The sequence below is a fragment of the Ralstonia sp. Ralssp135 genome (assembly GCF_047304345.1).
GTDB classification, from domain to species: Bacteria; Pseudomonadota; Gammaproteobacteria; order Burkholderiales; family Burkholderiaceae; genus Ralstonia; species Ralstonia chuxiongensis.
This window is the reverse complement of sequence record NZ_JBGLYZ010000003.1, coordinates 1-114,099: the sequence shown is the minus strand read 5'-3', so window position 1 is coordinate 114,099 and position 114,099 is coordinate 1. Positions and strand designations below refer to the sequence as shown.

Annotated in this window: 101 protein-coding genes, 1 tRNA gene, 1 other RNA gene and 2 pseudogenes (1 of these 105 only partly in view); 38 read left to right on the top strand and 67 right to left on the bottom strand. The window is 63.2% G+C overall.

Going from position 1 to position 114,099, the window contains the following annotated elements:
* The 4 genes and pseudogenes from ACCD03_RS04130 to ACCD03_RS04115 all read right to left on the bottom strand — a co-directional run.
* On the bottom strand, positions 1-1,959 hold the 5' portion of the coding sequence (locus ACCD03_RS04130; protein WP_045204467.1) for a DNA topoisomerase IV subunit B. It extends 27 nt beyond the left edge of the window; 1,959 of the gene's 1,986 nt are visible here — the first part of the coding sequence; it begins with the start codon at positions 1,957-1,959; its stop codon lies off the left edge, out of view.
* A gap of 172 nt (positions 1,960-2,131) precedes the next feature.
* The gene (locus ACCD03_RS04125) at positions 2,132-2,437 is read right to left on the bottom strand and encodes a hypothetical protein (protein ID WP_413410982.1); all 306 of its coding nucleotides are present in this window, start codon (positions 2,435-2,437) and stop codon (positions 2,132-2,134) included.
* Positions 2,438-2,695: 258 nt separating this feature from the next.
* Positions 2,696-3,007 (bottom strand): annotated as a pseudogene (locus ACCD03_RS04120) (ATP-binding cassette domain-containing protein); the annotation flags it as partial.
* Between the two features lie 204 nt (positions 3,008-3,211).
* Positions 3,212-4,042: pseudogene (locus tag ACCD03_RS04115) on the bottom strand (ABC-F family ATP-binding cassette domain-containing protein); the annotation flags it as partial.
* Between the two features lie 173 nt (positions 4,043-4,215).
* Between ACCD03_RS04115 and ACCD03_RS04110 the strand changes: the two are divergent.
* Together ACCD03_RS04110 and ACCD03_RS04105 are read left to right on the top strand one after the other, a co-directional pair.
* Positions 4,216-4,422: a hypothetical protein gene (locus tag ACCD03_RS04110; RefSeq protein WP_045204680.1), complete on the top strand. Its 207-nt coding sequence runs from the start codon at positions 4,216-4,218 to the stop codon at positions 4,420-4,422.
* Between the two features lie 464 nt (positions 4,423-4,886).
* On the top strand, positions 4,887-5,798 hold the full coding sequence (locus ACCD03_RS04105; protein ID WP_325654078.1) for an amino acid ABC transporter substrate-binding protein: 912 nt from the start codon (positions 4,887-4,889) through the stop codon (positions 5,796-5,798).
* A gap of 60 nt (positions 5,799-5,858) precedes the next feature.
* On the opposite strand, the gene ACCD03_RS04100 is transcribed toward ACCD03_RS04105, so the two are convergent.
* Both ACCD03_RS04100 and ACCD03_RS04095 read right to left on the bottom strand, forming a co-directional pair.
* Positions 5,859-6,833, bottom strand: coding sequence for a Kdo hydroxylase family protein (locus ACCD03_RS04100; RefSeq protein ID WP_413410935.1), 975 nt, complete (start codon positions 6,831-6,833; stop codon positions 5,859-5,861).
* A 130-nt stretch (positions 6,834-6,963) separates the two neighbouring features.
* Positions 6,964-7,179: a hypothetical protein gene (locus tag ACCD03_RS04095; RefSeq protein WP_024976225.1), complete on the bottom strand. Its 216-nt coding sequence runs from the start codon at positions 7,177-7,179 to the stop codon at positions 6,964-6,966.
* 311 nt (positions 7,180-7,490) lie between these two features.
* Between ACCD03_RS04095 and ACCD03_RS04090 the strand changes: the two genes are divergently transcribed.
* Positions 7,491-7,565 (top strand) — tRNA-Arg (locus tag ACCD03_RS04090).
* Between the two features lie 112 nt (positions 7,566-7,677).
* Here ACCD03_RS04090 and ACCD03_RS04085 read toward each other — a convergent pair.
* Positions 7,678-7,866: a hypothetical protein gene (locus ACCD03_RS04085; protein ID WP_012435166.1), complete on the bottom strand. Its 189-nt coding sequence runs from the start codon at positions 7,864-7,866 to the stop codon at positions 7,678-7,680.
* Positions 7,867-8,365: 499 nt separating this feature from the next.
* Between ACCD03_RS04085 and ACCD03_RS04080 the strand changes: the two genes are divergently transcribed.
* Positions 8,366-10,234: a DEAD/DEAH box helicase gene (locus ACCD03_RS04080; protein WP_413410934.1), complete on the top strand. Its 1,869-nt coding sequence runs from the start codon at positions 8,366-8,368 to the stop codon at positions 10,232-10,234.
* 143 nt (positions 10,235-10,377) lie between these two features.
* On the opposite strand, the gene ACCD03_RS04075 is transcribed toward ACCD03_RS04080, so the two are convergent.
* Both ACCD03_RS04075 and egtD read right to left on the bottom strand, forming a co-directional pair.
* Entirely contained in the window at positions 10,378-11,676 is a 1,299-nt protein-coding gene (locus ACCD03_RS04075) for an SUMF1/EgtB/PvdO family nonheme iron enzyme (RefSeq protein ID WP_413410933.1), read from the bottom strand.
* A 67-nt stretch (positions 11,677-11,743) separates the two neighbouring features.
* On the bottom strand, positions 11,744-12,790 hold the full coding sequence (gene egtD, locus ACCD03_RS04070; RefSeq protein WP_413410931.1) for an L-histidine N(alpha)-methyltransferase: 1,047 nt from the start codon (positions 12,788-12,790) through the stop codon (positions 11,744-11,746).
* 516 nt (positions 12,791-13,306) lie between these two features.
* Here egtD and ACCD03_RS04065 point away from each other — a divergent pair.
* Complete coding sequence (locus tag ACCD03_RS04065; protein ID WP_325654068.1) at positions 13,307-13,999, top strand: TerC family protein; 693 nt, start codon at positions 13,307-13,309, stop codon at positions 13,997-13,999.
* Here ACCD03_RS04065 and ACCD03_RS04060 read toward each other — a convergent pair.
* Positions 13,996-14,997, bottom strand: a complete 1,002-nt coding sequence (locus ACCD03_RS04060; RefSeq protein WP_253536683.1) for a threonine dehydratase — start codon at positions 14,995-14,997, stop codon at positions 13,996-13,998. The two genes, ACCD03_RS04065 and ACCD03_RS04060, sit on opposite strands and share 4 nt — an antisense overlap.
* A gap of 214 nt (positions 14,998-15,211) precedes the next feature.
* Here ACCD03_RS04060 and ACCD03_RS04055 point away from each other — a divergent pair, with 214 nt between their 5' ends.
* Both ACCD03_RS04055 and ACCD03_RS04050 read left to right on the top strand, forming a co-directional pair.
* Positions 15,212-16,006 (top strand): thymidylate synthase, encoded by a 795-nt coding sequence (locus ACCD03_RS04055; RefSeq protein ID WP_045204474.1) that lies wholly within the window; start codon positions 15,212-15,214, stop codon positions 16,004-16,006.
* A 4-nt stretch (positions 16,007-16,010) separates the two neighbouring features.
* Entirely contained in the window at positions 16,011-16,514 is a 504-nt protein-coding gene (locus ACCD03_RS04050) for a dihydrofolate reductase (RefSeq protein WP_045204475.1), read from the top strand.
* A gap of 64 nt (positions 16,515-16,578) precedes the next feature.
* Here the strand turns inward: ACCD03_RS04050 and pmbA are convergent, their stop codons facing one another.
* Positions 16,579-17,952 (bottom strand): metalloprotease PmbA, encoded by a 1,374-nt coding sequence (gene pmbA, locus ACCD03_RS04045; protein ID WP_045204476.1) that lies wholly within the window; start codon positions 17,950-17,952, stop codon positions 16,579-16,581.
* 93 nt (positions 17,953-18,045) lie between these two features.
* Between pmbA and yjgA the strand changes: the two genes are divergently transcribed.
* Together yjgA and mog are read left to right on the top strand one after the other, a co-directional pair.
* Positions 18,046-18,663 carry a ribosome biogenesis factor YjgA gene (gene yjgA / locus ACCD03_RS04040; protein ID WP_301288126.1) on the top strand — a complete coding sequence of 206 codons (618 nt, stop codon included), beginning with the start codon at positions 18,046-18,048 and terminating at the stop codon, positions 18,661-18,663.
* Entirely contained in the window at positions 18,660-19,307 is a 648-nt protein-coding gene (gene mog / locus ACCD03_RS04035; protein ID WP_325654061.1) for a molybdopterin adenylyltransferase, read from the top strand. The genes yjgA and mog overlap by 4 nt, the downstream gene beginning before the upstream one ends.
* 3 nt (positions 19,308-19,310) lie before the next feature.
* Here mog and orn read toward each other — a convergent pair whose 3' ends face one another.
* Positions 19,311-19,955, bottom strand: coding sequence for an oligoribonuclease (orn, locus tag ACCD03_RS04030; protein ID WP_394373621.1), 645 nt, complete (start codon positions 19,953-19,955; stop codon positions 19,311-19,313).
* Between the two features lie 76 nt (positions 19,956-20,031).
* Here orn and ACCD03_RS04025 point away from each other — a divergent pair, with 76 nt between their 5' ends.
* Genes ACCD03_RS04025 through ACCD03_RS04015 form a run of 3 tightly spaced genes read left to right on the top strand, consistent with a single transcriptional unit; the run spans position 20,032 to position 22,580 of the window.
* Positions 20,032-21,291, top strand: a complete 1,260-nt coding sequence (locus tag ACCD03_RS04025; protein ID WP_413410930.1) for a M48 family metallopeptidase — start codon at positions 20,032-20,034, stop codon at positions 21,289-21,291.
* The gene (gene rsgA, locus ACCD03_RS04020; RefSeq protein WP_413410928.1) at positions 21,288-22,235 is read left to right on the top strand and encodes a ribosome small subunit-dependent GTPase A; all 948 of its coding nucleotides are present in this window, start codon (positions 21,288-21,290) and stop codon (positions 22,233-22,235) included. The genes ACCD03_RS04025 and rsgA overlap by 4 nt, the downstream gene beginning before the upstream one ends.
* Before the next feature lie 30 nt (positions 22,236-22,265).
* Positions 22,266-22,580, top strand: coding sequence for a hypothetical protein (locus tag ACCD03_RS04015; RefSeq protein ID WP_045204482.1), 315 nt, complete (start codon positions 22,266-22,268; stop codon positions 22,578-22,580).
* Between the two features lie 32 nt (positions 22,581-22,612).
* Here ACCD03_RS04015 and ACCD03_RS04010 read toward each other — a convergent pair whose 3' ends face one another.
* The 6 genes from ACCD03_RS04010 to rpsP form a co-directional block, all read right to left on the bottom strand.
* On the bottom strand, positions 22,613-23,554 hold the full coding sequence (locus tag ACCD03_RS04010) for a CobD/CbiB family protein (protein WP_045204483.1): 942 nt from the start codon (positions 23,552-23,554) through the stop codon (positions 22,613-22,615).
* Between the two features lie 108 nt (positions 23,555-23,662).
* On the bottom strand, positions 23,663-24,358 hold the full coding sequence (locus tag ACCD03_RS04005; RefSeq protein WP_045204484.1) for a CoA pyrophosphatase: 696 nt from the start codon (positions 24,356-24,358) through the stop codon (positions 23,663-23,665).
* 105 nt (positions 24,359-24,463) lie between these two features.
* Complete coding sequence (gene rplS / locus ACCD03_RS04000) at positions 24,464-24,850, bottom strand: 50S ribosomal protein L19 (protein WP_045204485.1); 387 nt, start codon at positions 24,848-24,850, stop codon at positions 24,464-24,466.
* A 73-nt stretch (positions 24,851-24,923) separates the two neighbouring features.
* Complete coding sequence (trmD, locus tag ACCD03_RS03995; RefSeq protein WP_413410927.1) at positions 24,924-25,712, bottom strand: tRNA (guanosine(37)-N1)-methyltransferase TrmD; 789 nt, start codon at positions 25,710-25,712, stop codon at positions 24,924-24,926.
* A gap of 23 nt (positions 25,713-25,735) precedes the next feature.
* The gene (rimM, locus tag ACCD03_RS03990; RefSeq protein ID WP_325654054.1) at positions 25,736-26,290 is read right to left on the bottom strand and encodes a ribosome maturation factor RimM; all 555 of its coding nucleotides are present in this window, start codon (positions 26,288-26,290) and stop codon (positions 25,736-25,738) included.
* A gap of 133 nt (positions 26,291-26,423) precedes the next feature.
* A complete protein-coding gene (rpsP, locus tag ACCD03_RS03985; protein WP_024976244.1) occupies positions 26,424-26,678 on the bottom strand; it encodes a 30S ribosomal protein S16 in 255 nt (84 codons plus the stop codon).
* Positions 26,679-26,823: 145 nt separating this feature from the next.
* Here rpsP and ACCD03_RS03980 point away from each other — a divergent pair, with 145 nt between their 5' ends.
* The 4 genes from ACCD03_RS03980 (at position 26,824) to ACCD03_RS03965 (ending at position 29,437) form a co-directional block, all read left to right on the top strand.
* Positions 26,824-27,897, top strand: coding sequence for a sorbosone dehydrogenase family protein (locus ACCD03_RS03980; protein ID WP_325654052.1), 1,074 nt, complete (start codon positions 26,824-26,826; stop codon positions 27,895-27,897).
* A 193-nt stretch (positions 27,898-28,090) separates the two neighbouring features.
* The gene (locus ACCD03_RS03975; protein WP_325654051.1) at positions 28,091-28,483 is read left to right on the top strand and encodes a hypothetical protein; all 393 of its coding nucleotides are present in this window, start codon (positions 28,091-28,093) and stop codon (positions 28,481-28,483) included.
* Positions 28,484-28,610: 127 nt separating this feature from the next.
* Positions 28,611-28,793, top strand: coding sequence for a hypothetical protein (locus ACCD03_RS03970; RefSeq protein ID WP_045204490.1), 183 nt, complete (start codon positions 28,611-28,613; stop codon positions 28,791-28,793).
* Positions 28,794-28,981: 188 nt separating this feature from the next.
* The gene (locus tag ACCD03_RS03965; protein ID WP_045204491.1) at positions 28,982-29,437 is read left to right on the top strand and encodes an NINE protein; all 456 of its coding nucleotides are present in this window, start codon (positions 28,982-28,984) and stop codon (positions 29,435-29,437) included.
* On the opposite strand, the gene ACCD03_RS03960 is transcribed toward ACCD03_RS03965, so the two are convergent.
* The 3 genes from ACCD03_RS03960 to ACCD03_RS03950 form a co-directional block, all read right to left on the bottom strand.
* Positions 29,438-30,562 carry a PA0069 family radical SAM protein gene (locus ACCD03_RS03960; RefSeq protein WP_325654049.1) on the bottom strand — a complete coding sequence of 375 codons (1,125 nt, stop codon included), beginning with the start codon at positions 30,560-30,562 and terminating at the stop codon, positions 29,438-29,440. It lies immediately after the preceding gene.
* Between the two features lie 82 nt (positions 30,563-30,644).
* On the bottom strand, positions 30,645-32,264 hold the full coding sequence (locus tag ACCD03_RS03955; protein ID WP_325654047.1) for an alkaline phosphatase D family protein: 1,620 nt from the start codon (positions 32,262-32,264) through the stop codon (positions 30,645-30,647).
* A gap of 64 nt (positions 32,265-32,328) precedes the next feature.
* The gene (locus ACCD03_RS03950) at positions 32,329-32,826 is read right to left on the bottom strand and encodes an Lrp/AsnC ligand binding domain-containing protein (protein ID WP_253536673.1); all 498 of its coding nucleotides are present in this window, start codon (positions 32,824-32,826) and stop codon (positions 32,329-32,331) included.
* A 122-nt stretch (positions 32,827-32,948) separates the two neighbouring features.
* Between ACCD03_RS03950 and ACCD03_RS03945 the strand changes: the two genes are divergently transcribed.
* On the top strand, positions 32,949-34,238 hold the full coding sequence (locus ACCD03_RS03945) for a D-amino acid dehydrogenase (protein WP_413410925.1): 1,290 nt from the start codon (positions 32,949-32,951) through the stop codon (positions 34,236-34,238).
* Between the two features lie 65 nt (positions 34,239-34,303).
* On the opposite strand, the gene ACCD03_RS03940 is transcribed toward ACCD03_RS03945, so the two are convergent.
* The 7 genes from ACCD03_RS03940 to ACCD03_RS03910 all read right to left on the bottom strand — a co-directional run bounded on the left by ACCD03_RS03940 (position 34,304) and on the right by ACCD03_RS03910 (position 41,812).
* Entirely contained in the window at positions 34,304-36,088 is a 1,785-nt protein-coding gene (locus ACCD03_RS03940; RefSeq protein WP_325654042.1) for an acyl-CoA dehydrogenase, read from the bottom strand.
* Positions 36,089-36,256: 168 nt separating this feature from the next.
* On the bottom strand, positions 36,257-37,192 hold the full coding sequence (locus ACCD03_RS03935) for an electron transfer flavoprotein subunit alpha/FixB family protein (protein WP_316673615.1): 936 nt from the start codon (positions 37,190-37,192) through the stop codon (positions 36,257-36,259).
* 64 nt (positions 37,193-37,256) lie between these two features.
* Positions 37,257-38,006: an electron transfer flavoprotein subunit beta/FixA family protein gene (locus tag ACCD03_RS03930; protein ID WP_147216743.1), complete on the bottom strand. Its 750-nt coding sequence runs from the start codon at positions 38,004-38,006 to the stop codon at positions 37,257-37,259.
* Positions 38,007-38,195: 189 nt separating this feature from the next.
* On the bottom strand, positions 38,196-38,996 hold the full coding sequence (locus ACCD03_RS03925; RefSeq protein ID WP_045204497.1) for a MetQ/NlpA family ABC transporter substrate-binding protein: 801 nt from the start codon (positions 38,994-38,996) through the stop codon (positions 38,196-38,198).
* A gap of 33 nt (positions 38,997-39,029) precedes the next feature.
* Positions 39,030-39,683, bottom strand: coding sequence for a methionine ABC transporter permease (locus tag ACCD03_RS03920; RefSeq protein ID WP_316658238.1), 654 nt, complete (start codon positions 39,681-39,683; stop codon positions 39,030-39,032).
* Positions 39,673-40,722, bottom strand: coding sequence for a methionine ABC transporter ATP-binding protein (locus ACCD03_RS03915; protein ID WP_413410924.1), 1,050 nt, complete (start codon positions 40,720-40,722; stop codon positions 39,673-39,675). The genes ACCD03_RS03920 and ACCD03_RS03915 overlap by 11 nt, the downstream gene beginning before the upstream one ends.
* Before the next feature lie 166 nt (positions 40,723-40,888).
* Complete coding sequence (locus ACCD03_RS03910; protein ID WP_253536668.1) at positions 40,889-41,812, bottom strand: histone deacetylase family protein; 924 nt, start codon at positions 41,810-41,812, stop codon at positions 40,889-40,891.
* A 131-nt stretch (positions 41,813-41,943) separates the two neighbouring features.
* Between ACCD03_RS03910 and mltB the strand changes: the two genes are divergently transcribed.
* The gene (gene mltB / locus ACCD03_RS03905) at positions 41,944-43,068 is read left to right on the top strand and encodes a lytic murein transglycosylase B (RefSeq protein ID WP_413410923.1); all 1,125 of its coding nucleotides are present in this window, start codon (positions 41,944-41,946) and stop codon (positions 43,066-43,068) included.
* Positions 43,069-43,141: 73 nt separating this feature from the next.
* On the opposite strand, the gene cysM is transcribed toward mltB, so the two are convergent.
* The 17 genes from cysM to gyrA all read right to left on the bottom strand — a co-directional run bounded on the left by cysM (position 43,142) and on the right by gyrA (position 62,152).
* Positions 43,142-44,044: a cysteine synthase CysM gene (gene cysM, locus ACCD03_RS03900; RefSeq protein ID WP_045204501.1), complete on the bottom strand. Its 903-nt coding sequence runs from the start codon at positions 44,042-44,044 to the stop codon at positions 43,142-43,144.
* 110 nt (positions 44,045-44,154) lie between these two features.
* On the bottom strand, positions 44,155-44,472 hold the full coding sequence (locus ACCD03_RS03895; protein WP_413410922.1) for a ComEA family DNA-binding protein: 318 nt from the start codon (positions 44,470-44,472) through the stop codon (positions 44,155-44,157).
* Positions 44,473-44,610: 138 nt separating this feature from the next.
* Positions 44,611-45,606: an ADP-glyceromanno-heptose 6-epimerase gene (gene rfaD / locus ACCD03_RS03890; protein ID WP_413410921.1), complete on the bottom strand. Its 996-nt coding sequence runs from the start codon at positions 45,604-45,606 to the stop codon at positions 44,611-44,613.
* 18 nt (positions 45,607-45,624) lie between these two features.
* Positions 45,625-46,557 (bottom strand): D-glycero-beta-D-manno-heptose-7-phosphate kinase, encoded by a 933-nt coding sequence (gene rfaE1 / locus ACCD03_RS03885; protein ID WP_413410920.1) that lies wholly within the window; start codon positions 46,555-46,557, stop codon positions 45,625-45,627.
* A 38-nt stretch (positions 46,558-46,595) separates the two neighbouring features.
* Positions 46,596-47,960, bottom strand: a complete 1,365-nt coding sequence (locus ACCD03_RS03880) for a UDP-glucose dehydrogenase family protein (protein ID WP_413410919.1) — start codon at positions 47,958-47,960, stop codon at positions 46,596-46,598.
* Between the two features lie 64 nt (positions 47,961-48,024).
* Complete coding sequence (gene lapB / locus ACCD03_RS03875; RefSeq protein WP_316673642.1) at positions 48,025-49,299, bottom strand: lipopolysaccharide assembly protein LapB; 1,275 nt, start codon at positions 49,297-49,299, stop codon at positions 48,025-48,027.
* A gap of 3 nt (positions 49,300-49,302) precedes the next feature.
* Entirely contained in the window at positions 49,303-49,626 is a 324-nt protein-coding gene (locus ACCD03_RS03870) for a lipopolysaccharide assembly LapA domain-containing protein (protein ID WP_045204505.1), read from the bottom strand.
* Positions 49,627-49,808: 182 nt separating this feature from the next.
* Positions 49,809-50,237, bottom strand: a complete 429-nt coding sequence (locus tag ACCD03_RS03865) for an integration host factor subunit beta (protein ID WP_413410918.1) — start codon at positions 50,235-50,237, stop codon at positions 49,809-49,811.
* Between the two features lie 45 nt (positions 50,238-50,282).
* Positions 50,283-51,971 (bottom strand): 30S ribosomal protein S1, encoded by a 1,689-nt coding sequence (rpsA, locus tag ACCD03_RS03860; RefSeq protein ID WP_045204507.1) that lies wholly within the window; start codon positions 51,969-51,971, stop codon positions 50,283-50,285.
* A 135-nt stretch (positions 51,972-52,106) separates the two neighbouring features.
* Complete coding sequence (cmk, locus tag ACCD03_RS03855; protein WP_413410917.1) at positions 52,107-52,802, bottom strand: (d)CMP kinase; 696 nt, start codon at positions 52,800-52,802, stop codon at positions 52,107-52,109.
* 26 nt (positions 52,803-52,828) lie between these two features.
* Positions 52,829-54,133: a 3-phosphoshikimate 1-carboxyvinyltransferase gene (gene aroA, locus ACCD03_RS03850; protein WP_413410916.1), complete on the bottom strand. Its 1,305-nt coding sequence runs from the start codon at positions 54,131-54,133 to the stop codon at positions 52,829-52,831.
* A gap of 25 nt (positions 54,134-54,158) precedes the next feature.
* On the bottom strand, positions 54,159-55,067 hold the full coding sequence (locus tag ACCD03_RS03845) for a prephenate dehydrogenase (RefSeq protein WP_413410915.1): 909 nt from the start codon (positions 55,065-55,067) through the stop codon (positions 54,159-54,161).
* A gap of 96 nt (positions 55,068-55,163) precedes the next feature.
* Positions 55,164-56,288 (bottom strand): histidinol-phosphate transaminase, encoded by a 1,125-nt coding sequence (gene hisC / locus ACCD03_RS03840; RefSeq protein WP_413410914.1) that lies wholly within the window; start codon positions 56,286-56,288, stop codon positions 55,164-55,166.
* Positions 56,289-56,340: 52 nt separating this feature from the next.
* Positions 56,341-57,456, bottom strand: coding sequence for a prephenate dehydratase (gene pheA, locus ACCD03_RS03835; RefSeq protein WP_316673654.1), 1,116 nt, complete (start codon positions 57,454-57,456; stop codon positions 56,341-56,343).
* A gap of 87 nt (positions 57,457-57,543) precedes the next feature.
* Entirely contained in the window at positions 57,544-58,680 is a 1,137-nt protein-coding gene (gene serC, locus ACCD03_RS03830; RefSeq protein ID WP_413410913.1) for a 3-phosphoserine/phosphohydroxythreonine transaminase, read from the bottom strand.
* 113 nt (positions 58,681-58,793) lie between these two features.
* Complete coding sequence (locus ACCD03_RS03825) at positions 58,794-59,354, bottom strand: DUF2059 domain-containing protein (RefSeq protein ID WP_012761551.1); 561 nt, start codon at positions 59,352-59,354, stop codon at positions 58,794-58,796.
* 128 nt (positions 59,355-59,482) lie between these two features.
* Positions 59,483-62,152 (bottom strand): DNA gyrase subunit A, encoded by a 2,670-nt coding sequence (gene gyrA / locus ACCD03_RS03820; protein WP_413410912.1) that lies wholly within the window; start codon positions 62,150-62,152, stop codon positions 59,483-59,485.
* 432 nt (positions 62,153-62,584) lie between these two features.
* On the opposite strand from gyrA, the gene ompA reads away from it, so the two are divergent.
* A complete protein-coding gene (ompA, locus tag ACCD03_RS03815) occupies positions 62,585-63,241 on the top strand; it encodes an outer membrane protein OmpA (RefSeq protein WP_024976274.1) in 657 nt (218 codons plus the stop codon).
* Between the two features lie 179 nt (positions 63,242-63,420).
* On the opposite strand, the gene ACCD03_RS03810 is transcribed toward ompA, so the two are convergent.
* The gene (locus ACCD03_RS03810) at positions 63,421-63,927 is read right to left on the bottom strand and encodes a glycine zipper 2TM domain-containing protein (protein ID WP_045204514.1); all 507 of its coding nucleotides are present in this window, start codon (positions 63,925-63,927) and stop codon (positions 63,421-63,423) included.
* A gap of 160 nt (positions 63,928-64,087) precedes the next feature.
* Here ACCD03_RS03810 and ubiG point away from each other — a divergent pair, with 160 nt between their 5' ends.
* The 4 genes from ubiG to ssrA all read left to right on the top strand — a co-directional run bounded on the left by ubiG (position 64,088) and on the right by ssrA (position 69,775).
* Entirely contained in the window at positions 64,088-64,804 is a 717-nt protein-coding gene (ubiG, locus tag ACCD03_RS03805) for a bifunctional 2-polyprenyl-6-hydroxyphenol methylase/3-demethylubiquinol 3-O-methyltransferase UbiG (RefSeq protein ID WP_253536652.1), read from the top strand.
* Positions 64,801-65,490 carry an HAD family hydrolase gene (locus ACCD03_RS03800; protein ID WP_413410911.1) on the top strand — a complete coding sequence of 230 codons (690 nt, stop codon included), beginning with the start codon at positions 64,801-64,803 and terminating at the stop codon, positions 65,488-65,490. The genes ubiG and ACCD03_RS03800 overlap by 4 nt, the downstream gene beginning before the upstream one ends.
* A 119-nt stretch (positions 65,491-65,609) precedes the next feature.
* Entirely contained in the window at positions 65,610-69,386 is a 3,777-nt protein-coding gene (locus ACCD03_RS03795; protein ID WP_413410910.1) for a DUF748 domain-containing protein, read from the top strand.
* 32 nt (positions 69,387-69,418) lie between these two features.
* Positions 69,419-69,775: a transfer-messenger RNA gene (ssrA, locus tag ACCD03_RS03790) on the top strand.
* A 128-nt stretch (positions 69,776-69,903) separates the two neighbouring features.
* On the opposite strand, the gene ACCD03_RS03785 is transcribed toward ssrA, so the two are convergent.
* The 9 genes from ACCD03_RS03785 to ACCD03_RS03745 all read right to left on the bottom strand — a co-directional run bounded on the left by ACCD03_RS03785 (position 69,904) and on the right by ACCD03_RS03745 (position 82,492).
* Positions 69,904-70,908, bottom strand: coding sequence for a fimbrial protein (locus ACCD03_RS03785; RefSeq protein ID WP_413410907.1), 1,005 nt, complete (start codon positions 70,906-70,908; stop codon positions 69,904-69,906).
* 56 nt (positions 70,909-70,964) lie between these two features.
* Positions 70,965-71,207 (bottom strand): FimD/PapC C-terminal domain-containing protein, encoded by a 243-nt coding sequence (locus ACCD03_RS03780; protein ID WP_045204518.1) that lies wholly within the window; start codon positions 71,205-71,207, stop codon positions 70,965-70,967.
* Between the two features lie 151 nt (positions 71,208-71,358).
* Positions 71,359-72,351 (bottom strand): fimbrial protein, encoded by a 993-nt coding sequence (locus ACCD03_RS03775; RefSeq protein ID WP_045204519.1) that lies wholly within the window; start codon positions 72,349-72,351, stop codon positions 71,359-71,361.
* A 71-nt stretch (positions 72,352-72,422) separates the two neighbouring features.
* A complete protein-coding gene (locus tag ACCD03_RS03770; protein ID WP_413410905.1) occupies positions 72,423-74,885 on the bottom strand; it encodes a fimbria/pilus outer membrane usher protein in 2,463 nt (820 codons plus the stop codon).
* A 216-nt stretch (positions 74,886-75,101) separates the two neighbouring features.
* The gene (locus ACCD03_RS03765; protein ID WP_045204521.1) at positions 75,102-75,848 is read right to left on the bottom strand and encodes a molecular chaperone; all 747 of its coding nucleotides are present in this window, start codon (positions 75,846-75,848) and stop codon (positions 75,102-75,104) included.
* Positions 75,849-75,931: 83 nt separating this feature from the next.
* Positions 75,932-76,537 (bottom strand): fimbrial protein, encoded by a 606-nt coding sequence (locus ACCD03_RS03760; protein ID WP_045204522.1) that lies wholly within the window; start codon positions 76,535-76,537, stop codon positions 75,932-75,934.
* A gap of 329 nt (positions 76,538-76,866) precedes the next feature.
* Positions 76,867-79,320, bottom strand: a complete 2,454-nt coding sequence (locus ACCD03_RS03755; RefSeq protein ID WP_413410903.1) for an ATP-binding protein — start codon at positions 79,318-79,320, stop codon at positions 76,867-76,869.
* 190 nt (positions 79,321-79,510) lie between these two features.
* Positions 79,511-81,967, bottom strand: coding sequence for an ExeM/NucH family extracellular endonuclease (locus tag ACCD03_RS03750; RefSeq protein ID WP_413410902.1), 2,457 nt, complete (start codon positions 81,965-81,967; stop codon positions 79,511-79,513).
* A gap of 189 nt (positions 81,968-82,156) precedes the next feature.
* On the bottom strand, positions 82,157-82,492 hold the full coding sequence (locus ACCD03_RS03745) for an RcnB family protein (protein ID WP_045204525.1): 336 nt from the start codon (positions 82,490-82,492) through the stop codon (positions 82,157-82,159).
* 271 nt (positions 82,493-82,763) lie between these two features.
* On the opposite strand from ACCD03_RS03745, the gene ACCD03_RS03740 reads away from it, so the two are divergent.
* Positions 82,764-83,396 (top strand): LysE family translocator, encoded by a 633-nt coding sequence (locus tag ACCD03_RS03740; protein ID WP_325653991.1) that lies wholly within the window; start codon positions 82,764-82,766, stop codon positions 83,394-83,396.
* A 93-nt stretch (positions 83,397-83,489) separates the two neighbouring features.
* Here ACCD03_RS03740 and ACCD03_RS03735 read toward each other — a convergent pair whose 3' ends face one another.
* The 6 genes from ACCD03_RS03735 to ACCD03_RS03710 all read right to left on the bottom strand — a co-directional run bounded on the left by ACCD03_RS03735 (position 83,490) and on the right by ACCD03_RS03710 (position 87,758).
* Complete coding sequence (locus tag ACCD03_RS03735; protein WP_024976289.1) at positions 83,490-83,717, bottom strand: sulfurtransferase TusA family protein; 228 nt, start codon at positions 83,715-83,717, stop codon at positions 83,490-83,492.
* 47 nt (positions 83,718-83,764) lie between these two features.
* Positions 83,765-84,346: an NUDIX domain-containing protein gene (locus ACCD03_RS03730; RefSeq protein WP_413410901.1), complete on the bottom strand. Its 582-nt coding sequence runs from the start codon at positions 84,344-84,346 to the stop codon at positions 83,765-83,767.
* A gap of 14 nt (positions 84,347-84,360) precedes the next feature.
* Complete coding sequence (locus ACCD03_RS03725; protein WP_253536638.1) at positions 84,361-85,407, bottom strand: threonine aldolase family protein; 1,047 nt, start codon at positions 85,405-85,407, stop codon at positions 84,361-84,363.
* Positions 85,408-85,438: 31 nt separating this feature from the next.
* A complete protein-coding gene (locus tag ACCD03_RS03720) occupies positions 85,439-85,627 on the bottom strand; it encodes a 4-oxalocrotonate tautomerase (RefSeq protein ID WP_004629375.1) in 189 nt (62 codons plus the stop codon).
* A 55-nt stretch (positions 85,628-85,682) separates the two neighbouring features.
* Positions 85,683-86,468 carry a class II aldolase/adducin family protein gene (locus ACCD03_RS03715; RefSeq protein WP_413410900.1) on the bottom strand — a complete coding sequence of 262 codons (786 nt, stop codon included), beginning with the start codon at positions 86,466-86,468 and terminating at the stop codon, positions 85,683-85,685.
* A gap of 75 nt (positions 86,469-86,543) precedes the next feature.
* The gene (locus ACCD03_RS03710; protein ID WP_325653989.1) at positions 86,544-87,758 is read right to left on the bottom strand and encodes a YbfB/YjiJ family MFS transporter; all 1,215 of its coding nucleotides are present in this window, start codon (positions 87,756-87,758) and stop codon (positions 86,544-86,546) included.
* Positions 87,759-87,860: 102 nt separating this feature from the next.
* Between ACCD03_RS03710 and ACCD03_RS03705 the strand changes: the two genes are divergently transcribed.
* The 3 genes from ACCD03_RS03705 (at position 87,861) to ACCD03_RS03695 (ending at position 91,021) form a co-directional block, all read left to right on the top strand.
* Positions 87,861-88,769, top strand: coding sequence for a LysR family transcriptional regulator (locus ACCD03_RS03705; protein ID WP_413410899.1), 909 nt, complete (start codon positions 87,861-87,863; stop codon positions 88,767-88,769).
* Positions 88,770-88,844: 75 nt separating this feature from the next.
* Positions 88,845-90,251, top strand: a complete 1,407-nt coding sequence (locus ACCD03_RS03700) for an NfeD family protein (protein WP_413410898.1) — start codon at positions 88,845-88,847, stop codon at positions 90,249-90,251.
* Positions 90,252-90,262: 11 nt separating this feature from the next.
* Positions 90,263-91,021: a slipin family protein gene (locus ACCD03_RS03695; RefSeq protein ID WP_045204533.1), complete on the top strand. Its 759-nt coding sequence runs from the start codon at positions 90,263-90,265 to the stop codon at positions 91,019-91,021.
* A gap of 6 nt (positions 91,022-91,027) precedes the next feature.
* Here the strand turns inward: ACCD03_RS03695 and ACCD03_RS03690 are convergent, their stop codons facing one another.
* From ACCD03_RS03690 to ACCD03_RS03680, 3 genes are all read right to left on the bottom strand, one after another.
* On the bottom strand, positions 91,028-93,136 hold the full coding sequence (locus ACCD03_RS03690) for a TonB-dependent siderophore receptor (RefSeq protein ID WP_413410896.1): 2,109 nt from the start codon (positions 93,134-93,136) through the stop codon (positions 91,028-91,030).
* Between the two features lie 234 nt (positions 93,137-93,370).
* Positions 93,371-94,411 carry a purine nucleoside permease gene (locus ACCD03_RS03685; RefSeq protein ID WP_325652712.1) on the bottom strand — a complete coding sequence of 347 codons (1,041 nt, stop codon included), beginning with the start codon at positions 94,409-94,411 and terminating at the stop codon, positions 93,371-93,373.
* Entirely contained in the window at positions 94,408-95,523 is a 1,116-nt protein-coding gene (locus tag ACCD03_RS03680) for a purine-nucleoside phosphorylase (protein ID WP_413410895.1), read from the bottom strand. The genes ACCD03_RS03685 and ACCD03_RS03680 overlap by 4 nt, the downstream gene beginning before the upstream one ends.
* Positions 95,524-95,935: 412 nt before the next feature.
* On the opposite strand from ACCD03_RS03680, the gene ACCD03_RS03675 reads away from it, so the two are divergent.
* Entirely contained in the window at positions 95,936-97,756 is a 1,821-nt protein-coding gene (locus ACCD03_RS03675) for a glycosyl transferase (protein WP_325652708.1), read from the top strand.
* 79 nt (positions 97,757-97,835) lie between these two features.
* Here the strand turns inward: ACCD03_RS03675 and alaS are convergent, their stop codons facing one another.
* Entirely contained in the window at positions 97,836-100,478 is a 2,643-nt protein-coding gene (gene alaS, locus ACCD03_RS03670) for an alanine--tRNA ligase (protein ID WP_413410894.1), read from the bottom strand.
* Between the two features lie 205 nt (positions 100,479-100,683).
* Between alaS and ACCD03_RS03665 the strand changes: the two genes are divergently transcribed.
* The 10 genes from ACCD03_RS03665 to ACCD03_RS03620 all read left to right on the top strand — a co-directional run bounded on the left by ACCD03_RS03665 (position 100,684) and on the right by ACCD03_RS03620 (position 110,015).
* A complete protein-coding gene (locus tag ACCD03_RS03665; protein ID WP_413410981.1) occupies positions 100,684-101,904 on the top strand; it encodes a CaiB/BaiF CoA transferase family protein in 1,221 nt (406 codons plus the stop codon).
* Between the two features lie 32 nt (positions 101,905-101,936).
* Positions 101,937-102,389 (top strand): DUF2214 family protein, encoded by a 453-nt coding sequence (locus ACCD03_RS03660; protein WP_413410893.1) that lies wholly within the window; start codon positions 101,937-101,939, stop codon positions 102,387-102,389.
* Between the two features lie 295 nt (positions 102,390-102,684).
* Positions 102,685-103,107, top strand: a complete 423-nt coding sequence (locus ACCD03_RS03655) for a tripartite tricarboxylate transporter TctB family protein (RefSeq protein WP_325652723.1) — start codon at positions 102,685-102,687, stop codon at positions 103,105-103,107.
* A gap of 19 nt (positions 103,108-103,126) precedes the next feature.
* Positions 103,127-104,629, top strand: a complete 1,503-nt coding sequence (locus tag ACCD03_RS03650) for a tripartite tricarboxylate transporter permease (RefSeq protein WP_325652702.1) — start codon at positions 103,127-103,129, stop codon at positions 104,627-104,629.
* Between the two features lie 191 nt (positions 104,630-104,820).
* The gene (locus tag ACCD03_RS03645) at positions 104,821-105,819 is read left to right on the top strand and encodes a lipase family alpha/beta hydrolase (RefSeq protein ID WP_045204540.1); all 999 of its coding nucleotides are present in this window, start codon (positions 104,821-104,823) and stop codon (positions 105,817-105,819) included.
* 53 nt (positions 105,820-105,872) lie between these two features.
* The gene (locus ACCD03_RS03640; RefSeq protein WP_325652700.1) at positions 105,873-106,895 is read left to right on the top strand and encodes a lipase secretion chaperone; all 1,023 of its coding nucleotides are present in this window, start codon (positions 105,873-105,875) and stop codon (positions 106,893-106,895) included.
* A 62-nt stretch (positions 106,896-106,957) separates the two neighbouring features.
* Positions 106,958-108,709, top strand: a complete 1,752-nt coding sequence (locus ACCD03_RS03635) for a glutamine--tRNA ligase/YqeY domain fusion protein (protein ID WP_325652698.1) — start codon at positions 106,958-106,960, stop codon at positions 108,707-108,709.
* A gap of 44 nt (positions 108,710-108,753) precedes the next feature.
* On the top strand, positions 108,754-109,317 hold the full coding sequence (locus tag ACCD03_RS03630) for a YceI family protein (protein WP_413410892.1): 564 nt from the start codon (positions 108,754-108,756) through the stop codon (positions 109,315-109,317).
* A gap of 16 nt (positions 109,318-109,333) precedes the next feature.
* Positions 109,334-109,555, top strand: a complete 222-nt coding sequence (locus ACCD03_RS03625) for an RNA-binding S4 domain-containing protein (RefSeq protein ID WP_045204544.1) — start codon at positions 109,334-109,336, stop codon at positions 109,553-109,555.
* A 76-nt stretch (positions 109,556-109,631) separates the two neighbouring features.
* A complete protein-coding gene (locus tag ACCD03_RS03620) occupies positions 109,632-110,015 on the top strand; it encodes an MAPEG family protein (RefSeq protein WP_182594423.1) in 384 nt (127 codons plus the stop codon).
* A gap of 62 nt (positions 110,016-110,077) precedes the next feature.
* Here the strand turns inward: ACCD03_RS03620 and ACCD03_RS03615 are convergent, their stop codons facing one another.
* Together ACCD03_RS03615 and ACCD03_RS03610 are read right to left on the bottom strand one after the other, a co-directional pair.
* Positions 110,078-111,400, bottom strand: coding sequence for a DUF3999 domain-containing protein (locus tag ACCD03_RS03615; protein WP_413410891.1), 1,323 nt, complete (start codon positions 111,398-111,400; stop codon positions 110,078-110,080).
* On the bottom strand, positions 111,397-114,099 hold a 2,703-nt coding region (locus ACCD03_RS03610; RefSeq protein ID WP_413410890.1), incomplete at its 5' end, for a DUF2339 domain-containing protein. The genes ACCD03_RS03615 and ACCD03_RS03610, both read right to left, overlap by 4 nt.

The following is a 114,099-nucleotide window of genomic DNA, read 5'->3' as shown; positions in this document are numbered from 1 at the left end:
GCGCGCTTCCAGCCACGTGCGGCGCGCGCCGGCTTCGCCCTTGCCCATCAGCATGTTCATCATGTTGATGGTCTGGTCTTGGCCCAGTTCGCCCAGCGCCACGGGCAGCAGACGGCGCGTGTCGGGGTTCATGGTGGTTTCCCAGAGCTGCTCGGCGCTCATTTCGCCCAGGCCCTTGAAGCGGGAAATCTGCCAAGCGCCTTCCTTCACGCCGTCCTTGCGCAGCTTGTCTTCAATGGCTTCCAGCTCGCCGTCGTCCAGCGCGTAGAGCTTCTGCGCGGGTTTCTTGCCGCGCGCGGGGGCATCGACACGATACAGCGGCGGCCGGGCCACGCATACGTTCCCGCGATCGATCAGTTGCGGGAAGTGCTTGAAGAACAACGTGAGCAGCAGCACCTGGATGTGCGCGCCATCCACGTCAGCATCGGACAGGATGCAGATCTTGCCGTAGCGCAGGCCCGACAGGTCGACCGTATCGTTCGGCCCGTGCGGGTCTACGCCGATGGCGACCGCAATGTCGTGCACTTCGTTGTTGGCGAACAGGCGGTCGCGTTCGGTTTCCCACGTATTGAGCACCTTGCCGCGCAGCGGCAGGATGGCCTGGAATTCCTTGTCGCGGCCCATCTTGGCCGAGCCGCCAGCGGAGTCACCTTCCACCAGGAAGAGTTCGTTGCGGGTCACGTCGTCAGACTCGCAATCGGTCAGCTTGCCGGGCAGCACGGCCACGCCGGAGCCCTTCTTCTTCTCGACCTTCTGCGCGGCACGTGTACGCGCCTGCGCTTGCTTGATGACGAGTTCGGCCAGTTTCTTGCCGTGCTCAACGTGCTGGTTCAGCCACAGCTCCAGCGCCGGGCGGCTGAAGGTGGACACGAGCCGCACCGCATCGCGGCTGTTCAGGCGTTCCTTGATCTGGCCCTGGAATTGCGGGTCGAGCACCTTGGCCGACAACACGAACGAAGCGCGCGCAAACACGTCTTCGGACATCAACTTGACGCCCTTGGGCAGCAGCGCGTGCATCTCGACAAAGCTCTTCACGGCCTGGAACAGGCCTTCGCGCAAACCGGATTCGTGCGTACCGCCCGCGGGTGTCGGGATCAGGTTGACGTATGACTCACGTACCGGCGAGCCCTCTTCCGTCCAGGCCACCACCCATGAGGCGCCTTCGCCGAAGGCAAAACCTTCTTCGCCGAGCTTGTCGGGGTCGGCAAAGTGTTCGCCTTCAAACAGGGGGATCACCGGCTCGGCGCCGCTGCCCTGTGCGAGCGATTCGACCAGATAACCGCGCAGGCCCTGGTCGTATTGCCATTCGAGTGTCTCGCCGGTTTTTTCCAGCGTAAGGCTGACCTTCACGCCCGGCAGCAGCACGGCCTTGCTGCGCAGCAAGCGCTGCAGCTCGGCCTGCGGGATGTTCTCGGAATCGAAATACTTGGCGTCCGGCCACGCGCGCACGCGTGTGCCGCTCTTCTTCTCGCCGCGTTCGGCCTTGCGGGTGGTCAGCGGCTCGATCACGTCGCCACCGGAGAACGCAAGGGTCGACACATTGCCGTCACGCCAGACCGTCACTTCCAGCCGCGTCGACAGCGCGTTCGTGACCGACACCCCCACGCCGTGCAAGCCGCCGGAGAACGCGTACGCGCCGCCGCGGCCCTTGTCGAACTTGCCGCCGGCATGCAGGCGCGTGTAGACGATCTCGACCACCGGCACGCCCTCTTCGGGGTGGATGCCGACGGGAATGCCGCGCGCGTCGTCCTCCACGCTCACGCTGCCGTCCTTGTGCAGCGTCACGGCGATCTGCTTGCCGTAGCCGCCCAACGCCTCGTCAGCGGAGTTGTCGATGACTTCCTGCACGATGTGCAGGGGATTGTCGGTGCGCGTGTACATGCCCGGCCGTTGTTTGACCGGTTCCAGGCCCTTGAGGACCTTGATCGACGATTCGCTGTATTGGGAGGTTTTGCTCATGGAAGGCGGAAAAACTGACCAGGCTTGGGTCTGTCCCCAAGCACCGGGAATGCAGCGCGCATTGTAAAGGAAGCTGTCCTCAACAATGCGGAGGGATCGTCAGCGTTGGGATGCGACCCGAAAAACACATTCGGGCGACATCCCGCTGACATATTGCGGAGTTACTGCGGCATCACACCGTGCCGGCGCGCTTGGCTTCGAGGGCTTCCCAGCGCTCCAGCGCCTCCAGCAGCTCCAGTTCGATGGCTTCGTGGCGCTCGGCCAGCTTTTGCGCGCGCTCCGGGTCGCGGCCGTAGATCGTGCCGTCTTCCAGTTCGCCGCCGACCTGCTTTTGCTCGGCCTCCAGCGCCTCGATGGTGGCGGGCAACGCGTCGAGTTCGCGCTGCTCCTTGTAGCTGAGCTTGACCGCGGCGCGCTCGCGCGGCTTGGCCACCTCGGGCTTCTTCTCTTCGGCGACGGGCTTGGCGGCTTGCGCCATCTTGGCCGAGCGCGCCGATTGCGTCTGCCAGTCCGAGAACCCGCCCACGTATTCGCGCCAACGGCCCTCACCCTCTGCCGCAATCACCGACGTGACGACGTTGTCGACAAACGCGCGATCGTGCGAGACCAGGAATACTGTGCCGCTGTATTCCTGCAGCAGTTCTTCCAGCAGCTCAAGCGTGTCGATGTCCAGATCATTGGTCGGCTCGTCGAGCACCAGCACGTTGGCCGGACGGGCAAACAGGCGCGCCAGCAGCAGCCGGTTGCGCTCGCCGCCAGACAGCGAGGCCACTGGCGAGCGGGCACGCTCGGGCGGGAAGAGGAAATCGCCCAGATAGCTCATCACGTGCTTGCGCTGACCGTTGACTTCGATCCAGTCGCTGCCGGGGCTGATGGTGTCGGCGAGCGACCGGTTCAGGTCCAACTGGGCTCGCATCTGGTCGAAATAGGCCACCTGCAGGTTGGTGCCGTTGCGCACCGTGCCCGAATCGGGAGGCAGTTCGCCGAGAATCAACTTCAGCAGCGTGGTCTTGCCGACCCCGTTGGCGCCGAGAATCCCGACCTTGTCGCCGCGCAGAATCGTGGCGGTGAAGTTGTCGACGACGGTTTTGTCGCCATAGCGCTTGGTCACGTCGATCAGCTCGGCGACGATCTTGCCCGAGCGATCGCCCTGCGAGACCTCCAGCTTGACGTTGCCCTGCACCTCGCGGCGCACCTGGCGTTCCACACGCATCTGTTCCAGCCGCGCAACGCGGCCGACACTGCGTGTGCGGCGCGCTTCCACACCCTTGCGGATCCACACTTCTTCCTGCGCGAGCAGCTTGTCGAAGCGGGCGTTCTCCAGGGCTTCGGCTTCCAGCTCCTGCGCCTTGCGCGTCTGATACGCCGTAAAGTTACCGGGGTACGAACGCAGCTTGCCGCGATCGAGTTCGATGATGCGCGTGGCGACGCGGTCGAGGAACGCGCGATCGTGCGTAATGAACAACACGCTGCCGCGGAAGGCCAGCAGCAAATCTTCGAGCCAGCGGATGGAGTCGTAGTCGAGGTGGTTGGTCGGCTCGTCCAGCAGCAGGATGTCGGGCGCGCTCACCAGCGCCTGCGCAAGCGCCACACGCTTGGTCAAGCCGCCAGACAGCGAACCGATGCGCGCGCCCGGCTGCAGGCCCAATTGGGCAATGGTCGTTTCCACGCGCGTATGCAGTTGCCAGGCGTCTGCCGCTTCCAACTGGGATTGCAACGCCTGCAGCTTGTGCAGCGCGTCTTCGTCGAGGGAATCGCCCATCGACGTGATCAGCGCTTCGTATTCGGCAAGCAGGCCGGCGGCATGCGGCACTCCCATCGCCACGGCTTCGGCCACGGTCTGCTCCGGGTCGAATTCAGGCTCTTGCGGCACATAGGCCGAGGTCACGCCGCTCTGGCGAGCAATCAGGCCGTCATCCGGCGAGGTCGTACCCGCCACGATCTTGAGCAGCGACGACTTGCCAGTGCCATTGCGGCCGATCAGGCCGATGCGCTCGCCGGCCTCCAGCGAGAAATCGGTGTGGTCGAGCAGCGCCACGTGGCCGAACGCCAGTTGCGCATCGGTAATGGAAAACAGGGCCATGCTGGAGTGAGAAGGAGGCAGGCCGCGTGCGGCCGGAAGGCGCGTATTGTAGTCGCCCCGCGCGTCGTCCACCGGCGGCATTGCGCTTGCAGATGCCGGTGCTATAACGCTTGTGCCGCCGGACTCGCTTTTTCCGGCCGCGCCATTCATACCGTTACGGAAGGGGAATGACGATGCGCGGACTATTCGGGCTGTTGATCATCTTGATCGTGGCAGGCATTCCGGTGCGGCAGATCTTGCTGCGGACCGGCTTCTCCCCTTGGTGGACGCTGCTTGTGCTGGTGCCGCTGGTGAACCTTGTGGCGCTGTGGATTTTCGCGTTCTCGAACTGGCCGCGGCAGTCGTCGCAACCGGGCAATGTGCTGCCCAACCAGAACTAGAAAACGAGCGCACCAAAGAAAACGGCCCGCTTTCGGCGGGCCGGAAGAGTCTCTCCTCGATGCCTTGCGAACAAGACATGGCCGGAGCATAGCGCCCCTCGTCTGTCTCGGGCAGTCGGGACAAACCCGGTAGGGAAAAACGCCTAACGCTAGGCACGGTGCGGCTTCGCACCGCAGCAACGCATGCACGGCTCCGGCATGCACCGCGGGGAGTCCACTGCACCGCCCGGGCGGCTGAGACGGTGCATCGCGCACGCCACATGTGCGCAATGCACCACTGCAACGCAATCGCCACGCGTCGGCTTTTAGAGGGCTGGGTCGAGTCTTGCAGCCTGCTTACAACACCCAAAAAGCACTGGCCTGCAGGTTGCAACGTCGCGCCGTATCATGCGGCAGGCCCTCCGGCCACGAGCCGGGCATAACGATAAAGTGGGCCGCCGATTCTTTCCCCGGGGGATACAACCATGCCGTTCTTCACGCGCGCGCTGCCGGCCGCAGCGCTGCTCTTCGCTTCGCTGTCCAGTTTTGTACCAGGCACTGCCCTGGCTTCCTCCACACCGGTGCTCGACCGCATCCGTGATACCGGCACCGTCCGCGTCGCCTATCGCGAAAGCTCCGTGCCCTTCTCGTTCTACGACGCTGATAAAAAGCCCGTCGGCTATGCCGTCGACCTGTGCCTGCGCGTGGTCGACAAGCTGCGCACGGACTTGAAGCGGCCTGACCTGAAAGTGCAATACGTGATGGTCACGCCTTCGACGCGGATGCCGGCCATCATCGAAGGCAAAGCCGACCTCGAGTGCGGCTCGACCACCAATAATCGCGAACGCCGCGAGAAAGTGGCATTCACGATCCCGCATTACATCGCGGGCATCCGCATGATCGTCAAGACTTCGTCTGGCATCCGCAGGTGGGACGACCTGCGCGGCAAGACCGTCGTCACCACCAAAGGCACCACCAGCGTGGCGGAACTGCGCAAGATGAATGACGTGCGCGTGCTGAATATGAAGTTTCTCGAAGCCAAGGACCACGCTGAATCCTTCGCGATGGTCGAAACCGGCAAAGCTGACGCCTTTGCGATGGACGACGTGCTGCTCTTCGGCTTCCGCGCCAACACCAAGACGCCAAGCGACTACGCCGTCGTCGGCGACATGCTCACGGTCGAGCCCTACGCGATCATGCTCAGCAAGGACGACGCCGAGTTCAAGCACCTTGTTGATCGCGCGATGACCAACATCATCCTCGACTACGACGCCGACAAGCTCTACAAAAAGTGGTTCCAGCAACCGATTCCGCCGCACAACGCGAAGCTGGATATCCCGATGAGCTTCCTGCTGCGCGACTCGTTCAAGTACCCGAGCGACAAGGTCGCCGATTGAACGCAACGGTGTGATCGCGCAACGCCGCCGTGCAGTCAGGCGGCGTTTTGCTTTGCGCAGTCAGCGCTGGGCGGGCAGCATCGGCTTGTTGAGCATGCGCGACAGGACAGCTTCGGGCGAATGGGTGCGATCGGCAATGGCCGCTGGATCAAGGTAGAAAGTCTGTTCCATCATCGCGCGGCCGCGCATTGCCGCATGCAGCGCCTGATCGCTGAAGACCACCCACGTCGCACCCGGAGCGAATTCGAACGTCTGTTGCGGTGCTTCACGCTGATAGGCCAGATCCGCCTTCGCGAGATCGTGCAGCTGCAGCATGCGGTGGTCGTATTCGGAGCGTGGGCGCTTGGTGATATGCAGCTTGTGCATCAGCCACGATTGTCCCGGGAGCATCCCACGCGTTTTCGGCACAAACCGCTGGGCGAAGTCGGCAAAGGGTTCGCCGATGCGCCAGACACGCGAGGCATCCGGATCGACATTGTGGAACACACGCAAGAGGCGCTGGCCGTGCAGCGGCTTCGACGGGAATGCGTCGACGTGCAAACGCGTGTCGTCCTTGCGCCAACTGACCGGCCGCCCGGCAATCTCGGCCGGCCGCAACGACGTGCCGGCTCGCTTCAAATGCGGGGCGTAGTCGGGAAACAGCGCCAGCACGAGGCGCTCGGCAGCATCGGCGTAACGCCGGATCAGGGTAGCGAGATCGCGCAGGTCGGCAGACTGCCCGACGGCACCGCGCACGTGGGATTCGTTGGCGCGCAGGTTGATGTTCTTCGTCTTGCCGTCAGACCAGCGTGCGTCGAGAAAGCGCTGCTCCCGGGCATCAAGTGGGAAGTCGAGCCCTGGAAAATGCAGCACATTGCCGCGCTCCAGCGCAGACCGCATGGCAGCCGCCTCATCAGACGTCACCACGGGTGACCATTCACGCACCGGCCACGGCACCACCATGTCGATGGCAGGCGGCGCAGCGACGGCTCGCTGTCCCGAATAGTGGTTGTGCGTCGGCGGCGTGGCGGGCGCAAACCCTTGCATACTTCCCATGAACTTATCAATCGCTTACGTAAATATTTGCGAATGATAGAGCGCTCACCGCCTCAGCGCATCGTCAGGAAACACAACACAACATGTCTGACGACATGTGCCGAAGTGCTTGCCGGCGCGAAAGCGGATTTCAGAGAAAGTGCTTGACGACCTGCTCTTCCAGGCCGACAAAGCGCACGAGCTGGCGTGAGCCGTCAGGAAATTGCTTGATGACGTGGCCGTCGGGGGTATCGGTGTGACGGAAATAGATCGGTCGATCAATCGTCCCGGGCCGATGCTTGGGAAGCAGGCTTTCCAGCGACGGCTCCACCGTCCACGGATCGTCCCGTTCTTCGGATGTCAGCATGTTGGTCGCCTAGGGGTTTCTGAAAGGGGTGATGAAGCATAACTTCCGTGAACAACCGTGGAAAGTTCGTAATACTTAAATCTGATTCTTTGACCGATCGTTCGTTCGCTTTAGCGTTTGCCTCATCACAAGTACGCCTGGACTGTGGGCCGCAACCTACAAAACTCATGGCGTCATCATCATTTCATATGGCATCGGTAACAGCTGCCGACGCAGCCCGGCGCTCCCGCGGTTCTCTGGTCTTGGCTCTGCAAATTGCGTAGAATCGCGGCTCGCTCGGGCGGCCGTTGGCGTCACCCGGGAGTCGGTCACTCGCCGTAGCACAATGGATAGTGCACGCGCCTCCTAAGCGTGAGATACAGGTTCGATTCCTGTCGGCGGGACCAGCAGATATGACAAAGCCAGGCAGCACGCCTGGCTTTTGTTTTCTTGCCCGCACAAAACAACGAGGCCCGCCACATGTGGGCGGGCCTATGGCTGCGGATGGCCCCGGGCCATCTAGGTCAACACCGGTAGCGCTTCGAGCACGAGCAGCCCGATCAGCACCCCAATGATCGTCAGCAGCACGCGGATCCCTACTCGCGCACCTCGGATCACCAGCGGCGCAGACGCCAGTCCGATCACGCCCGCAACGCAAACGGCGAGCAACAGGTACAGGTTGGAGAAGGCCATCGGGAATTCCATCATCCGCCCCTTGCCGGCTGTGAGCATGGCCGGTCTTTGAAGTATAGGCCGCGCGCTCGATCCGGCAAGCGTCGATGCCTGCACATACATCAATGTCACCAGCATTTTTGCGCACTGCAAAAATTCGTGCTATAGTCCGCGACTTGGCTGCTTACTGCCGTATTTTTCGGTCCGCGGTTGGCCGATGTGCCGGTTTCAAACCGGCGAGCATCGTCCAAATCCCCGCCCGTTGCATGCATGCGCAGCCGATTGCCATTGTGCTTGGCATCGTCTCCGATCTCCCGCGTGGATTCACATCACGCCGAAGGGACCGCCGCCCCACCTCGCTGACCTGTTCAGCTTGAGGCCGGCCCATTCCCCCGCCTGTCCGTTCTGCAGCCCGTCTGTCGAACCGGCCTTATCCGATTGGCGCCGACGCCCGTGATTAACCGGTCGCCGTATCCCATTTCCGTCGTCTGCATCCGTTGATGTAGCGGCGCGGCAGCCTTACTACCTATTCGACATGACGCAGCCTCAAGACGGCAGCGGCGCTATTGCGCACGCTGAAACCAGCAACACCAATACCGAAAACCTCATCGCCGAAGCCGCGACCCGTGCTAGCGCCTTTGCTGCACTGGGCTTGGACGAACGCATCGTCCGCGCGCTGGGCGAAGTGAACTACATCACCCCGACGCCGGTTCAAGCGCAAGCCATTCCGGCCTGCCTGTCGGGCCGCGACCTGCTGGTCACGAGCCAAACCGGCTCGGGCAAGACCGCCGCATTCATCCTGCCGGCCATCCAGCGCATCAGCGAGCAGCCTGAGCCGCAGCGTCCGCGCATGGACGGCCCGCCGCAACGCATGAAGGGCCGCCGCCCACGCCCGGCACCGGCCAAGCCGTCGCTGCTGGTGCTCACGCCCACGCGCGAACTGGCCCTGCAAGTGACTACCGCCACCGCACAATACGGTCGCCATCTGCGCCGCATCGTCTGCGCGAGCATCCTGGGCGGCATGCCCTACCCGAAGCAGCTGGACATGCTGGCACGCATGCCGGACATCATCATCGCCACGCCTGGCCGCCTGCTAGACCACATCGACTCGGGCCGCATCGATCTGTCGGCGCTCGACATGCTCGTCTTTGACGAAGCCGACCGCATGCTGGACATGGGCTTCTCGGATGACATCGAAGCCATCGTCGGTGCCACGCCGGCCACGCGCCAGATGCTGATGTTCTCGGCCACCATGGACCGCCGCATCGAGCAACTGGCCGAGCGCATGATGCGCGAGCCGCAGCGTATCGAAATCGCCGCCACGAAGATCGACCAAAGCAACATCGAAGAGCGCCTGCACTTCACCGACGACATGTCGCACAAGCAGCAGCTGCTGGATCACCTGCTGCGCGACGCGTCGCTCAAGCAAGCCATCGTCTTCACGGCGACCAAACGTGATGCTGACTCGCTAGCCGAGCGCCTGACCGAGCACGGTTTCTCGGCCGGCGCCTTGCATGGCGACATGCACCAGGGCGCGCGTAACCGTACGCTGACGGCACTGCGCCGCGGTCAGTTGCGCGTGCTGGTGGCCACCGACGTGGCAGCTCGCGGCATTGACGTGCCGGACATCACGCACGTGGTCAACTTCGACCTGCCCAAGCAAGCTGAAGACTACGTGCACCGCATCGGCCGTACGGGCCGTGCCGGCCGCAGCGGGATCGCCATTAACCTGGTGAACCACAACGACACGTTCCAATGGCGCCGTATCGAGCGCTTCGTTGATCGACGCATCGACGCATCGGTTGTTGAGGGCCTGGAGCCGAAGCGCTCGGCCAAGCCCCGCACTGGTGGCCCGCGCGCCGGCGGCGACCGTGGCGGCTACCGCGGAAACGGTGGTAATGGCGGCGGTTATCGCGGCCAGCGTGAAGGCTACGGCGCACGCCAAGGCGGCAACGGTGGCAATAGCGGCAACAACGAAGGCCGCTTCCAACGCAGCTTCGGCGGCGACCGTGACGGCTTTGCTCCGCGCCGCGATGATCGCAACGGAAACAGCAACAGCAACAGCGGCGGCTACCAAGGCGCCCAACGCGAATGGAACCGCGACGACCGCGCCCCGCGTCCGTCGTATGGCCAAGGCCAGCAAAACCGTGGCGACTGGCAACAACGCCCCGCGCGCACGCAAGGCACGCAAGACGGCAACCGTAGCTACGGCAACAGCGCGGGCACCAGCAACGGTGGCGGCTATGGCAATCGCGATGGCAACCGTGAAGGCGCCCCGCGTCGCTTCGGCGACAACAACGGCGCCAGCCGCTTCGGCGACGGTGGCAACGGCGCGCAGCGTCGCAGCTATGGCAACCGCGACAGCTACGGCAGCAAGGGCCGTTCGCGCGACTTCGATCGTTGATCGATGAGGGGTCATCTTTTCCGGATGGCCCTAGCAGACAGCCAACAAAAAACCCCACGTTTAACAGCGTGGGGTTTTTTGCTTCTTGGGCAACGCCGGTCAATCGCGGCTCGACTTGCCGGTCCTGCCCACAAAGGCTTCCTTCACAGCGCACAGGTTCGGAAACCGACAAAGATGTCATCGCGCTCCGGCAACAGGAAGCCCCGGAAACGCGGGTGACGGGTGCGTTGCGGCGTATGTGCCGCGGCGCCCCGCACCGCCTGCATCGTCATGAAGTGCGGCGCCGAGAGGCTCGCCACACGGCCTCGCGGCATGCCCGGCACAAAATCCGGATACGGCTCGAACGGCGACGACGTCCACTCCCACACCTGCCCCCAATGAAAGCCGGCCCTGCCCTGCACCGCGGCCATCTCCCATTCGTCTTCGGTCGGTAAGCGACGGCCGGCCCAGCGACACCACGCCTGGGCTTCGTACAGGCTTACATGGCGCACGGCTTCATCCCGGTTGATCGTACGCGCTTGACCGTAGCGCAGTGCCTGCCAGGTACGCGTGGCGGGATCGCGCTGCCAACCCAGCGGCGCCGAACGCTCCTGCATCATCAGCCACTCCATGCCGGCCGGCGACCACCACTGCGGATGGTCGTAGCCACGGTCTTCGATGAACTCCAGGTATTGGCCATTCGTGACCGGCTGCGCATCGATCTCGAACGCGGGCACATACGTGCGGTACGGCGGACACTCGTTGTCGAAGAAGAAGCCATCGGCATCGGGCCAGCCCGTCTGGAAACGGCCGCCGGACAACGCCAATGTCTGGGCAGCCGGCACGGCCACGGCGGCCAGCGGTGGCTGTCCAGCGGGTTGCAGGCCCAGTACCTGCAGCAGACCGTGCAGATGTTCGGCGCGCAGGTCTTCGTGGAACACCGCCCAGCGGAACGGCTCCAGCGACGCATCGTCATCGGTGCCGAGCGTGGCCAGCTTACGCAGCACGCGGTCGAGCACGTCATGCGCGTACTGCTTGATCGCGGCAATGCCGGGCAGCGTCAGGTCCCAGCACGCCTCTGGCGGCATGCGATCCATGTCGAAGAACGTGTCGGCACCGTCAAGCGCGGCGGGCAGCGTAGCCTGCCAAAGTGCAAGGTCCCACTCCGTGCCGGCTCCGTCTTCGATGGTGTCGCTGCCATTGCGACGCGGCTCGCGCAGACACCAGAACTCGGCAAACCAGGCCAACTGGCCCAGGGTCCAGAGCGGCGGGGCATGATGTTCCACGCGTTCAATCTGCCAGCCGCGCTGCGTATCGCCAAACGCCGACAACAACGCCAGCGTGCGATTGCGCGCATCGACCAGGCTATGCGCGATGCCCTGGCGAGGCAGGCGGCGGCCGTCGGTCCAGTCGGGAAGCGATCCGATGAAGGTCGGATCGGGGAGCATGAAGAATTCAGCCATCGCGGCAAACCTCGGGCGGGAATCGGTCCATTATCGCACCGGCTTGCCTGGCGTTCTGCCGCCTCGCCTACCTGCCTACGCTCGCGTGGCAGACAGCAAAGTCGCCACCGACATCAGTCCAGGCATGCAGGTCTTCGAAACCGGCATCGGCAAACATCGCTTGCAGACTCGGCAGATCGTACTTGACGGAGTTCTCGGTGTGCACGCGTTCGCCGGCGGCGAAGGTACGCGCGCGCTTGCCCCATTGCACCGTTACATCGCGTAGTGCTTCCAGGTGCATCTCAACGCGGTGCGCCTCGGGGCGGTACAGCGCGACATGGCGCCAATCCCGCACGTCGAAATCTGCGCCCAGGAGGCGATTCAGGTTGCGCAGCACGTTCAGGTTGAACGCTGCCGTCACGCCGAGCGGATCGTCGTAAGCGGCCTCGAGGCGTTGGGCGTCTTTGATGAGGTCGATACCGATCAGCACGCTGTCGCCGGAGGCCGAAGCTTCGCGCAGGCGCGAGAGAAATGCGCCCGCCTCTTCCGGCGTGAAGTTGCCCAGGCTCGAACCGGGATAGAACCACACGCGGCGCCCATCGCCCACGGCATCGGGCAACACCAGCGGTGCACATAGATCGGCGCCGATGCCGACCATCGGCAATTGGGGATGCTGACGCGCGAGTCCACGCAGCGTATCGCGTAGAAAATCCGCCGAGATGTCGATCGCCACATAACGCGACGGCGCGAGCGTGCGGAACAGGCGTGCGGCCTTCTCGCAATTGCCGGCGCCCAGGTCGATCAACGTGGCGCCGCGACCTACGCGCATCGCGATCTCGGCCCCGTGCAGGCTGAAGATGGCGGCTTCGGTGCGCGTCGGGTAGTACTCGGGCAAGTCGGTAATCGCTTCGAACAGACGCGAGCCGAGGGCATCGTAGAAGAACTTCGGGCTGATATTGGCCGCGGGTGAAAGCAGGCCAGCCTCCGCTTCGGCACGCAGCGCAGCATCATCTTCCGTAAAGAGCTGGTAGAAAGTCAGGCCCGCGCCAATGGCGTCGACCGTGGGCTGGGGCTGGATCAGACGAGCCAGCGCGCGGCGGGCATAGGTATCGGCGGACGGCTTGGTGGCCTGCATGGTGTCTCCCGTTGTGGGTGGAACGGCACGGTGCTGCATGGTCATGAGGGCCATTGACAGCGAGAAATGTGCCATCGCGCCTATGCAATCACCGCACGCCTGTGGCGCGCGGATGAAATTGCAGCGTAGACGCCGCTTTGTGACAGCGCCACCGTTCTTTCGCCGGAGGCTGTCACAACGCGGCATCGCGCTAATCGTAAAAATCACCCGCACCGCTGAAAAAATCACGCACACCGTGCTGCTAGGCCGACGTTGCGTTTTTGCAGCGCACAATCCGCTCGCTGCGATATAATGCGGGCTTCCTCAAAGGGGAGTAGCTCGGGGGTTCTTCAGCCCCAGGCACGATCGTCATGACGAAGCCCACGCTTCCGGTCGTGCCGGCACCAGCAGGTTCCCAACCTGTTCGTGTCGAGCAAGACCTTTGCAACCGGATTTCATGGTCTGCAAAGCGTCTCGCCCCAGCACTCCATGCAGTTCGGTCAATCGATTTTTATTGTTGTTTGACTTGGAGCCACCATGGAATGGTTGTCTGACATCTTCACCATGCAGTTTGCCGCCGCGCTGGCGTCGATCATCGTGATCGACCTCGTGCTTGCGGGCGATAACGCCATCCTAATCGCGCTGGCAGCGCGCAACCTGCCGCCCGAGTTGCAGAAGAAGGCCATCATGTGGGGCGCCGCGGGCGCCATCATTGTGCGTGCGCTAATGACGCTGGCGGTGGTATGGCTGCTGAAGATTCCGGGCCTGATGCTGGTGGGCGGTCTGGCGCTGGTGTGGATCGCGTGGAAGCTTCTGGCTGACGACGGCCAAGGCGGCGATGAGCACGGCACAGGCAGCACCACGCTGATAGGCGCCATGAAGACCATCATCATCGCCGATGCAGTGATGGGCATCGACAACGTGCTCGCCATTGCTGGCGCATCGCACGGCAGCTTCCTGCTGGTGGTATTGGGCCTGCTGATCAGCGTGCCGGTCGTGGTGTGGGGTAGCGGCGTGGTACTGCGCCTGATCGAACGCTTTCCGGTCATCATCTACGGCGGCGCTGCTGTGCTGGCTTATACGGCCGCGCACATGATCGTGGCCGAACCGGTTCTCAAGGCGTTCTTTGCTGCACAGCCGCTGCTTAAGTGGGCAGTGTATGTGGTGGTGTTCGTGGTCGTACTGGGCGGCGGTTGGTTGGTCCAACGTCGCCGCCAACAACCCGCCTAAGCCAGGATCGGCTGACCGGCAAGCACGCGTGCCAGCTTGGCGCGATCAATGTTGCCGCCGGTCAGCGGCAGACCGACGCGCAGGCCCGCAATCCGCTCCCGCTGCTGCCATGCCCCCGCAAGGGCCGCGGCGGCGGCGCCTTCAGCGATGTTGTGCGTGGTGGAAAAGTACAGGCGAATGGCCTCCGCCACTTCGTCATCCGTCACCGCAATGATCTCGTCGACACCGGCGCGGATCACCTCCAGCGCGTTCGCATCCGGTGTGCGGCATGCAAGCCCGTCGGCCAGCAGCGTGGACACCGGCGCCGACACCACGGTACCGCTGGTGAACGACTGCTCGTAGCATCGGGCATGTGCTGACACGACGCCAACGATGCGCGTCGAAAGCCCCAACGCGTCGCGGGCCCGCACTGCCGCGCAAATCCCGGAACCCATGCCGATCGGCACGTAGACCACATCCAACGGCGTGGCCTCAAGAAACTCCAGCCAGTAGCTCGCCACCCCGACCACCAGATCGTCGTGATACGAGGGCACAAAGTGCAAGCCACGTTCACCGGCCAATTGATCGGCGAACTCGCGGCTTGCCTGGAAATCGTCGCCCGCTTCAATGAGCTCTGCGCCGAGCGCGCGCATGGCGGCATTCTTCTCTACGCTATTGCCGTACGGCACGACGATGGTGACGGCCATACCGTTCCCGCGCGCCGCCAACGCAATCGACTGACCGTGATTACCGCGCGTCGCCGCAATCACACCGCGCACCTTTGGCTCACGTTGGCGCAAGGCATGCAGATAAGTCAGCCCGCCCCGCACCTTGAACGTACCCACTTCGGTGTGGTTTTCATGCTTAACCCACACCGCCGCCCCCATCGCTTCCGAGAGCAACGGCCAGCAGTACTGCGGGGTCGGCGCAATCGCCGCATGGACCACGTTGGCGGCTGCGCGAAGATGGCGCAATTCGGCGGCACGGTCCAGCGACGCGGAGGTAGCAATGGGCAGCATGGTGTTTCTCCGGCAGACAGTTTGAAGCGATGGCGCCATCTTGCCAGCCCCGCGCATCTGGCAACATCGACAGTTCTGCGCTTTGTCAGTCCAGCTGTGCCGTCCATTCGACCGGGCCAGTTTCCGGACACTGCCGGTACAGTCGGCGCCGCGCGGCTCACGTTACAATGCGGCTCACCCGATTTCAGACGCCCGCCTCTTCGCCCGCGCTCGCATGAAGCCTTATCTCGACCTGATGCGCCATGTCTACGAACATGGCACCGACAAAGCCGACCGCACCGGCACCGGCACGCGCTCCGTGTTCGGCCACCAGATGCGCTTCAACCTGCAAGACGGCTTTCCGCTGGTGACCACAAAGAAGGTCCACATCAAGTCCATCGTCTATGAACTGCTGTGGTTCCTCCAAGGCTCGACCAACGTGCGGTGGCTGCAAGACAACGGCGTGACGATCTGGGACGAGTGGGCCGACGCCGACGGCGAACTGGGCCCCGTCTACGGCTCCCAGTGGCGCTCGTGGCCGACGCCCAATGGCGAACACATTGACCAGATTGCCGAGCTGATCGCGCAGATCAAGCGCAACCCCGATTCGCGTCGGCTGATCGTGTCCGCCTGGAACGTGGCCGAGATTCCGCGCATGAAGCTGCCGCCCTGCCACGCGTTCTTTCAGTTCTATGTGGCCGACGGCAAGCTGTCGTGCCAGCTCTACCAGCGCAGCGCCGATATCTTCCTTGGCGTGCCGTTCAACATTGCCAGCTACGCGCTGCTCGTGCATATGGTTGCGCAGCAGACTGGCCTCGATGTGGGCGATTTCGTCTGGACCGGTGGCGATTGCCACCTCTATAACAACCACTTCGAACAAGTCGAGACGCAGCTCGCGCGCGAACCGCTGCCGTTGCCGAAACTGCACATCAAACGCAAGCCCGAGAGCATCTTCGACTACCAGTACGAAGACTTTGAGATCGTCGGCTATCAGAGCCACGCTGCGATCAAAGCACCGGTGGCCGTGTAACCGTATGACCATCCTGACGCTCATCGTCGCCCGCGCCCGTAACGGCGTGATTGGCCGCAACAACACGCTGCCCTGGCGGCTTCCCGAAGATCTCGCGCACTTCAAGCGCACCACGATGGGCGCGCCCATCGTGATGGGCCGCAAGACGTACGATTCAATCGGCCGCCCGCTGCCGGGCCGACGCAACATTGTCGTCACGCGCAATGCCAAGCTCGAACTGCCGGGCTGCGAGATCGCATTTTCGATGGAAGATGCGCAGCGCCTGTGCGTCGGCGCCGAGCAGATCTTTCTGATCGGCGGCGCACAGCTGTACGCGGATGCCCTCCCGAGCGCAGACCGCCTGATCGTCACGGAAATCGACGCCGATTTCGAAGGCGACGCGCACTTTCCCGCGCCCGACCCCAAGCTCTGGCACGAAGTCGCACGCGAGACGCACCACGCGGCAGCACCCAACGATTTCGACTATGCGTTTGTTACGTACGAACGCCCGCCATCTGACGAGCAATAATCCCAGCAGGCCATAAAAAAACGCGCTCAGTTTCGAGCGCGTTTTTTATTTCGGCAGTGACGATTTATTCGCCGGCAATTGTCATCTGTTCGATCAAGATCGAGCCAGTTTCCTTCGTACCACGCACGAGCGCATCGGCACCGATGGCGACGATCTGGCGGAACATCTCACCCAGGTTGCCGGCAATCGTGATTTCTTCCACCGGATACTGAATCACGCCGTTTTCAACCCAGTAGCCTGACGCGCCGCGCGAGTAATCACCCGTCACGTAGTTCACGCCCTGGCCCATCAGCTCGGTGACCAACAGGCCCGTACCCATACGGCGCAGCATGCCGGCAAAGTCATCCTCAGGCGTGGTCTTGTCGGAGAACAACGTCAGGTTGTGCGAGCCGCCGGCATTGCCCGTGGTTTGCATGCCGAGCTTGCGCGCGGAATACGTCGACAGAAAGTAGCCCTCCACCACGCCGTTCTTCACCACATCGCGGCGCTGCGTGCGTACGCCCTCCTCGTCGAAAGGCGCGCTACCCATGCCGTTGAGGACGTGCGGGTCTTCCGTGATCTGCACATGCGGCGCGAAAACTTCCTTGCCCAGCGTATCGAGCAGGAACGTCGACTTGCGATACAACGCGCCGCCCGACACCGCCTGCACAAACGCCCCCAGCAAACCCGCCGCCAACGGCGCCTCGAACAACACCGGGCACTTGCGCGTTGTCAGCCGGCGCGCGGACAAACGCGCCAGCGCACGTTCCGCCGCGTACTTGCCGATCGCTTCCGGTGCGGCCAGATCGTCCGGCGAGCGCTTGGATGAATACCAATCGTCGCGCTGCATATGCGCGCCCGAACCGGCGATCGGCGCGGCCGAAATGAAGTGACGCGAATACGGGTAGCCCGCCATGAAACCGCGCGACGTGGCCAACACAAAGTGCGAATGCTGCGCCGAGATGCTCGAGCCATCGCTATTGCGGATCTTCGGGCTTACGGCAAAGGCAGCGGCTTCAGCGGCGCGTGCGATCTCAACGGCGGCTTCCGCATCGATCATCCACGGGTGATAGAGCTGCAGGTCTTGCGGGTGCTTCTCCAGCAGTTCTTCTTCTGCCAAACCGGCGCAATCATCATCGGCGGTGAAGCGCGCAATGTTGTAGGCAGCCTCGACGGTGGACCGCAGCGCCGCCGGCGAAAAGTCTGACGTGCTGGCGTTGCCACGCTTCTTGCCGAGCATGACCGTCACGCCAACAATCTTGTCGCGGTTCTGCTCGATGGTCTCGATCTCGCCCTTGCGCACCGTGACCGACAGGCCTTGGCCTTCGGAGATTTCCGTTGCGGCATCGGAGGCGCCGAGTTCGCGTGCAATGCGGAGCACATCGGTGGCCATCTCCTCGAGCTGCTCGCGGCGGTAGGCAAACACAGGGGCGGTCTTGGAATCGGGCGTTTGAGACATAGGCAATGGAGGGGAGAAACGGGTGCCGGGATTTTGCCAAAAGCGGGCAAGAACTGGCGAAAGCGCCCATCATAGCAAGATACAATGCGCGCCATGAGCCGAGCATCCCGACACAACCCCACGTATCTCCAACCCGTCGTGCGCACCGACATCGGTGACGAGGACGATCCGGATACGCCCAAGAGCAAATCGCAGCGCAAGCGCGAGGTGAATGCCTTGCAAGACCTGGGCACTGCCCTGGAAGCACTGCCCAAGGACAAACTCGCCAAGGTGCCGCTGCCCGAAAAGCTGCTCGACGCCCTGCGCGAAGCCAAACGCACCACCGCCCATGAAGGCAAGCGCCGCCAGATGCAGTACATCGGCAAGCTGATGCGCGCCTTAACCGACGAGGAAGTGGAGGCCATTCGCCGCGTCCTGGCCACCTTCGTTGGCGCCTCGAAAGCGGAAACCGCACGCCTGCATGCCATCGAGCGTTGGCGCGACCGCCTGATCGCTAGCGACGACTCCGTTACCGAGTTCATTGCAGCGCACCCGGATTCCGACGTGCAGGCGCTGCGTACGCTGGTGCGCAATGCACGCAAGGAAGCACAGTTGGCCAAGCCGCCCAAGTCGTCGCGCGAGCTGTTCCAAATGGTCAAGCAGGCCCTGTCGGCCAACGACCGCGACGAAGACGACGCCGATCAACCCGAAGCCGAAGACGACGAAGCATGACAGCCCCCGCCCCCTCCGCGCCGATCACCCGTCATCACGCCGACGAACTGATCGTTGGCTTCGTGTCGATTTCGGACCGCGCCTCGGCCGGCACGTATCAGGATGAAGGGATTCCCGCGCTGCGGGACTGGTTTGGCACCGCGCTCTCATCGCCATGGCAAGGGGTGGAGCGGCTGATTCCGGATGATCAAGCGGCGATTGCCGAAACACTGATCGACCTCGTCGACCATGCTGGCTGCGATTTGGTGCTCACCACGGGCGGCACCGGACCGACGCGTCGCGATGTGACGCCCGAAGCCACGCTGGCCGTCGCCACCAAGGAAATGCCAGGTTTCGGCGAGCAGATGCGCCAGATCAGCCTGCATTTCGTTCCGACGGCGATTCTGTCGCGTCAGGTGGCGGTGATCCGCGAAACGCCGTCGCGCGCCACGCTGATCATCAACCTGCCCGGTCAGCCGCGCGCCATCAAGGAAACGCTGGAAGGCTTGAAGGATGTGGAAGGCCGCGCCACGGTGCCGGGCATCTTTGCGGCCGTGCCGTACTGCATCGACCTGATCGGCGGCCCGTATGTCGAGACGCACGACAGCGTGGTGAAGGCCTGGCGGCCCAAGCACGCTGTGCGCGCAAAACCCCTGCAGGTTTAACGCTTACGGGGCCACCGAAGACGCCAGCGCTTCAGCGTCCGGCGTTTGCGGCACGTCGCGGATGAAGTGCTCGCGGTAATAGCGCAGCTCTTCGATCGACTCGATGATGTCTGCGAACGCCGTGTGCCGCTGGTGCTTCGTAAAGCCCTTGGCAATGGCCGGCTGCCAGCGCTTGCAGAGTTCCTTGAGCGTGGAGACGTCCAGGTTGCGGTAGTGGAAGTACTCCTCGAGCTTGGGCATGTAGCGCGCCATGAAACGGCGGTCCTGGCAAATAGAGTTGCCGCACATCGGCGACTTGCTCTTCGGTACCCACTTCTTGAGGAACGCCAGCAGTTCGGCTTCCGCTTCCGCTTCGGTCGTGGTCGACGCCTTGACCTTGTCAATCAGCCCCGAACGGCCGTGCGTTCCCTTGTTCCAGGCGTCCATGCCGTCGAGCAGCTCGTCGGACTGATGAATCACCAACACGGGGCCTTCAGCGAGGATGTTCAACTCCGAATCCGTCACCACCACGGCCACTTCGATGATGCGGTCGTTTTCGGGGCTCAGGCCGGTCATCTCCATGTCGAGCCAAACGAGGTTGTTATCGCTCTTGGCGGCAACGCGGTTGGCGGGCGAGGAGGATGCAACGGACGAAACAGGGGTACTCACTGGGGTGCTCACTCAAGGGCCTTGAGAAAATGACTGAAGGCTATAATTTTCGCATATCTGATAGGTGTTTCCCCACATGCCCGCCTTTACCGCTGTATTCCTGATCGCCCTTGTACTGATGTCCGCCGCGCGCCTGTGGCTGGCCGCGCGGCAAGTCCGTCACGTGGCGCGTCACCGTGATGCCGTGCCTGCGCAGTTCGCCGAGTCGATCACGCTGGACATGCACCGCAAGGCCGCGGACTACACCATCGCCCGCACCCGTCTGGCGATGCTGGAAGTGCCGGTTCAGGCCGCCCTGCTGATCGCGCTGACGCTGTTCGGCGGACTGAACTGGGTCAACCAGGCATGGCTGGGCGTGTTTGGCCCCGGTTATGCGTATGGCGTGGCGCTGATCGCATCAGTCATCGCGATCAGCAGCGTGATCGAGCTGCCGTTTTCGCTGTACGGGCAGTTCGTCGTCGAAGAACGATTCGGCTTCAACCGGATGACGTTCAAGCTATGGTTAGCCGACAACCTCAAGGGCTTGGCCATCGGCACCGTGCTGGGTCTGCCGCTGCTGCTGGCGGTGCTCTGGCTGATGGACAAGATGGGCGCGTACTGGTGGCTATACACCTGGATCGTGTGGATGGCGTTCATGCTGTTTGTTCAGGCGATCTACCCGAACGTCATCGCACCGCTTTACAACAAGTTCACCCCGCTGCAGGACGAGGAAATGCGCTCTCGCATCGAAAGCCTGCTCAAGCGCTGCGGCTTCGCCAGCAAGGGCCTGTTCGTGATGGATGGCAGCCGCCGCAGCGCCCACGGCAACGCTTACTTCAGCGGCTTTGGTGCAACCAAGCGCATCGTCTTCTTCGACACGCTGCTCGCCCGCCTGAATCCGTCCGAAATGGAAGCCGTGCTCGCGCATGAGCTAGGCCATTTCAAGCGCCACCACATCACCAAGCGCATCGCCGTGACGTTCGTGCTGAGCCTCGGTGCGCTGGCGCTGCTCGGCTGGCTTATGACGCGCACGTGGTTCTACCTGGGTCTTGGCGTCGCACCCAACCTGTTCTCCGACAACCACGCGCTGGCGCTGATGCTGTTTTTCCTGGTGCTGCCGGTGTTCACGTTCTTCGTCTCGCCGCTGGCGAGCCTGTCGTCGCGCAAGGACGAATACGAAGCGGATGCCTTCGCCGCCGAGCACGCCGACGCCAATCAACTTGTCTCGGCGCTGGTCAAGCTGTTCCAGGACAACGCATCGACGCTCACCCCGGACCCGGTCTACTCAACGTTCTACTATTCGCACCCGACTGCATCGCAGCGCGTGGAGCGCCTTGTGCAGGCTCGCACGGCATGACGCGCGGCAAACCGGGCCGCACCCATAAGCAGGCAGCCACCGGCGAACACGGGCTTGTCATCGCCGCGCACGGGCGCCATTACTTGGTAGAACGCGAGGGCGGCGGCTTCCTGCAATGCTTCCCGCGCGGCAAGCGCAGCGAATGCGCTGTCGGCGATCGGGTGGTCTATGAAGCCACCGCCGTCGACCAGGGCGTCGTCGTACGCGTTGACGAGCGCCGCAACCTGCTCCACCGCTCCGACCAGTTCAAATCGAAGGTGCTGGCAGCGAACCTGGATCAGATCATCATCATGCTCGGCACCGAGCCGAGCTTTTCGGAAGATCTGCTTGGCCGCGCGCTTGTCGCGGCAGAATCCCTCGGCCTCACCCCACTGATCCTGCTCAACAAGATCGACCTGACCGCGCGGTTGGAGACGGCTCGCTCACGCCTGGCCCTCTACCGAGAGCTGGGTTACACGATCGTGGAATTGACCGTCCATGGCGCGCCGGACGCCGCGCACGCCGCGCTCGAACCGCACGTGGCTGCGCGCGCTTCGATCCTGATCGGACAATCGGGCATGGGCAAATCATCGCTGCTGAACCTGCTGATTCCGGGCGTGGACGCGCAAACGCGCGAGATCTCCGAGAAGCTGGATTCCGGCAAGCATACGACCACGTTCACGCGGCTCTATCACCTACCCGCTGAATGGGGCCAGGGCGGCGTGCTGATCGACTCGCCGGGCTTCCAGGAATTCGGCCTGCATCACCTGAGCGAAGGCATGTTGGAACGCGCCTTTCCCGAATTCCGCCCCCGCCTAACCGAGTGCCGCTTTTATAACTGCCGGCACCTGCAAGAACCTGGCTGTGGCATTCTGGGTGCGATGGCCGAAGGCAAGATCGATCCACGGCGGCACCAGCTTTATGCGCAACTGCTGCACGAATCGGAGCAACAGAAGCCTTGGTAGCGGCTTCGTAACACGTTCGGGGGAGCTGGGATGAAGTTGCTGATCAGCAGTTCATCGCTCGGCATGGCGGCACACTGGCAGAACGTGCTGTCTGCAGCCGGCATCCGCACCGAGCTGCGCAACATTTACCTGAGCAGCGTAGCGGGTGATGTTCCGCCGCAGGACTGCGCAGCGCAAGTCTGGCTCGTGAACCCCTCGCAGGAAGCGCAGGCTCAAGCGCTGCTCGATCAAGCGCAGCATCCGCCCACCGGGCCGGCATGGCGTTGCGTGCATTGCGGAGAGAGTCACGAGCCGCAGTTCGCCCAATGCTGGCGCTGCGGCAAAGACCGCGAGGATGCGGCCTGATTGATCGTTCAGCGGCTAGGCGTCGTGCCGCATCAGCCCAGCCACACGGCAATCGACAGCATCGCCAGCAGCAGCATCCACAGCACCACCGCGCGCCACACCAGCCCCACAGCTGACTGCAGCGTGCGGACATTCGGCTCCTGCCCCACTTCCATCGGATAGGCGCCGTCTTCGTCGGCAATGCTGTCGACCGAATCGCGTTGCGCAATGGGCGTACCCAGGCGCACGCCGAGTGCGCCGCCCCCGGCCGCCAGCAGGATGCCATTCACTTCGTCGTTCCACTTGGCAGCGCGGTTGCGCCACGCGTACACGGCATCTTCAAAGTTACCCACGATGGAGAAGCCAATCGCAGTCAGGCGCGCGGGGATGTAGTCGATGACGAAAAATGCCTGACGGGCGAATAGGCCCAGCGCGGGGCTGCGCTCCGTCGACGTGTCGCTCCAGTGGCGAGCGAGGTATTCAGCGCCGCGGTACAGCACAACGCCCGCCGGCCCGATCGGCACCAGGAACCAGAAGAACACGCCAAACACGTGACGATGCGCCGCCACGATCGCGCATTCGAGCGTGTGGCGGACGATCTCGTTGACAGGCATGTCGGTCGTGTCCTGCCCCGACCATTCGTTGAGCAGCAGGCGCGCAGTGACAACGTCATCGCTGCGCAGCGCCTCGTGGATATCGGTGAAGTAGTGGCTGAACTGGCGGAAGCCAAGCGTCAGGTAGACCATCAGCACGTTCCACAGGAACGCCAGCCCAAGGCTGATCGACGACAGGAGGTAGTGCACCAGCGCCACGACTACCACGGCCGGCAGCGTAACCACGCACCAAGCGAGCACGGCATCGCGACGATGGCCCGTGTCGAACCATTCTTCTGCCCGCGCGGCCAGTGCGCGTACGACGTCGTAGATCGGGTTGTCCCGGCTGAGCGCACGGAACTGTTCAAGAATCAGCGCGCAGAGTACGGAGAAAAAAGTCATTGGAAGGGCGTTGCGAAGGCGTGGATCACGCCGTGGAGGCGATGTGCAAGACGATAGCACACAGCGTGCGCGCAACAGCGCACCTTGGGGCTCATATTCGCGCCAACGCTACGCTGCCAGCAGGTGATACAGGTTGCGCAGCATGCCCGCCGTCGCGCCCCAGATGAAGTGATAACCAGCGTCTGGCGCTTGGTCAGATCGCCGATACGGCATCGCGTAGAAACGACGCACACGGTCTTCCCAACGCAGCTCGCGCACTTCGTGGTTGGCTGGGTCCATCAAGAAGGCCAGCGGCACTTCAAACACCTCGGCCACTTCGCTGGGGTCGGGTTGAAGCGTGAAATCGGGCGCCAGCAGTCCGACAATCGGACTCACGTGGAAACCCGTCCCGGTGATGTAGTCAGGAAGGCGACCGATCACCTCAATGTGATTCGCACTGATGCCGACCTCTTCCATCGTCTCGCGCAGCGCCGTGTCGACCATGTCGAGGTCGAAATCTTCCCGCCCGCCGCCCGGAAAGCTGACCTGGCCGGCATGTTGACTAAGCGACGCATTGCGTTGCGTCAGCAGCACCGTCAGACCCACCTCGCGCTGCACCAGCGGCACCAACACCGCCGCCTCGCGCAACTTGAGCGAAGCATCGATCAGGCGGGATTCATCCGTCTGCTCCGGCTGCCAGTCGGGCGGCATCTGCAGCCGTGCGCGTACGAACTCGGCGGTCAACCGCGCGACCTCGAGCGCCGGCAACGATGCCTCGGTCGGCACCACCGGCAACTGCTCAGGATCGAACAAGGGACGGCGCATCGGATCGGAATGAATAGTGATGGGCTAAAAATACATATGCGGTCAATCTTCCGCCGCAAAAGAGAAAAAAGGCACCCGAAGGTGCCTTTTCGCAACGCGCGCAGATTACTCCGCTACGGCTTCCTTGCGCTTGAAGGTCAGCTTCTCCTTGATGCGTGCCGACTTGCCCGAGCGTTGGCGCAGGTAGTACAGCTTCGCACGGCGCACATCACCGCGACGCTTCACTTCGATGCTAGCCAGCAGCGGCGAGTACAGCTGAAACGTACGCTCCACGCCTTCGCCCGAAGAGATCTTGCGAACGATGAACGACGAATTCAGGCCACGATTGCGCTTGGCAATCACGACGCCTTCATACGCCTGCACACGCTTGCGGGTGCCTTCAACGACGTTCACGTTGACGATCACGGTGTCACCAGGGGCGAACGGGGGGATCGTCTTGTTGGCCGTCAGGCGCTTGATTTCTTCCTGCTCGATTTGCTCGATGATATTCATCTTTTTCTCCTAGACCATCATGCCGGCGTTTTGCCTGATCGGTTGACCGCGGCCCCGGTAGAGGATGGGAACTTCATTTGGTCGAACCTTCCGGTGTGGAAGCCTCTGACCCCTTTGCCGTTATCGCCGCGGCAGCGAGGAAGACCTCATCGCTGCGGGACAACAAACCCTGCTTGCGCGCTGCCTCGATCAGATCGGGCCGCTTGCGCATCGTATTCAACAGCGCCTGCTGGCGGCGCCACTTCTCGATCTCGGCGTGGTGACCACCCAGCAGCACATCGGGCACACGCACACCTTCATATTCTTCCGGCCGCGTGTAGTGCGGGCAGTCGAGTAAACCGTTGACGAAGCTGTCTTGCACCGCCGACTGCGCATCGCCCAGCACGCCGGGCAACTGCCGCACTACGGCGTCGATGATCGCCATCGCTGCAATCTCTCCGCCGGAGAGGACGAAATCGCCAAGGCTGATTTCTTCATCTACGCGACGGTCGACCAGTCGTTGATCGATCGCTTCATAGCGTCCGCACAGCAACGTGAGCGCCGGCAGTTGCGCCAGCTCCATCACCCGCTTGTGCGTAAGCGGCTTGCCTTGCGGCGACAGCAACACCACATGCGAAGCCGCCGGCGCTTGCGCTTCATGAATCGCGTCCAGCGCGGCTTCCAGCGGCTTGGCCAACATCACCATGCCTGGACCACCGCCGTAAGGGCGATCGTCCACAGTGCGGTAGTTGTCCGTCGTGAAATCGCGCGGGTTCCAGGTGCGCAACGTGTACACCTGCTGCTTGGCTGCACGGCTGGTGATCCCCCAGTCAGTGAGCGCCCCGAACATGTCCGGAAACAGCGAGACGACGTCGAACTGCATCGCCGAATTCTCCGGCCGCATGTTCAGTAATCCAGACCCCAGTCGACGACGATGCGCTTGCCCGCGACATCCACCGACTTCACGTAAACCTCGACAAACGGCACGAGCCGCTCAACCTCGCCCTCACCGACGATACGCAGGACTTGATGCGCACCGTTGTCGATCAGGCCGCCCACCGTGCCAAGCGTTTCCTGTTGCTCGTTGACGACCGTGGCGCCGATCAGATCGACCCAGTAGAACTCGTCATCGTCCGGCTCGGGAAAATCGGCCCGGCTGACCCACACGGCATAGCCGCGCAGTGCCTCGGCGACATTGCGATCGGGCGCGGCAGGCGAACCCGCCACCACCGTGCCGCTATGCTCACGCGACGTGCCGACGGGAAACACCCGCCAGTCTGCCGACGTTGCCAGTGCCCCAGCAGCCGGCTTGAGCCACCAGGTGCGAGCATTCAGCAGCGCATCGGCATCGCCGTGCAACTGGACCTTGATCCAACCGCGAATACCGTAGGCCCCACCGACATAACCCACCTCGACGAGATCGCCTGGGAGCGTCGGATTGGTGCCTGCGCCCGGGCGCATGGCTTGAAGCCGTTCAGCAACCTTTTGCGAGGTTGCTTGCGTTGCGGCAGCCACAGGACCGGGCCGTGTCGATGCGGCGCGCGTCACAGCAGGAAGTGCTCGGACGGCACCGTCGATCGACGCATGCTAAAACTTAGGCAGCAGCTTTCTTGCCGTTTTGCTTCACCAGACGGGCAACCGTCGGCGACAGTTGTGCGCCCACGCCTTCCCAATAGGTCAGGCGGTCTTGCACGATGCGCAGACCTTCTTCGCCTTCACCGGCGAGCGGGTTGTAGAAACCGACGCGCTCGATGAAACGGCCATCACGGCGGTTACGCGAGTCGGTCGCAACGATATTGAAGAACGGGCGCTTCTTGGAGCCACCGCGGGCCAGACGGATCACGACCATGGATCTATTCCTTGAAAAACTGGGTATGCGTACAGAGAAACACGCAAGTATAGCGCAATTTCTCCGACCAAACAAACACTTAGGCGTAGCGAATGGAGATGCCGGGCGGCACGCGCGGCAAGGACGGTACGTAAAGGCCGCCATTGTGGTCGCAGCTTGGCTTGGTGGAGTGGCTGCGGCGCTCGCCAAGCTCCCCATCGAGACACTCCATGTACCGCCCGGCTTCCGTGTCGAAGTGCTGACCGACGCGATGCCGGCCGCACGTGAAATGGCGCTTTCTCCAGCCGGCATTCTTTATGTCGGGAGCCGCGCCGGCAAAGTCTACGCGATGTCATTGCAGACGCCGAATGCGCCCATCCATGTGGTGGCGTCTGGGCTGCAACTCCCTGTTGGCGTGGCATGGCGTGACGGCAACCTGTATGTGTCTGCGGTTTCGCGTGTGGTGCGGCTCGATGGCATCGACAAACGACTCGGCAATCCGCCCGAGCCCGTGGTCATCAATGACAAGCTGCCGACGGAAACGCATCACGGTTGGAAATTCATCGCATTCGGGCCAGACGGAAAACTGTATGTGCCTGTTGGCGCACCCTGCAATATCTGCCGCCCCGATGAAAACCGGTACGCCAACATCATGCGCATGAACGCCGACGGCAGCGGACTGGAACTGGTGGCGCGAGGCATTCGCAACACGGTCGGCTTCGACTGGCACCCGACCACGCACGAATTGTGGTTCACCGACAACGGCCGTGATCTGATGGGTGACGATGTGCCCGACGACGAACTGAACCGCATCACTCAACCCAATCCGCACTTCGGCTACCCGTTCTGCCACGCGGGCAACATTCCGGACCCGGAATTCGGCGCCGGACACCCTTGCAGCAACTACGTGCCGCCTGCCGCCAAGCTCGGGGCGCACGTGGCGGCGTTAGGCATGCGGTTCTATGCAGCGGGCAGCTTTCCGACGGAGTACCGGAACAACATCTTCATTGCCGAGCACGGCTCGTGGAACCGATCGTCGAAAGTGGGCTACCGCGTCATGCGCGTCGCATTGGACGCTGCTGGCAATGTGACGAAGCAGGAACCGTTCGCGCAGGGCTGGCTGCAAGGCGAACAGGCGTGGGGACGCCCAGCCGATGTGCTCGTGGCACCCGACGGCAGCCTGCTGGTGTCCGACGACTTGGCCGGCGCTGTGTATCGCATCCGCTACACCGGGAAATGACCTCGGCGTCGCCCCTCGCCATGGCAAAGCGTGGACGAAACATCTCGTTACACGGGTAACGTTCGGACAGTGGATGCCTACTGAGTGAAGCCTTACATTGACAAGCATGAACACGCGCTGCCGATCTCTGTTGCACACACCAGAAGCACGCGGCGCGTGGCGCTCTCGAATCCTTGCCCGACAGGAGATAGCCATGCCGATTCGCGCATTGCTTCGCCCCTTGGCGGCAGGCGTTCTGATCGTCGCCTCTGCGGGCGCTGTGGCTGCCAACGCATCGGCGCGTCAAGCCGCCGTCGCCTTTGCAAAATCCGCCCTGCCCGTCTGGACGCAAATGGCACAGACGATGCCGCAGGAGCGTCCGTTGGTGGCGCAATTCTTTGCCGACACGCGTAGTGAGCAGGCCGCCCGCATCCGCGCGCAAATGGAGCGCATGGAGGCACGCGCCCGCGCCGATGATCGCCTCAATGGCCGGGTTCAACCTCGGGATGGCGGCGGCCGCGGCGACTGGCAGCAACAGCAAGAACGCATGCGCCAGGAGCGCGGCAACGGCGACCAAGGTAACTGGCGCGGCTCGCGCCGAGGCTGAGGGACATACGCCGCCGCATTTCGCATCCCGGAACTTGCCGGGGGCACCTGAGTCGGATTGGATGTCACGCGCACACGTTTGGCGTGCCCGTGGCATCACACCAATCACAACGACAACAGGTGCTCTAATGTCATTTCCCCTCCATCGCCACGTGCGGCTTATCCTCGGCCTGATCTGGACCACGGCCTTTATGCTGATGCTCGCTCACCTGCTCTACGGTGAAGTCGGTTCGCGCCATCAAGCACCCCAGCTACAGCAAGACGCGACGGTTTCGATGAGCGTCCCGTCGCTGCGTCCGGTTCCGATTTAGTGATCCTGCCTCTCCTGCCGCAAGCGCTCCGCAGCGTTGCGCGCATCTGGCCGCACTGACGGCCTCTTCTTCCAGTTGCTGATGCATCTTTAGGACGCGCTCCCGGCGCCGCCATTTTGGCTGCGCCGCGGTTGATGTTGGGCGTAGAATGCGCGGCGCTGTCTCTTGCCGTGTGTCCACCGCCCGCTATGCCTACGACCGCTCTCCAGAAAAAATCCAAGCTGTTGACCGTGCTGCTCGCCTTCCTGTTCGGTAGCGTGGGCGCGCATCGCTTCTACCTCAAGGGCGGACGCGATTTCTGGGCGTGGTCGCAAGTGCTTGCCATGGCGCTCGGCGCGATTGGCGTGGCGCTGCTGTGGTCGACGCAGCGTGCGAGCGTCCCGGGCTGGGTCTGCGCAATAATCGGTGGATCTTCAGTGCTGGCGGGCTATCTGTCTGCGCTGGTCTACGGCCTGCGCCCCGACGAAAAATGGGATGCGCAATTCAATGCCGACGGCGCGCCCACACATTCGGGCTGGCCTGTCGTTCTGCTCAGTATCCTCACGCTGATGATCGGCACAGGCCTGCTGATGGCCGGTCTCGCCATCACTTTCCAGACGTATTTCGAAACGCAGGTGCAGGCAGCGAAAGAACTGTCGCAGTAGTCAAAACAAGCTGCCCTGGCGCTCATCGACCGACTTTCGCGGCTTGATGGCGCGCGCCGGAGGTTTGAACTGCGAGGTATCGAGCACCAGTTCGTTGTACCGGTGGTAACTGAAGCCGAGCCTGTCGGCGGTCTTGTAGAAACGCTGCCGCAATAAGTCCGCCCAAATGCCGGTGCCGCGCATGCGCGTGGCGAAATCCGCCTTGTAATCCTGCCCACCGTGCAGATCGCGAATACGGTTCATCACGCGTTGCGCCCGATCCGGAAAATGCGCCGTCAGCCAATCCTGGAACACCGCGTTCAGCTCATTCGGCAAGCGCAGCACGATGTAGCTCGCGTACGTGGCGCCCGCCTCGTGCGCAGCCTCCAGAATCTGCTCCATGTGGTCGTCCGTGATGAACGGAATCATCGGCGCGACGCTGACTCCCACCGGAATGCCCGCCTCGGCCAGCGTGCGAATCGTGCGCAGGCGGCGCGATGGCGTGGCGGCGCGAGGCTCCAGCTTGCGCGCCAGATCGGCGTCGAGCGTGGTGATCGTGACGGCGGCTACGACGAGGTTCTTTGCCGCCATCGGGGCGAGCAGATCGATGTCGCGCTCAATCAATGTCGACTTGGTGATGAGCCCGACAGGGTGATCGCAATCGTGCAGCACCTGTAGCACGTCGCGCGTGATGCGCAACTCGCGCTCGATCGGCTGATACGCATCGGTGTTCACGCCCAGCGCAATCGCCTCGCAACGGTAGCCGGGCTTGGCCAACGTCTCATGCAGCACCTCGGCGGCATTGGCTTTCGCGAACAGCTTGGTCTCAAAATCGAGGCCCGGCGACAACTCCAGATACGCATGCGTGGGCCGCGCAAAGCAGTACACACAACCATGCTCACACCCGCGATACGGATTGAGCGACACCCCAAACGGAATATCCGGCGACTGGTTATGGCTCAGGATCGAGCGCGCACGTTCGATGGAGACGGAGGTCTGGATGCGCGGCGGCGCGTCATCCGGATCGAGGTGCCCGACGAGCGGTTGCCAGCCGTCGTCGACGCGCGTGCGTTCGTCGCGTTCGAAGCGGCCTTGCAGATTGGAAGTGGCGCCGCGCCCCTTGCGAGAGACGTGGCGATCGGACATATCGGACACAGCAGAACAGAATGGATGCGGGGGCTTGCTGATCCTATCGCATCCGCCCCCGCCCCGCTGCGGGTGACGCCGGCTACGCCTCGGGATCGAGCTTCACTTCCCAGAGCGATTTGCCATCGAGGTCGTGCAGCGACACGTGCATCGTGCGCGTGACCGGGTCGATCTTGGCACGGCCGTAATACTGCTGCAGCGCTGCCGGCGACTGGTTCTGCGGATTGTCCTTGGGAATGCTGATGTAGCGCAGGTCCGGCCCAAAGGTCTGATCCACTTCGTTCGGCCCGAACGTGCCCGCGTTGATCGGCCCACCGACGAATTCCCAGAACGGCTTGAACTCCGTGAACTTCGCGCGCGACGGGTGGTAGTACGTGGCCTGTGCGTAGTGCACGTCAGCCGTCACCCACACCACGTTCTGGATGTTCTCCTGCTTGATGAAGCGCAGGATCTCCGCCAGTTCCAGTTCGCGGCCCGACGGCGCGCCATCATCCGCATTGGCCCAGGCTTCGTAAGTGCCCTTGGGCACGTCCGGATTCAAATCGGGCACGATCAGCGAGATCGGCATGTCGCTGGCAATCACCTTCCAAGTCGCCTTCGACTGCTTGAGCGATTGCTTGAGCCACGCGGCCTGTGCCGGGCCGAGGAAGGCTGAATCGGCATCCAGCTTGGTCTGGCGGTTCGGCGAGTTGCGCCCGCGATAGCTGCGCTCGTCCAGCATGAAAACGTCGAGCAGCGGGCCGTATTGGAACGCGCGGTAGATCTGCTCGGGGTCGATCGGATTGAAGCGGAACGGGTTGTACTCGAACATCGCCTGCTTCGCGCGGGCGGCCAATAGCGACGCGCTGCGCTCTTGGTAGCGCTTCTCTTCCGGGCCGATTTGCTGCCCGGGATACCAGTTGTTGCGCACTTCGTGGTCGTCCCACTGCACGAGGAACGGCACTTCAGCCGAGAACGCCCGCTTGTTTTTGTCGAGCTGGTTGTAGGCGAAGGCACCCCGGTAGTCGTCGAGCGTTTGTGCAACGTGCGACTTGGCCTCGGTGACGAGGTTGGTCCACATCGAGCCGTCGGGCAGTTTCACCTCGGCCTGGATCGGGCCGTCGGCGTAGATCTGGTCGCCGGAGTGGATGAAGAAGTCGGGCGATTCGCGACGCATCGCTTCGTACAGCCGATATCCGCCAAAGCGCTCGTTGATGCCCCAGCCCTGGCCAGCTTCATCGCCTGAGAAGACGAAGCAGATCGGGCGATTGGCCGACACGGGTGCCGTGCGGAAACGGCCGGTGACGGGCTCGCTGAAGACTTTGTCGTGCACAAGGTCCTGGAAGCGGACGCGGTAGAACAGGTCAGCGCCAGCGGGCAGGCCCGTCAAGTCAACGCGGGCTGTGAGCCCGCCGCTTTCGAGGGCCGCTGGGCCAACGCGACGCGCGACGCTCTTGAAGGCAGCGTCCGTGGAATATTCGACGATCATGCGCGCAGGCCGGTCGGTGCGGCTCCAAACGATGGCGCTGTAGGCCGTGATATCGCCACTCATCACACCGCCAGGCAGTTGCGGGCGCAGGCGGTCGGACGTCACGGCGGCCGGCGCGACACCCTGGGCCAGCACATCGCCAATACGCGAGCCGAGCAGCGCGGTGCCGCTGGCGGAAACGAGACCTTTGATAAGCGTGCGGCGGGTCGGCTTGAAGATCGGCTGGTCGGACATGCGGGCTCCGGTGTCGGTGATGAAGGTGCCGGCCAGCCTAAGGCGTTTCCGTGACAACGCTACGTCACGCGGCCCCTTCCGTCACATCGATGGCGAGCGTCTCCTTGATCTCTTCCATCACGATGTAACTCTTGGACTGCACTGCGCCGGGCAGTTGCAGCAGGATGTCGCCCAGCAAGCGGCGGTATTCGCTCATCTCGCGAATGCGCGCCTTGATGAGGTAATCGAAATCGCCCGAGACGAGGTGGCACTCCAGCACCTCGGGAATGCGCAGCACCTCGCGCCGGAACTGTTCGAACATGTTGCCGGACTTGCTTCCCAGGCTGATCTCCACAAACACCAGCAGCGACGCACCCAGCATGGCCGGGTTGAGCCGCGCGTAGTAACCCAGGATGAAATGCTCGCGCTCCAGCCGTTTGACACGCTCGATGCACGGCGTGATGGTCAGGCCGACCGCCTCGGACAGCTCCTTCATCGACAGCCTTCCGTCTTTTTGCAGCAGGTCGAGGATGCGCCGATCGAGCTTATCGAGGGCCCGGACGGGCTTGCGCTGGGTTCGCATGATTGAAAACGCCTGAAAATCGAAATTGTTTCTGTTTCCGACAAATATACAGAAACAATTGCTGGACTTCTACGAATACGATAGCGACATCTATCGCAAATGCATCTCTGGGGAGTATCACCATGCGCGTGCTCGTTCTTGGCAGCGGCGTGATTGGCGTGACCAGCGCCTATTACCTGGCCCGCGCGGGCCATGAAGTCACCGTCGTCGACCGCGAAGCCGGTCCGGCGCTGGAGACTAGCTTTGCCAATGCTGGCCAGATCTCGCCGGGCTACGCGTCGCCGTGGGCCGCCCCGGGCGTGCCGCTCAAAGCCATCAAGTGGATGTTCCAGCAGCACGCGCCGCTCTCCATCCGCCCCGACGGCACGCTCTTCCAACTCAAGTGGATGTGGCAGATGCTGCGCAACTGCGACGCCGCCAGCTATGCGCAAAACAAGGAGCGCATGGTCCGCCTGGCCGAGTACAGCCGCGACTGCATCCGCGACCTGCGCGCCGACACCGGCATCGCCTACGAAGGCCGCCAGCAAGGCACGCTGCAAATCTTCCGCACCCAGCAACAGCTCGACGGCGCCGCGAACGACATCGCCGTGCTCGAGCGCGCCGGCGTGCCCTACGAACTGCTTTCACGCGAAGACCTCGTGCGCAGTGAACCAGGCCTGGCCTCGACCCGCCACAAGCTGGCCGGTGGCTTGCGCCTGCCCAATGACGAAACGGGCGATTGCCAACTCTTCACCACGCGCCTCGCCGCGATGGCGGAAAAGCTAGGCGTGCGCTTCCGTTTCAACAGCACGATCAACAGCCTCATCTTCAAGAACGACGCCGTACGCGGCGCGCTGGTCGACGGCCAGCCGATCGACGCCGATCTCGTGGTCGTGGCGCTGGGCAGCTACAGCACGCCGTTCCTGAAGAATCTGGTGAACGTGCCGGTCTACCCGCTCAAGGGTTTCTCGATCACCGTACCGATGACGGACCCGGCGAAGAGCCCTGCATCCACCATCCTGGACGAGACCTACAAAGTCGCCGTGACGCGCTTTGACGACCGCATCCGCGTGGGCGGCATGGCGCAGATCGTCGGCTACGACAAACGCCTGGACCCGGGCAAGCGCAAGACACTGGAGTTCGTGGTCAACGATCTGTTCCCGGGTGCCGGGGATGTGTCGCGCGCCTCGTTCTGGACCGGCCTGCGCCCGATGACGCCAGACGGCACGCCCATCGTTGGCCAGACGCCCGTGCGCGGCCTGTGGCTCAACACTGGCCACGGCACGTTGGGTTGGACCATGGCATGCGGCTCGGGCAAGCTGCTGTCGGATCTGGTGTCCGGCCGCTCGCCCGCCATCCGCTCGGATGACCTGTCGGTGTATCGCTACCTGGGCGGCACGCAGATGCCGGCAACCAAGCCTGCGCTTGCCTGATCACCTGCGCTGCATGCAACAAAAAGGGAGGCCGAAGCCTCCCTTTTTTGTTCCACTGATACCGCTTAGAACTGCACTTCCGGCATCGCACCGATCGTCTCGCCGCCCGTCAGCACGCTCTGCGCAATACCGGGTGCCTGCGTGAGCAACACGTCAGCGAACACGCGCGCCGTGGCGATCTTCGCACCATAGAAGTTCGGGTCTTCGCTCTCGCGGTCGATGGCCACCAGCAACGCACGCGCCATCTGCCAACCCGACAGCACGATGCCGCACAGTCGCAGATACGGCACGCTGCCCGCGAACACGGCATTCGGCTGCGCCTTAGTCTGCGCGACCACAAAGTGCACCACCGATTCCAGTGCCTCGCGACCTGCTGCCAGACGCGCCCGCATCGCGTCGCAATGCGCACCGCCCTTTGCTGCCAGCGCCGCTTCCACCTTGGCGATTTCCGCGCAAATGCCCAGTGCCACTGCGCCACCATCCCGCACCGTCTTGCGGCCGATCAGATCGTTGGCCTGAATGGCCGTGGTGCCTTCGTAGATCGGCAGGATGCGCGCATCACGATAAAACTGCGCGGCGCCCGTCTCTTCGATAAAGCCCATGCCGCCGTGCACCTGCACACCCAAGCTCGTCACGTCGATCGACATCTCGGTGCTCCAGCCCTTCACGATCGGCACCAGGAATTCGTACAGCGCTGCGTTCTGCTTGCGCGCTGCGTCATCGGCCGCGTGATGGCCGGCATCGCACGCTGCAGCAGCCACATAGGCCAGGGCACGCGCGCCTTCGGTCATGGCGCGCATCGTCAGCAGCATGCGCTTGACGTCCGGGTGGTGAATGATGGCCACGGCCTTGGCAGCAGAGCCATCTACCGGGCGGCTCTGCACGCGGTCGCGCGCATACGCCACGGCCTTCTGATACGCGCGCTCCGACACGCCGATGCCCTGCATGCCCACCGCATAACGCGCCGCGTTCATCATGATGAACATGTATTCCAGGCCGCGATTTTCTTCGCCGACCAGCGTACCGATCGCCCCGCCGTTGTCGCCAAATTGCAGCACCGCCGTCGGGCTCGCCTTGATGCCGAGCTTGTGTTCGATCGACACGCAATGTGCATCGTTGCGCGCGCCCAGCGAGCCGTCTTCATTGACCATGAACTTCGGCACCACGAAAAGCGAAATCCCCTTCACGCCTTCCGGCGCGCCCGGCGTCCGCGCCAGCACAAGGTGGACGATGTTCTCGGCCATGTCGTGCTCGCCCCAGGTGATGAAGATCTTCGTGCCGAAAATCTTGAACGTGCCGTCGCCGACCGGCTCGGCGCGCGTGCGCACGAGTGCCAGATCGGAGCCCGCCTGCGGCTCGGTCAGGTTCATCGTGCCCGTCCATTCGCCCGAGATGAGCTTGGGAACGAAAAGCTGTTTCTGCTCTTCGGTGCCGGCCGTCAGCAACGCCTCGATGGCGCCATCCGTCAGCAGCGGACACAGTGCGAACGACAGGTTGGCCGCATTCAGCATTTCGATGCACGCCGTGGCGATCAGCTTGGGCAAGCCCTGCCCGCCGTATTCCAGCGGGTGCTGCACACCCTGCCAGCCGCCTTGGCCGAACTGGGCGAACGCTTCTTTGAAACCCGCGGTAGCCGTGACGACGCCGTCTTTCCAACTGCTCGGATTGCGGTCGCCTTCCGCGTTGAGCGGCGCAACCACTTCACCGGTAAAGCGCGCGCTTTCTTCCAGCACGGCCTGCGCTGTGTCGGCGGTGGCGTCTTCAAAGCCAGGCAGCTTGGCGACGTTGTCCAGGCCGGCCAACTCGTTCATCACGAACAGCATGTCCTTGACTGGGGCTTGATAGGTCATGTCTCTCTCCAACTCTTGTTAAGCGCGATCAGGACAGTGCCTCATCGAGTGCGCAACGCACTCTCCTGATGGCGCTCGCGTATAAAAAAGCCGTTTCCAAACAGGTCGGAAACGGCTTTGCGTCGGGCATTGCTGCGCGCTTCTCTTGATGCGCGCAGCGCGGTGCGATCAGCCCAGTGCGGTCACCAGCTCCGGCACGACAGCGTTCAGGTCACCCACGAGGCCGTAGTCCGCCACCTGGAAGATCGGCGCTTCCGGATCCTTGTTGATCGCGACGATCACCTTGGAATCCTTCATGCCGGCCAAGTGCTGGATCGCGCCCGAGATACCGACGGCGATGTACAGCTGCGGCGCGACGATCTTGCCGGTCTGGCCAACCTGGTAGTCGTTCGGCACGAAGCCCGCGTCCACCGCGGCGCGCGAGGCACCCAGCGCGGCGCCCAGCTTGTCCGCCAGCGGCGTCAGCACCTTGGTGTAGTTTTCGCCCGAGCCCACGCCACGGCCGCCCGACACGATGATCTTGGCGGCGGTCAGTTCCGGGCGGTCGCTCTTCGTCACTTCACGCGAGACGAATTGCGAGATACCTGCGTCAGCCACGGCGGTCAGGCTTTCGGTTGCAGCGGAGCCACCGGTAGCGGCAGCCGGGTCGAATGCCGTGCCGCGCACGGTGATCACCTTCACCTTGTCTGCCGATTGCACGGTGGCAATCGCGTTGCCCGCGTAGATCGGGCGCTCGAAGGTGTCCGGGCCGTCGACCTTGGTGATGTCGGACAACTGGGCCACGTCGAGCTTGGCGGCCACGCGCGGCAGGATGTTTTTGCCGTAGGCGGTGGCGGGTGCCAGGATGTGGCTGTAGTTGCCGGCAACGGCCAGGGCCTGCTCGGCGACGTTCTCGGCCAAGCCATCGGCAAACTGAGGCGCGTCGGCCAACAGCACCTTGGTCACGCCGGCGATTTGCGCAGCGGCCTGGGCGGCAGCGCCGCAGCCAGCGCCGGCCACCAGCACGTGGACGTCACCACCGCATTGGGCGGCTGCCGTCACGGTGTTCAGCGTCGCGGCCTTGATGGATTGATTGTCGTGTTCAGCAATAACGAGTGCGGTCATCTTGATCTGCCTGTTCGGTGTGCTTGAAGTTGCGTGCAGTTGCGGAGGGTTACAAACCCGCCGCTTACAGCACCTTGGCTTCCGTCTTGAGCTTGGACACCAGCGTGGCCACATCGGGCACCATCACGCCGGCGCTGCGCTTGGCGGGCTCAACCACCTTCAGCGTCTTCAGGCGCGGTGCAACGTCCACACCCAGGTCTTCCGGCTTGACCGTGTCGAGCTGCTTCTTCTTCGCCTTCATGATGTTCGGCAGCGTCACGTAGCGCGGCTCGTTCAGGCGCAGGTCGGTGGTGACCACGGCCGGCAGCTTGACCGACAGGGTTTCCAGCCCACCGTCCACTTCACGCGTGACCGAAGCCTTGCCGTCGGCAATCTGCACCTTCGAGGCAAACGTGGCTTGCGGCAGGCCGGCCAGCGCAGCCAGCATCTGGCCGGTCTGGTTGGCGTCGTCGTCAATCGCCTGCTTGCCGAGGATGATCAGCTGAGGCTGTTCCTTGTCGACCAGCGCCTTGAGCAGCTTGGCGACGGCCAACGGCTGCAGCTCTTCGGCAGTCTCGACCAGAATACCGCGGTCAGCGCCGATGGCCATGGCGGTGCGCAGGGTTTCCTGGCACTGCGTCACGCCGCACGAGACGGCGATCACTTCAGTAGCGACGCCCGCTTCCTTCAGGCGAACCGCCTCTTCCACGGCGATCTCGTCGAACGGGTTCATGCTCATCTTGACGTTGGCAAGATCGACACCGCTGCCGTCCGTCTTCACGCGAACCTTCACGTTGTAATCGATCACGCGCTTGACTGCGACCAGGACTTTCATGCGCTCACTCCACTAATTGATAAGACGATTTTGCAAAACGCCGGCCATTATAAGGGGGGCCGGTCGCTCGCGTAATTTTTCCGAACGGTCGTGCTATTTTAACCGCGAAAATTTGCCGGACGCCAGTCAAACGTCCGGCAATCTGTTCGGTAGAACCCTCTACCGGGTCACCGAGGGATCACAAAGTGGTTACCAAGCCACAATCACCGCATCTTTGTACTTCGTCTTGACGAAGGACTTCACGGCGTCGGAATGATACGCCTTCACCAGCTTGGCAACCCAGGGTTGGTCCTTGTCGGCGGCGCGGATGGCGATCACGTTGGCATACGGGCCTTTCGGGCTTTCGATGGCGATGCCGTCCTTGGTCGGGTCCAGGTTGGCCTTCTCGGCGTAGTTGCCGTTGATGGCGGCGGCATCTAGATCATCCAGCGAGCGCGGCAGTTGCGCGGCATCCAACTCGACAAACTTCAGCTTCTTCGGGTTCTCGGCCACGTCGCGCGGCGAGGCCTTGAAACCGGCGTTCGGCTTGAGCTTAATCACGCCTTGCGATTGCAGCAGCAGGAGCGCGCGGCCTCCGTTGGTCGGATCGTTCGGCAGGCCGAAGCGCGCACCGTCCTTCAGTTCCTTCAGCGACTTGATCTTCTTCGAGTAGATACCCATCGGGAAGGTGATGGTCTGGCCGACGCTCACGAACTTGTAGCCACGCGTGGCAATCTGGTCATCGAGATACGGCTGGTGCTGATAGCTGTTGGCGTCCAGATCGCCGGCGGCCAAGGCGGCGTTCGGCTGGATGTAATCGTTGAACTCGACGATCTGCAGCTTCAGGCCATCCTTCTCGGCGACCTTCTTCACTTCTTCCATGATCTCGGCGTGCGGGCCGGCGGTGACGCCGATCTTGATCGGCTTGCTCTGCGCCAGGGCGCTGCCTGCGACCAATGCCAGTGCGGCACCAAGACTCGCGGACCATTGCAGCAGTTGACGGCGATTCATTGTGTTTCCTCGTTGTGTCTGTCGATTGGGTGATTAACGGTGGCTCAGGCGGCGCACGAGCCAATCGCCCGTCGATTGCACCGCCTGCACAAAGACGATCAGGATGACGACAACCGCCAGCATGATGTCCGATTCGTAGCGCTGATAGCCATAGCGAATGCCCAGATCGCCCAGGCCGCCACCGCCGATGGTACCGGCCATGGCCGAGTAGCCGACAAGACTGACGAAGGTGATCGTCAGGCCAGCGAGGATACCGGGCATCGCCTCGGGCAACAGCACCTTGTAGACGAGTTGACCCGTCGTAGCACCCATCGATTGGGCGGCTTCGATCAGGCCTCGGTCCACTTCGCGCAACGCGGTCTCGACCAGCCGAGCAACAAAAGGAATCGCAGCAATCGTCAGAGGCACGATGGCTGCGGCGGTGCCGATGGAGGAGCCCGCCAGCAGGCGCGTGAACGGAATCACCGCGACCAGCAGGATGATGAACGGCACCGAGCGCACAGCATTGACGACAAGACCAGCCACGCGGTTGAACACCGGCGCCGACAGCACGCCGCCCGAAGCCGTCAGATACAGCAGCACGCCCAGCGGCACGCCGAACAGCGCTCCAATGCCGCCGGACACGCCAACCATGGCGAGCGTTTCCCAAAAGGCCGGCAGGAACAGATCGGTCAGGTCAGACCACATGGTTGATCTCCTCGACCACCACGCCTTGCTCGCGCAGGAAGTTCATCGCGTTGTTGATATCGGAGGTTTCGCCCGACGCCAGGATCGCCAGCGAGCCAAAGGCCTGGCCCTGGATCTCGTCAATATGGCCGTGCAGGATGTTGAAGTCGAGCCCGTAGTTGCGGATCGCCTGCGCCAGCACCGGTTGGTCCACGCCTGCGCCGGTAAAGGCGAGACGGAACAGGTGGTCGCGGCCACCTTGCTCACGTGCGGTGAGACGGCTTTCCACGCGCGCCAGAACGGAGGGCGGCAGCTCTTGCGAGATCACCTCCCCGATGAGCGCGCGCGTCACGTCATGCGCGGGCTTCAGGAACACGTCAATCACGCGGCCCAGTTCCACCACCCGGCCGGCGTCGAGCACCGCCACCCGGTCGCACACCTGCTTGATGACTTCCATCTGGTGCGTAATCAGCACGATGGTCAGACCCAGTTCGCGGTTGATCTTGCGCAGCAGGTCAAGAATCGAGCGCGTGGTCTCCGGGTCCAGCGCGGAGGTCGCTTCGTCGGAGAGCAGCACATCGGGCTGGCTGGCGAGGGCGCGGGCGATGCCAACGCGCTGCTTCTGGCCACCGGAAATCTGCGCAGGGTAGCGGTCCTTGTGTGCAGACAGGCCCACCAGTTCCAGCAGCGGCAACACGATCTCGCGTATGCGTTCACGCGACGTGCCGGCCAACTCCAGCGGCAGCGCCACGTTGTCGTACACGGTGCGCGACGACAGCAAGTTGAAGTGCTGAAAGATCATGCCGATCTTGCGGCGCGCCTGACGCAGGCCGTCGGCATTGAGTGCGGTGAGCTCCTGCCCTGCCACGGTAACAGTGCCGGAGGTCGGCCGGTTCAGGAGATTGATGACGCGGACCAGCGTGCTCTTGCCCGCGCCACTGCGGCCGATGATGCCGAAGATCTCTCCCCGGTCGATGGCGAGGTCCACATCGCGCAGCGCGTGGACGTCATGGCCGCCCGCCCCCTGAAAGTGCTGCGATATCCCCTTGAGTTCGATCATGCGTACAGACAAAAACGGCAACCGCCCTGTGCCTAGGCCGTTGCCGTCTCTTTTTTGTTTGAATGAGGCGCTAGTGTAAGGCAGACCCTACATGCGAGGAACGATTCTTTAACGATGTCTTTATTACTTTTTCGAATGTCATCAACGATTCGTCATCGTCGACGGCTTAAAGCTCCGCCAGCGCCTTGATGTGCGCCACCACGCTGCGACCCAGCGCGCTGAGGTTGTAACCGCCCTCGAGGCAACTGACGATACGACCCTTGGCGTGCGTGCGCGCCACTTGCATGAGTTGCTTCGTAATCCACGCGTAGTCCGCCTCAACCAGGCCCATCTGGCCCAAATCATCTTCGCGGTGCGCATCGAAACCGGCGGAGATGAACAGCATCTCTGGCTGGAACGCCTCCAAGCGAGGCACCCAAATGGTCTCCACCACTTCGCGCACGGTCAGGCCGTTCGTGTACGCCGGCAGTGGAATGTTCACCATGTTGGCCGCAACCGCTTCCGTGCCGGAATACGGATAGAACGGGTGCTGAAAGATGCTGCACATCAGCACGCGCGGCTCATTGATGAACGCCGCTTCGGTGCCGTTACCGTGATGCACGTCAAAGTCGACGATCGCCACGCGTTGCAAGCCGTGATGCTCCAGCGCATGACGCGCAGCCACGGCCACGTTGTTGAAGAAGCAGAAGCCCATCGCCCGGCCCGGCTCCGCATGATGGCCAGGTGGGCGCACGCTGCAGAAGGCGTTCTCCAGTTCACCGGCGATGACCTTATCGGTGGCATCCACCGCGGCACCTGCGGCCAGCACCGCAGCCATATACGTGTGCGGGTTCATCGAGGTATCGGGATCGATCGGCATATAGCCGGCAATCGGCACGCTGGCCACCAACTCGCGCACGTATTCGGTGCGATGGACGCGACATAGCTGCGCCTCGGTGGCCGGCGGCGCCTCGCACGGAACGAGAAGATCGTCGATGCGGCTGGCGATGAGCTGGTCTTCGATCGCGCGCAGGCGGTCCGGGCATTCGGGATGGTGTGGTCCCATCTCGTGCCGGAGGAATTCGGGATGCGTGTAGAGGCCGGTCGCCATGTTGTTCTGATCCGGTGTGTTTCAGTGTCTCCAGCCGCTACGTTAGCACGGCGGTGCGACAACGCCGCACGCCCCGGGCGATCCGACAGACGCATCCGCTACAATGCCCCGATCCCGTATGAAGCCTGCCCATGAGCCAATCGCCTTCTTCCCGTCGTCCCGTATTGCGCGCCCTGGTGGCTGGCGCAGCGCTCTCCGCGCTCTCTTTCCCGGCGCTCTCGCTGGCTGCCAAGAAAGCCGCCAAATCGCCCAAGCGCCGCGTAGCGGTGCATGAAGAAGAGATCGACCCCGATCGTTATCGCAACAACCCGCAAACGCAGGCCTTCATCGGCATGCTGGTCGCCCAGTACAACTTTGACCGGACATCGCTCGATACGCTGTTTGCAGGCACGGCCTATTCCGCCACCGTGGCACGCCTGATCCTGCCGCCGGCCACGCCCGCACGTCGCAGCTGGACGGCTTATCGCGGCCGCTTCATCGAGCCGATCCGCATTGGCGCAGGCGTGCGGTTCTGGCAGCAATACGGCGACACGCTGCGCCGCGCCGAGAACGAATTCGGCGTGCCTGCCGACGTGATCGTGGGCATCCTGGGCGTCGAGACGATCTACGGCCGAGACATGGGCAACTTCCGCGTGATGGACGCGCTGTCCACGCTGGCCTTCGACTACCCCGACACGCCCAACCGCGAAGACCGCAGCACTATGTTCCGCAACCAGCTCAAGGACTTCCTGCTCTGGTGCCGTGACACGGGCGCGGATGCGTTCTCGATCCTTGGCTCATATGCGGGGGCAGTCGGCATTCCGCAATTTATGCCGACCAGCATCCGCGAATACGCCGTCGATTACGACCACGATGGTCATATCGACCTGCGCAACAGTGCGGTGGATGCCATTGGCAGCGTCGCGCGCTTCCTGCAGATGCACGGCTGGGAGCCGAAGCGCCCTGTGATGTGGAACATTGCCGGCGATACCGACAGCCAGGGCATTGCGGCAGCGGCCGCAGACGGCCAGCCGTATCCCGGCATGACGTTGTCCAGGCTCACACGCGCTGGTCTGGCCCTGGCTCCGGGCGTCGATGCCGCACGCGAGCAGGAAACCGAAGTGCTGATGATCGATCTGCCCACGCCGGGTCAACCGACCGAGTACCGCGTCGGCCTGCGCAACTTCTACGTGCTCACGCGCTACAACCGCAGCTTCTTTTACGCAGCCGCGGTGTACGAGTTGGGCCAGGCAGTACGGCAGGCAATGCAGGGTTGATCCGCCGCCCAGGCAAAGGCAAACGAAAAGCGCAGCCGAAGCTGCGCTTTTTTCGTGGCGATGCGGCGTGCCGTCAGGCTGGGAAGACGCCCGTCGACAAGTAGCGATCACCTCGGTCGCACACAATGAAAGCGATCGTCGCGTTTTCGACTTCCTCGGCTACACGCAGCGCTACGCACAACGCCCCCGCCGCAGAGATTCCACAGAAGATGCCTTCTTCGCGAGCCATGCGACGTGCCATGTGTTCGGCGTCGGACTGGCTCACCGACTCGGTGCGATCGATGTACTTAGGATCGTAGATCTTCGGCATGTACGCCTCAGGCCACTTGCGGATGCCCGGAATGCGCGAGCCTTCTTCCGGCTGCGCGCCAACGATCTGGATGCCGGCATTCTTCTCTTTCAGGAAGCGCGAGACACCGGTAATCGTGCCCGTCGTCCCCATCGCCGAAACGAAATGCGTGATGCGGCCTTCGGTGTCGCGCCACAGTTCGGGGCCGGTGGTCTCGTAGTGCGCGAGCGGGTTGTCCGGGTTGGCAAATTGATCGAGGATGACGCCCTTGCCTTCCTTTTCCATCGCATCGGCCAGGTCGCGTGCGTATTCCATGCCGCCCTTGACGGGGGTGAGAATGATCTCCGCGCCGTAAGCGGCCATGCTCTGGCGGCGTTCCACCGACAGGTCTTCCGGCATGATCAGCACCATCTTGTAGCCACGCACGGCGGCTGCCATGGCCAGGGCAATGCCCGTGTTGCCAGACGTGGACTCGATCAGCGTGTCACCCGGCTTGATGCGGCCACGCGCTTCGGCATGCTTGATCATGGACAGCGCAGGGCGATCCTTGACCGAGCCGGCGGGGTTATTGCCCTCGAGTTTGCCGAGGATGACATTGCCGCGGCGCGCGTTGCCTTCGCCGGGAATGCGCTGGAGCTGAACCAGCGGCGTGTTGCCGATGGTGTCTTCGATGGTGAGATAGGCCATGATGCGTGGGGGACGGGAATCAAAGCATTGTAATGCAGCCCAAATCCCTCCCCCGCACATGGCAAAACGCCCCGCTCGGGGCGGGGCGCTGTCGGCAGATAGTCGCAGACTTATTTCTTCTTCGCGTCCTTGCCGTCCTTCTTGGCTGCCGCCGGCGCCGGTGCCGGCGCACCGAACGTCAGACCCTCGTTCTCCAGCTTGACCAGTGTCTTGTCGCCAATGCCGGACACGCGGGCTTTGAAGTCGGCGGCGTCTTTGTACGGGCCATTCTTGGTGCGCTCTTCAATGATCGACTTGGAACGCTTGGGGCCGATGCCGGACAGCGTTTCAAGCGCGGCATGATCTGCAGTATTCACATCTACCGCGGCCCACGAGACCGACAGCATCGACAGCGACATCAACGCGGTGGCCAACAGCTTCTTCAACATGTGCTTCTCCTTGGTATAGGGAATAAAAAAACCGCCACGTGAGCGGCGGTTTCGGCACATCTTAAAGAGCATCCTGGCGATGCTGCAGCGCGCGAACAAAAAGTCACACGCTGTCTGATTGTTAGCAGGACTGACCGATCAGGCCGGCTGCTTCAACAGCCACTGGCAGTAACGCTCCACGCCTTCCTGGACCGTCAGGAACGGCGCCGTGTAGCCCGCCGCGCGCAGGCGCGACTGGTCAGCCTGCGTGAAGCACTGGTACTTGCCGCGCAACGCATCGGGAAATTTCACGTACTCGATCAGGCCTTCCTGTGACAGTTCTTCGGTGGAAAGCGCCGGCTTGCCATCCGCTGCGCGCAACGTGTTCACGACCGTCGTCGCGATGTCGTTAAACGGCTGCGCGCGGCCCGTGCCGAGGTTGAAGATGCCCGACTTGTCCGGATTGTCGAAGAAGAACAGGTTGACCTTCACCACATCTTCCACGGACACGAAATCGCGCATCTGGCCGCCCTGCGGGTAGCCGTTGTACTCGCCGAACAGCTTGACGGTGCCTTCAGCGCGGAACTGGTTGAAGTTGTGGAATGCCACAGACGCCATGCGACCCTTGTGCTGCTCGCGTTGGCCGTAGACGTTGAAGTAGCGGAAGCCGACGATCTGCGACAGCGCGGTCGGCATGACACGGCGCACGATCTGGTCGAACAGCAGCTTGGAATAGCCGTACACGTTGAGCGGCCGCTCGAACTCGGGCTCTTCGCGGAACGTTTCCGACGCGCCGTACGTGGCCGCCGACGAGGCATAGAGGAGCTGCACGCCTTGGTCCAGACACGCGCGCATCACCGCCAGCGAGTAGCGGTAATTGTTGTCCATCATGTAGCGACCATCGGTCTCCATGGTGTCGGAGCAGGCGCCCTCATGGAAGATTGCGCGGACTTTGCCGAACTCGCCGCGCGCAAAGCGTTCGACAAAATCGGTCTTGTCCAGGTAGTCGCTGATCTGGCAGTCAACGATGTTTTTGAACTTGTCGGCCCGCGTCAGGTTGTCGACGGCGATGATGTCGGTCTCGCCGCGCTCGTTCAGGCCTTTGACGATGTTGGCGCCGATAAAGCCAGCCGCGCCGGTGACGATGATGGTCATGATCCGTTGATCAGGTGATCAGTTGAAGAGTTCTGCGTAGGTGACGACAGCCGTGCCCAGCTTGCCGACGACGATGCCGCCTGCGCGATTCGCGTACTGCACGGCTTCCTTGATGTTGGCCCCCGCGCCCAGCAGTGTGGCCAGCGTAGCGATCACGGTATCGCCCGCGCCCGAGACGTCGAACACTTCCCGCGCCTGCGCTGACACGTGCAACACCTCGTGCTCGGTATAGAGCGTCATGCCTTCTTCCGAGCGTGTAAGCAGCAGTGCCTCGAGCTGCAGTTCGCGACGCAGGTTCTGTGCACGGATGGTGAGGTCCTGCTCGGATTTCCACGAGCCGACCACCTGACGCATTTCAGCGCGGTTGGGCGTGATCATGGTTGCGCCCTTGTAGCGCGAATAATCGTCGCCCTTCGGGTCGACCAGCACGCGGCGGCCCGCCTGGCGTGCCGTCTCGATCATCTTGCCCACGTGCGTGAGACCACCCTTACCGTAGTCCGACAGCACCACCACGTCGTGCTGCGGCACCAGCATGGCGAAACGATCGAGCACCGACATCAGCACTTCGTGTGTGGGCGCGTTCTCAAAATCGACGCGGATCAATTGTTGCTGACGTGCCAGCACGCGCAGCTTGATCGTCGTGTTGACCGCCGGGTCCCGATGCAAGTGACCCGTAACGTGGCTCTCGCCAAGCAGTGTTTCAATGGTGCGGCCCGGTTCGTCGTCGCCAATCACCCCGAGCATGGTGGCCTGCGCGCCCAGTGCCGCCACGTTGCGCGCCACGTTGGCGGCACCACCAAGGCGTTCTTCCTGGCGCTTGATCTGCACGACCGGTACCGGCGCTTCCGGCGAAATCCGATCGACGTCTCCAAACCAGTAGCGGTCGAGCATCATGTCGCCGACCACGAGAATACGGGCGGCGTGGATCTGTTCGGAAGCGAGCGTGGTCATGGGTCTGGGCGTCGGCAGCGGCCGGTGGTTCTCGGTGATTACGATTGGGTGGAGCGCCCGATGGCCTGGTATTCAAAGCCCGCATCGCGCATGGCTTGCGGCTCGAACAGGTTGCGGCCGTCGAACACCATCGGCGTCTTCAACAGGGCCTTTACGGCGTTGAAATCCGGGCTGCGGAACGCCTTCCACTCGGTCACGATGACCAGCGCGTCGGCATTCTTGAGCGCATCCATCTGACCGGCGCAGAACGTCACGCGTTCCAGTTGTTCGGCAGAAAGATCGAGCGCCAGCGCATGGCGGGCCTCTTCCATCGCAACCGGGTCATACACTTGCACGCGCGCGCCACGCCCCAGCAGCGCACCGATCAGGATGCGGCTTGGTGCTTCGCGCATGTCATCGGTGTTCGGCTTGAAAGCCAGCCCCCAGATGGCGAACGTGCGGCCGGTCAGGTCGGCGCCCATGCGGTCTTCGATCTTGTCGACCAGCACTTCCTTCTGCTTGTCGTTGACGGCTTCGACCGCTTCCAGCACGTGCAGCGTCTGACCGTACTCCTGCGCCGTGCGCACCAGCGCCTGCACATCCTTCGGGAAACACGAACCGCCGTAGCCAGTGCCGGCGTAGAGGAAGCTGTAGCCGATCCGCGGGTCGGAGCCGATGCCAAGGCGAACGAGTTCGATATCCGCGCCCACCTTGTCGGCCAGATTGGCCATCTCGTTCATGAACGAGATGCGTGTGGCCAGCATCGAATTGGCGGCGTACTTGGTGAACTCTGCGGAGCGCACGTCCATGTAGAACGTGCGTTCGTGGTTGCGGTTGAACGGCGCGTAAAGCGTGCGCATGATGGCCTTGGCGCGCAGACCGTCGTTATCGCCATACGTGCCGAGCACGATGCGGTCCGGGCGCATGAAGTCGTCCACCGCAGCGCCTTCTTTCAGGAATTCGGGGTTCGACACCACCGAAAAGCCGATGTCCGACTTGCCGCGCGTTGCCAGCACTTCGCCAACCGCAGCGCGCACCTTGTCGCCCGTTCCCACCGGCACCGTCGATTTGTCGACGATCACCTTGAAGCCCGTCATGTGCTGGGCGATGTTGCGGGCGGCCGCGAGCACGTACTTCAGGTCGGCCGAACCGTCTTCATCGGGCGGCGTGCCCACAGCGATGAACTGCACGTCGCCGTGCGCCACGCTGGCAGCCACGTCGGTCGAAAACTGGATGCGGCCGGCCGCGCGGTTGCGCTCGATCAGCTCCTTCAGGCCCGGTTCGTAGATGGGCACGCCGCCGGCGTTGAGCAGGTCGATCTTCTTCTGGTCGACGTCGAGGCAGAACACATCGTTGCCAAGCTCCGCCAAACATGCGCCGGTGACCAGACCGACATAACCGCTACCGATGATGGTGATTTTCATACGAACACTTGAAGATTAAAAAAGCGCCAGCGCGGCTGCTACAAACAGGCCGCGCCGGACTGAATTACATGCTCGCACCGCCGCTGCCGCCGAGTGTCTCGGTACGGCGCGGTGCATATGTTTCCCAGCGGTTGCAGCCGGGGCACTGCCAATAGAACAGACGCGCGCGGAAACCGCACTCCTGGCAGGTATAGCGCGCCAGATTGCGCGTACGACTTTGCAGCAAATCGCGAATGGCGCCGAGATCCTGCGCGCGCTGGATATCGGCATTGCTGCCCGCTTCAACGGGGTCTGCCAGCGCACTTTCGGCGACGTCGGCCGTCGCGGGTGCCTCATTGCCAACCGCCTCGGACGCGCGAGTCGCTTCGGCCTCCACGAGCCGCGTCAACGCCATCAGCGACGGCTGACGACGGATCTGGTCGCGCATCAGCGCCACGGCATCGTCAATACCATGCACATCCAATTCGTACTTGTAGACCGTATCGAGCAGTTCGGGGCCCAGGCGCGCGTCCATCTTGGAGCGCAGCCATGCGAGTCCCTCGGCGGCTCGGCCAAGCTGCGTGTACGCCTTCATCAACCGTTCAGCCACCAACGGCAAGAACGCTGTGTTTTGCTGTTCAATGCTGCGCCAGCGCTTGATGGCGCCTTCAACATCGCCCCGCCCTTGCGCCACATCGCCCAACTGGATGGTGGCGCGCACGTTCTTGGGGTTCTCCTGCAAGGCACGTTCGAGCCATTCGACGGCTGTCGGCACATCTTTGCGCTGCAGCGCTTCCTGTGCGACCTCGCAGCAGAACTGCGCAATCTGCACAGCGTAATCCTTGCCTTGCAGCTTTTGCAATTCGCGCGCTGCGTCAATGGCCTTGCGCCACTCCTTCTCGATTTCGTATAACTCGAGCAGCACGCGCTTGGCCGGCTCAGCGAATGTGCCTTCCATCAGCATGCGCAGGGATTCCTCTGCGCGATCCAACAGGCCCGCGCGCAGGAAATCCTGCCCCAGTTCAAACAACGCGTGATCGCGCTCATTGGGGGGAAGATCGGGGCGGTTGACGAGGTTTTGATGAACGCGGATGGCACGTTCGGTTTCGCCGCGGCGGCGGAACAGGCTACCGAGCGCAAAGTGCAGCTCCGTGGTCTCCGGGTCCAGACGCGCAACTTCAATGAAAGCGTCGATGGCCTTGTCCGGCTGCTCGTTGAGCAGGAAATTGAGCCCCTTGAAGTACGAGCGCGGCAGCGACGATTGTTCGGTGCGCAACTGGCGGGCATCGAGCCGAGCGGCCACCCAGCCCAAGCCAAACACCAGGGGGATGGCCAACAGCCACCAGAGATCAAAATCCATGCGTCAGACCTTGGGGCCGGGAACGTGATACGGAGAATCGGCGACTACGGGGGTCGGCACCTCGATCACCTCATCCGCCTTCTTCATGCGACCGATCTGGCGACGCAAGCGGCTTGCCGTAAAGCGATGCCGCATCACGCGCGGCGCCATCGCCAGCATGGCCAACAAGATGCCGGCGACAAAGAATGCCAAGGCGATCAGGATCAACGGTGCATGCCAGACCACGCCAAACGGGAGCACGAGCGAGACTTCCGCCGTGTTGTGCAGTGCCAGCACGAAGAGCAGCACGAACAACAGAATGCGGATGGCCCAGACGAGAAATTTCATGCGGATTCGGAAACGGGCGGCGGTGCAACAGCCGGAAACGGCGCGATTGCCGGGTTGTGCCGCATTGTAGCGGATTCATATGGCGGCCAGCCACGCCAGGCTTGGCGGCGGACAAGCATCGCCGGAATAAAAAACGCCCCGGCAAGCGGGGCGTTCCTGAAACTACCAAGTGCTACCTAGGCTTAGCGCGACATTGCCAGCGGCACCGCCGTGTCTACCGGAAAACCGGCAGCCTGACGGGTGCTGTCAGCCTGTCTCGAAGCCTTTACAGTCGCGAGCGACACGGCAGGCTCACCCTCCAAAGAAGGCTCGCATTGTCGCTCCAGGCTGCGGTCAACCCGTTCGCGCAACTCCTTGCCCGCCTTGAAGTGCGGCACCCGCTTCTCGGGTACCAACACCTTCTCGCCTGACTTGGGATTGCGGCCGACACGCGGCGGACGACGATTCAGACCGAAACTTCCGAATCCGCGGATCTCGATGCGGTGGCCGTCCGCCAGGGCGTCGGACATCGCATCCAGGATCGTCTTGACCGCGATATCGGCATCCCGCAGCAGCAGCTGCGGAAAGCGAGCGGCCAGCTTTTCCACGAGTTCGGACTTGGTCATGGGCATCTTGCGCGCGTCCTCGTCGTTCTTTAGGGTCGACCCGGTTGATGCTTACTGATTGGTTTCGTTCAGCTTGGCCTTCAGCAGCGCGCCGAGGTTCGTGGTACCAGCTGCGCCGGTATCCGCCGAGAACTTCTGCATCGCTTCCTGTTGGTCAGCGCTGTCCTTCGCCTTGATGGAGACGTTGATGTTGCGCGACTTGCGATCGATGTTGACGATCATCGCGGTCATCGTTTCGCCTTCCTTCAGCACGTTGCGGGCATCCTCCACGCGGTCGCTCGAGATTTCCGAGGCGCGCAGGTAGCCTTCAACGTCGTCAGCCAACTGCACCACGGCACCCTTCGGATCAACAGCCTTGATCGTGACCGGCACGATCGAACCCTTGTCGTTGGTCGAGATGAAGTTGTTGAACGGGTCGCCCGACAGTTGCTTGATACCCAGCGAGATGCGTTCCTTGTCGACGTCGATGGCCAGCACAACGGCTTCGACTTCGTCGCCCTTCTTGTACTTGCGAACGGCTTCTTCGCCAGTCTCTTGCCACGACAGGTCCGACAGGTGCACCAGGCCGTCAATGCCGCCCGGCAAACCGATGAACACACCGAAGTCCGTGATCGACTTGATCTGGCCAGCCAGCTTGTCGCCCTTCTTCTGGTTGCGCGCGAAATCGTCCCACGGGTTGGCCTTGCACTGCTTCATGCCCAGGCTGATACGACGCTTGTCTTCGTCGATATCCAGAACCATGACTTCCACTTCGTCGCCCAGCTGGACAACCTTCGACGGGGCCACGTTCTTGTTGGTCCAGTCCATTTCCGACACGTGGACCAGGCCTTCGATACCGGCTTCGATCTCGACGAATGCGCCGTAGTCGGTCAGGTTGGTCACCTTGCCGAACAGGCGGGTGCCTTGCGGGTAGCGGCGCGAGATGCCGACCCACGGATCTTCGCCCAGTTGCTTGACGCCCAGCGAGACGCGGTTCTTCTCTTGGTCGAACTTGAGGATCTTGGCGGTGATTTCCTGGCCAACCGACAGCACTTCGCTCGGGTGACGCACACGACGCCATGCCAGGTCGGTAATGTGCAGCAGACCGTCGATGCCACCCAGATCCACGAACGCGCCGTAGTCGGTGATGTTCTTGACGATACCGTTGACGATCGCGCCTTCCTTGAGCGTCTCCATCAGCTTCTGACGCTCTTCGCCCAGCGTGGCTTCAACCACGGCACGGCGCGACAGCACAACGTTGTTGCGCTTGCGGTCCAGCTTGATGACCTTGAATTCGAGGGTCTTGCCTTCGTACGGCGTGGTGTCCTTGATCGGACGCACGTCGACGAGCGAACCCGGCAGGAATGCACGAATACCGTTGACCATGACGGTCAGGCCGCCCTTGACCTTGCCGGTCACGGTACCGGAGATGATCTCGCCGGATTCCAGTGCCTTCTCAAGGTTCAGCCACGAAGCCAGACGCTTGGCCTTGTCGCGCGACAGGATGGTGTCGCCGTAGCCGTTTTCCAGTGCGTCAATAGCGACCGAAACGTAGTCGCCGATTTGCACTTCGAGTTCACCCTGATCGTTCAGGAATTCCTCGATGGGTACAAACGCTTCAGACTTCAGGCCCGCGTTCACAACGACGAAATTGTGGTCGATACGCACAACTTCCGCAGAGATGACCTCGCCAGCCTTCATATTGGTCTGGGCGATCGACTCTTCGAACAGGGCGGCAAAAGATTCGTTAGTTTGGGACATAAAAAATAGGCATCCGCAGAACATGCCTCGCATTGCTTTCGCACAGAATGGGCGAAGACACGCATGCGGGGTTATAAGTTGAACAACCGCCGGCGGCGACATGCCACCGGCACCGATCGAACCAGTTCAGCCGAGTCAGTTCGCCTTGTTGGCGCCCTGCACCTGACGGTACCAGTCCAGTACCTGCGCGACCACTTCATCGACCGTCATGTCGGACGAATCCAGTTGCCGCGCATCTTGCGCCGGACGCAGCGGCGCGACACTGCGGGTGCGATCCCGCAAATCACGCGCCTCCAAGTCCTGCGAAAGACTTTCCACTGTAGCAGAAAAACCCTTTGCAATCAATTGTTTATGGCGCCGCTCGGCGCGAGCCTGCACGCTTGCCGTCAGGAACACCTTGAGCGCCGCTTCGGGAAAAACCACCGTACCCATATCGCGGCCGTCGGCCACGAGGCCGGGCGCTTCCAGGAACGCACGCTGACGTGCATGTAACGCCTCTCGCACCGCGCCATGCACGGCGATGGCCGAAGCCTGGTTGCCAACGGACTCATGGCGTAGCGCCAAGCTCACATCCTCACCTTTGAGCCAGATGTGATCTGCCTTGAAGCGCACATCGAGTTCGCGGGCGATGCGTACGAGGCTCTCGACGTCGTGGTCGTCGATGTTCTCGCGCATGCTGGCAAGGGCCACCAATCGATATAGCGACCCACTATCCAGCAGATGAAAGCCGAGAAGATCTGCGACCTGGTGAGCGACCGTGCCCTTGCCAGATGCGGTCGGACCGTCGATGGTGATGACCGGATACGGCGTGAAAGCAGCGGTGTTGGACATGATGAACTCGGGCAGTTAATTGCGATTCAAGCGGTGATACCGCCGAACGCCGTGAAGTATTCTGGGAACGTCTTGGCTACGCAGCGCGGGTCATTGATACGCACGGGCACCGGGCCGAACGCCGCCAGCGAAAAAGCCATTGCCATTCGATGGTCATCGTAGGTGTCGATGCCGCCGACCGGCGGGGTCCATTGCGATGGAGGGGTTACTCGAATGTAGTCGGGGCCTTCCTCCACCTCGGCGCCAAGCTTGCGCAATTCGGTAGCCATGGCGCTCAGCCGGTCGGTCTCCTTGACGCGCCAGCTCGCAATGTTGGTCAGCGTGGTCGTGCCGTCGGCAAACAGCGCGGCCACCGCCAGCGTCATTGCCGCATCCGGAATGTGATTGCAATCCAGCTCGACGGCGTGCAGCTTGCCGTCGTCGCGCTCGACGCCGCGCACTTCGATCCAGTTGCCGCCAGCCATGACGTTGGCGCCCATGCGATTAAGCGCGTCAGCAAAGCGGACATCGCCCTGGATGCTGGACATGCCCACCCCCTCCACACGCACCGGCCCACCACCAAGCGCGCCGGCGGCCAGGAAGTACGACGCGGACGAAGCATCGCCTTCCACAAAAATCTCCCCGGGCGCCTTGTAGGCAACGCCGGTCGGCACGCTGAACGACGCCCAGCCGTCGCGCGCAACCTGCACGCCGAAGCGCGCCATCAGGTTCAGCGTGATTTCGATGTAAGGCTTGGAAATCAACTCGCCAACCACTTCGATGGTGACATTGCCGGCAGACTCGACCAGCGGCAGTGCCATCAGCAAAGCCGTCAGGAACTGACTCGACACATCGCCGCGCACGCGGATCGGCGCGTCGATCTTGACCGGCGCCGCGTGGATCGCCAGCGGCGGATAGCCAGCGTTGCCCGTGTAGTCGATGCTCGCGCCAACTTGGCGCAAGCCGTCGACCAAGTCCCCAATCGGCCGCTCGTGCATGCGCGGCACGCCGTGCAGCGTGTACTCGCCGCCTTGCAGCGCCAGCGCGGCCGTCAGCGGGCGGATGGCTGTGCCGGCGTTGCCCATGAACAGATCAGCCGACTTATTCGGAAAGCGGCCGCCAGTGCCGATGACACGGTACGCGTTGTCGCCCAGGCCTTCGACCGAGACGCCCAGCTTGCCAAGCGCATCGAGCATGACGCGCGTGTCGTCAGAGTCGAGCAGGTCGCGCACCACGGTCTCGCCTTGGGCGAGCGCCGCGAGCAGCAGCACACGGTTGGAGATGCTCTTCGAGCCCGGCAGCTTGATGGTGCCGCGCGCCGTCTTCAGCGGACCGACGTCCAGATATTCCATGAATCCACTCAGTTCAAAACAAACGTTATTCAGGTTGTGCGCCAGCGGCATTTCCCGGTGCCACACGTTGCGGCCACGCCAAGCGCGCTTCGCTGGCACGGCGGAACACGCGCTCGAGCGCGGCGCCGTCGCGCTCCGCAATCATCGTCTTCAGACGCCCGATCACAGCCTCGTAGGTCGTAAGCTCACGCAGCAGCGCTTCGCGATTCGACAGGCAGATGTCACGCCACATCTCGGGCGAAGATGCGGCGATGCGCGTGAAATCGCGGAAGCCGCCACCGGCAAAATCGAGCTTGAGCGCACCGTCTTCGGCATTGATGATCTGCGCGACCAGCGCATATGACAGCACGTGCGGCAGGTGGCTGACGGCGGCGAACACGGCGTCGTGCTGCACGGCCGACATGATGTGGCAATACGCTCCCGCCGCTTCCCACATCGCCTGCACACGGGCAACGTCGCTGCGCCGGTTTTCCTGCAGGGGGCAAAGCACGGTCTTTTTGCCGACATAGAGATCGGCCAGCGCAGCCTCCACGCCGTTCAGCTCTCGGCCGGCAATCGGGTGGGCCGGAACGAACTGGCTGACCTGATCGCCCAGCGCCGTCTTGGCGGCCATGATGACGTCGGACTTGGTGCTGCCGGCATCCGTGACGATGGTGTCCGGGCCCAGATGCGGCTGCATGGCGAGCAGCAACGGCAGCGTCTGCGCGACGGGCGCGCACAGCACGACCATGTCGGCGCCACGCACAGCCTCTTCCATCGGCAGGGCTTCGTCGATCACGCCCAGACGGATCGCCGCCTCAAGCGACGCGGCAGATCGCCCGACGCCTACTACATGCCCAACCACACCCGCACGACGCAACCCCAGCGCCAGCGAACCGCCAATCAGGCCGACGCCGACAATCACCAACCGGGAACTGGAAAAAGAAGAGGCCACAACACCGCCCTGCCAGAAAAAAGCAAAGCGGCATTGTAGCCCGATGTGCGCGGCGCCAGAGCCTGATACGGGGCGCTGCAGCGGTTGCGGTAGAAGTTACGCGGCGGCTTTTTCCTGCGCCAGCGCCTCTTCCAGTGCATCGATGAATGTGGCGTTTTCTTCCGGCAAGCCGATGCTGATGCGCAGCCACTGCGGCAAGCCGTAGTTGCCGACCGGACGCACGATCACACCTTGCTTGAGCAACGCAAGGTTCACGCGCGCACCGGCGCCGGTGTCTTCGCCTACGCGCACCAAGACAAAGTTGCCCGAGGACGGCACGTACTGGAGGCCCAACCGATCAAACGCGTCCGTCAGCTGCACGTAACCGGCAGCGTTCAGTTCAGCCGATTGACACAGGAATTCCGCATCATTGAGCGCCGCCACCGCAGCCGCCTGCGCCAGGCTGTTGACGTTGAACGGCTGGCGGATGCGGTTGAGCAGATCGGTCAACTGCGGCTGCGCGATGCCATAGCCAACACGCAAGCCCGCCAGCCCGTAAGCCTTGGAGAACGTCCGCGACACCAGCAGGTTCGGGTACTGGCGCACCCACGCGGTGGAGTCGTACTGCTGCTCGGGCTTGAGGAACTCGTTGTACGCCTCGTCCAGCACGACAACGACCGTCGGCGGCACCTTGGCCAGGAACGCCGCAATGTCATCGGCCGACAGGAACGTTCCAGTCGGGTTGTTCGGGTTGGCGATGTAGATCAGGCGCGTGTCCGACGTAATGGCAGCAGCCATCGCATCAAGGTCATGGCCGTAATCGCGAGCCGGTACCTCGATGGCGCGCGCACCAACCTCCTGCGCCGCGAGTGCGTACACGGCAAACGAATGCTGCGCATAAATTACAGCCTGCCCCGGCGATACCAGCGCGCGAGCCGCCAGTTCGAGGATGTCATTGCTACCGTTGCCGAGCGTGATCCATGCTTCCGGCACGCCAAACTTCGCATGCAGCGCCGCCTTCAGGCTGAAGCCGTTGGCGTCCGGATAACGCGCCAGGTCATCAATGGCCGAGGCCATCGCGTTCTTGGCCGACTGCGGCATGCCCAACGGGTTTTCGTTGGACGCCAGCTTGACGATGCGCGCGGCATCCAGACCAAACTCGCGTGCCACTTCGGAAATCGGCTTGCCGGCCACATAAGGGGCGATGGCGCGGACATACTCGGGGCCGAACTGCAAAGACATGGGGTGCTCCTCTGTTATCGACGCCCTGCCCGTGCAGAGCGCCTTGAATCCCTCAATGTGCCGAGGGATAGGACCCCAACACTTTGAAATACGCCGCGTCGTGACGCAGCTTGTCCAGCGCGCGCGCTACCTGCGGGTCACGCTGATGGCCTTCCACATCGACGTAGAAGTAGTATTCCCACGCACCGCTGCGCGCCGGACGCGACTCGAAGCGGCACATCGACACGCCGTTCTCTGCCAACGGCGCCAGCAGCTTGTAGACAGCACCAGCCTCGTTCGGCACCGACAGGATCAACGACGTCTGATCGCGTCCGCTCGGCTCCGTCTCGTAGTTGCCGATCACGACAAAGCGCGTGCGGTTGTGCGGATCGTCTTCCACATTGGCACGCACCACGTGCAGGCCGTAGCGGTTGGCCGCCTGCACGCTTGCCAGCGCGGCGACGGTTTCATCCTCGCCGGCCATGCGCGCTGCCTCGGCGTTGCTCGAGACAGCCTCGCGCGGCAGATTCGGATAGTTCGTGTTCAACCACCGTTGGCACTGCGCCAGCGCCTGCGCATGTGCGCGCACCACCTTCACCTGCGACATGTCGCCCGTCTTGTGCAGCAAGTTATGGTGCACCCGCAGCGCGATCTCGCCGCTGATCTTCAGCGACGTCTGCAAGAACAGATCGAGCGTGCGCGACACCACGCCTTCCGTCGAATTTTCGACCGGCACAACACCACAATCGACCGTGCCGGACTCCGCCGCACGAAACACCTCGTCGATGCTCGGGCACGGCATCGGCTGGATCTCGTGGCCGAAATGCGCGATCACCGCCTGCTCCGAGAACGTGCCGGCCGGGCCGAGGTAGCCGATGCGCAGCGCCTGTTCCAGGCCGCGGCAGGCGGACATCACCTCGCGCCAGATGGCGGCGATGCTCTCGTCGTGCAGCGGCCCTTGATTGCCGGACTGCATCTTGCGGATGACCTGCAACTCGCGGTCCGGCCGGAACGCCGGTGACGAATAGCGCTTCTTCACCTCGCCCACTTCCTGCGCTACCTTGGCGCGGTCGGAGAGCAGCGTAAGCAGCTGGTTGTCGATGGCGTCGATCTGCGTGCGCAACGGCGCAAGCTCCGCCGCTAATGCGGCGTCCTTGTTTTGCTTCGTATCGTCTGACTGACTGGTCATTGTAGGAATCTGGTTCGGCAACGGATTGCAAATTGCCGCGCGAAGCGGGCGCTTCGCGCAATGTTCTGCCGTGATTGAGGGTGAGCCTTACGCGGACACTCTTTCAAACTCACGCATGAAGTCGACCAGCGCCTCTACGCCTTCCAGCGGCATCGCGTTGTAGATGCTCGCCCGCATGCCGCCCACGGACTTGTGGCCCTTGAGCTGCACCAACCCGCGCTCGCGCGCCTGCGTGAGGAACGCCTCGTTGCGGGATTCGTCGTTGAGGAAGAACGGCACGTTCATGCGCGACCGGCACGTCGGATGGATTTCGTTGCGGTAGAAGCTGCTGGCGTCGATAAAGTCGTACAGCATCTTCGACTTGATGATGTTGCGCGTCTCCAGCGCCTCGACCCCACCCTGGCGCTTGATCCACTGGAACACGAGCCCCGCGATGTAGATGGCGTAAGTGGGCGGCGTGTTGTACATCGAGCCGTTCTCAGCCACCAGGCGCCAATTGAATGCCGACGGGCACAGCGGGTGTGCATGGCCCAGGAGGTCCTTGCGGACGATGGCAATCGTCAGGCCGGCAGGGCCGATGTTTTTCTGCGCGCCGCCGTACAGGACCTGATAGCCGTTCCAGTCGATCGGCCGCGAGAGGATGTGGCTCGACACGTCGGACACCACCACACGCCCGTGCGCCTGACCGATGTCAGGCGTCTCCTGATACTCGACACCGACAATGGTTTCGTTCGTGCACAGGTGCACGTAGGCTGCATCTGACGACAGTTTCCAGCTCGAGACATCCGGGATCTTGTGGAAGCGCTCGGCCTCGCTTGTGGCAGCGATGTTCACCTCGCCATACTTGCGCGCTTCTTGCTGCGACTTGACCGACCACGTGCCGGTGACGACGTAGTCAGCCTTCGGTGCATCCGCCGACAGCCGACGCATGAGGTTCAGCGGCACGATGGCGTTCTCGGCGATGGCGCCGCCTTGCAGGAAGAGGATTTCGTAGTTGTCCGGCACCGCTAGCAACTGCCGCAAATCGCCAAACGCGGCTGCCAGGATGCTTTCAAATTCACGGCCGCGATGGCTCATTTCCATCACACTCATGCCGCTGCCGTGCCAGGAGACCATCTCCTCTTTCGCCTGTTCCAGCACCTCGAGCGGCAATACCGCCGGACCTGCCGAAAAGTTGTACACGCGCGCTTGGCTGGCTTGAAGGGCTCGATCCGCTTGGTTCATGGGGCGAAGGGCAAAAGAAAAATGGCTGTCTGGGCGCAAACCCAAACAGCCATTATCTACCAACTGGCAGCGCGACGGGGATTGCGCCCCCATCGTCCGCCTATGCCGGTTAATTACTTCGCAGCAGCGGCAACTTCCTTGTCAGCCATGTCGCGCATCTTCTTGCCAACTTGCGGACCGTACTTCTGCATCACGTTGCCCCACACTTCCTGCATGGCCTTGCCTTGGTTGGCCATGAACTTCTGGCCGCTAGGCGTCTTCAGGAACGTGGTCAAGTCTTTGATTTCCTGGGTCGAGTAGTACTTGCCCAGCGAGTCATAGTGGGCTTGCAGAGCGTCCTTGCGGAAGGCTTCCGTGTCGAAGTCCTTGCCAGCACCGTCGGTCATGCGCTGCACTGCACCGTTCTTCTTCAGCTTGTCGACAGCGGCTTGCTTCTGCTTGTCGTTCAGAGTCTTGTTCTCGACCAGTGCCTGCTCCAGCACCAGCGGGGCTTCCTGCTTAGCGCCGTTGGCCAACACTTCACCCTGACCCTTGATGGCTGCATCGACGTTCATCGTCGTCAGCAGGTCCTTGATGGCAGCCGTCTTGTCCGCGTCGCCAGCCTGCGCGAACGCAAACAGCGGAGCGAAACCGGCCACCACGATCAGATGTTTGAGTTTGAGACTCTTGTGCATTGTTGCTCCCTTGAGATAAGCGTTGCGTTTAGGCCGGGCGTGTGACGCAAAAGTTCCAAGCCCTTGCCGCGCACAGGTCCGGCATCATGACAGAACTGCGCCTAACGGCAAGCAAAAGATGTTTCTAATTATGTCTCGCTGCTGTCATCCGCCTGTGCATCGGCACCGGGGGCGGCATCCGCCGCGTCGGCACCTTCGACACCGTCCGCACCTTCAGCATCGGACTCCATCACACGTTGCAGCCCGGACAGCTTGTTGCCCTCACCCACCGAGATGAGCGTGACACCCTGAGTGGCGCGCCCCATTTCACGGATCTCGTCCACCCGTGTGCGGATCAGCACGCCACCCGTCGTGATGAGCATGATCTCGTCTTCCGGTGCCACCAGGGCAGCGGCGACCACCTTACCGTTACGCTCGGAGGTCTGGATGGCGATCATGCCCTTCGTGCCGCGGCCATGTCGGGTGTACTCCGAGATCGGCGTGCGCTTACCGTAGCCGTTCTCGGTGGCGGTCAGCACGCTGCCAGTCACCGACTGAGCACCTTCGCCTTCGGTTTCCGCTGGCGCGACCAGCATCGCAATCACCTGCTGGCCCTCTTCCAGGTTCATACCGCGAACGCCGCGCGCTTGGCGACCCATCGGACGCACATCGTTTTCGTCGAAGCGCACCGCCTTGCCGGCGTCTGAGAACAGCATCACGTCGTGCTGGCCATCGGTAATGTCCGCGCCGATCAGGAAGTCGCCCTCATCAAGATCCACCGCGATGATCCCAGCCTTGCGCGGGTTCGAGAAATCCGTCAGCGCCGTCTTCTTGACTGTCCCCTTGGAGGTCGCCATGAACACGAAATGCTGCTCATCGAACTGCTTCACCGGCAGGATCACGTTGATCTTCTCGCCCGGTGACAGCGGGAACATATTGACGATCGGGCGACCGCGCGAGTTACGGCTGCCTTGCGGCACCTCCCAGACCTTCAGCCAATACAGACGGCCGCGATTCGAGAAGCAAAGGATATAGTCGTGCGTGTTGGCGACAAATAGTGTGTCGATCCAGTCGTCTTCCTTAGTCGCGGCAGCTTGCTTGCCGCCACCGCCACGCTTCTGTGCACGGTATTCGGAAATGGGCTGGCTCTTCATATAGCCGCTGTGTGACAAGGTCACCACCAGATCTTGCGGCGTAATGAGGTCTTCTGTGTCCAACTCGGTCGCATTGTGCTCGATTTGCGAGCGACGCTCATCGCCAAATTCCGCGCGGATCGCGGTGAGTTCCTCGACGATGATGGCGGTAATGCGTTCCGGTCGCGCCAGGATGTCCAGCAGATCGGCGATCTGCGCCATCACTTCGCGGTATTCCTGAACGATCTTGTCCTGCTCAAGCCCGGTGAGGCGCTGCAGGCGCATCTGCAGAATTTCCTGCGCTTGCGTGTCCGACAGTTTGTACAAACCATCGCCTTGCATACCGAATGCAGGCAGCAGACCTTCCGGACGATAGGCGCCACCGCCGCCCGAGGTTTCGCTCTCGGCGCGAACGAGCATGTCGCGCACGAGGCCCGAATCCCAGCTGCGGTTCATCAGCTCAGCCTTCGCTACCGGCGGAGTCGGAGCGGCTTTGATGATTGCGATGAATTCGTCGATGTTGGCAAGTGCAACGGCCAGACCTTCCAGAATGTGACCACGCTCGCGCGCCTTGCGCAGATCAAAGACGGTGCGGCGCGTCACCACCTCGCGGCGGTGCAGCAGGAAACACTCCAGCATCTGACGCAGGTTCAGCAGACGCGGCTGGCCGTCGACCAGCGCCACCATGTTCATGCCGAACGTGTCCTGCAGCTGCGTATTCTTATAGAGGTTGTTGAGCACAACCTCCGGCACTTCACCGCGCTTGAGTTCGATCACCACACGCATGCCGGACTTGTCCGACTCGTCGCGAATGTCGGAAATGCCTTCGATGCGCTTTTCGGTAACCAGCTCGGCGATACGCTCGAGCAGCGTACGCTTGTTAACTTGGTAGGGCAGTTCATCGACGATGATCGCCTGGCGTTGGCCCCGGTCGATATCCTCGAAGTGCGTCTTGGCACGCATCACCACGCGGCCGCGGCCGGTGCGATAGCCTTCACGCACACCCGAAATGCCGTAGATGATGCCGGCCGTCGGAAAATCCGGCGCCGGGATCAGCTCAATCAGCTCATCGACCGTCGCCTCCGGGTTGCGCAACAAATGCAGGCAGCCATCAACGACTTCATTCAGGTTGTGCGGCGGAATGTTCGTCGCCATACCCACCGCGATCCCGGACGAACCGTTGATCAGCAGGTTGGGAATGCGGGCTGGCAAAACGGACGGCTCGGTTTCCGAACCATCGTAGTTCGGCTCGAAATTGACCGTTTCCTTGTCTAGGTCGGCCAGCAATTCGTGGGCGATCTTCGACAGGCGGATTTCGGTGTAACGCATCGCCGCGGCGTTGTCGCCGTCGACGGAGCCGAAGTTGCCCTGGCCGTCGACCAGCATGTAGCGCAGGGAGAAGTTCTGCGCCATCCGCACGATGGTGTCGTATACAGCAGTGTCGCCGTGAGGGTGATACTTACCGATCACATCCCCGACGATACGGGCGGACTTCTTATAGGGGCGATTCCAGTCGTTGTTCAGCTCGTGCATCGAGTACAACGCACGACGATGCACCGGCTTGAGACCATCCCGCACATCTGGAAGGGCGCGGCCCACGATCACGCTCATGGCGTAAGCGAGGTACGAGCTGCGCATTTCTTCTTCGAGCGATACCGGGAGTGTCTCTTTGGCGAATTGATCCATTGGGCGAACGGTGAGAGGTCCCCTAGTGAGCACAGTGATGCCCACAGCGGGACGCTGCGGTTGCGCGAATAACAGAACATTTTACCATGCCGCAAGCCCCCTCCCCTCATACGCGCGAGCGACGCATCGTCAACCCCGGGCACGTTCCCTGCGAGGGAGGGCAAAACCGGCGAGCCAGTCCCCATAAGGGTTTGCGAGCCATTTCCTGCCTTGTTGCGTACACACCACAAGGCCGTGGCGCCCCGTTCGAATCGCTTATATTTGCTTTTTAGGAGTGCGTGCTTGTGGCACAATCCCCCAGCGAAGAGGCAGACATTGTTCGAAGTGGAGCCTTCACCACACCGAGAATGTTATACTCCGAAGAATGTATGACTTGTTTTCGTCCCATCTGCTCGCAGTCTTCTGCGGTGATCTCATCCTGAGAGGAGAAATATGAAAAAATTTGCCAAGCTCGCGTTCGCTGCAGCTGCGGTAGCCATGGCTGCGTCCGCTTACGCTCAGTCGGTGCCCTACGAAAAGAAGGCCGTCAACGACAACTGGGGTAACGGCACGAGCGAGTGGGTCTGGAAGAACGGCACGAACGAACTGTGCTGGCGCAATGGCTTCTGGACGCCGGCAACCGCCAACGCTCAGTGCGACGGCGCTCTGGCTCCGGCTGCTGCTCCGACGGCTGCTCCGGCTGCTCCGGCTGCCCCGGTTGTGTCGAGCGAAAAGGTTACGTTCGCTGCTGACACCCTGTTCGATTTCGACAAGGCTGTGCTGAAGCCGGAAGGCAAGGCCAAGCTGGACGACCTGGTCTCGAAGCTGAAGGGCATCAACCTGGAAGTCGTGATCGCCGTTGGCCACACCGACTCGTTCGGCTCGGACAAGTACAACGACCGCCTGTCGGTCCGTCGTGCTGAAGCCGTCAAGGGCTACCTGGTCAGCAAGGGCATCGAAGCCAACCGTGTCTACACGGAAGGCAAGGGCAAGCGCCAGCTGAAGGTTGATCCGAAGTCGTGCAAGGGCACTCGCAAGGCACAAATCGCCTGCCAGCAGCCGAACCGCCGCGTGGACGTCGAAGTGGTCGGCACCCGCAAGGCTCAGTAATTCGGTTCACACCGGGAAAAAAAGCCCAGCGAAAGCTGGGCTTTTTTTCGCCTGTACAGCGGCAAATGCCCTTCTCTGGGCTGCTGCGAAAATGGGCACTAAAAAAAGCGATGACACCAAATGCGCCATCGCTTTTTTTGTTTGGGGCGCCCGAAGGCCCTTTCTCATGACCGTCCTTCTTATTGATAGGAAGGTGTCGCCTGATCGTTAGCAACCATCGCGCGATCGCCAACGCGCAGGTTGTTCGGGTTTCGCTGCGTGACGGTGGCGACGCGGCCATCATCCAGGCGCACGGTGATGCGATACACCGTTTGCCCGCCCGCTCCGGCGCGCTGCTCGACCTGGTTGCCTGCATAGGCACCGAGTGCTGCGCCACCAATAGTCGCGACTGTGTTGCCCGTACCGCCACCCACCTGATGGCCCAGAATGCCGCCAGCCACGCCGCCGATGATCGTGCCCAAAATGCCCGGGCTATTTGCCGGGGCTTGCATCGGCTGGATCGATTCGACCCGGCCGTAAAGGGCACCCGTTTGCTGCGGCTGCCCGCTATAAGCCGGTTGTTGGCCATAGGCGGGCTGCTGAGCATACCCACCGTTATAGCCACCGCCGTAACCGGGCGCGGCGCAGCCCGCCAGCACCGTCAGGCTCGCAACACCCAGTCCTATCAGAATTTGTTTGGATTTCATTGATCTCTCCTTGAGCGAAGGTGACAGTTGGAGGAAGTGCATGCGCATTTGTTCACCTCTGTTTCAATGTGAAACCTTTTTGCGAACCCCGTGATTTGGTCGGGGCGACTCTTTTTGGTACATTTCCTCACCTAGCCGATATGCCCTGGCGCAGCGCAATATGACGACCACTCACGCGAACGCCGATCCCGGCGAACTCGAAAAATTCAGCGAACTCGCCCACCGCTGGTGGGACCCGAACAGCGAGTTCAAACCCCTCCACGAAATCAATCCGCTGCGCCTCGACTGGATTCAGTCAATTGCTCCGCTGGCTGGCAAACGCGTCGTCGACGTCGGTTGCGGCGGCGGCATCCTCTCAGAGAGCATGGCGCGTGCCGGGGCGAACGTCAAAGGCATCGATCTGTCCCGCAAAGCATTGCGTGTCGCAGACCTGCACAGCCTCGAGGCGGGAATTACCGTCGATTACGAGGAGATCGCCGCGGAAGCGTTGGCCGCACGCGAGCCGGGTAGCTTCGATGTCGTTACTTGCATGGAGATGCTCGAACATGTGCCCGATCCGGCATCGGTTGTTCGCGCGTGCGCGACATTGGTGAAGCCAGGCGGTTACGTATTTTTCTCGACTATTCACCGAAACGCCAAAGCGTATCTGCTGGCGGTCATCGGTGCGGAATACGTCCTGAACATGCTGCCGCGCGGCACGCATGACTACGCCAAATTCATTCGCCCTTCTGAGCTGAGCGCGTTCGTCCGCGGGGCCGGCCTCCAGGCTCAAGAGATGCGCGGGCTGGAATACAACCCGATCACCGGCCGCTACGCCCTTACGCAGGACACCAGCGTCAACTACTTGATGGCGACGCGCCGTCCGGCCGAGGCATGACCGTGCGCCAGTTTCCCGATCCGCTGGGCGCGGTGCTGTTCGACCTGGACGGCACGCTTGCGGACACGGCCCCCGATCTTGCCGCGGCGGCCAACAAGGTACGCACCGACCGAGGCCTCGAACCGGTGGACTACGAAGCGCTGCGCCCGGTTGCCTCGCATGGTGCCCGCGGGCTGATTGGCGTGGCGTTCGGCGTTGGGCCCGGGGATGCGGAATTCGAATCCCTACGGCTGGCGTTTCTCGCCAACTACGAGGCGGAGATCTGCGTGCGTACGCAGTTGTTTCCCGGAATGGCCGACGTGCTGCTGGAACTGGGCCGCGCAGGCATCCCCTGGGGGATCGTCACCAACAAGTCGGGCCGCCTGACGGTACCGCTGGTTGCGCAGTTGCCGTTGCCGGTGCCGCCGGCCTGTGTCGTTGCGGGCGACACCACGCCGCATGCCAAGCCCCACCCCGCCCCGCTGCTGCACGCAGCCGAATCTATCGGCGTCGAAGCACGGCAGATCGTCTACGTAGGCGATGACCTTCGCGATATCGAAGCCGGCCGCGCTGCCGGCATGCCTACCATTGCGGCCAGTTACGGCTATTGTGGTAATGGACTGTCGCCCGTGGAATGGCGCGCCGATGCGCTGATTGCGAGCGCGGCCGAGCTGATTCCGCTGTTGCTCGATTCGCAACGCGCTTGACCACGATGCCCAGGTGAATGCCTGGGCGCCGCATCTTTCAGGACCGCCGCCTCCCATCGGGGACGTGGCGGTCGACCGACTGACGAAGTAGGCCACGCCATGGCCGGACCGACACCAGCATGAGCAACTCCCCCGATTCGCGCCCTGATCTGCAATCGAATACCAACGGCTGGCGCACAAGGTTGGATCGCATGCGCGCTACGGCAGGCTGGCAACGCGTGGCTCAGGTTGGTACATCGCGACGCACCAAGCGCACTGGGATCGGCGTGCTGATCTTCCTGGTGGTGTTCGGGCTGCTGGGTGCATTCGGTGGCCCGCCGCTGCTACGCCACCTGGCTCAAACGCAACTCAGCAAGCTGCTGGACCGGCCGGTTTCGGTGGGCAAGATCAGCATCAACCCATACACGCTGCGGCTTGATGTCGACCAGCTCCACATTGCCGAGCGCGACGGCAAAACGCCGTTCGTCGACGTCGGCCATCTGCATGTGAACGCGTCGTGGAGTTCGATCTTCCGCCGCGCGCCCGTCATTGAAGAACTCAGCATCAAGGCACCGCAGGTGCGTATCGTGCGCACCGCCGAACAGCGCTTTAACTTCTCCGATATCGTCGACAGGCTAAGCCAGCCGGAGAACCCACCCAAGCCCAAATCGAACGAGCCGGCGCGCTTCGTCTTCGCCAATCTGCAGTTGGCCAACGGCGCCATCGATTTTGTCGACCAGCCGCTCGGTACGGAGCACAAGGTGGATGGCTTGCAGATCGGCGTGCCTTTCCTGGCGAGCCTGCCAGCCGATGTCGACATCTTCGTGCAACCGCTGCTGGCAGCGCGCATCGACGGCGCACCGCTGCATTTTGCGGGCAAGACCAAGCCATTTGCCGATTCGCTCGAATCCAACCTCAACGTCAAGATTGATGGCCTGGATCTGCCCCGCTACCTCGGCTACGTGCCCGGCCCACTGCCGGTTGCGGTGCCGCAAGGCAAACTGACGACCGACCTGACAATCGAGTTCCAGAAGCCGAAGAGCGGCGCGCCGGTCCTGCGCCTGCATGGCACGACCGGCCTCGACAATCTGGAAGTGGTCGATGCCACGAAAGCGCCACTGGTGGCCGCTAAACAGGTGCGTGCAACGTTGAGCGACGTGCGCCCGCTCGACAACGTATTCCACCTCGATGCGCTGACGCTGGATGGCGTGCGCGTCGATGCCACGCGTGGTGCAGATGGAACGATCAATTTCGCGCAACTCGGCGGCAAGCCCGCACCTGCCGAAGCGAATGCTGCCAAGGCAGAGCCTGCGCCGACCGCCAAGCCGAAGCCGTTGGACGTGGTGGTCAGCAAGCTGCAACTGGCGAACAGCACGGTCCATTGGCGAGACGCGACCACGCAGCCGGCTGCCGACCTGACACTGGAAGACGTCCACGGCGACATTGGCGTGCGCACGTTGGGCGGCCCGACCACGCTTGATGTGGGCGCCAAGCTGGCGCAAGGCGGCACGCTCAATGTCAAAGGCAACACATCGCTGGAAAAGAACACCGGCGAGCTGGAACTGAAGCTGGACGGCGTGAAGCTGGCCGGCATCGGCCCATATCTGCGCCAGGCGGGTGCCCCGCAATTGCAGAACGGCGCGCTGTCGGCCGACGGCAAGGTGGCGCTCGACTTCGGGCCGGACAAATTCAACGTGCGCGCGGAGCCGCTGACCGCAAGCCTGGCCGATCTGTCGCTGGCGCCCGCCACGGGCAAGGACACCGCGCTGCGCGCCAAGCTGCTGCGCGCGGACGTAAAGAGCTTCGACCTGAACACCCGCACCATCGCACTGAACGAAGTACGCGCCGACGGCCTGCAGATCGACGCGCTGCGCAAGAAGGACGGTACGACCACGTTGACACTGCTCGATGGTCCGCAACCGGCGGCGGGCAAATCGGCGGCGCCGGTTAAGTCCAGCACGAAGTCGAACGCGCCGGCCGAAAAACCGTGGGCTGTGACGGTGCAGACGCTGAAGCTGGACAACAGTGCCGTTGGCTTTGAAGACCAATCCAATTCGCGCCCGGTCAAGGTGCGTGTCGAGCCGCTGAACGTGGTCGTGCAGAACGCATCGACCGATCTCGGCAAGCCCATTAACGTGCAGATTGGTGCGGGGCTGGGCGCAAAAGGCAAGCTGGATGTGCGCGGCGAGGTGGTGCCGCAGCCGCTGAAGGCCGACCTGCGTGTGAGCTCGCAGAACCTGTCGCTGGCGGGCTTCGACCCGTATCTGGACAAGTCTCTGAATGCGGCAATCACGAGCGCGCTGCTATCGATGGATGGGCGCCTCGTGCTCAACCAGGGCAAGGCACTGACGGTCAACTACCAGGGCAACGCGACGCTGGGCAACGTGCGCCTGCAAGACCGCGTAAGTTCGGACGACTTCCTGCGCTGGCGCTCGCTCGCGCTCAACCGCATCCAGGCGAATTACGACGGCACCACGCCGCGCGTGCGGGTGGGCGCCGTTGCGCTATCGACGTTCTACGCGCGGATCATCATCAACCCGAACGGCCGCCTGAACCTGCAGGACATCCGCGTGCAGCCGACCGAGGAGCGCCGATCGCTGACGCAAAGCGAACCCGCATCGGCATCTGCCTCCGCAGCTTCGGCTCCTGCTGCGGCCCCTGTGACGGCTTCGGCTCCCGTGGCGACACCCGCATCGGCCGTAACCGCCACCGCGCCTGCACCCAAGGCCGGCGGCGCAGATCTGCGCGTCGACGCCATCACGCTGCAAGACGGCAACATCCGCTTCACCGACAACTTCGTCAAACCGAACTACACCGCCAACCTCACGGCCATCGGCGGCTCGATCGGCACGATCAGCACCGCCGCCAACCAGACACCTGCCGACGTGACGCTGCGCGGCAGCGTCGACGGCACGGCGCCGGTGGACATCCACGGCAAGGTCAACCCGCTCGCGCCCACGGCATTTGTGGATCTCACAGCCAAGGCAGACGGCGTGGAGCTGACCAACCTCACGCCCTACTCCGCCAAATACGCCGGCTACCCGATCACCAAGGGCAAGCTGACGATGGATCTGCATTACCTGCTCGACAGCGGCAAGCTGACTGCAGACAACCACATCTTCATCGACCAGCTCACCTTTGGCGACCGCGTGGAGAGCAAGGACGCGACCAACCTGCCGGTGCGCCTGGCCGTGGCGCTGCTGAAGAATTCGCGTGGGGAAATCGACGTGCGCGTGCCAGTGTCGGGTTCGCTCGATGACCCGCAGTTCAGCATCGGCGGCGTCATCCTGCGCGCGTTCGTCAACCTGATTGCACGCGCTGTGACGGCACCGTTCTCCTTGCTCGCCAGCGCATTTGGCGGCAGCGGCGGCGAAGAACTCGGCTACATCGAGTTTGTTCCAGGAACGTCAGACCTCAGCCAGGCGTCTGTCGCCAAGCTCGACAAGCTCGCGACTGCTCTCAAGGATCGTCCGGCACTCAAGGTCGATATCGTCGGCCGCGTCGACCCGGAATTTGACCGTGACGGCCTGCGCCGAGAGGCAGTCAACCGCCAGATTCGCGAACAGAAGCTCAAGGATGCAGGCGACTCCGCCGAAGCCGACACGACGGTCAAGCCGGAAGAAGAGAACAAGTATCTTGAACGCGCGTACAAAGCCGCCAAATTCCCGAAACCGCGCAACGTGATCGGGCTGGCCAAATCCTTGCCGCCCGACGAGATGCGCAAGCTGATGGAAACCAATGTGCAAGTGACGGATGCGGATCTGCGAGAGCTCGCGCAGCGTCGGGCGAATGCGGTGCATGTCGCACTTGCCGAGCGTGTGGATCCGGGGCGCCTTTTTGTTGTAGCCCCCAAGCTCAACGCGGATGGCGTCAAGGACAAGGGCAAGACGACGCGGGTTGATTTCTCGCTGAAGTAGCCCATCTATGGGATAATCGACACTTCCTTACTGGGGCCGACCTGGTTTCGACGTGGGTTGCGAAGCAGTGGAGGGCATACCGAGGACCCGTCACCTCGTTAATCAATGGGAATGCAATAACTGCTAACGACGAACGTTACGCACTGGCAGCCTAAGGGCCGCCGTCCTCGCACTGGCTCGCTGACGGGCTAGGGTCAAAGACTAGCGAGGTCATCTACGTCAGATAAGCTTTAGGTGAGTCACGGGCCTAGAGACGAAAACTTAGTGAATCGCCGTCGTAGAGCGTGTTCGTCCGCGATGCGGCGGTTAAATCAAATGACAGAACTAAGTATGTAGAACTCTCTGTGGAGGGCTTGCGGACGCGGGTTCGATTCCCGCCGGCTCCACCAAACACCTTTCAAACGGCTTCAACGTTTGGCAACAAAACCCCGCTGGGCTTGGCTCTGCGGGGTTTTTTGTTGGCGCGCCAAGTCCACCGACCTGAACCTAGATCGATGAAGCAGCCGCGCACACCAAGCTAGTCGTAGCTCATCACAAGAGTCAGAGAGCTATTGGCAGAGCCTGCTTCAACAACTGGGGCGGTTTGGTAATAGGCCGCTTTGAGTGGAATACTGAAGTTTCCGCCAACCGTGTCATAGCCGCTGAAAACGATTTTCTCGTTCATCGCCACCGGATTCTCATGTGCGTCAAGTATCTGCAAGCCGACGCCTTTCGCTGACGATGCAGCATCAAGCGCGACGACTGAGCGCGCAGCGTCCACGATTTGCGTATTGGGCTTCAGCAAATAAGACACCTTCTTAAGGCCTGTGGGACATTCCTTCAGGGCAATCGAGAAATTGACCGGCGCCAACGACGTACCAACGCCGCTGAAGTCGCGCACGCGATTCCTGTCTCCCATCTTGACGGTGACATCCGGCGTCTTGCAGCTCAGCGCACTGACACTAGCCTCGTTGCTCGTTTTGAACGTCATGGCATCAAATTCGTAATTGACGTTGTAGTAGCCGAGGATACCCGCCGGAACCACGGCGCCAGCCGACACCGCCTTGGTTGTTTTAATTAATACCTTGAAACTCCAACCGTCGAAATTCTGCGGACCTGCCGCCCGCACAAGCCCGTCGTATATGCCCTGTACCGGCGTTCCGTTGATGATTAGACTCCACGCGAGTCCGGTATCTCCGATCGGAAATTCGGTCATGTCTTTGGTTGACCACCAACCAACCGCACTCTTTATCCCGGCTCTGTAGCCGAGCTTACATGTGTAACGTTTGGTACCGTAAACCGTATACGCGGAGCTTTCCCAGACAACCGTCCCGACGGGCGCGTTACGCGGCACGCTCAGGGTTTTGGGTATCGTGTACGTCGCTGTTGCGGCACTACTACCAGAATTAAACGCGCAGTTTTGGGCGTGAGCTGGCGCAACAAGACATGTCGCCAAAGCGGTCGTCACCCAGACAAAAAAACCGCCAAAGAGGCGATTGGCGCATCGAATCGAGAACTTCTTTTTCATCATGTCTTCTTGCATTCCTTTCGTGAATATCCGAGCACGGATGCTTGACCTCTGATTGGAAGCGGCGCCGCTTATTTGCACCGCAACGTCTGCCGCTGGTAATTCCGACCAGCCTCTGCGGCATGCAACGCATAGGGCGCCCTGCACTGTCCTTCTTTCCATTTCACAACCAACGTGCCCTGCTCTTGGTTGAGCAGCACAAACGCATTGCCGTTCGGATCCGCAATGCCTAACTGTTTGCCGGTTTGCGCGTCTTTCACGTTAGCGCCAAACGGCACCGGTTTGCGGTCAGCCTGTTGGAGCGTGAACGGCACACGCTGGCCGCTTTAGCCCCTGAAGGTAGCCTTCACGAGGGCACCACGGCGCGGCACCACCTGCTTGACGGTGTCTATTTGGATTGACCAGCACGCCGATCAATGAATTGCGCCGGCAGCCATGCTCGACGAAGCTGCCACGCACACCAAGCTACTCGTAGCTCATCACAAGTGTCAGAGAGCTATTCGCCGAGCCTGCTTCAACAACTGGAGCGGTTTGGTGATAGGCCGCTTTGAGCGGAATACTGAAATTTCCGCCAACCGTGTCGTAGCCGCTAAAAACAATCTTCTTGTTCAGCGCCGCCGGCTTGCCACTCTCGTCAAGTATTTGCAAGCCGACGCCCTTCGCGATCGATGTGGTATCGAGCGCGACGACTGAGCGCGCAGCGTCCACGATTTGCGTATTGGGCTTCAGCAAATAAGACACCTTCGTGATGCCTTCGGGACATTCTTCCAGGGCAATCGAGAAATTGACCGGTGCCAACGACGTACCAATGCCGCTGAAGTGGCGCACGCGGTTCTGCTCTCCCATCTTGACGGTGACATCCGGCGTCTTGCAACTGAGCGCACTGACACTGGCCGAGTTGCTCGTTTGGAACGTGAGGCCATTGAGTTCCTCGACGCGGTAGTGGCCGAGGTCCCCGCCCGGAATCGTGGCGCCGGCCGAAACCGATTTGATGGCTTTGATTACAAGCTTGAATTGCCAACGGTCGAAACCACTCGCGCCGCCGTTTGGCTGCGTCCCCGCCCCATATATGCTCTTAATCGTCCGGTTGTTGGCGATTAGACTCCACGCAAGTCCGGTATTGCCGATCGGAAATATGGTCTGATCCACAGTTTGCCACCCACCGACCGAACTCCTTATCCCGGTTCTGTAGGCTGCTTTGCATTCGTAAACTGCGGCCGGGCCAGAGTACGTCTGCGTGGAGCTTTCCCAGACAACTGTCCCGACTGGCGGATTGCGCGGCATACTAAGGTTGCGAGGTATCGTGAACGTCACTGTCCGGGTATTGTGGCCATTGATAAACTTACAGGTTTGGGCGTGAGCTGGCGCAACAAAGAATGTCGCCAAGAAAATCGTCACCAGAACGCAAAAACCACCAAAGAGGCGGTTCAAGCATCGAGTAGAGAACTTCTTATCCATCGTGTTTTCCTTGCATCTTTTCGCGAGTATCCGAGCGCCAATTCTTGACCCCTGATTGGAAGCGGCATCGCTTATTTGCACCGCAGCGTCTGCCGCTGGTAATTCCGCCCAGCCTCCGCCGCATGCAACGCATAGGGCGCCCGGCACTGGCCTTCTTTCCACTTGACAACCAACGCGCCTTGCTCTTGGTTGAGCAGCACAAACGCATTGCCGTTCGGGTCCGCAATGCCCAACTGTTTCCCGGTTTGTGCGTCTTCCACGCTGGCGCCAAACGGCACCGGTTTGCCATCGGCCTGCTGCAGCGCGAACTGCGCACGCTGGCCGCTGTACCCCTTGAAGGTGGCCTTGACGATGGCGCCACGGCGCGGCACGACTTGCTTGACGGTGTCTTCCAGTTCCACGTCCGCCCCCAGGTTGTGGGTGTCCGGTCTCAAGGCGTTCAGGCGGTACGGCTGCGCGTAAGTAACCACGGCATAGCCGTTGCGGCCCACCGAGGTGCCGCCATCGGCGCGCACGTCTGCACCCTTGACCCCTTCCATCTTCATCAATGCAAAGGTGTCACCCACGGTGCGGCTCAGGTTGACTCCACCGCCATGCACAACCACAGCGCCGGTCGCCCCCACGCTTGCCGATTGGTAATCGCGCGCGAAGTTGACGTTGGCCGAGAGCTGGCCCGCGTCGGCGTTGTAGGTGATGTTTGCGCCGCCGGTTTCGCCACGCCCGCGGCTGGTATACCCGGCCTGCATGGCGTATGACGTGTTTTCGCTCACATAACCGCTCAGGCCGCTTTGAACATTGGTGCCGCCGTTGCTGTCATTGCTCACGTTGGTATAGGCACGCGGCGATTGCAGCTTGCCACCGAGCGGGATCGACATCGTGAGCATGACCTGCGTACTGCGGCCGTTGCTGCCAAAACGGCTGTCCTTGGTCTGGCTCAGGCTCAGGTTGTAGCTGAGCTGCTTCCAGCTATTACCGTAACCGACACTGATGCTGCGGCTGGAGCCCGGCTGGTTCCAATAGGTCTGCTGGCTGACGTTCAGGTAGACGCTGCCAAATTTGCGATCTGGCCCGCCTAAGTCCTGGCTGGTCGTCAAGTCGATGCGCGAGCGGCTGCGGCCGGATTGCACACCGTCGGTATTGCTCAGGTCGTTAACGTGGTCGTTGAACGTGCGATAGCCCGATGTGGAGTAGCGATAGGCTGCAAGCGTGAAGTTGGTGTTGGTGCGCGTGAAGGTCTTGGCATACAAGATGCGCACACTCTGCCCGGTATCGCGCTTGCCCTGCGCCCGGCTGCTCGATTGCGTGAAGTCCACCGACAGCGCGCCAACAGGCGTGTTTGTACCCACGCCCAGGTTGACGGCCTGGAAGTCGCGCGAGGCCTGGAAACCGCCGGCCACCGTGCTGTTGTCGGTCAGGCCGTAGACGAGCGAGCCACTCACCAGATTGGGCGATGCGCCCTGGTCTCCATCGTACTTGCCCGCCGCGAAGTTGTACTTCAGGCGGCCCTTGCGCAGCATCAGCGGCAAGCTGGAGAACGCCTGATGCGTGACATGCTTGCTACCGTCAGCTTCGATGACCGTAATTTCCAAGTCGCCGTTGGAGCCGGACGGAAAAATGTCGGTCAGTTGGAACGGGCCGGGCGGCACGTTGGCGCGGTAGAGCACGTAGCCGCTCTGCCGCACTTCGACCACGGCATTGGTGGCCGCCTGACCGCGAATGACGGGCGCGTAACCGCGTTCGCTGTCGGGCAGCATGCCGTCATCTGAGCCGACTTGCACACCGCGAAAACGTACGCTGTCGAATAGCGTAGCGTCGGAATACTGCTCACCAAGCGTCAGCTGCCCTTTGATAACGTCGATATCACGCTGCACCAGCGTGCGATTGCTTTTGAGGCGGGTCCGGCCGTCGTTGCTGCCGGTCAGCGCAGATTCATTGCGCAGACGCCAACGGCCAATGTTCACGCCGTTCTGCAAGCCAAGGTAATAGCTGCTGCTGTCATTACCAACGCGGCCGTGGCCGTAGTTTCCGCTGAACTGGTAGTTGACGTAGCCAGCGGTGACGCCTTCGTCCCACAAGGCGGGGTCCACATAGCCGCGCGCGGCACGCGACAGAAATGCCTGCGGAATGCTCAGGTTGAGTTGCAGCCTGCCGGCGTCGAAATCGGCAGAGGCCTGGTCCATCAAATGCGGCAAGTCCAGGCACGCCTGGCTGTTGAGATCCAGCGGCGGCGTGATGGCACTCAGGTCGACGCCAAAGTCCTGCAGCATCTGCGCGGTCAGGCACGGGCGCAGCTTACCTTTGCCGCCATCCTGATAGAAATCGATGTCACGGCGGCCAACCAGGTCGCCATTGACTTGCACCTCGACACGATACGTACCGGGCGGCACGCTGTTGCCGGAAGAGAGCACGGCACTCAGATCTGCCGGGCGGCCCTGGCCATGCAAAAAGCCGGTGTTGAACGCAAGCAGCGTCGGATCGGCCCGCGCGACGAGCGTTTCACCCTCCGCCGCGCGCGCGCTGTTGAACATCGCCATACACAAGGCCAGATACAGCGGGGTTGCGCTGGGGCGAGCAGCGGGCGCTTTTCCATCAGTCTTTCTAGGGAACGTTTTGGTGGTCTGGCGTTTAGACATCGCAATGCTCGCTTTTGGCCTTGAGAATCGGGGGTGTCACATAGGCAAGCTCCGCTACGAATGGGCGCGGGCTGATCCAACCCATGCAGGCTGGATCGATTGGCTCGACTGGGTCGATCAGTTGCCGGCGGAAACCGGCGTGCTCGGCTGGCTGCCGTGCAGGGTGACGCGGTAGCTTTCGCGGCCGCCGAAGTCATTGATGACTTCGTAGCGCAGTTCCGGTGCGGCGGCATGGCCGACCGGCAGCTTGACGGGCAATGTCAGCGTGGAACCGGGCGCGATCATCTTGGCGTCGGCAACGGGCTCATCCGCGTTGCCCGCGTGCAGCTTGGCGTCCACCACGGTCACGTGATATAGGCTCGGGTTGCTCAAGCGCAGCATCCCTTTACCTGCATCTTGGTTCAGTTGCCATTGCAGACTTGCCGGTGCCTTGAGCGGATCGGCGCGCAAACCGGTGGGCCGATAGAACACCTTGATGCGCTGGCGCACAGCCAGTTGCAACACGTTGTCGGTGCTGGCTGTTTGGGGAATCTCCTGCACGTTCAGCCAGAAGGCCGACTCACGGTCAGCGGGCATGCCCACGCCTTCGTAAAGCACGCGCAGAAGTTGCTGCTGCTTGGCGCCAACCTTGGCCAGCGGCGGCGTGATCGCAAACGGCAGTTGCGTGTTGCCGGCGTCATCAAGCGGATCCAACCAGGCTTGGATCAGCGCATCGGCGCCTTCGTTGATAACGACCACGGAGCTTTCCTTGTTCTTGCCATCAAAGATCACCCGCGTGGTACCTAGGGAAATACTGGCGTGACTCGCGGACGCAGCCAACGCGCACGCCAACGCCGCGCCAACGGCGAATCGTTTTGCTTTCATATCCGGAATTGCCTTGAAGAAAGAGGCGGCAGCGGACGAGCGCCGCTGCCGATTGAAGCCAGCCTGGGTGGCTGGCGCTTGGCTTACTCGTAGCTCAGCGTGAACGGCAGGCTTGCATTTGCGATACCCGGCTTCACCTTGGTGGCGTCGGCAGCCACGTAAGCAGCGGCAAAGCGCACGTTGATGGCGCCGCCGCCCTCCGGCACTTCGGTTTGTGCCAGCAGGTCGCCATTGCTCAGATCGAACGCATTCGCGCTCGCGCCCGTGCCTTCGTACACGGCGATGCTCACGCCCTGGGCGAAACCGTCGGCAGTGGCGCCGTTGTTCACGCGCAGCGTCTTCTTGTCGGCGCTCAGTTCTGCGGCCTTGCCGGCGAACTTCATGCTGACCTTGGCGCCCTTCTTGCACACCACATCAAAGTTGGCCGCGCCGGCGCCGTTCGTCAGACGCTTCGGCGCAGCGAGCGTGCCGATATCGTCAGCGGCGATGTTGCCCATGCTCACGTTGATGGCGCCTGCGTCGCCCGTGGTCGACGACACCTTGCACGTGTCGTTCAAAATCGTGCCTTGGAAGTTGATGACGCCGTCCACCGTTTCTTTTACCACCGGAGGATCGACCGGATCGGCGGCCATTGCGACGGAGGACAGAGCAGACATGGCGACGCCCGCCAGGAACAGTTTTGCTTTCATTGACTTACCCTTAAATGAGACCGCAGCAGAAAGGTGCCGGGACTTGGTCGAGAAGAAATGCCTATCGAATGAGGCAGGCGCAAGTATTCCAAGCGAGGCGGGCGCGCCATATCAGACTGCTCTGAAAAGCAGCCTGAATTGATGCGTTTGGTCTGCACGATGAAGACCGGCGCCCCTTACGTGCAGAGGCTTTCTCGTTGTAAATGCGGCGGTTCCGCTGATTGGGCCGTCGAGACGGAGGAATGCCGCGCACGCCGCCGCAGGAGAGGCGAACAGCGCATATGCGGGAATGCAGGATCAGGGCGAGGCCGACCCCCTGAGGGAAAGGATCAGGCGTCTGGGGTTTCCGCCCGGTGCAGCGATTGGAGCTCTACGAAGAGCGCCTGAATGTCCGCGTTGATGTCGCTGGACGGGGTCGAAAGACGTCGTTCCAGTTCACTGGCCAGGTTGCGCGTCTGCCGATCTTCCACAACGGCCGCAGCGCCCGAAATTCGATGAGCGGCTCGACGTGCCTGCTCGATATCCCGATGTGCGATGCCCTGGCTAAGCATCTCAAGATCGGTCTTCATGGTCTGTCGATAGATCGCGAGTACGTCCGCCGACGGCGCCACGTCGTGCTCCATTGACTCCGCGTTGGGGGCGGAATCACCATGAGCACACCAGAGCTCGATCAGTTCCCGCAACGCGGCGAGGCGCAGCGGCTTGCCGAGCACACCGTCCATGCCGCTGTCGAAACACCGCACACGGTGCGCGTCGTCGGTCGCAGCCGAGATGGCGACAATCGGCGTGCGCTCGCCTCCGCGCTCATGCTCGATTTCTCGCATGCGCTGCGCGACGGTATATCCATCAATGCCTGGCAGATTGCAGTCGAGCAGCACCATGTCAAACGCTGCTGACGCAAACTGTTCGAGCGCCGCCTCGCCGGTGCCGGCAATGGCAGACCGGCAAGCCAGTGCGTCCAACTGATGCTGAATCGCATGTTGCACCGCCTCGTGATCATCGACCACGAGGACAAGCGGCCCTTCCTTCGATTCCCGCGACAGCGTCTTTTGCGCCTTCGGCGATATCGCGAGGGGCGCAGACGCCGGCGATGCATCTGCAGCGTTCGGCAATGCCGCCTCTGCGTGCGCCTCGCGTGTCGGCAACATGACGGTGAACACCGTGCCGACTTCGGGGCTGCTGCTGACGGTGATCACGCCCTCCATCAGCTCGACGAGTTCGTGGCAGATCGACAAACCCAGCCCCGTGCCGCTGGCACCGCGATTGCCTGGGCTTTCCACGCGCGCATACGGCTCGAAAATGTTCCGCTGGCGCTCGGGCGGAATGCCCATGCCCGTGTCTCTGACCTCAAGTACGAGCGTTCCGATGCCGCGTCGCTTTCCGGGCAGATAGTCGACGCGGAAAACGACCTTGCCGGCCGTGGTGAATTTGATCGCGTTCACCAGCAGGTTCAGAGCGATCTGCCGCACGCGCATGGCGTCGATCTCCACGCTGAAATCGGGCGCGCAGGCAAGATCGAGCGACAACGCAAGCTTCTTCTCCTCTGAACGCCAACGGACCATGTCAAGGGTCTGCTCGGCCCATTGCCCGATCGTCGTGGGCTGAAGCGCGAGTGTCACGCTGTGAGATTCGAGACGCGAATATTCGAGGACATCGTCAAGCAGCGCCAAGAGCGTTTCCGATGCCGAGACGGCGGCGTCGGCACGACTGGCTTGCTGGCCGGTCAACTGCGAGCGCTGCAGCAGTTCCAGCGAAGCAAGAATGGTGTGCATCGGCGTGCGAATTTCGTGGCTGATGAACGCGAGGAACATCGCCTTATCACGCTCGCTGCGCACGGCCGCAACACGCGCGCGCCATAGCACATACGCCAGCACCGCAAACGCCAGAACGACACCCGTAACGAGGATGACCTGCCGCCAACGGTAATGCAGGATCGATGCGAGCGACGGTGCGCCGTAGTCGGTGGTTTCCTGCCATCGGCGCCGAATCGCGTCAGCGTCTGATACTGGAATGGCGGTCAGCGATTTATTGAGAATCGACGCGAGCACAGGGTTGTCCTCGCGCGTGACCATCGCCAGCGCATAGGGCCGGTCCCAGAGACTTCCCGAGAGAAAAAGCCGGCCCTGGAACTGCCGCTGCAACTGCGGAATGATCGACGCGTCAGTCCCGAGCGCGGCGTCGGCCTCGCCGTTTGCGACGGCGTCCAGCGCATCGGACTCATTCTGGAACGTCTGCAACCTCACCGGCACGCCGCTGTGGCGGATTGCCAGTTCAAGGCCACCGCCACCTTTGATTGCGATGCGCTTGCCGGCCAACTGCGTGGCACCGGCAAACAGGTTTTCACGTTCGGCCGTGACGATTGCGATTGTGCCGACGTAGTACGGCGTACTGGCGATGACGCCCTCTCGGTGAGGGACCACGTCATCGTGCTTGCCCCAGTCGGGCAACATGTCGACGCTGCCTGACCGCAATGCCGCAGCCGAGCCGTTCCAGCACGCACCATCGACGTATTCGAAGCGCAACCCGCTAAGTTCGGCAATTGCATCGAGGAACGATGGAACCATGCCGACCACCTTTCCGGCCTCGACAAACTCGAACGGGCGCCAGTGCGCATCGACGCAGGTACGCACGACCGGATGCGCGGCCACCCAGGCTTGCTCCTCCGGTGTAAATAGCGAAGGCGCGGCCGCGTGGCTGCCGGCGGACATCAAGCCAAGCCATACGCCCAGGATCAGCGCGCGCACCGCCGTCGCTACATTGTTCACATCATCCCCAGTCGCCATATCGGAATCGAATGCATCGGCGCGTCGGGTTCGCGATGTTGCTGATCGCGCCAGTTCAGAAGCTTAATTCAGTCCCGAGCCGGATGGCCGGAAACGACCTTAAGGCCGTGTCGAACGGTCAGCAAGCGCACGGATGCGATTCGACTGGTGATGGAGTTGCCGCGCGTCGCCCGAGGAAGAGCGCGGACGCTCAAGACCGACACGCACGACGCCGCGCCAAGGCTACCGCAGCAGCGGCCAGTGCGAGCCCGAGGATCGGGTCCACCGCACCGGCACCCCCCACCCCTATGCTGCCCGTGGCCGCACCCGCCGCCGCATCGCCTTCCGGACTCGTGCCGCCACCGGCCGCCTGCGTATCGAGCGCGAGGTCGACGAGCACCGGGTCATGATCCGACGACCGGTACGCGTCCGGCGCGTAGAACGCCTGTTGCTGCTCGGCGCTTTTGTATGCGAACGAGTATTCCAGTGCAATCGGTTCGTCGGCGTTGATATGCCACTCGTGCACGGCGCGTACACGCTCGGCCAAGCCGGAGGTGGCAAGCGCATGGTCGATGTAGCCGGATTCGCCGCCGTAGACGTAGCTGTAGGCATCCTTGCCGACGAACTTCTCCACCATGTCGGCATATCCCTTGTCGGCAAGCAGCAAGACGGGGTCTTCCTTGGCATAGCTGTTGAGGTCACCGATGAGCAGCTTGCCTACGTCAGGCACGCCGGTTGGCGAGGTCGCCAGCCAGTCGGCGATCAGACCGGCAGCGCGCACCCGGGTGGGGTTCCAGCAGCTCTGGCCGTCGCCCTGGTCGGCGTCCCTGCCGGTCGCCCCGGTGCAGCCCTTGGACTTCAGGTGATTGACGACCACGGTGAAGTTCTGCGCGCCGCCGATGCGTCGGAAGCTTCGCGCCAGCGGCTGTCGATTCTTGTTATCGATGACCAGGGTGGCCGGAATGCCGACGGGCTCCACGGTGCGACTGTTGTAGACGATCGCCACCGTAATCGCATCGCTGCCCAGCTTCGGCACGCCAGGATCGACGTAGCGCCAGTCGGCGCCAAGCTGGCTTGTTAGGTGGCGGATGGCGCTGAGTTCACCGTAGCCGTCATTCTCGATTTCCATCAGGCCAACCACATCGGCATTGATGGCGCGGATGGCCGCAACGATCTTGGCTTCCTGGCGCTCGAACTCGGCCCGTGTTTTAGCGCCCCGGTTGGTTGGATCATCAAAGCCAGCGCCTTTCCCGTCACCGTTGAAGTAGTTCAGTACGTTGAACGAGGCGACGCGCACATCGGCTTGGGCGTGGCGTGCAGGTGCGCCCGCACGCGGGTTCGTGGCAGCGTTGAATGCCGGCGCGGCCGCGCCTGGCAGGGGCTGCAGGCGCCAAGCGTTGTAGCGCATTTCCAGCACGCCCTGGATACCGCTTACCGTATAGCCGGCGCGCACGGGATTCGCCGCAGACAGGCCCGGCGCCGGGTAGCGCACGCTGGCGGGATTCTGCTGATTGGAGCCATCGTCAAACACGATGCGGTTCAGCGCGTTGCTTGCAGCCTGGGCCGCGGCCCCGCTCCCGGCTGGGGCCACGTTGGCGGGCAATGGCAGGCGCCCGTTGCTGAGGAGCAGACTGCCGTAGCGTCCGAGTTCGTACGTCTCGCTCACCGTTAGCGTTTGCGGCAAGCGCACAAGCATCCCTTCATACGCCGACAACGCCTTGGCATCGGCCACAGGCAATGTCACCTCGACCGGCGTCACGCTGTTGCCGCTGGCGCAGCTTGCGATGCCGTTGGTGGCTAGCGTCAACTGCGTCTGGCCGTACTTCTCCTCCACCTTGCCGACGAGGTGGACGAGGTCACCCGCACGGGCGGTGACGCCGGGCGCGTAGACGAACAGCCCTTCAGACACGCCCGGCAGTCTGCGGCGCTGCGCATCGGGCTGTTGCACGAAGAAGCCGTTGAAACCGTTGGTGCCGCTGTAATCAGCCGTCACGACCGCTTCGATTTCAACGTTCTGTCCAGCAAGCGGCGAAGTTACGCTCGCGCCCTGCACATCCGCAAGATGCGTTGCTGCGGCGCCGCACACGGCAGCGGCCGGCGGTGGCGTGACGGTGCCCTGCCCGTTGTACAAGCCCAGATCGGAAAAGTCGTCGACGTTGAACGCATCCCATTGGAGGGACGGATCGAAAGCAGCAGTCGCTGCCGTATCGCCCTGCTTCACCGTGCCTTTGCGGCGCAGCGTGTGGTCCTTCGTGCCGGCGCTGGCCGTCCCCCAGAAGCCGGACGGCGGTTGATAGCCGACTTGCCCAATGCGATCGACAACAACGCCAGAGCGGGTGAGCGTCAGCGCGTCGTCGCCGTTGAAGGAGAAGCCCGCAGTTTGATTGACGCGGGCGCCGAGCACGCTGGCCAGTGTGCTGTGCGCCATCACATGCACGGCGCCCGGGGCCGGCTTGCCCGAGAGCGAAAACGACGCGGTGGGCGTGCTGCCGCCATTGTTGTACTGCTCGATCTTGTAGACCGAAAGATCGGCCTCTGCGGCGTCCGGATTGTAGATTTCGATGGCCTTGTTGTTCGAGCTGCCTTCTACGTACTCGCTGATGAGGAGCTCGGCATGAGCAGGCAACACCGTGAACAGCACGGCGGGAATGAGGAAATGCGGGCGCATGGGGGGATCAGGGGGTGAGGGAATGGATTCGGCATACCTTCAACAACGCCGATGACGTATGCATGGCGCGCGGCCACCGACCATTCAGCATTCTGTAAGGCACCCCCTCCCAGATGCCCGCTCTCACCAAAAAATGAAAAACCCGCGACGCTTTCGCAGTCGCGGGTTCTTCTCTCAGCGGATCAGCAACTAGCCGCCGATCGTCACATTGAAGACGAGACCGTCCGGCCTCACAAGATAGTAGCCACCGTCCACACCGATCCAGTGATAGCCGCGCGGGGGTGGCGAGAGACGATGCTCGCGCCAGTCGTCGATGATGTATTGGCGATCGCGGTATTCAGGTGGAATGCGCTCACCCCGATTCCACCGGTGGGCCATTTCGCGATCGGCGCGGCGATCCACGTCGACACGCTCGTCGTGGCGGTCGCGGTCCCAGCGGTGATCGCGGTCTTGCGCATGGCCGGCTAGCGGCGCGAGCGCAGATACAGCCAGCATCAATGACATCAGGAACTTGGTTTTTTGCATGGAGTGCTCCCTTAAAGCGTCCGGACATGCCGAACCTTGTTTCCACTCTATGCCGCACCGGGCTACAGGCTGTGACAAACCGCGTTAAGGATGTAACAGACGATTTTTTGTGCGCTGTGCGCCGCGTGCGTTATCCAACGGTCGCGGTTGGCTCTCCTTGGAGAACCAATACAGAATTGCCGAATTTTGTGTTTTTCTGTACCTGTTGGGCGATTGACCACGGGTGCTAGCCTGCAAGCTCTTCGTCCTTGCCGCTGACATCGAGCCCGCCATGCCTACCCTCACCAACCTGCTCACCTTTGCCCTGGTTGCCCTCGGCATGGTGCTGACGCCCGGCCCGAACATGATCTACCTGATCTCCCGTTCGATCTGTCAGGGGCGTAACGCCGGGCTGGTGTCGCTAGCGGGCATTGCCACGGGCTTCGTCTTCTACATGCTGTGTGCCGCATTCGGCATCACAGCCTTGCTGATGGCCGTGCCGTTTGCCTACGATGCGCTCCGCTTTGGCGGCGCGATCTACCTGCTGTATCTGGCCTGGCAAGCCGTGCGCCCGGGTGGCCGCGCGCCATTCCAGGTGCGGCAGCTGCCGGTGGACAGCCCGCGCAAGTTGTACACGATGGGCTTGCTGACCAGCATGCTCAACCCGAAAGTGGCGGTGCTGTATCTGTCGCTGCTGCCGCAGTTCATTGAGCCGGCGCACGGCAGCGTGCTGGTGCAGTCGGTCTGTCTGGGGCTCACGCAGATCTGCGTGAGCGTGACCATCAATTCGATGATCGCGGCCACGGCGGGCAGCATCGCGGCATTCCTCTCGCGCAAGCCGAGCTGGCTGTCGGTCCAGCGCTACCTGATGGGCACCGTGCTGACCAGCCTGGCACTGCGCATGGCAATGGAAGCACGCAAGTAAGCCACCCCAATTCAAGAAACGATTCGCAACCAATGAAAACGGGGCGATCCGGTTTGGCCGGATCGCCCCGTTTTCATTGAACGCGCTGTCAGATCAGCGGCGGCGCATATAGAACGTGAACACCTTGTCCTGCTCGCTGTGCTCCAGCAGCTCGTTGCCGGTTTGCTTGGCGAATGCCTGGAAGTCCCGCGTGGCGCCGGGGTCGGTGGCAAGAATCTTGAGCACGTCGCCGCTTTGCATGTCGGCAAGCGCCTTCTTCGTGCGCAGGATGGGCAGCGGGCAATTCAGGCCGCGCGCGTCGATTTCCTTCTGAAACTCCATGTCTTCCTCAGTGGTACGGGCAAGCGGCGCAGCGCCGCTCGCATCAGTTATTCCGTGATTGTAACGAGCCGTGTCGGCTGCCACTGGCGCGGCGGCGGGTCGGCGGGTTCGCCGGTGCGGATGTCGATGTAGCTGACGGGCAAGCCACGCGCGCTCAGGAAATCAGCGACGGCATAACCGGTGCCGGCCGTCCAGGGGCGGACTTTCTCAAACGGCTTCAGACGGTACTCGACGAGCTCTTCCGACAGCGCGATTTCGCCATCGGCCACCACGTGGTACGCAATGATCAGCTCATTCTTGCGGATGAACTCATACACACCGATCAGCGAGATCGATTGCGCGTCGAGGTTCGTCTCTTCCTTCAGCTCGCGGGCAATGCCTTCTTCCGGCGTTTCATCGCGCTCCATAAAGCCGGTGACGAGGGCAAACATGCCTTCGGGCCATAGCGCGTTGCGCGCGAGGAACATCTGCCCGCGATACTCGACCACCGCCGCCAGGACCGGCAACGGATTGTTCCAGTGGACGAAGCCGCAGTCCGGCACCGGACACGCGATGCGCACGCGGCCGGCGTTGTGTTGCTCGACGAGCGGCGTGGCGCATTGGGGGCAGAAGCGGTAGTCGAAGCTCATGGCAGAGAGATGCGTTAGACAGCTTGCTCACAGGCCGCGCGGATGTCGGCGGCAAAGGCTTCCACCGTCTCGGGCTCCACGTCCCACGAGCACATCAGGCGGCAGCCGCCGGCGCCAATGAATGTGTAGAAACGCCAGCCGCGTGCGCGCAGCGCCTCGATGGCGGGTACCGGCAACTCGGCAAACACGGCGTTCGATTCGGTCGGGAACATGATGCGCACGCCTGGCACATCGGCGATGCGCGCATGCAGAAGCTGCGCCATCGCATTGCCGTGACGCGCGTTGCGCAACCACACGTCGTTTTCAAGCAAACCCAGCCAAGGTGCCGAGATGAACCGCATCTTCGAGGCCAGTTGCCCTGCCTGCTTGACGCGATAGGCAAAGTCCTCGGCCAAGCGGCGATCAAAGAAGACCACGGCCTCGCCGACCGGCAGACCGTTCTTCGTGCCGCCAAAGCACAGCACGTCCACGCCGGCGCGCCACGTAATCTCAGACGGATGCACGCCGAGCGACGCCACCGCATTGGCGAAACGCGCGCCGTCCATGTGCACGCGCAACTGGCGACGCTTGGCAATCGCGGCAATGGCGCGCACCTCGTCCACGGTGTAGACGGTGCCGACTTCCGTCGACTGCGTCAGCGAAACGACCTTCGGCTTCGGGTAGTGAATATCGGAGCGCCGCGTGACCAGGGCTTCGACCGCGTCCGGTGTGAGCTTCCCGTTCTCGCCCTTGGCGGTCAGCAGCTTGGAGCCATTGGAAAAGAACTCTGGACCGCCGCATTCGTCCGTCTCGATGTGCGCCAGCTCGTGGCAGATCACCGAGTGATACGACTGGCACAGCGACGACAGCGCCAGCGAATTGGCCGCCGTGCCGTTGAAGACGAAGAAAACTTCGCAATCGGTTTCGAACAGATCGCGGATGCGGTCGCACACGCGCTGCGTCCAGGAATCATCGCCATAGGCCGGCTCATGGCCGCTGCCGTTGGCCTCCAGGAAATACTTCAGAGACTCCGGGCAGAAGCCCGCGTAGTTGTCTGAGGCGAAATGCTGCTTGGGCTGCATGGCGGGCCGGCAAATGTGAGTGGAAGACGGGTTACTTCTGTTCGGACCACAGGACGCCGCCGGTGGCCCAGTTTTCGCGCTTGATGTCGGTGATGATGATGTCGACGGCGCCCGGCGCGCAGCCCAGCGATTCGCACGTGACGCGCGTCACCTCTTCGACGAGCTTCCGCTTCTGCTCAACGCTGCGGCCCTCGAACATCTCGATATGGAAAGTCGGCATGGGGTCTCCTATTTAGTGAATCGCTTTGACAGTCGCGGCAGATGTGTCAGTTGCCTCAGTCACGGTATGAAGCGTCGATTTTATCCAGTTTGCGCAACAGCGCCGGCCACTCGATCATGCCTTCAATGGCGCCGCCATCTTCGAGCTGTTCTGCCGCACGATCGGCCACTTGCGGCGCGGGCGAGACGACCTCGCCACCAGCGAGCGCCTGAATCTGGATCTCGCATGCCTTGATGAGCGTGGCCATCAGCACGTGCGCTTCCGCCACGGTGCGGCCGACGGTGAGCGTGCCGTGATTGCGCAGCAGCATCGCGAAATGATTGCCAAGCGACGCGGTAAGGCGCATGCCCTCTTCCGGCGTAAAGGCAAGCCCTTCGTAATCGTGATACGCAATGCGCTGGTGAAACCGCAGCGCATGCTGTGACAGCGGCAGCAGCCCATGATTCTGCGCCGACACGGCAATGCCCGCCGTGTTATGCAGATGGATCACGCACTGCGCATCGGGCCGCGCAGCGTGAACGGCAGCGTGCAATGCGAAGCCCGTCACGTTGACGGACGGACGCGTAGCTGCGTCGGGCCAATCGCCGACAAGCTGGCCGCGGCCATTGATCTTGACCAGGTTGGATGCGGTGATTTCGTCGAACGCGAGGCCGAAAGCGTTGATCAGGAAGTGATCAGGCTCGCCCGGCACGGTGGCCGACAGGTGGGTGTAGACAAGGTCGTCCCAACCGTTGAGCGCGGCCAGGCGATATGCGGCGGCAAGATCGACGCGCACCGCGCGCTCGGCCTGGCTCATTTCGCCGCCGGACGTGACGGCATCGGGGCGCAGGGCAAAAGACATGGGGCTCCTCCAATGGAGGAGGCATTCTAGAACGGGTGCGCTGGGCGCGTTGCACACGCCATCACATGCCGCGCATCACGCACGCGCCGGTGCCGCCCGCTTGACCGCAAGAAAGGTCGCCACGCCCGCCACGAGCGACACCGCTGCCACGGCCAGCGATGCATTGAAGCCGCCCGTGGCCGCAAACAAACGGTTCGCAAGCGGCGGCCCGACGATCTGGCCGATGCCATACGCGGCCGTCATGAGCCCCATCAGACGCGGCACGGCATGCGGCCAGAGCCGGCGCGCCTCGCGCATGGCGAACAGCGTGATCGCCGTGAACGGCAGGCCGAGCAGCGTGCTGGAAAGCGCCAGCCCCGCCACCGTTGGCCAGACGATGCTGGTTGTCACAGCAACCGCCTGCATGGCGTAGGCCGTGGCCAGCAGCGAGCGGTTGTCGCGCGCCAGGCTGATCCGTGTGGAAAGGAACGCCCCGAGCGCCACCCCCGCACCGAACATCGGCCAGAACAGATCGGGCCAGACCGAACCCGCCGGCAGCACCTTGCGCGCGATCACGGGCAGGAACGTGGCGGTGATGATGTAGCCAAAGCCCGCCAGGCCGTAGGCGATCGTCAGCGCGCTGGTGGGCGCATCCAGCCCGGGTGCCGTGCCGGATGCAGCCGGCGCCGGAGCGGCATGCGCATGCGCTTCTGGTCGGATGGTCGACCACACCGCCGCCGAAAGCAGCGCCGACAGCACGCCAAACGCCATCCATGCGGACGTTGCGTGCCAACCCAGCGCCACCATGCCGCTTGCCGCCAAGCCTGGAATGGCGATGCCAAGACCCGGCCCGCAGAAAATGATGCCGCCGAGCGCAGCATGGCCCAGCTCGGTCAGCCGATGAAGGCACCAGCCCGCCGTAAAGACAAACACCAGCGCGCTGGCCATGCCGGCTGCAAAGCGCAGCAGAAGCCACGCAGGCTGCCCTTGCAGCACGCCCATTCCGGCAGTCAGCAGCACCGTCGCAACCAGACCGGTGCGGATGAGCCGCGCCGCGTCGCCGCGCACCGCCATGCAGGCCAGCGCGCCAACGAAATAGCCCAGGTAGTTGCCGGTTGCCAGCCAGCTGCCCTGCGCCAACGTCAGGCTGCCGTCGTGAAGCATCATCGGCAGGATCGGCGTGAAGGCGAAGCGGCCGATGCCCATCGCCACGGACAGCGCCACCATGCCCGCAATCGCCACGCGCCATGCGGTGGCCCGCTGCGAATGGGCGACGGACGAGGCAGAGGTAGACGACAGCGTGTGCTCCATGGAAGGGCCTGGATGAGGAAATCGGCACTTCATCGTACGCAAGGCCGTCCATCCTGAAAAATGAATTATATTGAACGAACCCATTAGCATTTGAGATACATCATGGATCTGTCCTCGCTCGAGATCTTCCGAACGGTGGTGCGGGAAGGCGGCGTCACGCGGGCGGCCCAGCAGCTGAATCGCGTGCAGTCGAATGTGACGACACGCATCCGCCAGCTCGAGACCTCGCTGGGCGTGCAACTGTTCGTGCGCGAGAGCAAGCGCATGGTGCTCACGCCGGCCGGGCAGACCTTGCTGACCTACGCCGACGACATCCTCCGCCTAGCCGCAGAAGCACGCCAGGCCGTGCAACCGCGCGAGCCGCACGGGCGCCTGCGCATCGCCTCGATGGAAAGCACGGCGGCCAGCCGCCTTCCAGCCCTGCTCGCCACGCTGCATCAGCGCTGGCCGCGCGTGCAACTCGAACTGGTGACGATGACCACGCGCCAGTCCCTCCAGGCGCTGTCGAACTTTGAAGTCGATTGCGCGTTCGTTGCCGAGACAGCGTGCCTGAATAACACGCGCGCCGCCATGACGACGCTGCCGGCCTTTGCGGAAGAGCTGGTGCTGATTGCTCACCGCGCCCACCCGCCCATCCGCCGCGCTATGGATGTGCAGACCGCCGGCATGCTCGCGTTCGAACCCGGCTGCGCTTATCGGCAATTGATCGAAGACTGGTTCGCCGCCGACGGCGTAGTGCCGTCCCGGGTGCTGGAGCTTGGCTCGTATCACGCCATCATCGCTTGCGCGGCGGCGGGCATTGGCGTGGCGCTAGTGCCGCGCTCGGTGCTTGAGCTGTATACGAATGCCCCGGAAATCAGCATCCACGTGCTGGGCAAGCCGGGCCGTGTCGACACGCTACTTGCCTGGCACCGCGACATGGCAGGGCCTGCCCTGCAGGCGCTGGTTCAGTTGCTGGGCGAGCCGCAACCAGCGCCAAGCGCACCCACGCGCGAGGCCATTGCCGCCTAAACTGAAAGCGGATATCGGGACCGTGCCGCAGGTCTGATCAGGCAACAACCGCGGCAATCACGGACGGAGGCGCGAATGCGACCGTCGTTGCGGATGCGGCGTTGGATAGGAGGGATGGCAGCGGTCATCGCCGCGGTCTGGACCAGCCTTGCCGTGGCAGCCGCGCCGGTCGTGGTGTTGCCGGTCACCGGTGCCATCGGGCCAGCCAGCGCAGCCTATGTGATCCGCGGCCTGCAACAGGCGCACGATCAAGGGGCGCAGTTGGTTGTTCTGCAAATGGATACGCCCGGCGGCCTCGACGCGTCGATGCGCCAGATCATTCAGGCCATCCTTGCGTCGCCCGTGCCGGTGGCAGGCTACGTGGCCCCCGGCGGCGCGCGGGCAGCGAGCGCGGGCACCTACATCCTCTATGCATGCCACGTTGCCGCGATGGCGCCCGCCACGAACCTGGGTGCGGCGTCGCCGGTGGCGATCGGCATGGGCGGCCACGCTCCCAGCCCCGAACCCGGACCCAGCCCCGGCGCCAAACCGGCCAGCGCGCCAGCCGCCTCTTCCAGCAACGAAGACACCCTCGCCCGCAAGCAGATGCACGACGCGGCGGCGTACATCCGCGGGCTGGCGCAACTGCGTGGTCGCAATGCGGAATGGGCCGAGCGCGCCGTGCGTGAAGCCGTGAGCCTCGACGCGCCCGAAGCCGCCAGCCAGCACGTGATCGACCTTGTTGCGGCGAGCCTTCCTGATCTGCTCAAGCAAGTCGACGGCCGCGCGGTGCGCACGTCCGCCGGCGTGGTCACGCTGCATACGGCAGAGGCCGCGATCGTCACGCTGGAGCCCGACTGGCGCAACCACTTCCTCGGCGTCATCACCGACCCGAGCCTGGCGCTGTTGCTGCTGACGGCGGGCGTGTATGCACTGATCTTCGAGTTCTCGACGCCGGGCATGGTTGTGCCCGGCATCCTCGGCGCAGTGTGCATCGTGGTGGCGCTCTACGGGCTGCAGATGCTTCCGATCAACTACGCGGGCCTTGCCCTCATCGCGCTCGGCCTCGGCTGCATGGTTGCTGAAGCATTCCTGCCGACGTTCGGCGCGCTCGGCGTGGGCGGCATCGTTGCGTTCGTGCTGGGCGCAGTAATGCTGATCGATACGCAAACGCCGGGCTTTGGCGTGCCACTGCCGCTCATCATCGGACTGGCCTTCGTGAGCCTGACCGTTGTTCTAGCGATCTCCAGCCTGGCGGTGCGTGCACGACGGCGGCCGATCGTGAGCGGCGGCGATACGCTCATCGGCATGACAGGCGAAGTGCTGGACGTCGATACACCGGATGCCGATGCCGATAGCGACGGCTGGGCACGCATCCATGGCGAGCGCTGGCGCGTGCGCTGTGACGGCGGCATCGCGCGTGGCGATCAGGTGCGTGTGATCGCCCGGCATGGGCTGACACTGATGGTCGAACCCGTCGCCCCCCTCGCCGCGTCTTCATAAGGAGAAGAAAAATGCTCTACGGCTTCTTCAGTGCAGGCGGCCTGATTTTCCTGGCCGTACTGCTGGTCATCTCGTCGTTTCGGGTGCTGCGCGAATACGAGCGCGGCGTGGTGTTCCTGCTCGGCCGCTTCTGGCGCGTGAAAGGGCCGGGGCTGGTGCTCATCGTGCCGGCCATCCAGCAAATGGTGCGCGTGGACTTGCGCACGGTGGTGATGGACGTGCCGCCCCAGGATGTGATCTCGCACGACAACGTATCGGTCAAGGTCAATGCGGTGGTGTACTTCCGGGTCGTCGATCCGGAGCGCGCCATCATCCAGGTAGCCAACTATCTGGAAGCCACGAGCCAGCTCGCGCAGACGACGCTGCGCGCCATCCTCGGCAAACACGAGTTGGACGAGATGCTGGCCGAGCGCGAAAAGCTCAATCTCGACATCCAGAAGGTGCTCGACATCCAGACCGACCCTTGGGGCATCAAGATCGCGAACGTGGAGATCAAGCACGTTGACCTGAACGAATCGATGATCCGCGCCATCGCCCGGCAGGCTGAGGCCGAACGCGAACGCCGCGCCAAAGTCATCCACGCGGAAGGCGAGCTGCAGGCGTCGGAAAAGCTGCTCGAAGCCGCACGCATGCTGGCCCAGCAGCCGGAAGCAATCCAGTTGCGCTATCTGCAGACGCTCACGCAGATCGCAGGTGACAGAAGTTCGACGATTGTCTTTCCGCTGCCGATGGAAGTGCTGGGCGCAGTGAAGAAAGCCGTCAGCGGCTGACACGCATCACAAATCGATCTTCATGCCGAGCTTGAACAGCCGCGGCGCGCCCATCGACAAGCGATTGTTGCCGGCGCCCGCCCAGTAGCGCTTGTCGGTCAGGTTGTCGACATTGAACTGCAGCGTTGCCCGCTTGCCCGAGATGCGCGTCACGTAACGCACGCCTGCACTGAAGAGCGTCGTGCCGCCCAGTTCCGCTTGGTTGGCATCATTCACGGGGCGCGGGCCAAGGTAATAGGCGCCTGCGTTGAACGAGACCGACCGCAGCATCGGCAACGTGTATTCGGCAAAGAAGCTGGCAGTGCTGCGCGGCGTGTTCTCCGGCGTTTTTCCGTCGAGGCCGTTACCGACACCGCGAAACTTCGCGTCCGTCCAGCCGGCGGAAGCCAGCAGCGACAGGTCTTTGGTGACGCGGCCCTGGGCAGTCAGCTCGATACCGCGAATGCGCTCGCGCCCGTCCTGCACGAAGACGTTCGCGTCGTTGGTGTAGCTCGCTGCGCGGTCGATGTCGTACACGGCGGCGGCGAGCTGCGTGCCGGCCGGTGTTTCATAGCGCATGCCCACTTCCTTCTGTTCGGACAGCGCAGGCGGCATGGCCACATTGGCGTTGGCGGCCGTGTTGGGCGCACGCGCACCGGCCTCCAAACCCTGCGCGTACGACGCGTATGCCGACAGCGCCGGCGTGAACTTGTAGATGACGGCGCCCAGCGGCGTGGTCTTGCTGGCCTCGTAGCGGTTGGGCGCCTGCTCGCTGGTGTAGCGCGTGTAGCGCAGGCCGGCGATCACCTGCCAGTGCTGCGACAGCGTCATGCGGTCCAGCGCGTAGACGCCCGTATCCACGGCACGCTGCTCGGCGGTGAAGCCCGTGCCGGTGGTCGGCAACCAGCCGAGGTCGACCGGGTTGTACAGATTCTGCGCGCCGGAGAAGCGGTCCGAGAACACCGCCGCTTGGCGCATGTCGGATCGCGCAATGCCGAAGGTCAGGTCATGCGTGATCCAACCCGTCTTCTCGGTGCCGGAAACGTCCACCCGCACGTGACTTGTATTCCACCGACCGCTCTGACGCTGGCCAGAGACTGTGCCGGCGCCCGTCACCGCGTTGGTCAGGCGAAATTCCGAAAACGCCCGCGTGCGCGCCGTCTCCGACATGCCGCCCTCCACCGTCAGCAGCCACGTATCGGCGAGTGCGTAATCGGCACGCAGCAACGCATTGGTGTTGTTGCCGTCAAAGTCGGCCCACCCCGGTGAAATGCGTTTGGCCGGATCGGGCATGGCCGGCAAGGTGATGACGCCGTTCTTGGCAGCGGGCAGCGTCACCACCGATTGCTCCGTGATGACCTTGCGCGAGTATTCCACGTCGGCCTTCAGGCTCAGGCGGCTGTTGACCTTCCAGTCGAAAGCCACAGCGGCAAGCTGGCGCGTGCCGTCAATGCCGCTCGTCGGCGACTGCAGCGAGCCGCCCGCCGCGTTGATGCGCAGGCCATATTGATTGTCTTCACCAAAGCGGCGCCCCACGTCGAGCGTGCCGACCACGGTGCCGTTGCTGTCGAACTGCATGCCCAGCGTGGTGACCGGCGTGTTGCCCGCCCGCTTGGTGACAAGGTTCACCACCCCGCCCGGCGTGGTGTAGCCGTAATACAGCGCTGACACGCCCTTGAGCACTTCCACGCGTTCCTTGTCCTCAAGCGGGATTGCCGTAAGCGCCGGAATCGGCATCGAGCCGTTGAAGCGGAAATTGGTGCGGTTCTCCAGCGTCACGCCGCGGATGGCGAGGTTATCGAACGTCTCGCCCGAAAGCTGCTGGCGCGTCACGCCCGCCGTATTGCGCAGCGCGTCGTACAGCGACGTGTCCTGCTGCGCGTCGAGCGCCTCGCGCGTGACCACATTCACGGTAGCAGGGATGTCGCGCAGCGCCATACCGCGGAATGCACCGACCTGCGCAGTGCTGGCCGCAAAGCCGCGCTGACTGCCTGCCGTGACGGTCGTCTCGTTGAGGTCGACCGTGGCGGCACCTGCGGCCGGCTGGCTCTCTTCGGCATGCGTCAATGTAGAAACGGCGAGAGGAATGGCGGCGAGCGCGCAGGAGAATGCGCGGGCCGCGAGATGACGGTTCATCGCAGGCAACAGGGTCAATCAGGATTAGCGAAACCGGGCGCGCGGAAATGCGCTTAGAGAAGAGAAAACGCGCCGCAAAACATCACGCGGCGCGTCGATCCGTTGGCTGGCAGGTGGAAACCCGCTGGCTCGCCCGGCAAGAGCGATGGTCAGCGGTCAGGCAAGTTGCCTATCGCCACCCATCAAATGAGAATGATTCGCATTATATAGATTGAGATGTGATGTCAGCAACTGTTAATTCGCCGGTACCCCCTGCTTCCACTGCGGCCAGTGCTGCACGATGTCGTCCAGCAACGGCTTGGCCGCATTGACGAGGTTGTGCGTGGCCGGCACAAAACCGCCCTGCTGCGCGTAGTTGATGAGCCCGTCGGAGGCGCTCTGGCCATCGTAGGGGCGATCGAAGTCGGACCCGGCTCGCAGCAATGCCACGCGGCTGAAGTCGACCTTGCCCGCACGGGCGCCGCGCGTGAGCACTTCCAGCGTGGCGTTGTCCTCCTGCGCGGTCGTGCAGTACGTGCCCTTGTTGTCGGTCATCGTCTTCACCCAGTCACGCGCCCGCTGGCCCAGGTTGCGGCCGGCCCACCAAGTGTCGGCGGAGGCCACGTCGCATTGGATGACGGCAGGTGGCTGATTGGCCGGCGCATAAGGGTAGTTCTTGCGGAACGCGATGGCCTCGGGGCTGTCTTCCAGCGTCGCCGATTTTGACAGCGTGTAGGCCCGCTGCAGCAGCGTCTCGTTGAGCTGGAACACTTCAGTGCGGTAGTCCATCGGCGGCTTCTCGCCCGGGCCCTTGGTGCCGATGCCGAAGTAGCCGTAGGGCCAGCCTGCGGGCATCTCGCGCGCATCGATCTCGTGCGAGAGGCCGTAATCAACCGCATACCGCGCCCACGCCGCCGAGCCCACAGTCCCCTGGCCCGGATCGATGCCCGCAATGCCAGCAATCACAAAGTAGGTGTGCGAGAGGTCCAGCTTGCTGCGATAGAGCAACGCGGAAATCGTGGACGCGGCATTCGCATAGCCCATGCCCGTGGTGACTTGGCAGATGCCGTCGTAATTGCACAGCATGTTGGGCGCGTCGGGCGACAGGCCTGAGATGTAGACCTTCTCCTTCAGGTCGTAGCGGTCGATGAAGGGCTGTGCCTCGCCCTGGAACATGTTGATGACGATGACTTTCACCCCGTCATACGCACAACTGTTCAAGGTCAGCGCTGCGGCACCGACGGCGCAGAGCTTGGCGATGGATCGCATGGGTGTCTTGAGTCGGGAATCGATCATGGCGAAGGCACTCCGTGTTTCCACACGCTCCAGCGCGTGACGATCTCGTTGACCAGCGGGCCGCCCGCCAGATACAGGTTGTTGAGCGACGGCACGAACCCGCCCGAGTTGCTGTTGACCAGCGAGTCATACGGCGTCTGCCCCGGATACGGCCGGTCGAAGTTCGATGCAGTGCGCAACACGGCCACATGCTGCAGGTCGAGCAGCCCCGCCTTGGAGCCACGCGTGAGCGCCTCGAACGTGGCGTTGTCTTCCTGCTGCGTGGTGCAGTACGTGCCCTGCCCGTCCGTCAGCAGCTTGACCCATGCCGCTTCGCGCTCGCCCAGCTTGGCGCCGTGCCAGTACGTGTTGCCGGCAGCGGTGTCGCATTGCACGACAGAAGGCGGCTGGTTGGCCGGCGCGCTCGGGTAGTTGGCGCGATAGGCGCGTGCAGTTGCGTTGTCGTCCAACACGGCGCCCTTGGAAAGCGCCAGCGCCTTCTGTAGCAGCGCCTCGTTCACGCGGAAGACTTCGGTCTTGTAATCCAGCGGCGGCTTCTGCCCCGGGCCCTGCGTGTTGATGCCGATGAAGCCGTTGGGCCAGTTGGCGGGCACCTCGCGCGCGTCGATCTCCCAGGCAATGTCGCTGTCGACCAGGAAGCGCGCCCACGCAGCGCTGCCGAGCGTGCCCTGCGACGGATCGATCCCGGCAATGCCCGCCACAAGGAAGTACGTGCGCTGCAGGTCGAACTTGCCGCTGTAGATCAGCGCCGACACCGACGACGCGGCATTTGCCTTGCCCATGCCCGTGGTGAGCTGGCAGACGTCGCTGGCGTTGCAATGCACGTTCGGGTAGTCGATCGACAGGCCCGGCACCGGCACGTCTTGCGTGAGGCCCAGCTTGTCGATCCACGGCTGTGCCTCGGGCGCGAACATGCTGATGATCAGCACCTTGACCTTGCGCGCGTGCGACTCCGGCGCAAGTTGCGCAACCGGTTGTGTCGATGCACCGACGCCTGCCGCCAGCAAGGCGCCAACCGCGACGGCACGCGCCAATCGTTTGCCTTTGCGCCCGAGCAGCCGGTGCGGCGGCTGCGGTGGCGGGGCGTCGACCTTGTCAGATAGGACGCTCATGGTTCTCCTCGGATTTGGGGATAGGAATGGGATCAACCCGCGCTGTGGGGAACAGCACGCGCCACCGATGCAAATTGCCTGCCAAGCGGCACACAATCCCTACACAATCGGCAACGTTTTCCCGGTATAGGCCATGGCGGGGCCTGTCTCCAGCCGGGCCGCGTTCCCGAGCTTGTTCTCACGGCGCAGACAAGCCCCAACGCGGGGCGCGTCGTGCCCCGAAAGCCGCGCGGCCTGCCCCATGGAAATCCGTTGCTCAGGTTTGCGACGCGGCGCTCAGGGTCTCCGTAAGTTGTGCGTGATGTACTGCACAGCGCCCCACCCAGACCGGATCGGGGCGTTCTGTCAGTCATCCAAGCCGATCGGCCGGCCACCTTCCGGGCCGCATCCGGCAAACCGGAAACCTCGCACCATGCAGGAACCCACACGCCCTGGACGGCGGAGCGCACCCACGCCCGCCGCGACCACGCACGCGCGTGACTTCACGGCAAACCCTGCCCTGCTTGCCGCAGGCGGGGTGCTCGCACCCACTTCACCATCAGTGCGCGTATGGCCATGGCAAGCGTTGCGCAAATGGCTTCTCGTCGCCCTGATCGCCTGCGCCTACCTGCTGCCCGGCACCCTCGGCCACGACCCGTGGAAGCAGGACGAGACCTATACGTTCGGCATCGTCCAGCACATGGTGGAAACCGGAGACGCGATCGTGCCGGTCAGCGCCGGCCAACCCTTTGTCGAGAAACCACCGTTTTATGCGTGGGCAGCAAGCGCGCTGGTCTGGCTGCTGGGTGACGTGCTGCCCGCGCATGACGCCGCGCGGCTTGCTAGTGCGCTGTTTGCCGGATTGGCCCTTGCGTTTACCGCGCGGCTCGCACGGGCGGCGACAGGTGCCTCTTCATGGACGGACCCACGCGTGCTGGGCACGGTGGCGCTGTGCGCAGGCTCGCTGATCGTGGTCAAGCACGCGCACGAGATGATCACCGACGTGGCGTTGCTGGCGGGCACTGCCATCGGCTTCTGCGGGTTGTTCGAATGCGCGCTGCCCGCAACGCGTTCTCGCGGCGCGGCATGGCTGCTCGGCATCGGTATGGGGATGGCGCTGCTGGCCAAGGGCGTATTCATTCCGCTGGTGTTCTGCATCACCATCGCCAGCGCGTGCGTGCTGCTTCCCGCGTGCCGCAGTCGCGCGTTTGTGCGACAACTCGGCACGGCGGTGCTGGTCTTCCTTCCATTCGCCACGATCTGGCCGACGCTCTTCTACCTGCGCGCGCCAGATCTCTTCCACGTCTGGTTCTGGGACAACAACATCGGCCGCTTCCTGGGCTTTTCCGTACCCGTGCTGGGCGCGGAGAACGACGATCCGTTCTACGTCTGGCATTCGCTGCTGACCATCGGGTTTCCGGCCGGCCCACTCGCGCTCGTCGCGCTGGCCCGTGGCGCATGGCGAGATTGGCGTACACCGCACGTGATGCTGCCGCTCGTATTCGCGGCAGTTGGATTGCTGGCACTCCAAGTCTCGGCGACCGCCCGCCCACTGTATCTCCTGCCGTTCATCGTGCCGCTCTCGCTGCTGGGCCAGCAAGCGATCGGGCGGCTGCCGATGCGCGCGCACGCCATGTGGGACTACCTCAGCCGCGCGCTGTTCGGCAGCATCTTGCTGCTCGCATGGCTGCTATGGGCCGTCATGACGGAAAACACATCGCATGCAGGCCTGCGCTGGCTCGACCGCTGGTTGCCGGTCGACTGGACCTTGCCGCTCGACCCCACGCTGGTGACCGCAGCACTCGCCCTGACAGGGGGATGGCTCTGGCTGCTGCCACGGCTGAAACAAGCCGGCGCATGGCGCGGCGCGCTGTCGTGGGCGGCCGGCGCCCTGGTCGGCTGGGGGTTAATCGGCACCCTGCTGCTGCCCTGGCTGGACGAGGCCAAGAGCTATCGCTCTGTGTTCGAGAGCCTCAGTGCCAAGCTGGCGCTGGCATGGCGCACCGACGATTGCATGGCGAGCCTGCATCTGGGCGAATCGGAAGCACCCATGCTGCGCTACTTCACCGGCATCCTGCACCGGCCCGTTGCACAATCCACAGCCCACACGTGCCGATGGCTGATCGTCCAGGACAGCCATGCGCACGCGCGAACGCCCGGAGAGGAATGGACTGAATTCTGGTCGGGCGCCCGCCATGGCGATCGGAATGAACGGCTGCGCGTCTTCCGGCTGGACACCACGCCGCCTCGCTGATCGCCCCAAAACAAAAACGGCGCGCGCCCCGTTGCCGGGAACGCGCGCCGTTCAGCGCATCCGATGCGAAGGCGTTACATCAGACCTTCTGCTGCACCCACGCTGCCACACCCGCCAGCGCCTGCGGCAGGTTGTCCGGCTCCGTGCCGCCGGCTTGTGCCATGTCCGGGCGGCCACCACCCTTGCCACCGACCTGCTGGGCGACAAAGTTGACCAGCTCGCCGGCCTTGACCTTGCCCGTGGCGTCAGCCGTCACGCCAGCGATCAGCGCAACCTTGCCGTCGGTGACGCTGCCCAGCACGATGGCGGCGGTCTGCAGCTTGTCCTTGAGCTTGTCCATGGTCTCGCGCAGCGTCTTGGCATCGGCGCCATCCAGCTTGGCGGCCAGCACCTTGATGCCGGCAACGTCCACCGCCTGGCTCACCAGTTCGTCGCCCTGGCTTGCGGCCAACTTCGACTTCAGGCGCTCCAGCTCCTTCTCCAGCGTCTTGACTTGATCCTGCACTTGGCCGATACGCTGCGTCAGCTCCGACGGCTGCGCACGCAGTGCGGCGGCCGCTTCGTTGATGCGCGTGTCGAGCGTCTGAAGGTAATGCAGCACGTTGTCGCCGGTGATCGCTTCCACGCGGCGGATGCCCGCTGCCACGCCTGATTCGCTCACGATCTTGAACAGGCCGATATCGCCCGTGCGCGCCACGTGCGTGCCGCCACACAGTTCCTTCGAGGAGCCGATCGACAGCACGCGCACTTCATCGCCGTACTTTTCACCGAAGAGCGCCATCGCGCCGTTCTTGACCGCATCGTCAAAGCCCATGAGCTGGGCGCTCGTCGCGGCGTTGGCGAAAATTTCTGCGTTGACGCGCGCTTCCACTTCGCGAATCTGCAGCGGCGTCATCGGCGCGTTGTGCGAGAAGTCGAAGCGGGTCTTGTCGGCATCGACCAGCGAGCCCTTCTGCTGCACGTGGCCGCCCAGCACTTCACGCAGGGCTTTGTGCATCAGGTGGGTGGCCGAGTGGTTGCGCATGGTGCGCGCGCGGCGCACAGCGTCCACTTCTGCCGCCACGGCATCGCCAACCTTCAGCACGCCGGTGCGCAGCTCGCCGTGGTGGCCGAACACTTCCGGCTGCACCTTGAGCGTGTCCGCCACGTCAAACCAGACGGTCGCAGCCTTGAGCGTGCCCTGGTCGCCAACCTGGCCGCCCGATTCCGCATAGAACGGGGTGTGGTCCAGCACCACCACGCCGGTCTGGCCCGGGTGCATTTCCTGCACCGATGCACCGTCGACAAACAGCGCCGTCACACGCGCGGTTTCGCGCACGAGCTGGTCGTAGCCGTGGAAGGTGGTCTTGTCGCCGGTGTAGTCGAGCGTGCCGGCGACCATCTTGAACTTGCCGGCCGCGCGTGCCTGCTCGCGCTGGCGGTTCATGGCCGCGTCAAAGGCAGCTTCGTCGACGATCACGTCGTTCTCGCGACAGACGTCTTGCGTCAGGTCCAGCGGGAAACCGAAGGTGTCGTGCAGCTTGAAGGCGAGTTCGCCGTCGAGCATCTTGGCACCCGAGGTCTTCAGCTCGCCCAGCGCAGCGTCGAGGATCGACATGCCGTGCTCGATGGTCTCGAAGAAGCGGGCTTCTTCCGTGCGCAGCACCTCGACCACGCGGTCGCGTGCCTCACGCAGTTCCGGATAGGCTTCGCCCATCTGCGCCACAAGATCGTCCACCAGCTTGTGGAAGAACGCGGCGCGGCAGCCGAGCTTGTAGCCATGGCGGATGGCGCGGCGGATGATCCGGCGCAGCACATAGCCGCGGCCTTCATTGCCCGGGATCACGCCGTCGACGATCAGGAACGAGCACGCGCGAATGTGGTCGGCAATCACGCGCAGCGAGTTGTTGGCCAGATCCTTGGTGTTGGTCTCACGCGCGGCGGCGGCGATCAGCGCCTGGAACAGGTCGATCTCGTAGTTGCTGTGCACGTGTTGGAGGATCGCGGCCAGACGCTCCATGCCCATGCCGGTGTCGACGCACGGTGCGGGCAGCGGGGTCAGCGTGTATTCGCCGGTCGCCGGATCGAGCTGGCGATCGAACTGCATGAACACGTTGTTCCAGATTTCGATGTAGCGGTCGCCGTCGGCTTCCGGGCTTCCCGGGGGGCCGCCCCATACGTCCGGGCCGTGGTCGTAGAAGATTTCCGAGCACGGGCCGCACGGGCCAGTTTCTGCCATCTGCCAGAAGTTGTCGGAGGCGTACGGCGCGCCCTTGTTGTCGCCGATGCGCACGACGCGCTCCGGCGGCAGGCCGATCACCTTGGTCCAGATGTCGTAGGCCTCGTCGTCGGTCTGGTAGACGGTGGCCCACAGCTTGTCGGCCGGCAGCTTGTATTCCTGGGTCAGCAACTCCCACGCCCACACGAGTGCATCGCGCTTGAAGTAGTCGCCGAACGACCAGTTGCCCAGCATTTCGAAGAACGTATGGTGGCGCGCGGTGTAGCCGACGTTTTCCAGGTCGTTGTGCTTGCCGCCGGCGCGCAGGCAGCGCTGCACGGAGGCCGCGCGCACGTAGGGGCGCTTGTCGGTACCAAGGAAGACGTCCTTGAACTGCACCATGCCGGAGTTGGTGAACAGCAGCGTCGGGTCGTTGCCCGGCACCAGCGGCGAGGAGCGCACCACGGTGTGGCCCTTGCCCTCAAAGAAGGTCAGGAATTTTTGGCGGATATCGGAGGCTTTCATGTCGCGGGGTGCCGAGTCAGCATTGCGCCTTGGAGCATCCGCCCCTGAGCGCCTTGGATTAGTGCAAACCGTTGATTATACGGGGTTCGCGCCCGGGTCGCGCCCATTCTGCGCCGCATTTTCCCCGGTTGGACGCATGGGGCTGGGGCCCTGCCGGGGCGTGGTGTAGAGTGCACCCGTTCCAATCGTGTCGATTCGTCAATCCATGGGCGCTCTGAGCCATCTCCGTGTTCTCGACCTGACCCGCGTACTTGCCGGCCCCTGGTGCGCGCAGAATCTTGCCGATTTCGGCGCCGATGTCATCAAGGTAGAACGCCCCGGTGCCGGGGACGACACGCGCACATGGGGCCCGCCGTGGCTCAAGGACGAAGCCGGCCAGGACACCGCTGAAGCCGCCTATTACCTAGCGGCCAATCGAAACAAGCGCTCGATCACCGTCGACATCAGCACGCCAGAGGGCCAGGACATCGTCCGCAAACTGGCGGCACATGCGGACGTGGTGCTCGAAAACTACAAGGTCGGCCAGCTCAAGAAATACGGGCTCGACTACGCATCGCTCAAAGCCGTTAAGCCGGACCTCGTCTACTGCTCCATCACAGGTTTCGGCCAGACCGGCCCTTACGCCGCGCGTGCCGGCTACGACTTCATCGTCCAAGGCATGGGAGGCTTCATGAGCCTGACCGGCGAGCGCGACGACCTGCCCGGCGGCGGCCCGCAGAAGGCCGGCGTGGCCATTTCGGATTTGATGACCGGCATGTACGCCACCGTGGCCGTGCTGGCCGCCCTTGCCCATCGGGACCGCACCGGCGAGGGCCAGTACATCGACATGGCGTTGCTCGACGTGCAGGTCGCGATGCTGGCGAACATGAACACGAACTATCTGGCCAGCGGTCAGGCGCCCAAGCGCTGGGGCAACGCGCACCCGAACATCGTGCCGTATCAGACGTTCCAGGCCGCCAATGGCTGGATCATCGTGGCGGTCGGCAATGACGGCCAGTTTCGCCGCTTTGTCGACGCCGGCGGCATGCCCGAACTGGCCGACGACCCGCGCTTTGCCACCAACCCGCAGCGCGTGGCCAACCGCGACGTGCTGGTGCCGATCCTGGCCGAGATGGTCAAACGCTTCGGCAAGGGCGAATGGATCGACAAGCTCGAAGCCGCCGGCGTGCCGTGCGGCCCGATCAATTCGCTCGACGAGGTGTTCGACAACGAGCAGGTACAGGCGCGCGGCCTGCGCGTCGACCTACCTCACCCGAGCGCCGGCAAGGTCAAGCTGGTCGGCAGCCCGGTCAAGATGAGCGCCACGCCGCCCAAGGCCGCGAGCCACCCGCCACTGCTGGGCGAACACACCGAAACCGTGCTGCGCGACGTGCTCGACTTCTCGCCCGAGCAGATCGAAGCACTGCGCGCGCAAGGCGTCATCTAATCGCAACTTCTTCCACCCAAGACGAGGTCCTCATGTGGCTTGATGCGTTGCTGGCTTACTTGCATTACATCTCGATCTTCACGCTGATCGTCTTTCTCACCGCCGAGGCCGTGGTACTGCGCCCGGACATGACGCCCGAGACGTGCAAGCGCCTGGCGCGCTATGACGCCGTGTTCGGGTTTGCCGCCCTCGCGGTGCTGATAACGGGGCTGCTGCGCGTGTTCTATGGTGCCAAAGGCTACGCGTTCTACGTTCACAACCCGGTATTCCACGTCAAGGTCGGCCTGTTCATCCTGATCGGCCTGATGTCGATCATTCCGACTGTCACGATCCTGCGCTGGAAGAAGCAGGGTAAGACGCTGCCCAACTTCGTGCCCACGGCCGCGGAAATTGCAAAAACGCGGCGTTGGGTCATGATCGAGTCGCACCTGATCATCTTCATTCCGCTGGCGGCTGTGTTGATGGCGCGCGGTATCGGCATGTAAATACACAGGGCCGCGCAACCGCATTGCTCGGCCCCAAGTTTTCCCCAAGGCAACGCTAGGGACAAACCCTGAATCGTTTGCCCAGGCGCCGCGCGGGGCCATGAGAAGGCCCGCCTTCCCCTCCGCAAGGTGCTTGAAAGCCGGTCTGCTTAGCGTGCAAACTTGGCCGCCTTACAAGGCATAAGGTGGCCTGCCATACCCGGCGCTGCACGCCACCCCTAGGAGACCAGACTTGCAGAACGATCCACAAGGTCGTCCGGTGATCCGCAGTCACCAGGACTTTGCATCCGGCGTCATGTTCATCGTCGCCGGTGCAGCGTTTGCCATTCTGGCGCGCAGCTACCGCATGGGGACTGCCAGCAGCATGGGCCCGGGCTATTTCCCGTTCTGGCTAGGCGTTGTGCTCGTCCTGCTGGGCGTGGTGGTGGTCGTGCAATCCCTCTCGCGCAAGGGCGTGATCGATCGCATTCCGCGCTGGGACGTCAAAACGCTGCTGTGGGTTCTCGGCTCCGTGGTGCTATTCGGGCTGCTGCTGCAACCGCTTGGGCTGGTGCTCTCGATTGTGGTGCTCGTGCTGGTCTCCAGCATGGCGAGCCACGAGTTCACGCTTAAAGGCGCGGTCGGCACCGCCATCGTGATGGTGGTGATGAGCCTCGCGGCCTTTGTCTACGGGCTCAAGCTGCAGTTTCCGGTGTGGCCCGCCTTCATCGGCAATTGAGCCGGACGCGGACGACACCATGGATCTCTTTGCCAATCTCGCGCTCGGCTTCTCCACCGCGCTCTCCATCCAGAACCTGATCTACGCGTTCATCGGCTGCGTGCTTGGCACGCTGATCGGCGTACTGCCTGGTCTCGGCCCCATCGCCACCATCGCGATGCTGCTGCCCGCCACGTATGCGCTGCCGCCGGTGGCCGCGCTCATCATGCTGGCCGGCATTTACTACGGCGCGCAGTACGGCGGCTCCACCACGGCCATCCTCGTCAATCTGCCGGGCGAATCGTCATCGGTCGTGACCACCATTGACGGCTATCAGATGGCCCGGCGGGGGCGCGCAGGCGTGGCGCTGGCCACCGCGGGTCTGGGCTCGTTCTTCGCTGGCTGCGTGGCCACGCTGGTGCTGGCGGCATTTGCCACGCCGCTGTCGGAATTCGCGTTCAACTTCGGGCCGGCGGAGTATTTCTCGCTGATGGTGCTGGGGCTCATCGGGGCGGTGGTGCTGGCCTCGGGCTCGCTCATCAAAGCGATCGCGATGATCGTGCTGGGCCTGCTGCTCGGTCTGGTCGGCACCGATGTGAACTCGGGCACCGCGCGTTATTCGTTTGACGTGCCGGAACTGGCCGACGGGCTGAACTTCGTGTCGGTGGCGATGGGCGTGTTTGGCTTTGCCGAGATCATCGCGAACCTCGAACAGAAGGAGCACCGCGAAACCTTTGTCGAGCACGTGCGCAACCTCTGGCCCAGCCGCGAAGACTTCAAGCGCATGATCCCGGCCGTGCTGCGTGGCACGGCGCTCGGCTCGCTGCTGGGCATCCTGCCCGGCGGCGGCGCAACGCTGGCGTCGTTCGCGTCGTACTCCCTGGAGAAGAAGACGTCGAAGTATTCACACGAGTTTGGCAAGGGCGCCATCGAGGGTGTGGCCGGTCCGGAATCGGCCAACAACGCTGCCGCGCAGACATCCTTCATTCCGTTGCTCACGCTGGGCATTCCGCCCAATGCGGTGATGGCGCTGATGGTGGGCGCGATGACCATCCACAACATCCAGCCTGGCCCACAGGTGATGACCAGCAACCCCGCGCTGTTCTGGGGCCTGATCGCCTCGATGTGGATCGGCAACCTGATGCTCATCGTGCTGAACCTGCCGATGATCGGCGTGTGGGTGCGTTTGTTGAAGGTGCCGTATCGCTTCCTGTATCCGGCCATCCTGGTGTTCTGCTGCATTGGCGTGTATTCGGTGTCGAATACAACGTTCGATATCTTCCAGACGGCGCTCTTCGGATTGATCGGCTACATGTTCGTGAAGCTGCGCTGCGAACCGGCGCCCATGCTGCTCGGCTTCGTGCTGGGGCCGATGATGGAAGAAAACTTCCGCCGCGCGCTGCTGCTCTCGCGCGGGGATTTCTCCACCTTCGTCACGCGGCCGCTGTCGCTGGGGCTGCTGATTGCAGCGGGCATCCTGATCTTGTTGGTGGCCCTGCCGGCTATCAACAGGAAACGCGAGGAGGCGTTTCAAGAAGAATAAGAACGGCGACGTTGCTGCATCGCACCCTACGAAACCGGAGGCCCGCCCTCCGGTTTTTGTTTGCGCACGCGGCAGCGCAGCATTAGAGCCAAACCTCCACTCCAGTTGACGTTGGACACGGCGCTTCGGATAACGGAGGGCGATCGGCCCACAGAGGTCGACCACCTATCCTATGTCCAGGAGACAACCGAATGACACAGACTTCCCTGCTCCATGCTGTCTATGGATCAGCGCGCAGCTTCCTGCGCACGCACGCTGCAGCCGCCGTCTTGGCCACATCCGCCCTCACCTTGGGTGCGGCCGCACCGGCCCAGGCCGCCAGCACGTATGCCGCCACCAAGTACCCGATCGTGCTGGTGCATGGCCTCTCGGGCACCAGCAAGTTCCTCGGCGTGGTCGATTACTGGTACCAGATCCCCGAAGACCTGCGCGCCAACGGCGCCAATGTCTACGTGGCCGATGTATCCGCCTTCAACGATGAAACCGTGCGCGGCGAACAGCTCGTCAGCCAGATCCGCAGCGTGCTGGCCACCACGGGTGCGGCCAAGGTCAACCTCATTGGACACAGCCAGGGCGGGCTGACATCGCGCTATGCGGCCGCCGTGGTGCCGAACTTGGTGGCCTCCGTCACCACCATCGGCACGCCCCACAAGGGGTCGGAGTTTGCGGACTTTGTGGAGTCGACACCCGCTCCGTTCCAAGCGCTCGTGAACCTCGGTGCCGACATATTCGGCTCGGTGCTCGGCTGGTTCAACGGCAACAGCAATCCGCAAAACGGTTTTGCGGCGCTGCATATCCTGTCGACGTCGGGCGCGGCCGATTTCAACAAGGCGTTCCCGAGCGCGGGCCTGGCGAGCGGGTGCAACACCGGCAGCGCCACCGACGTGCGCAACGGCAACGTGCAGAAGCTGTATTCGTGGACGGGCCGCTCCACCGCCACCAACCTTCTCGACGTGTTTGATCCGGTGCTGGTGTTCAGCGGCGGCGTCATGCAGGCGCGTGGCTCGGGAACGAACGATGGGCTCGTCTCCGTGTGCAGCGCGAAGTTCGGGCAGGTCTTGTCGACAGATTACGCGTGGAACCACCTGGATGAGGTCAACCAGTTGCTTGGCCTGATCGGCTGGGGCGCAGCGGACCCCGTTGCGGTGATCCGCACGCAAGCCAATCGGCTGAAGACGGCAGGTCTCTAACCCTCGACGCGCTGAACGCCACGATGAAGCCCCAATCGCCATCGATACAACCCATGACGTTTGTTGTTGCCGTGCTGGTGGCGGTGTCGGTCGCGGGCGGGGTCTACTGGTGGCACACGTATGACGGGCCGGAAATGCCTGCGGAATCGCAGCCGCAGTCGGCCAAGGGCGCATTTATCGGTAGTGTGGGCGGCGAACCGTTGACGACGGCCGCGCCTGCACCCGAGCTGGCCGACACACAGGCGCCGGACGGCCTGCACGTCGATGCGCACGGCCACCTCATCGTTGAAGCCGCCAACCGCGCGGTGTTCGACTACTTCCTGGATGTGCCCGCGTCGCTGCCCGAAGCACAGCGGGTGTCGATGGCCGAGGCGCATCTGCGCGCCAAGCTGATCACGCCGGCGCTGGCGGAGGCGCAATCGCTGTTGCAGCATTACCTAGCCTATCGCAAGGCAGCGGCTGAAAACGGCACCACCGGCCCCAATAAGCCGAGCCTCGAACAAGTCCAGCAGCGCCCGGAGCTGATCGCCACGCTGCGCCAGCAGTTGAGCGAGCGCACCGCGCTGCGCCGCCAATACCTGGGTGCGGACGTCGCCCAGGCTTGGTACGGCGATGACGACGCGATGGACGCGGCCGCACTCGACCGCTTGGCCGTGATGGCGGACCCGTCGCTCACGCCGGAGCAGCGCGCTGCCAGGATCGCCGCCATCGATGCCAACCTGCCGCCCTCGGTGCAGCAGGCGCGCCGCGATGCCTCCGCCCCGCTCAAGCTCGCCAGCGACATGGAAACGTGGACGAAGCAAGGCATGAGCGAGGCCGAGATGCGCCAGCGCCTGTCAGCCCGGGGCGTGGACAGCCTCGTGGCCGACCGCCTGATCCAGGGCAACCGCGAAGAAGCCGACTGGCGCAACCGCTACGACGCCTACGCCCGCGAACGCGATCGCATCAACGCCTTTACCGGCCTGTCGGAAGCCGATCGCGCCGCGCAAATCGCGCAACTCCGGCAGCAGACCTTCACCGCCTCGAATGAGCTTTTGCGCGCACAGGCGCTCGACGGCCTGGCCCAGCGCAAATAGCGTCCGGGGGCGTAAGCCGCCGGGCACTGTAAAATCGCGGGATTGCCGAATCACGCACTCCCATGAGCCAAGACAACGCCACCGCCAACGGGTCGACTGCCGCCGCCCCCACGTCCAACTTCCTGCGCCAGATCATTGACGGCGACCTCACGCAAGGCACCTACGCCAATCGCAAGGACGCCACCGGCCAGCCGATCCCACCAGTGGTCACGCGCTTTCCGCCGGAGCCCAATGGCTACCTGCACATTGGTCACGCCAAGAGCATCTGGGTGAACTTCGGCATGGCCAAGGATTACAACGGCCGCTGCCACCTGCGCTTTGACGACACCAACCCCGTCAAGGAAGACACCGAATACGTCGATTCCATCATCGACGCCGTGCATTGGCTCGGCTATTCGTGGAGCGACGCCGGCGGCGAGCACCTCTATTACGCCAGCGACTATTTCGAGCAGCTCTACGGTTTTGCCGAAGTGCTGATCCAGCGTGGCGCGGCCTACGTCGACAGCCAGAGCGCCGAGCAGATCGCCGCCAACCGGGGCGATTTCACCCGCCCGGGCACGCCGTCGCCGTTCCGTGATCGCTCGGTGGAGGAAAATCTGGCGCTGTTCCGCGACATGCGCGCGGGCAAGTACAAGGACGGCGAACTGGTGCTGCGCGCCAAGATCGACATGGCCGCGCCCAACATCGTGATGCGCGATCCGGTGCTGTACCGCATCCGCCATGCGCATCACCACCGCACCGGCGACGCGTGGTGCATCTACCCGATGTACGACTTCACGCACTGCATTTCCGATGCGCTGGAGAACATCACCCATTCGCTGTGCACGCTCGAATTCGAGAACAACCGCCCGCTGTACGACTGGGTGCTCGACCACCTGCGCGACGCCGGCGTGCTGCCCGCGCCGTTGCCGCATCAATACGAATTCGCGCGCCTGCACCTGACATACGCCATCACCAGCAAGCGCAAGCTGCTGCAACTGGTGACGGAAAAGCGTGTCGACGGCTGGGACGACCCGCGTATGCCGACGCTCGTTGGCATCCGCCGCCGCGGCTATACGCCGGAATCGATCCAGCTCTTCTGCGAACGCGTTGGCGTGTCGAAGGCCGACAGCTGGATCGACATGAGCATCCTGGAAGGCGCCGTGCGCGACGACCTCGATGCGCGTGCGCCGCGCTCGGTTGCCGTGCTGGACCCGGTCAAGCTGGTGCTCGACAACGTGCCGGCCGATTTCAACGAGCCGTGCTCCGCACCCGTGCATCCGAAGCAGCCCGAACTCGGCCGCCGCGAATTCCCGCTCACGCGAGAGCTGTGGATCGAGCGCGAGGACTTTACCGAGACGCCTCCCAAGGGTTACTTCCGCCTGTTCCCGGGCAACAAGGTGCGCCTGCGCTACGGCTATGTGATCGAATGCACCGGCTGCGACAAGGATGCCGACGGCAACATCACCGCCGTGCACGCCAACATCATTCCGGACACGAAGAGTGGCACGCCGGGTGCTGACAGCGTGAAGGTGAAGGGCAACATCCACTGGGTGAGCGCCGCACATGCGCTGGAAGCTGAAGTGCGCCTGTACGACCGCCTGTTCAGCGACCCGCAGCCGGATTCGGGCGACAAGAACTTCCTGGATGCGCTCAACCCGGACTCCAAGAAGATCGTCACGGCCTACCTGGAGCCGACGCTGGCAACGGCCAAGGCAGAAGATCGCTTCCAGTTCGAGCGCCATGGCTACTTTGTGGCTGACCGCACCGACTCACAACCGGGCAAGCCCGTGTTCAACCGCGTGGTCGGTCTGAAAGACAGCTGGGGCAAGTAAGCACAGGCCCATGCGCGCCATGGGCCTCTGATATCGGAGGCATCATGCGTGCATGGATCCTATTGCTGGCGGGGTTGTTAACCACTCCCGCCTTCGCCGCGTCATTTGCGCCAGACCTGACGCACACATCGGTCTACTTCGGCGCATCGCATTTCGATCGGAGCACGATGCGCGGCCGCTTCGACAAGATCGACGGCGCCATCAACTTCGATGAAGCCACCAACCAAGGCGGCATCGATTTCACCGTCGACGCTGCATCCGTCAACACGCGCCTGCGGGTGCTGGACGGTGTGCTGAAATCCGAGCAGTTTCTCGATGCCGCGCAGTTTCCGGTCATCCGCCTGCGCAGCGACCGCTTTGTCGTGGAAGGCGGCAAGCTTGCCGCCATCGAGGCCAAACTCACGCTGCACGGCGTGACGCAGCCGGTGCGGCTGGAGGTGCGCCGCTTCAGTTGTGGCGACGAGAAGATGCCCGGCAGCACGCGCCACGTCTGCGGCGGCGATTTCCACCTCTCCATTGCCCGCAGCGCCTTCGGCATGACGCGCTTTCTGCCCGACGTGGGCGACCGCGTCGACCTCGACATCAGCGTGGAAGCCACGCCTCAATAAACCTCGCAATCCCTCTATGCCCAATATTGATTTCGCACTGACCACCGAATACATCGAGCTGCACAAGCTGCTCAAGCTCACCGGCGTGGTCGACAGCGGCGGCGCCGGCAAGGCGGTGGTCGCCGAGGGTGCGGTCACGGTCGACGGCCAGCCGGAGTTGCGCAAGACGGCCAAGATTCGGGCGGGCCAGGTGGTCATGCTCGGGGATGTGCGCATTGCCGTGCAGGGTGTCGACTAACGCGCTAGGTGTTTGAAAACGCACCTTATGCTAGGGTGCGGCACCCTCACAACCATCCACATCCAGGAGACTGACCATGCCGATCGCCCTCTGGTGCGTTCTGGTGGCAGCGGTGTTGCCGATCGTGTGCGTCGGCATCGCCAAGGCCAAAGGCCCGCGGTACGACAACAGCAATCCGCGCGCGTGGCTCGCACAGCAAACCGGCGTAGCGGGCCGTGCTGCAGCCGCACAGCAGAATCACTTTGAGGCGTTTCCGTTCTTTGCGGTGGCCGTGCTGGTGGCCATCCTGGGCGGCGGCGTCATCGACCGCATCAACCTGCTGGCCATCGCGTTCATCGTGGTGCGCGTGCTGTACACGGTGTGCTATCTCGCCAACTGGGCACCGCTGCGTTCGCTGATGTGGTTTGCGGGCTTTGCCTTGTGCGTTGCGCTGTTCGTTCAACCCGCCTTCGCGCACTGAGCATCCGCTCCGCCAACAAAGAACGGCGCCCAGGTGGCGCCATTTTCTTTGTGCGATGCCGATTACGTCGATGCATCCGGCGGCACGGACGGCGCGCGGAACAACCGCCAGGCCATGCCGCCCAGCACCGCTACCGCCGCCAACAGGGCGCCCCACAGAACCCACTGGCGCTTGCGGCCGCCCGGTGGCTCTGCCGTCAGCGCGTCAGCAGGCGAATCGCTCATCGCGCCAAGCTGTGCCTGCGCAATGGCGGGCGATGCACCCGCGAGCAAATCCGCGCGTGCGACCGGATTGCCGCGCGCCACTTCCGCCACCGCCAGCATGAACGGCACATTGCCGCGCGCCGCATACGTGACCGTGGCCGGACGCCAGCCGATCGCCAACTGCGGCGCGCCGGCACCGAGGCCGCCGCTGCGCGTGTCAACTTGCAGACGCCAATAGCGCTCGCCCGTCGCAGGTACGGTGATGGCCGCACTTTCCTGCTCGCCCTTCCCGTCGGCCCCCGCCAGCCGGAACAGGCGCGCAGAGGTCACCGGCCGCCAGGGCGCCTGGGCATCGGCACGCGCATACAGCGTCGCCTGCGCGACGGTGTTGGCTTGCGGCAGATGGATCTTCACGCGCTCGACCGGGAACACGCCGCCAGTATCGAACTGGTAATCGCCGGCAGCGGGCGTCTGCACTGGCGCCAGACCCGAGCGCCACTGGATGGCGTTATCTGCAAGCGCCACCGGCGCACCGGCGGCCAACTCTGCACGCACGGCATCCGGCACAGGCGGTTTGCCTTGCCACGTCAGGCGCAGGTATTTCGCCCGCAGCCCCGTGAATTCGATGCGATCCTGCACCAGCGTGCTGCCCTGATTGGACAGACGGAACAGCGTGGCCTGGGCGACGGGGCTCCAGTGCTGCAAGTCATCGCTGGCCTGCACGCTCACACCGCTCTGGAATTCGGCGGCCGGGAGTGCGACGACCAGCGCCGTCACCGTGTCACGAAGCTGGCTGAGGTCGACCACCCACGCCCGGACAGACGCCTGCGATAGCTGAGCGCCCGTTGCACGCAGCACGCCATCGGTACCGAGCACGACACCTGCGGCGCCCAGCTTCTGCGCATCGTCGATGGGTGTGGCAAACCAGTGCACGTCCTGCAGCGTGCGAGCCTGCGGCGCCGGATCGCGCGGGATGTCGATGGTGAACGGCACGGGCTCGCCGTCGCCATTGAGGATGCGCAGATCGGCCAGGTTGGCCTCGTGCGCATGGGCGTAGACGTCTTCGCTGAGCGTGACGGCGTAGTACGGGGCGCCGGGCGTGCCGGTCAGCGCAAAGCGTTCGGCCCAGGCCGGCGCAGACAACAGCGACGCCGCAGCCATCGCAAGAACAACCTTCTTCACAGAACCTCCCCGGTTTCAGCATCGGCGCTGGTTTTGGGCTTCGGCGGCAACGGCGACAGATAGCCGATCAGCAACAGCAGCACGCCAATCCCGATAAACGACACGATGCGCTCGACACCCGTGACGCGTGACAGGTCGAACAGGAACAGCTTGACCACCGTCACGCCCAGCAGCGCCCCGCCGGTGAACCACAGCGCGCGGCTGGCGCGCCGCGTGGCAAACACCATCACCGCCAATGCCAGCACCGTCCAGAACATCGACAGCGATGCCTGTACCAGCATGGAGGCGCCCAGATCGTCCAGCGTGTACGGAACATGCGCCCAATGGTGTAGCGTGCGCAGCAGCACCGCGTTGGCCCAGATGAACAACGTCGCACCGATGGCGTAGCCGATCACCATCGGCTCGGGCACAAGCTTCTGCAGCGCCACGCGGCGCATCCACAACGCGATGGCGAAGAAGACCAGCAGTTGCGCCACGTCCAGCGGATTGAGAATCGGCAGGTAGAACAGCGGCGCGGCATTGCCATCGCTGGCGGCGCTCGCCAGGCTCCACAGCCACAGCAGGGCAGCCAGCGGCGCGGCACCCCACAGCAGGTAGGCGCGCTCGAAGCGGGCGATAGGCCAGCGGATGCGCCAGCCAGCGCCCGCCAGCAGGGCAAGCAACGCGCCGTAGGCATAGGCCCACGCTGCGAAGCTCCAGGTGCCCTCGGGCACGTAGGCATCGAGGCGCCAGTAGCCTTCCGTGGCCAGTACGCCGCAGATCAGCCAGAACAGCACGGTATGCAGCGGCGCGAGGATGGTGTCCTTCACGTCGCGCTCCTGGCGGCGCAGCAGCACGAAGGCCAGCGCCACAGCCGCAATCCACACCAGCCCGCCCCAGCCGGCCAGCGGTGACGGCACCCAGTGCTCGATCGCAGCCAGCGAAACCAACGCGAGCACCGGCGACAACGCCAGCGCGGGCCATTCGGCCAGTGCCCAATCGAGTTTGCGACGCAGGCCATGCGCAGCCCACGCCGTCAGCACGGCGAAGGCGGCATACAGCGGAATGTCGGGCCGATCGACTGTCTTGCTGGCGAAGCGCCAGGCCCAGCGGTCGATCTCGTTGCTGCCGCTGCCAAGCCACCACAGCAAGCCCCACACCGACGCGACAACGCCGAGCACCGGCGCTGCCTTCAGCCACGCACGCGCCTCCGCCTTGCCATGCAGGCGCCAGCCGCTGAACACGCCCGCCAGCGCAATCAATACCCCGCCGATATAGCGGCTGTTGAGCACGGCCCAGCCGTGCTGCGGTGCCCAATCGAATACGGCATCCACGGCGAATGCTGCGCCCGCCGCGAGCTGCAGGAGCAGGCCGGCCGCCAGCGCCAGCCGACGTTGCTGGCGCACGCCCAGCCACACCACGGCGGCGCCTTCCAGCGCCCACACCGCACTGGTGGTGCGCCCGTCGAAGGCCAGCGGGATCGCCAGCGTGATGAAGATGACGCCCAGCGCGAACATCGCCTCGTACAGCAGGCCAAGGTTCGCGCGCCTGGGCGCCAGCCAGCCCGCAATTGCCAGATAGAACGCGGCCAGCGCAGTGGCGCTCCACGCCATCGCAAACGGAATGTTGTGCACCAGCCCAGCCTGCAAACCCATCGCCACCAACGGCGTGCCGAACACCAGCGTGCCGTCAACGTAGTTCGTCAGGCTGATATGACGGCGCAGCGCGGTCAGCAGCGCAATGCCCACATACATCAGGAAGAAGAGAATCAGGAACGGCTCAGTGCTCGCCAGCAACGACGGCTGATAGCGCAGCACGCCCCACGCCGTGGCAATGCCGAACGTAAAGACGAAGCCCAGCAGATTCAGCGCCCGCCACGCCCGGAACCACGCAATGGCGAAGATGCCGGCGTTGAGCAGCGCGTAATAGCTGAACAACGCCACGTGGCTGCCCTGCCCGGTCGAGATCAGGATCGGCGCCAGAAAGCCGCCCGCGCTGCCCGTAAAGGCCAGCGCCGGCGCGTTCTGCTTGACGGCCAGCCCAGCGGCCAGCGCGCAGATCAACACCAGCAGCGGAAACGCCATCCCCGGGCTGAGCAGTGGCACCACGCGCGTGGCGGCAAATACCGTCAGATACAGCACGCCGACCCCGCCGCCCTGCAGCACGAGCGCATAGCCCGGACGCTTTTCGCGCAGGCGCCAGCCGATGCCCAGCAACGCAATCGCCCCGACCGCCACACCGGCCAGCCGGAATTCGACGGGCAGCAGGCTGTTGTCCGCCGCGTACTTGAGCAGGAACGCCACACCGAAGAACAGGATCAGGATGCCGACCCGCACCACGCTGTTGCCGCCCAGCAGCCAGTCGCGGGCAGCGCCGACGGCGCGCTCGACCCAATCGGGCTCGTGCGGCGCCAAGACCGGCGCGGGCTGGGGAACAGGCTGAGGCATTGGCTGCGGCGCCACCACCTGCGGCGCAGGCACAGGCACAGCAGGCGTCTCCACCGGTGGCAACCCGTCGGCCACGATCGGCAGCGCCTCAACGGCAGCGGCCTCCACGTTGGCGGGCACAGCAAACGTTCCACTTTTGATTTCAGCCATCTGCCGGCGCAGGAGCGATACCTCGTGCTCAAGCTGCGCCACACGTTCCTGCAGCGTGGCAGGCTGTGGCGACACGGCAGCCTGCGCGGGCGCATGGCTACCTCGGGCGACTGGTCGAACGGC

Excerpts from the sequence above, each read along its gene's own strand:
- ACCD03_RS04125 (WP_413410982.1), bottom strand. The coding sequence starts at position 2,437 with ATGGCGCAAGCCGCCAAGCCCGTCGCCGAAGAGAAGAAGCCCGAGGTG.
- ACCD03_RS04110 (WP_045204680.1), top strand. The coding sequence starts at position 4,216 with ATGCGCGGACTATTCGGGCTGTTGATCATCTTGATCGTGGCAGGCATT.
- ACCD03_RS04105 (WP_325654078.1), top strand. The coding sequence starts at position 4,887 with ATGCCGTTCTTCACGCGCGCGCTGCCGGCCGCAGCGCTGCTCTTCGCT.
- ACCD03_RS04100 (WP_413410935.1), bottom strand. The coding sequence starts at position 6,833 with ATGGGAAGTATGCAAGGGTTTGCGCCCGCCACGCCGCCGACGCACAAC.
- ACCD03_RS04095 (WP_024976225.1), bottom strand. The coding sequence starts at position 7,179 with ATGCTGACATCCGAAGAACGGGACGATCCGTGGACGGTGGAGCCGTCG.
- ACCD03_RS04085 (WP_012435166.1), bottom strand. The coding sequence starts at position 7,866 with ATGATGGAATTCCCGATGGCCTTCTCCAACCTGTACCTGTTGCTCGCC.
- ACCD03_RS04080 (WP_413410934.1), top strand. The coding sequence starts at position 8,366 with ATGACGCAGCCTCAAGACGGCAGCGGCGCTATTGCGCACGCTGAAACC.
- ACCD03_RS04075 (WP_413410933.1), bottom strand. The coding sequence starts at position 11,676 with ATGGCTGAATTCTTCATGCTCCCCGATCCGACCTTCATCGGATCGCTT.
- egtD (WP_413410931.1), bottom strand. The coding sequence starts at position 12,790 with ATGCAGGCCACCAAGCCGTCCGCCGATACCTATGCCCGCCGCGCGCTG.
- ACCD03_RS04065 (WP_325654068.1), top strand. The coding sequence starts at position 13,307 with ATGGAATGGTTGTCTGACATCTTCACCATGCAGTTTGCCGCCGCGCTG.
- ACCD03_RS04060 (WP_253536683.1), bottom strand. The coding sequence starts at position 14,997 with ATGCTGCCCATTGCTACCTCCGCGTCGCTGGACCGTGCCGCCGAATTG.
- ACCD03_RS04055 (WP_045204474.1), top strand. The coding sequence starts at position 15,212 with ATGAAGCCTTATCTCGACCTGATGCGCCATGTCTACGAACATGGCACC.
- ACCD03_RS04050 (WP_045204475.1), top strand. The coding sequence starts at position 16,011 with ATGACCATCCTGACGCTCATCGTCGCCCGCGCCCGTAACGGCGTGATT.
- pmbA (WP_045204476.1), bottom strand. The coding sequence starts at position 17,952 with ATGTCTCAAACGCCCGATTCCAAGACCGCCCCTGTGTTTGCCTACCGC.
- yjgA (WP_301288126.1), top strand. The coding sequence starts at position 18,046 with ATGAGCCGAGCATCCCGACACAACCCCACGTATCTCCAACCCGTCGTG.
- mog (WP_325654061.1), top strand. The coding sequence starts at position 18,660 with ATGACAGCCCCCGCCCCCTCCGCGCCGATCACCCGTCATCACGCCGAC.
- ACCD03_RS04025 (WP_413410930.1), top strand. The coding sequence starts at position 20,032 with ATGCCCGCCTTTACCGCTGTATTCCTGATCGCCCTTGTACTGATGTCC.
- rsgA (WP_413410928.1), top strand. The coding sequence starts at position 21,288 with ATGACGCGCGGCAAACCGGGCCGCACCCATAAGCAGGCAGCCACCGGC.
- ACCD03_RS04015 (WP_045204482.1), top strand. The coding sequence starts at position 22,266 with ATGAAGTTGCTGATCAGCAGTTCATCGCTCGGCATGGCGGCACACTGG.
- ACCD03_RS04010 (WP_045204483.1), bottom strand. The coding sequence starts at position 23,554 with ATGACTTTTTTCTCCGTACTCTGCGCGCTGATTCTTGAACAGTTCCGT.
- ACCD03_RS04005 (WP_045204484.1), bottom strand. The coding sequence starts at position 24,358 with ATGCGCCGTCCCTTGTTCGATCCTGAGCAGTTGCCGGTGGTGCCGACC.
- rplS (WP_045204485.1), bottom strand. The coding sequence starts at position 24,850 with ATGAATATCATCGAGCAAATCGAGCAGGAAGAAATCAAGCGCCTGACG.
- trmD (WP_413410927.1), bottom strand. The coding sequence starts at position 25,712 with ATGCAGTTCGACGTCGTCTCGCTGTTTCCGGACATGTTCGGGGCGCTC.
- rimM (WP_325654054.1), bottom strand. The coding sequence starts at position 26,290 with ATGCGCCCGGGCGCAGGCACCAATCCGACGCTCCCAGGCGATCTCGTC.
- rpsP (WP_024976244.1), bottom strand. The coding sequence starts at position 26,678 with ATGGTCGTGATCCGTCTGGCCCGCGGTGGCTCCAAGAAGCGCCCGTTC.
- ACCD03_RS03975 (WP_325654051.1), top strand. The coding sequence starts at position 28,091 with ATGCCGATTCGCGCATTGCTTCGCCCCTTGGCGGCAGGCGTTCTGATC.
- ACCD03_RS03970 (WP_045204490.1), top strand. The coding sequence starts at position 28,611 with ATGTCATTTCCCCTCCATCGCCACGTGCGGCTTATCCTCGGCCTGATC.
- ACCD03_RS03965 (WP_045204491.1), top strand. The coding sequence starts at position 28,982 with ATGCCTACGACCGCTCTCCAGAAAAAATCCAAGCTGTTGACCGTGCTG.
- ACCD03_RS03960 (WP_325654049.1), bottom strand. The coding sequence starts at position 30,562 with ATGTCCGATCGCCACGTCTCTCGCAAGGGGCGCGGCGCCACTTCCAAT.
- ACCD03_RS03955 (WP_325654047.1), bottom strand. The coding sequence starts at position 32,264 with ATGTCCGACCAGCCGATCTTCAAGCCGACCCGCCGCACGCTTATCAAA.
- ACCD03_RS03950 (WP_253536673.1), bottom strand. The coding sequence starts at position 32,826 with ATGCGAACCCAGCGCAAGCCCGTCCGGGCCCTCGATAAGCTCGATCGG.
- ACCD03_RS03945 (WP_413410925.1), top strand. The coding sequence starts at position 32,949 with ATGCGCGTGCTCGTTCTTGGCAGCGGCGTGATTGGCGTGACCAGCGCC.
- ACCD03_RS03940 (WP_325654042.1), bottom strand. The coding sequence starts at position 36,088 with ATGACCTATCAAGCCCCAGTCAAGGACATGCTGTTCGTGATGAACGAG.
- ACCD03_RS03935 (WP_316673615.1), bottom strand. The coding sequence starts at position 37,192 with ATGACCGCACTCGTTATTGCTGAACACGACAATCAATCCATCAAGGCC.
- ACCD03_RS03930 (WP_147216743.1), bottom strand. The coding sequence starts at position 38,006 with ATGAAAGTCCTGGTCGCAGTCAAGCGCGTGATCGATTACAACGTGAAG.
- ACCD03_RS03925 (WP_045204497.1), bottom strand. The coding sequence starts at position 38,996 with ATGAATCGCCGTCAACTGCTGCAATGGTCCGCGAGTCTTGGTGCCGCA.
- ACCD03_RS03920 (WP_316658238.1), bottom strand. The coding sequence starts at position 39,683 with ATGTGGTCTGACCTGACCGATCTGTTCCTGCCGGCCTTTTGGGAAACG.
- ACCD03_RS03915 (WP_413410924.1), bottom strand. The coding sequence starts at position 40,722 with ATGATCGAACTCAAGGGGATATCGCAGCACTTTCAGGGGGCGGGCGGC.
- ACCD03_RS03910 (WP_253536668.1), bottom strand. The coding sequence starts at position 41,812 with ATGGCGACCGGCCTCTACACGCATCCCGAATTCCTCCGGCACGAGATG.
- mltB (WP_413410923.1), top strand. The coding sequence starts at position 41,944 with ATGAGCCAATCGCCTTCTTCCCGTCGTCCCGTATTGCGCGCCCTGGTG.
- cysM (WP_045204501.1), bottom strand. The coding sequence starts at position 44,044 with ATGGCCTATCTCACCATCGAAGACACCATCGGCAACACGCCGCTGGTT.
- ACCD03_RS03895 (WP_413410922.1), bottom strand. The coding sequence starts at position 44,472 with ATGTTGAAGAAGCTGTTGGCCACCGCGTTGATGTCGCTGTCGATGCTG.
- rfaD (WP_413410921.1), bottom strand. The coding sequence starts at position 45,606 with ATGACCATCATCGTCACCGGCGCGGCTGGCTTTATCGGCGCCAACATC.
- rfaE1 (WP_413410920.1), bottom strand. The coding sequence starts at position 46,557 with ATGACCACGCTCGCTTCCGAACAGATCCACGCCGCCCGTATTCTCGTG.
- ACCD03_RS03880 (WP_413410919.1), bottom strand. The coding sequence starts at position 47,960 with ATGAAAATCACCATCATCGGTAGCGGTTATGTCGGTCTGGTCACCGGC.
- lapB (WP_316673642.1), bottom strand. The coding sequence starts at position 49,299 with ATGGATTTTGATCTCTGGTGGCTGTTGGCCATCCCCCTGGTGTTTGGC.
- ACCD03_RS03870 (WP_045204505.1), bottom strand. The coding sequence starts at position 49,626 with ATGAAATTTCTCGTCTGGGCCATCCGCATTCTGTTGTTCGTGCTGCTC.
- ACCD03_RS03865 (WP_413410918.1), bottom strand. The coding sequence starts at position 50,237 with ATGCCCATGACCAAGTCCGAACTCGTGGAAAAGCTGGCCGCTCGCTTT.
- rpsA (WP_045204507.1), bottom strand. The coding sequence starts at position 51,971 with ATGTCCCAAACTAACGAATCTTTTGCCGCCCTGTTCGAAGAGTCGATC.
- cmk (WP_413410917.1), bottom strand. The coding sequence starts at position 52,802 with ATGTCCAACACCGCTGCTTTCACGCCGTATCCGGTCATCACCATCGAC.
- aroA (WP_413410916.1), bottom strand. The coding sequence starts at position 54,133 with ATGGAATATCTGGACGTCGGTCCGCTGAAGACGGCGCGCGGCACCATC.
- hisC (WP_413410914.1), bottom strand. The coding sequence starts at position 56,288 with ATGTCTTTGCAGTTCGGCCCCGAGTATGTCCGCGCCATCGCCCCTTAT.
- pheA (WP_316673654.1), bottom strand. The coding sequence starts at position 57,456 with ATGACCAGTCAGTCAGACGATACGAAGCAAAACAAGGACGCCGCATTA.
- serC (WP_413410913.1), bottom strand. The coding sequence starts at position 58,680 with ATGAACCAAGCGGATCGAGCCCTTCAAGCCAGCCAAGCGCGCGTGTAC.
- ACCD03_RS03825 (WP_012761551.1), bottom strand. The coding sequence starts at position 59,354 with ATGCACAAGAGTCTCAAACTCAAACATCTGATCGTGGTGGCCGGTTTC.
- gyrA (WP_413410912.1), bottom strand. The coding sequence starts at position 62,152 with ATGGATCAATTCGCCAAAGAGACACTCCCGGTATCGCTCGAAGAAGAA.
- ompA (WP_024976274.1), top strand. The coding sequence starts at position 62,585 with ATGAAAAAATTTGCCAAGCTCGCGTTCGCTGCAGCTGCGGTAGCCATG.
- ACCD03_RS03810 (WP_045204514.1), bottom strand. The coding sequence starts at position 63,927 with ATGAAATCCAAACAAATTCTGATAGGACTGGGTGTTGCGAGCCTGACG.
- ubiG (WP_253536652.1), top strand. The coding sequence starts at position 64,088 with ATGACGACCACTCACGCGAACGCCGATCCCGGCGAACTCGAAAAATTC.
- ACCD03_RS03800 (WP_413410911.1), top strand. The coding sequence starts at position 64,801 with ATGACCGTGCGCCAGTTTCCCGATCCGCTGGGCGCGGTGCTGTTCGAC.
- ACCD03_RS03795 (WP_413410910.1), top strand. The coding sequence starts at position 65,610 with ATGAGCAACTCCCCCGATTCGCGCCCTGATCTGCAATCGAATACCAAC.
- ACCD03_RS03785 (WP_413410907.1), bottom strand. The coding sequence starts at position 70,908 with ATGCAAGAAGACATGATGAAAAAGAAGTTCTCGATTCGATGCGCCAAT.
- ACCD03_RS03775 (WP_045204519.1), bottom strand. The coding sequence starts at position 72,351 with ATGGATAAGAAGTTCTCTACTCGATGCTTGAACCGCCTCTTTGGTGGT.
- ACCD03_RS03770 (WP_413410905.1), bottom strand. The coding sequence starts at position 74,885 with ATGGCGATGTTCAACAGCGCGCGCGCGGCGGAGGGTGAAACGCTCGTC.
- ACCD03_RS03765 (WP_045204521.1), bottom strand. The coding sequence starts at position 75,848 with ATGAAAGCAAAACGATTCGCCGTTGGCGCGGCGTTGGCGTGCGCGTTG.
- ACCD03_RS03760 (WP_045204522.1), bottom strand. The coding sequence starts at position 76,537 with ATGAAAGCAAAACTGTTCCTGGCGGGCGTCGCCATGTCTGCTCTGTCC.
- ACCD03_RS03755 (WP_413410903.1), bottom strand. The coding sequence starts at position 79,320 with ATGGCGACTGGGGATGATGTGAACAATGTAGCGACGGCGGTGCGCGCG.
- ACCD03_RS03750 (WP_413410902.1), bottom strand. The coding sequence starts at position 81,967 with ATGCGCCCGCATTTCCTCATTCCCGCCGTGCTGTTCACGGTGTTGCCT.
- ACCD03_RS03745 (WP_045204525.1), bottom strand. The coding sequence starts at position 82,492 with ATGCAAAAAACCAAGTTCCTGATGTCATTGATGCTGGCTGTATCTGCG.
- ACCD03_RS03740 (WP_325653991.1), top strand. The coding sequence starts at position 82,764 with ATGCCTACCCTCACCAACCTGCTCACCTTTGCCCTGGTTGCCCTCGGC.
- ACCD03_RS03735 (WP_024976289.1), bottom strand. The coding sequence starts at position 83,717 with ATGGAGTTTCAGAAGGAAATCGACGCGCGCGGCCTGAATTGCCCGCTG.
- ACCD03_RS03730 (WP_413410901.1), bottom strand. The coding sequence starts at position 84,346 with ATGAGCTTCGACTACCGCTTCTGCCCCCAATGCGCCACGCCGCTCGTC.
- ACCD03_RS03725 (WP_253536638.1), bottom strand. The coding sequence starts at position 85,407 with ATGCAGCCCAAGCAGCATTTCGCCTCAGACAACTACGCGGGCTTCTGC.
- ACCD03_RS03720 (WP_004629375.1), bottom strand. The coding sequence starts at position 85,627 with ATGCCGACTTTCCATATCGAGATGTTCGAGGGCCGCAGCGTTGAGCAG.
- ACCD03_RS03715 (WP_413410900.1), bottom strand. The coding sequence starts at position 86,468 with ATGTCTTTTGCCCTGCGCCCCGATGCCGTCACGTCCGGCGGCGAAATG.
- ACCD03_RS03710 (WP_325653989.1), bottom strand. The coding sequence starts at position 87,758 with ATGGAGCACACGCTGTCGTCTACCTCTGCCTCGTCCGTCGCCCATTCG.
- ACCD03_RS03705 (WP_413410899.1), top strand. The coding sequence starts at position 87,861 with ATGGATCTGTCCTCGCTCGAGATCTTCCGAACGGTGGTGCGGGAAGGC.
- ACCD03_RS03700 (WP_413410898.1), top strand. The coding sequence starts at position 88,845 with ATGCGACCGTCGTTGCGGATGCGGCGTTGGATAGGAGGGATGGCAGCG.
- ACCD03_RS03695 (WP_045204533.1), top strand. The coding sequence starts at position 90,263 with ATGCTCTACGGCTTCTTCAGTGCAGGCGGCCTGATTTTCCTGGCCGTA.
- ACCD03_RS03690 (WP_413410896.1), bottom strand. The coding sequence starts at position 93,136 with ATGAACCGTCATCTCGCGGCCCGCGCATTCTCCTGCGCGCTCGCCGCC.
- ACCD03_RS03685 (WP_325652712.1), bottom strand. The coding sequence starts at position 94,411 with ATGATCGATTCCCGACTCAAGACACCCATGCGATCCATCGCCAAGCTC.
- ACCD03_RS03680 (WP_413410895.1), bottom strand. The coding sequence starts at position 95,523 with ATGAGCGTCCTATCTGACAAGGTCGACGCCCCGCCACCGCAGCCGCCG.
- ACCD03_RS03675 (WP_325652708.1), top strand. The coding sequence starts at position 95,936 with ATGCAGGAACCCACACGCCCTGGACGGCGGAGCGCACCCACGCCCGCC.
- alaS (WP_413410894.1), bottom strand. The coding sequence starts at position 100,478 with ATGAAAGCCTCCGATATCCGCCAAAAATTCCTGACCTTCTTTGAGGGC.
- ACCD03_RS03665 (WP_413410981.1), top strand. The coding sequence starts at position 100,684 with ATGGGCGCTCTGAGCCATCTCCGTGTTCTCGACCTGACCCGCGTACTT.
- ACCD03_RS03660 (WP_413410893.1), top strand. The coding sequence starts at position 101,937 with ATGTGGCTTGATGCGTTGCTGGCTTACTTGCATTACATCTCGATCTTC.
- ACCD03_RS03655 (WP_325652723.1), top strand. The coding sequence starts at position 102,685 with ATGTTCATCGTCGCCGGTGCAGCGTTTGCCATTCTGGCGCGCAGCTAC.
- ACCD03_RS03650 (WP_325652702.1), top strand. The coding sequence starts at position 103,127 with ATGGATCTCTTTGCCAATCTCGCGCTCGGCTTCTCCACCGCGCTCTCC.
- ACCD03_RS03645 (WP_045204540.1), top strand. The coding sequence starts at position 104,821 with ATGACACAGACTTCCCTGCTCCATGCTGTCTATGGATCAGCGCGCAGC.
- ACCD03_RS03640 (WP_325652700.1), top strand. The coding sequence starts at position 105,873 with ATGACGTTTGTTGTTGCCGTGCTGGTGGCGGTGTCGGTCGCGGGCGGG.
- ACCD03_RS03635 (WP_325652698.1), top strand. The coding sequence starts at position 106,958 with ATGAGCCAAGACAACGCCACCGCCAACGGGTCGACTGCCGCCGCCCCC.
- ACCD03_RS03630 (WP_413410892.1), top strand. The coding sequence starts at position 108,754 with ATGCGTGCATGGATCCTATTGCTGGCGGGGTTGTTAACCACTCCCGCC.
- ACCD03_RS03625 (WP_045204544.1), top strand. The coding sequence starts at position 109,334 with ATGCCCAATATTGATTTCGCACTGACCACCGAATACATCGAGCTGCAC.
- ACCD03_RS03620 (WP_182594423.1), top strand. The coding sequence starts at position 109,632 with ATGCCGATCGCCCTCTGGTGCGTTCTGGTGGCAGCGGTGTTGCCGATC.